Source organism: Marinomonas ostreistagni (genome assembly GCF_016888445.1).
GTDB lineage: Bacteria > Pseudomonadota > Gammaproteobacteria > Pseudomonadales > Marinomonadaceae > Marinomonas > Marinomonas ostreistagni.
The window spans coordinates 1-115,343 of the sequence record NZ_JAFEKF010000002.1; the positions used below are offsets into that span (position 1 = coordinate 1).

The window sequence follows — 115,343 nt, forward strand, 5'->3', positions numbered from 1 at the left end:
TGTTACCGCTCGACTTGCATGTGTTAAGCCTGCCGCCAGCGTTCAATCTGAGCCATGATCAAACTCTTCAGTTTAAAAAGTTTGCTCAAACTCGTGAATCACGTCTGACTTTAACTATATTCTTCAATCCGAAGATTAAAGAACGTAAAGCGAATTGACATGGTCACTTGCTTAAGACTTCAAAGTTTTTGAGAAGTCTCCAGCAAGCGCCCACACAAATTATCTGATTATCTATTTTAAAGAGCGTCTGACTCGTTGTTCGCTTCGTTGTTGTGAAGCGTTGTCCGTGTCAGTGGGTGCGTATAATACGCATCAGAATTTTTGACGCAAGCACTTTTTTATATTTTTAATAAAAAAGTCACGCGTTTGTCATATCCCTTAGCGGATCAGTAGTTTTAGATGGTTTTATGATCAATATCAAGCCAATTGAGGGCAGTTTTAGAAGATTCTCTATAGCTTTTACAAAAGCTCACATATGTAGCCGCTCAGCTACATTCTGCAACAAAACACAGAGCCGCAACATAACTGTCATATTTTGATAATAAAGTAGGCCGCAATTATTCACCCACTCGATCACTAACAAAGAGAGCGGCCCCTTGAAAATCTCCCATGTAACACGCGCGACAACGCTAAGCTACCTAGTGATTGCAGCAGCCCTCGCGGCACTTTTACTTTGGAGCACTCAAAGCTACCGAACAGCGTTTGAACAGAACGAGGCTTTTAACGAAGTATGGGAAGCGTCTGCTATTCAGCTTGAACAGAAAATTGAGAACTATTTGTCCTCAGGCGAAGCGTCTTTATTACAGGAGTCTGAAGCGTTTATCGAAAACGATATCAAACCCAAATTGGTCTCGCTGCCCGATAACCTCCAAGCAAACTTAACGGCGCGCCTTGATGCGATCGCTAATAGCTTAGCGACTGACGTGCGAGCAGCCGGCAAGCTCTCTGGCAACCCATACGCCCTGATCGAGAATAATGAACGCCAAATGCTGTTATCCCTAGACTACTTGAATCAGACACTGAACAACGCTAGCGCCGATAACACGCTAACAACCCCCTACTTAAAGTCACAAGGTAATATGTTTGCTGCCTTAGCGGCGCTACAGCAAGCCACTTCAGATTACCTAAGTCACCCAACCGCCGACAATCGCGCGCTAGTAGAAAGTGCTAACCAACTACTGATCACTCAAGTCCAAGCATTTGTCGCCCTACCCGCTTGGCAATCACAGGGCCAAGAGGACGCCGACGCTGGCGATGACCTTTCAGCCTTAATGGGCTGGGGAGCGACCGAAGAAACCGAACAGAGCGACGCCTTCGAGGAAACTAAGAACGAACTTAATACCTGGGCCAACCGCTACGTAAAAGATGTCGACAGCAGCTTGGCCTTGATCAAACAAGCGAATCAAGCAAAGAGCTCAATCCGAGAACTTATCGATCAGCTTAGCGCAGAACTAGAAAACGGCACCGCTACCATACAAGCGGCCACAGCAGAGACAGAGCGCAATACTCTGATCGCCTTTGGTGCCTTCGTTGTCATCATGATCTTGACCACCATTATCACTCACTTATTCCAGAGCCGAGTGGTGGTACACAGCGCCAAAGATCTGTACGACGCGGTCAAGGCGCTTGTAGAAAGTGATGACATTCATAGTCTGCGCGTCAGCAATAGTAAAAACGAGCTCACCGAAGTCGCACGCTACCTAAACCGTTATCTAGAGCAAATTGCTGTACAGCGCCAGCAACGTGATACCGAACTGCAGAACATTTCCTCTTCCCTGAACGAAATGCTGTATGCCTTTGGTCAGGTACACGAAATCAGCGTCAATTCAAAATCAGCCCTAGAACAAACGGTCGAACAAGCGGGTCACGTCGACGTACTTGCTAATAAAGCAGAAGTACGCGCCAAAGAAGTAGAAAGCTACGCTCAAGACACCAGCGAAGCCATGGCATTAAGTTCTCAACAAGTAGCCACACTAGAAAGCGCCAACAACACTACGGTTGAGCGCCTGCAAAGTAGTAAAACAGCACTTGGCAGCCTCGAAGACTCGGTATCGAATGCGAACTCGATCGTAGGTGGCATTCGCGATATTGCCGAACAAACGAACCTACTGGCTCTAAACGCCGCAATCGAAGCCGCTCGAGCAGGTGAACATGGCCGCGGCTTTGCAGTTGTGGCAACCGAGGTACGTTCACTGTCTGGCCGCACGCAACAATCACTTGAAGAGATTACGTCGATTTTTGACTCTTTAACCAGCTCAACCTCAAACCTGCGCAAAAACCTTGAGCGCATTGAAGCGGCCACTACCGAGCAACGCGCCTTGACCACCGAACTTGGTCACTCAGCACAAGAAGTCCAAGAAAAATCCCATCAATCATCGGTCTTGTCGCGTAAGGCCACTGGTTATGCCGAAGACCAAAAGCGCAGTGTGAGCTTGTTGAATGAAGCCGTAGAAAATGTCCGCTCTCAAGCGGATGAGTCGGAGCGCTTTTTAGCCAACATGACGGCCAACATTCGTCAGAAGATCGAAGACATCACCACCACGCTAGGCATTCATAGCAAGCAATCCTAGCCACAAAAAAGCCGGCGTCACTGCGCCGGCTTTTGTATGTTTATGGACACGTAGCACGCTTAAAACAGAACGCGTGCCTTGATCGTGCCATCCACTTCACGCACTTTTTCCAGTGCCAGCTCACCCATGTCCGCGTCAACTTCCATTACCATGTAGCCAAGCTTCTCAGTGGTACGCAAGAACTGACCGGAAATGTTGATGTCATTGTCAGAGAAAATCGCGTTGATCTTCGACAACACACCAGGGCGGTTTTCATGAATGTGAAGGATACGGTGCTTATCAGCCTGTGCTGGCAGCGCCACTTCTGGGAAGTTCACAGCAGCCGTAGTAGTACCGATATCCGAGTACTGAATAAGCTTCTCCGCCACTTCGACACCGATGTTTTCTTGCGCCTCCATGGTAGAGCCACCGATATGCGGAGTCAGAATAACGTTGTCCAAGCCACGCAATGGCGAAACAAACTCTTCGGCGTTACCTTTAGGCTCGACAGGGAAGACATCAATGGCAGCACCGGCAATATTACCGGCTTTAATCGACTCAGCCAGCGCTTCGATATCAACCACAGTTCCACGTGAGGCATTTAATAGAATCGCACCCTTCTTAATCTGAGCGATTTGTTCTGCGCCCATCATTAATTTAGTACTCGGCGTCTCTGGCACATGCAGACTGATTACATCAGAGGTCGACAGCAGCTCATGCAACGACTTCACTTGGCGCGCATTACCCAATGGCAGCTTAGTAATAATGTCGTAGAATACAACATCCATACCGAGCGACTCGGCCAACACACTTAACTGTGTACCAATACTGCCGTAGCCAATGATACCTAAGCGCTTACCACGGGTTTCATAAGATCCCACAGCGGACTTCAACCAACCGCCGCGGTGACTTACCGCATTCTTCTCAGGAATACCACGTAACAACAAAATGGTTTCACCTAGCACCAGCTCGGCCACACTACGAGTGTTTGAGAACGGCGCATTAAAGACCACGATACCTTTGTTAGAAGCGGCTTCAAGGTCTACTTGGTTGGTACCAATGCAGAAACAACCAATCGCAACCAGTTTCTCGGCATGTTCTAGCACTTTTGCGGTCAGCTGGGTACGTGAGCGAATACCGATGAAGTGGGCATCAGCAATCTTCTCGATCAACTCATCTTCTGCGAGCGCTGTTTTATGGAATTCAATGTTTTCATAGCCGGCAGCATTCAATGCTTCGATTGCAGATTGATGCACACCTTCTAATAACAAAATTTTGATTTTTGCTTTTTCTAAAGAAGTGTTACTCATCTTAATTTAAATTCTCTATGGTTTTTTGTAATGGGGGTATTGCCAGATTATGGTATCACACTACCTGAAGAGACGAAGGGAAAGATGAGGAATGCTATTCATAGCAAGCGGAGGGAAACTCAACTGTACAATAATTTACACCTTTTACACGCTCCTTGACTGGCAAGCTGTGCAGTGGGTAACTAGAATGAGAGTGTTCGAAATTTAAACAGGAGACGCCAGATGGCCATCCAAGGTATCAACAATAATGCAGTCAGCCCATTTGATGAGCAGCTAGCGGTAAGTCGTGCCAACAGTGCGAGTGCCGCACCCACGCCTGTAGCCACAGCCGCCAGCAGTGCGCCCGCATCCGTTGATGTCAGCGTGGAAATTTCTGCGCAAGCTCAGCAGCTAGCACAAGACAGCCTGCAATTGCAGTCCGTGGCTCAGCCCACTGATACACAAGCGGCTGCGGATGCGGTAAGCGCTTCTCAGTTTGGTGCTAACTCAACCATCAACAATGTGTCAATCGCAGCTGAGGCAACGGCTAACGCCAGTGAAACACTGAACGCTACGCCGTCTAACTCCAGCCAAAGTGCTAGTGTCGCCTCACAGTACAATGTCAGCCCCGACACAGCGTTAGGTCAGACCATTAACTTCTCTGCTTAGAGCGACTTAGCGTCGCTCTAAAAATACCCCTGCTTCCACATGGTGGGTGTAGGGGAATTGATCAAACATAGCGAAGCGCGTCACCTTATGAGTCGATGCTAGTGCTTCGAGGTTGTTCTTCAGAGTCTCGGGATTACAAGAGATGTATAAGATCTGATCCACTTTGCGGACCAACTCAACCGTCGCCTCATCCAGCCCTGCGCGTGGAGGATCCACGAGCACCGCCGATGGATTCAATGTGTCCATACCTGCCTGCACCAATGCTTTAGGCAATTCGCCTTCACCATTAAGTGCCGCTGACACATCTTCACTGGCCATCTTGACCACTTGAACGTTTTTAACGCCATTCATAGCAATGTTGAGACTCGCAGAGTTCACCGACACCTTAGCGATTTCGGTACCGATAACACGATCAAAGCGACGTGCTAGCGGGATCGAGAAGTTGCCATTACCACAGTACATTTCTAGCAGATCCCCTGAGCAGCCTTGCGTCACGTCTAGAGCCCATTCCAACATCTTTTCACTGATGCCTGCGTTGGGCTGGGTAAAGCTGTTTTCTACTTGTTGGTAGTGGTATTTACGGCCATTAACGGTCAGTGTTTCCATCACGAAATCACGTGACAGAATTTGCTTACGCTTACGACTGCGCCCGATAAAATGACAAGCGGGAAATTGCTCATTAAGCGCCACGGCTGCCGCATTCCACTCTTCGTCGATGGGTTTGTGGTACAGCATACTAATCAGGGCTTCGCCTGTCGTAGTAGTCAAAAAGTCCACTTGGAACAGCTTATGGCGCAGTACTGGGATATCACGAATCGCATCCAATAACTGTGGCATCAACTCGTTGATCAAGCGTGATGCAGGTAAGAACTGATCGACGCGAATCGGCTGGCGCGGTTCGGCAGGATCAAACATCGCATAAAACAAGTCATCGCCTTCGTGCCAAATGCGAAACTCAGCGCGCATACGATAGTGGCTTGGCGCACTGGCGAACACTTCCAATTCGGGCAGATCTAAATCCGCCATTAGTTCGATCAGAGTATCTTGTTTGCTTTGAAGTTGAGCTGGGTACTGCTCAGTCTGAATTTGATCCGGTCGCATGCAGTTAGGTATCCGCTTGAAGTTCGAGAATTGGGCGCGGCATTATACAAAGAGTCTGTTTAATTTGCGACCTAATGCATGCGCACGCACGTTATAAAAAGTTTGGCCCAAATAACACTTCTAGTGACAAGCTCACCGAAAATTCGCCTTCGAAGTCGTTATCATCTTCGTAGGTCATCTGGGGCTTAATCTCACCTATCAACCAGTTTTTATGCAACACCCGCTGATACTCGGCAAAATACAAAAAGCTATCGGCACTGGGCACACTGCCTGCTTGTAAATAACTAACTTGATAGCGCAGGCTGCTTTTGTCGCTCAGGCGTTGAGTTAAATACACATCCTCACGCCAATAGGTATCGGACTCCAGTTCTAGGTATGTGACACCAAACTCAGCGCCTACCGCAAAGCGCTCACCAAGCTCGCGGGTGGTCTCGATATTGTAGCGAGCGCCATTGCCAAGCGAATAATACACAAAGGCGGCCTCTTGCTGCTGCCAATACCAATCTCCCGTTTGCCACGCTTGCTTTAAGCGCATACGCACAAAAGGATCGAGCGGCATGCGCACCAACACACCTAGGTCAATGTCTGCGTCTAGCTCATCTGCCACATAGCGCAGCATAGTAGCGAAGCGCGTATCTTGAGCCGACTGCAGAATATTTTGGCCCGTATCGTTTTCCGTAACACGGTTATCTTGCGTTAGCTCATCGGCATCCGATTCGATAATCAGGTCGAGGCGGTCCTCGGTGCTCGGTAGGTCAATGCGCGCGTCTAGGTTAAAAAAGCCTGAGACACCATCTTGCTCTTCAATAATGGAGCCAAAACGCATACTGACAAAGCTATCGTTGATATTGTCGTGGCGCTGACCAGAAAAGAACATATCTAAACTTTTCGACCAAGTGCCCACTTTTTGTGAGGCTACTTCATGAGTAGAATGCCACCAAACTGGCGCATCACCCTGATCCGCTGGTAGTGTCTCAGGCTCAGAGTCTGCCAAGATGTTGGCACTGCTCAGCAGCCCCAACATCATCACACTGGTTTTAGCCATCCCTTGCCAGCTCATCATTACATCTCACGCAACATAGCACGGATCATAAGCGACGAGTTTTCTGCGGCCGTTGCCAAGTACTCTTCAAAGCTTGCTGGCGACTCCTTGTCTGCCACGTCAGATAACGAGCGTACGACCACAAATGGCACCGCAAATTTATGACACACTTGCGCCACAGCAGCCGCTTCCATCTCAACCGCTTTTAACGTTGGGAACGCTGCGCGCGTTTGCGCCACACGCTCTGCCTGACACATAAAGACATCACCCGTACCGACTAGCCCTACTTTGGCCTTTACCTGACCAACGCTTGTCACCGCTTTTTGTGCTAGTTCAATCAACCCCTGATCGGCAACAAAGGTTTCTGGCATACTAGGTAATTGACCAAGCTTGTAGCCAAACGCTGTCACATCCACGTCATGATGCACTACCGCATCGGAGATAATCACATCACCTACTTCAAGCTCTGGGTCAAAACCGCCCGCTGAGCCGATATTGATGACCGCAGACGGTTTAAAATTATCAAGCAGCAAGGTCGTCGATACCGCAGCATTCACTTTGCCGATACCGGATTTCAGCAGCACCACGGCTACACCGTCTAACTTACCCTGATAGAACTCACAGCCTGCTACTTCGGTATGCTGAAGGTCCGTCATCCACTCTTTGATTACGGCAACTTCATCATCCATGGCACCGATTAAACCTATTACACTCATCGCTCTTCTAGCCTTTTTTATCATCAAAACGTTGTATTAATTGCTGTACCAGCTCGCTATTGGGCGGCTGACCCTGCACATTAAAGTAGGTCATTGTAGCAGGACGCTCAGCAAAATCTTCCAGCACCAACCAATGGATTTGTGGATTAGCCACCACTAGAGGCTGCAACCGTTGAGCGCTTGCCTGATCCAACACTAATACCACTGATAGCGCCGCATGGGCTAAACCACCTTCCAATAACACCTCTAGATCCTGCTCACGACGCCCTACGATACCTTGGGACTGCAGCTCAGATAACCAAATAATTTGACTGATGTTCGAGCCACCCACGATCAGCCAGTTAGAACTGGTACTGAGCCAGCGTCGCAGATTGATCTTGTGCTCGCTCACTGTCTCGTTGATGACTTGCGCCAGTCGATAACGCATCAGCTGATGGGCATATACTATTTGCCCATCACGACAATTGGTGTGGCGCTCACAAATATAAAACAGTGGCACCTGAGTATCTGGATTAATCGAGCGCAAACGCTCCACGCCCTTGCGGGCCGAATGCTGATCGCCGACGGCCACAATGACTGCATCGTATTCCACGCCCAAAGCCCGATCTGAACTCAAAAACTCCTCAAACGATAAGAAGCGATCGACCTTTGCCCCCAGCGCCAACAATGCACTAGAGCAGTACCCAGCAGCATCGAAATCGTTTTCGATCAGCGCTAAGCGCTGCCCAGTATGAGTAAGCGGAGCCGTTTCAGACTTCGCCTCTACCGACAAACTGGTAAAGATGGTGACACAGCCCTCTTCGATGATGGCGTGCCCTCGCACTAGCTTAGGAAATTCTTGCAACATCCACTTCATCGCTGGTGACACCTTCCCCACTCCAACGATACGAATCAGCAGGCCAGATTTTTCCCATTTCATGGTCAAGCGACGGGTCAAGATAGAGTCGGTCATACACAACACCAAGGCCAGCTGTATCAACACCTTATGGTCCGACGTCCAGTTGGCTTTAACCTGCGCTGCGTCCATTGAGATATCGTAGTCAACCAGCCCGTAGCGTTCTCCCTCCACGGCCAGTTGGGCGAGCTCCTCTTGCTGCGCCATCACAAACTCGCCTAGCGTTTCAAACTCGCTAGCACTCTGGGCCGCCTGACTGATTTGTTTTAGCAAATGCCCTATCAGTAGCAGCCAGTATTGCGGTGAAATGCAGTGCTCGTCATGACTTCTATGTAGAATATCCAACTCGTTCAAAACAATATGTGAATCAGGATAGGGACGATCAATGGTATGGCGCGGCAAAATATTAGTCAGCTGCCAACGCAAATGCCGCACCTCAGAAATATCACGCCCGACCAACATAACACTGCGAAAGCCGAATTCATTAATAAAGGAGTAGGTATGCCATTGATAGATCTTACCCAGCTCCGGCAACTCGATCTCAAAGCCGTCGTCATAAAGCCCTTTTAGAGCACGCTGGATCGGCTGGTGAAACGCAATGGGAGTCATATCAAAGATGGTTTTAGCGATCATGTAATCCGGAAACACCGCCTTTGACTCTTGGTTGATCGCCGTCAAACGCGCCGACTCATCACAAAACAAAATCGCACAGTTAAGCGAATCTAATAACAAATGGAAGTGCTGATCACGCGCCTTGAGCAAGGCTTCAAAATGGTTCATCTGCTGCTGTACTGGCAGAAACTCTTCGAAGTTAGCCTGCTGTTTGGCATCATGGTTATGGTTGGTTAAATGTTGCAGCGGTGAAAACATCCAACGATAGGCGTTATGCATGACAATCCAAAACAACACCATCAAACAGATCAGTACCAGCGCCGCGTTGATTAACACATTTTGCTCTAAGCTTTCAGAAAACGGCCGCGCCATTTTCACTTTAATCGTTAGCTTATCTTCTAGCGTTGGCAACTCAAGGATGCCGGTATACTCGATCGCTCGACTGGTCTCGTCAAAGGCCGGCAATTGATCGCTCAGCAGCATCTTACCTGACACACTGCTAAGCTCCATATAATCCACTTGCGCACCAGACATTAAGTCACTCGACAACGCCAAGTTATTATTCAACGATACAAAGCCATACAAATAGCCCTGTACGCGACTTTGCTCATTCGGCTGTAATGGTTTTTTGTACACCAGTAGCTCCGCCCCATCGGCGGTAGAAATATGGCGCCAATAATTCAAACGAGCACTGCGCGCTAGGTACGAGAGGCTATCATTGGTATAAAGACGAGCGCGGGGATCTTCAAGAGGCTCATCATCGGCTAAGGTAATATAGAAAAAGTCCAAACCGCCAAAAAACAACACATCATGCAGCTGAAACAAGCTATCCAAGCTACCATCATTACTGACTTGCTGGGCTAAGTATTTGGCCTCGAACTCCGCTCTATCCAAGTACGCCGAGAAACTCAGTCCAGCAACATTGACGCGATACTCCAAGATAGAGTCCGCTTGCGATTGTCGTAGGCTGTACCCCATTCCCCAGATCAGCATCACCAGCACAAACATGGCCACCAAAAATGGCACCACCGTTTTGCGTAAGAAGTGTTTTTTTAAACTCAATGAGGCCATAGTCGGAAGGAGTACCTAAAGGCTTGTTGAAACATAATATCGCGCGTCTCATCGTCCATTTCTTGGAACAACAACAGAGACGTCTCCATGTACACATCAGGCAACAAGCGCGATTCTAGGTCCGCTTTGATCGCTTCCGCCGCTGCTATAGCCATATTGTCATACATATCCAAAACTGTAACCAACACATTTTGCTGACGCAGCGCCGGATCGGACAAATCTTGTCCATTCCACGCATTGGTCAGCACATTGTCATGTTCCATGATGGCCCCCAACACACCAAAGCTTACTTCCGGCGTACAGGAGAAAATAAAATGCTGTTGCTCAGGGTGAGCACGCTGAGTCTGCTGCAACAGCTCTTGCGTAGCATGAAACGCCAGCTGAGCTTCATTAGCAATGGCCACATGACGATTCACTTTGCGCCCCGTCGACATCCATTCATTCATAAATACTTGGCAACGCTGCCCATTATCAAACGCATCGCGCACCATTATGACATCGACGATGGTATCGATGGGCAACACGCGATCGATATAGCTGGCCAAACGATGCATCGCCTTAGGCAAGTCCACACCAATGTAAATCAGCGGCGGATGATAACGCCACGCTTTGACTGGCGCGACCACATCAAGCATTAGCACTTCAGCTTGAGTGCGATTTAAAATACGTTCGATGCTTGGCCGGCTAAACTCATCCAAACCGTCCATCACGATGTAATCGTAATCCGTCTCTATGATGGTTTCGAAAATGGGATTGGCCACCTTGTGCAGCTCATGCTTAGGCAAATAAAAGATATCTACCTGAGTCGCTAGGTCAAATTCGCGCAAGCGGCGTTTGAAAGCCATCAACCAAGCACGGTTTTTAAGCTCCCCACGTTGCCCGCGTAGCACCACAGCAATTTTCTGGGTAGCAATATTTTGCGCTGAAGTGGGCGTCGGTTGCGATACAACTCGGGCCTGTAGCTGCTCCATCAACGGCTGCTGACTGGGATTGGCATCAAGAAAACGCTGCAGGCTGAATTCAGGCTGCACAATGTTGTACGCCAAGCTGAGCGAGGCATAAACCGAGCAACACAGAACAAAAATGCAACGAGCAAGGATCATATAGAACAAACAGTCTTTAAAGGGTTAAAGACATTCTAACGAGAACGGCTCTGAAAGAAATACAGCAGTAACAAAAAGGCATAAAAAAAGCCGAGTCACTAAGTAACTCGGCTTTCTTTAATTTGGTGCGGAAGGAGAGACTCGAACTCTCACGCCGTGAAGCACTGGAACCTAAATCCAGCGTGTCTACCAATTCCACCACTCCCGCAAGGAATGGCGAGCATTATAGAGAAACCATTTTCATGGTCAATACTTTTTTAAAAGTTTTTTTAAAAAAGTTGCTCGCTTATTATCCCTGATTAGAATCGGCGACCGTTTGCGTACTCACCACGCTCGTAACGAACCGCCATTTCTTCCAGATCCATGGTCTTAATGCGTGATGCTTGGCCCGCTGAACCAAACGCTTCGTAACGATCAATACACACAGCCTTCATCGCTTTGATGCTTTCAGTGAAGTATTTACGTGGGTCGAAGTTATCTGGGTGCTCAGCTAGGCAACGACGAATCGCGCCCGTAGCAGCCAAACGTAGATCGGTATCGATGTTAACTTTACGTACACCGTAGCGAATCGCTTTAACGATTTCCTCTACTGGCACACCGTAAGTCTCTGAGATCTGACCGCCATTTTGGTTAATGATTTCTAACCAATCTTGTGGCACAGAAGACGAGCCGTGCAACACGATGTGCGTGTTTGGTAGTCGTTCTGCGATACGGTTGATACGCTCGATATCTAGGATGTCACCGGTTGGTGGACGCGTGAACTTGTAAGCACCGTGGCTGGTACCGATTGCTACCGCTAGCGCATCAATGCCAGTCGCTTCGACAAACGCTAGCGCCTCATCTGGATCGGTTAGCATCTGTGAATGGTCAAGTGTGCCTTCTGCACCCACACCATCTTCTTCACCCGCTTGGCCTGTCTCTAGAGAACCTAGACAACCTAGCTCACCTTCTACAGAAACGCCACATGCGTGAGCGAATTCTACTGTACGACGCGTCACGTCTACGTTGTAATCGTAATCTGCTGGTGTTTTACCATCAGCCATCAATGAGCCGTCCATCATGACTGATGAGAAGCCTAATTGAATCGAACGTTGACAAATTGCTGGGCTCGTACCGTGATCCTGGTGCATGACTACCGGGATGTGTGGGTAATCTTCGATCGCCGCTGCGATTAAGTGGCGAAGAAAGTGTGAGCCTGCGTACTTACGCGCACCCGCAGAAGCTTGCATGATAACAGGTGAATTCACCTCATCCGCTGCTTCCATGATCGCTTTTACCTGCTCCATGTTATTCACGTTAAATGCAGGTAAGCCGTAATCATGTTCTGCTGCATGGTCCAGCAATTGACGCATACTAATTAAAGGCATAAAAGTTTCCTCTGACAATGAAGTTTTGGTGCCTAACTCGTGCAATCACAGAAGGTCACCCTCTGGTTTTATATTCATGCGCATGTGTGTCACATGTGGCTTTACGCCTTATCGTTATTGTCATGCTGTCTTACGACAGTCGGTCACTCTCTAAGTTTTAGAATCATTCTAAGTTTAGATGTGGATGAGACGGTCACTCCGACTCGTCTCATCGTGCAGGGTTATCCCTGTCTTATTCAAGCTTACGCGATTAGCTTTACACTAATTTTGCGTGCGTGATTCCAACATAGCAACCGCTGGTAGCACTTTTCCTTCAACAAATTCTAGGAAAGCACCGCCACCCGTTGAAATGTACGATACTTTTTCTGCGATATCGTACTTATCTACCGCTGCTAACGTATCACCGCCACCCGCAATTGAGAAGCCATCACTGTTGGCAATCGCATAAGACAGCGCCTTAGTGCCTTCGCCAAACTGATCAAACTCGAATACGCCTACCGGTCCATTCCAAATAATCGTTTGCGCACTTTCCAAAAGCTGAGCCAATTTCGCTGCTGCTTTCGGGCCGATATCTAGAATCATATCGTCCGCACTCACGTCTTGCGCATCCTTTACCGTCGCCTCAGCGTCTGCTGAGAACTCAGTTGCGACAACGACATCTTCTGGAAGAGGAATATTCACTTTTTCCATCAGGGCTTTGGCTTGTGGGATCAAGTCTGCCTCGTGCAGCGATTTACCCACAGGGAAACCTGCTGCCGCTAGGAACGTATTGGCAATACCCCCCCCAACGATTAGCTGATCCACTTTGTCAGACAACGATTCAAGCACCGTTAGTTTAGTCGACACTTTAGAACCACCAACGATCGCCGCCATTGGGCGCGCTGGAGTGGCTAAGGCTTTTTCTAGCGCTTCAAGCTCAGCAGCTAGCAGAGGGCCGGCACAAGCGATCGGCGCAAATTTGCCCACGCCGTGAGTCGATGCTTGAGCACGGTGTGCCGTACCAAACGCATCCATTACGTAGACGTCACACAGAGCGGCCATTTTTTTAGACAGCGCCTCGTCGTCTTTCTTTTCGCCCTTGTTGAAGCGCACGTTTTCAACCAACACAAGCTGACCCGCATCGACCTCAACGCCGTCTAACCAGTCTTTTACTAATGGTACGTCTTGACCTAGCAAGCCAGCCAAGTGGTCTGCGACAGGCTGCAAAGAGTACTGCTCTTCATACTCGCCTTCTGTTGGGCGACCAAGGTGCGACATCACCATCACTTTAGCGCCCGCTTCTAGCGCGTGCTTGATAGTCGGTAGCGCTGCGCGAATACGCGCATCACTGGTCACTTTGCCTTCTTTAACAGGCACGTTTAAATCTTCACGAATCAATACACGTTTGTTCGCGAGATCCAAGTCGGTCATTTTAATTACGGTCATGCACGATTCCTCGTCGTTTTAAAATCAAGAGTGCATAGCACTCGTTTCCAACACCTGCTGCCAATAACAAGCGACATCCAACATCCGGTTGGCATAGCCCCACTCATTATCGAACCAACATAACAGTTTCACCAGACGCCCATCGACAACTTGGGTCTGGGTACCATCAATCACCACCGAACGGGGATCATGGTTAAAATCTACTGAGGCATGCGCCTCTTGGGTATAACCCAACAACCCAGCATACTTCGCTGATGCCGCGACTTGTAGCGCCGTATTCACCTGCTCAACAGTCACTTCTTGGCTGGTGCGCACCACCATATCGATCAGTGATACATTCAATGTCGGCACCCGCACAGCGTTCGAGCTAATTTTACCGGTTAACTCCGGCATCAAACGTGCAATACCACGATCCAATCCCGTATTCACAGGGATAATCGAGCTCAGCGCGGCACGCGTTAAACGTAGGTCATTGGTATGGTAAGCGTCGATCACTGGCTGATCATTCATCGCCGAATGGATCGTTTGCGTTGCCCCATGCTCGACGCCCGACAAAGCTTGCAGCGTATCGAGTACTGGGATAACACAATTGGTGGTACAAGACGCGGCAGACACGATGGTGTGCTCGGCACCCATCACGGTTTCATGGTTAAAACCAAAGACAATGGTGGCATCCACATCCGCCGCCGCAGGCTGTGATAACAACACGCGCGGTGCGCCAGCATCAATAAAGCGCTGCACTTGCTCGCGCGCCGAAAACACGCCAGAGCATTCCAATACCATATCGATCTCAAGCGCAGCCCAATCAATGGCCTCAGGTGCCGTTTCAGCAAAACACTGAATCTCATCTTCACCAATGACTAAAGTGTTGCCCTTCACCGAGACTGGCTTAGGGAAACGGCCATGGGTCGTATCGTAGCGCGTCAGATAGCTGATCGTCTCAATATCGGATAATTCATTAATCGCCACGACCTGCAAACGGTCTTGGAAACCGTTTTCATAAATAGATCGCAGTACCGAACGGCCAATACGACCGTAGCCATTAATTGCTACTCGCAACATAACTCTTTCTTAATCTAATCAAGCAACAAAAAAGAGGAGCCCAAAGCTCCTCTTTTTGCGCAAAGCCGTTAGGCGTTCAGCAGTTTTTCTGCTGTCGCAACAACATTGTCGACGGTGAAGCCAAAGTGCTTCATCAAGTCACCACCCGGTGCTGATTCGCCGAAGGTACGCATACCGACCATCGCGCCGCCGAAACCAACGTACTTGTACCAGTAATCCACATGCGCCGCTTCAATCGCCACACGCTTAGTCACACTGCTTGGCAGAACAGACTCTTGGTAAGCCGCGTCTTGGGCGTCAAACACATCGGTTGATGGCATAGAAACGACACGAACTTTGGTGCCTTTCTCAGCCAAGGCTTTCGCTGAATCAAGCGCTAGACCCACTTCAGAGCCAGTCGCGATCAAGATAACCTCTGGTGTGCCTTCACAGTCAGATAGCACGTAACCACCTTTGGCCATGTCTTCTACCTGAGCGTCAGTACGCGTTTGTGCTGGTAGACCTTGGCGGCTAAAGACAAGCGCGGTTGGACCATCACGACGCTCAATACCCGCTTTCCATGCAACCGCTGTTTCTGCTGCATCGGCTGGGCGCCATACTGACATGTTTGGTGTCATACGTAGGTTAGCCAGTTGTTCAACCGGTTGGTGTGTCGGGCCGTCTTCACCTTGACCAATAGAGTCGTGGGTGTAAACGAAGATGTTTTGTAGACCCATCAGCGCTGACATGCGAACTGCGTTGCGCGCGTATTCCATAAACATTAGGAAGGTTGCGCCGTAGTTGATGAAACCACCGTGTAGTGAGACACCGTTCATGATGCCGCTCATACCGAATTCACGTACACCGTAGTAGATGTAGTTACCCGCTGGATCTTCTTGAATGCCTTTTGAGCCTGACCAAAGTGTTAGGTTAGAACCTGCAAGGTCAGCTGAACCGCCCAGTAGTTCTGGCAGAATCTCACCAAATTTACCGATCACGTTTTGTGAGGCTTTACGGCTGGCAATGCTCTCGCCTTTTTCTTGGCACTCTTTGATGTAAGCAGTCGCTTTTTCCGCAAAATCAGCTGGCAGCTCGCCTTTGATAACACGACGTTCGAATTCTGCTGCAAGTTCTGGGTAAGCCGCTTGGTAAGCTTCAAACTTCGCTTCCCACTCAGATTGTGCCGCAGCGCCTTTAGCTTTCGCGTCCCAACCTTCGTATACGTCAGCAGGGATTTCGAATGGTGCTTGTGACCAACCTAGGAATTCACGTGCTGCAGCGATCTCGTCGTCACCTAGTGGCGCACCGTGACAGTCGTGTGAACCAGATTTGTTTGGCGAACCAAAACCGATAATGGTTTTACAACAGATCAGTGTTGGCTTAGAGGTTTCTGCTTGCGCCGCTTCGATCGCTGCTTTGATCGCTTCAGGATCATGGCCGTCTACGTCAGCAATGACATGCCAACCGTACGCTTCAAAACGTTTTGGTGTGTCGTCAGTAAACCAACCGTCTACTTCACCATCGATTGAGATGCCGTTGTCATCCCAGAAAGCGACCAATTTACCTAGGCCTAGTGTGCCCGCTAGCGAACACGCTTCGTGAGAGATACCTTCCATCATACAGCCGTCGCCTAGGAAGCAGTATGTGTTGTGATCAACGACATTATGGCCTTCGCGGTTAAATTGCGCCGCTAGGGTTTTCTCAGCGATCGCCATACCCACCGCGTTGCTGATACCTGCGCCTAGCGGGCCAGTCGTTGTTTCAACACCGTCGGTGTAGCCATACTCAGGGTGACCAGGAGTTTTCGAGTGCAGCTGACGGAATTGCTTCAACTCTTCGATTGGCAAGTCATAGCCAGAAAGGTGTAGCAAAGAGTAAATCAACATTGAGCCGTGGCCGTTTGACAGTACAAAACGGTCACGATCGGCCCAGCTAGAATTGCTTGGGTTGTGTTTTAGAAAGTCATTCCAAAGCACTTCTGCGATATCAGCCATACCCATCGGCGCACCTGGGTGTCCAGATTTTGCTTTTTGGACGGCATCCATACTTAGAACGCGAATGGCGTTGGCAAGTTGTTTACGAGACGGCATTGATCATCCACTCCTGGTTAATGTACGAAATGTCGTTTTCATTCTCCACGCTAACTGTGAGCCTTGCAACGATCGCGTGCGGCTTATGCTCACTAATTAAGCAAGGAAAATGAAATTGCATAAAGATAGTTAGGATCATAACAAAAAAGGTACAAAAGCACCCTACCTAAAGCGCTTAATTGCTTGAATTGTCGTCGCTGTTGGTTCATTATCTGCGCCACAGCGTCGATTTGTTTCGGCTTGCGGACGCTATATAAAAGCAGCTAAACAGAAGCAGGAAGGCCTGTTTAGCAAACCATTCAGCTAAGCGGGTTTTTTTATGCCTGTTTGGCGCCCTAAAGTTCCATTTTATAGAGGCACAAACATGTCAGAATATTCTCTATTTACCTCAGAGTCTGTCTCTGAAGGTCACCCAGACAAAATCGCAGACCAAGTTTCTGATGCCATCTTGGATGCCATCCTAAAAGAAGACTCAGAAGCTCGCGTAGCCTGTGAAACCCTAGTGAAAACCGGCATGGTATTGGTCGCAGGTGAAGTGCGCACCAACGCGTGGGTCGACATCGAAGACATCGCCCGTGGCGTGATCCGTGACATCGGCTACAACAGCTCAGACATGGGCTTTGACTGGGAATCTTGTGCGGTGCTTAATGCTATCGGTAAACAGTCAGCAGATATCGCTGTCGGTGTTGACGAAGCTGACGATCACGAGCAAGGCGCTGGCGACCAAGGTCTAATGTTTGGTTTCGCGACCAACGAAACTGACGTCTTAATGCCTGCTCCGATTACCTACTCACACCGCTTGGTTCAACGCCAAGCCGAAGTACGTAAAAACGGCACGCTAGACTTCCTACGCCCAGATGCGAAAAGCCAGGTCACCTTCCGTTACGACGAAAACGGCAAGCCTTGCGCAATTGATGCCGTGGTTCTGTCTACTCAGCACAGCGCTGACATCAAACAAGCAGATCTTCGCGAAGCCGTGATGGAAGAAATCATCAAACCTGTGCTACCTGAAGAATGGTTGTCAAAAGAGACTAAGTACTTCATCAACCCAACTGGCCAATTCATCATTGGTGGTCCAGTAGGTGACTGTGGTCTAACGGGTCGTAAGATCATCGTTGATACCTACGGCGGCATGGCACGTCACGGTGGTGGTGCATTCTCGGGTAAAGACCCATCGAAAGTAGACCGTTCTGCGGCCTACGCTGGTCGTTACGTAGCGAAAAACATCGTCGCTGCTGGCCTTGCGGACAAGTGTGAGATCCAAGTGTCTTACGCCATCGGTGTGGCAGAGCCAACATCGATCAGTATCAATACTTTTGGTACCGGTAAAGTCAGCGACGAGATCATCTCTCAGCTAGTACGTGAGCACTTCGAACTGCGTCCAGCAGGCCTAGTGAAAATGCTAGATCTTAAGCGCCCAATCTACCTACCGACAGCGGCTTACGGCCACTTCGGTCGTGAAGGTGAAAACTTCACTTGGGAGCGCACCGACAAAGCTGACCTTTTGCGTAACGCTGCTGGTTTATAATTGTCGTAATTTCCGTTATAAAAGCCCTCTTGATAGAGGGCTTTTTTATTTATGCGTATTCCACGAATCTACGTCGACTTACCACTCGCCGAACACTCCACATTTGACTTGCCGGACAGCTCGTTTCAGCACTGCTGTAAAGTGCTACGTCTGAAAGAAAACCATCCCATCATTGTGTTCAATGGCCAAGGCGGACAATTTCACGCACAACTGGTCAACGTTGAAAAACGCAGCGCCCAATTTGCCGTCAGCAGCTTTGAAGCACTCGATAACGAATCGCCGCTGCGAGTGACCATCGGTCAAACCATTTCCCGTGGCGAGCGCATGGACTACGCAGTGCAAAAAGCCGTCGAAGCAGGTGCCTACCGCATCCAGCCATTATTTAGTGAACGCTGCGAAGTACGCCTCAACGATGCACGCATCGAAAAACGCGTGCAGCATTGGCAGCAAGTAGCCATCAGTGCCGCCGAACAAAGTGGTCGTGGCATCGTGCCGGAAGTCTGCACACCGTTACAGTTGGACGACTGGGTAAAGAAATGTAACGATATGTTAAAGCTTACCTTACACCATCATAGCGCCCAGCCTTTGCGACAATTTAAAGCGCGTGAAAACAACCAGTTAGCTCTGCTAATCGGCCCAGAGGGCGGGCTTACAGAAGATGAGGTAAGCCTAGCCAAAGCCAATGACTTTCATGCGATTGCCCTAGGTCCACGAGTATTGAGGACAGAAACTGCACCCATTGTCGCACTCACTGCGCTAAATTTACTCTGGGGTGATCTATGACGGTTACGAATTTTTACGTATTTGGTCAAGGTTATAACTAGTATTGATCTACATCAGTAAGCGACTTCCGCCCAAGATAGGCACTCCCTTCAGGCACAAGGCGCTTTTTAACCATATAGGACAGGTGGACACCCCATGTTTCAAAAAACGTTATTAACCAGCAGCGTTGCTCTATCTTTCGCTCTGTGCGCCATTCCTGCCTCAGGGATCACGCTAGAAGAAGCCACATACCAAGCCATCGAAAATAACCCCAACGTACGTCAAGCCATCGCCCTTTACCGCGAAAGTCTTGAAAATACCGAAGTGTCACGTCGTGAAGGCTTTTACCCATCCATCGATCTAACCGCTGGCATTGGTCGTGAAACGACTTACGACTATCAAGGCACAGGCGAAGATGTGGACCTAACGCGCCGTGAGCTAGCACTGAGCCTGACGCAACCAATCTTTAATGGCTTTGGTAGCACCAATGATGTCCGCCGCCTAAGCGCCGAAGCCGAAGCTGACCGCTGGAATGCCTACGTACAAATTGAAAACAAAGCGCTTGAAGTCACCGAAGCGTACCTAGAAGTACTACGTAACCGTGAATTGATGCGTCTGGCCGAAATCAACCTCGACACCCATACGCGCATCTTCCAACAGATCCGCACCGCGAGTGACTCAGGCGTAGGCCGTCAATCTGACTTCAGCCAAGTATCCGCACGTCTTTCTAAAGCAGAAGCGAACCGCTTATCAGCGGTCAACAACCTACGCGCCGCCGAATCTAACTATCTAAAGATCGTTGGCGAATTACCACCAGAAGAGCTTGTTTACCCTGTGCCTGATGCAGACTTACTACCAAGTAGTCTGGACGAAGCAATTAATCTAGCGCTGAAAAATAACCCAGCACTGGATTCAGCACGCAAAGACCTAGAAGCCACTGAGCACTACGTCAACGCCACCAAAGCCAACTACTACCCTGAGCTAAACTTTGTCATCGAGCGCTCTTTTGACAACAATATTGATGGCCAAGAAGGCGATGACGAAGACCTTACGGCCATGCTGCGTATGTCTTACAACCTATACAACGGTGGTGCCGACAAGCGTAACCACGCCGCCGCCGTACAGCAGCAAGTGCAAGCGTCTGAGATTCACCGCAATGCCACCCGTGACACCGAGTTGCAAGCGCGCCTTGCGTGGGCTTCTTACGAAGCGGCATTAGGCTCTAAATCTTACCTACGCCAATACGTTGCTTCGACGAAACAATCGCAAGAAGCGTACGCGCAGCAGTTTAGCCTAGGTCGTCGCACCCTGTTGGACGTACTGGATAGCGAAAACGAATTGTTCGAAGCACGCCAAGACTACGTTAATGCGGACTATGATGAGCTGTACGCTGAGTTCCGTCTGTTTAATAGCCAAGGTGAATTGATGCGTGCCCTACGTATCTACCAACCCGAAGCGTTGGGCTTTAATCAAGAGCCGATTCAAGAAGCGCGCAACACGAGCGCACCGACTCGCCCTACTACGCCAGCACCGAGCACACGTCAGATGCCGACTAATACCAACCAAGAACGTGATGACATCCTCTTCATCGACAGTGAAGAAGAATCGTCTCTAGGCGGCTGGTAACCCAACTGCGCAGCGTGACCAACAGTCATGCTGCGCGTTTTTTTCTGCTCAAGCGACGCTATTTTCTTAGCCCACTCTTATCTTTCCGGCGCTGAGTCCTTATACTGCTCACTATCGTTTTAAATATTAGCCTTCTCTTGAGCTAATAAGCTGTAATAGGAAGCACACCGAAATGACCATCAAGCTCGGTATCGTAATGGACCCAATCGCGTCCATTAACTACAAAAAAGACACCTCCCTTGCCATGTTATGGACCGCCGCTGACAAAGGCTGGTCTTTGTACTACATGGAGCAACAAGACCTTTTCCTAGAGCGCGGCCAAGCTTATGCCATGGCAACCGAGTTACAGGTCTTTAAAAACCCAGACAAATTCTACGAATTGGGCCAAGAAACACGTATGCCATTGGGCGAACTCGACGTCATCTTGATGCGCAAAGATCCGCCGTTTGACAGTGCTTTTATGCACACCACCATGATCTTGGATCAAGCCGAGCGCGATGGCGCAATGGTCGTCAATCCGCCTAAGGCGCTACTTGAGTGCAACGAGAAACTGTTCGCCACGCAATTCCCGCAATGCTGCCCAGAAGTGTTGGTCAGCCGCCGCACGGACTTGCTCAAGGCATTCCATAAAGAGCACCAAGACGTTATCTTCAAACCGCTAGACGGCATGGGTGGCAGCTCGATCTTTCGCGCGAAGCACGACGACCCGAACGTCAGTGTGATCATCGAAACCTTAACCCAAATGGGCCAAGAGCAAATCATGGCGCAGAAGTTTATCCCAGAAATAAAACAAGGCGATAAACGCATTCTGATCGTCGATGGCAAGCCCGTTCCTTACGCACTAGCACGTATTCCTGCTTCAGGTGAAACCCGCGGCAACCTAGCGGCCGGTGGCCGTGCTGAAGGGCGCGAACTAACGGACCGCGACCGCTGGATCTGTGAGCAAGTGATCCCTACGCTGAATGAAAAAGGCTTAATGTTTGTCGGTCTAGATGTAATCGGTGACTACCTAACCGAGATCAACGTCACCAGCCCGACCTGTGTGCGTCAATTGGATGACCAGTACGGCCTTAACATTGGCATGGATCTAATGAACGCCATCGAACAGCGTCTGGGCGCAGCATAATCTTCACTATGCGCGCCATTGATCGTTTTTCTATCACCTTGTTTATCGCCATCAGCTTGCACCTGATGGCGATCACCTTGGTAAACTTTGACTTCAGTATGGGACAAACCAACCCACGCAAAACACTCGAAGTCACCTTGGTGCGCCATAAATCTGACGCCCCCAAAGAAGCCGACTTTATCGCCCAAGAAAACCAGCAAGCCAGTGGCACTGAACTGCGTAAGCAAAAGCTCACCACCACAGAAACCGCACAATTTCGTGCCGATGAAATTCAAGATATCACCCCACCGGTACAGCCTCAGCTCGCTTCTGCTGAGCCAGTCGAAGACCCTGAAGTCATCGCCGCACAAAATGACAATGATGTGTTTCGCGTACTAGAAGATCCTGAGCAGCAAAACAAAACGCTCGAAGAGCAGTTTGTCGGCAAAACCCAAGTGCCAAGCCGCCTCTCCAGTGATATCGCCACTCTTGAAGCACTACTTGATCAGCAGCGCCAAGCCTATGCCAAACGTCCGCGCATTCGTCGCTTAACCTCGGTATCGGCCAAATCCGCTATCGATGCGCAGTACCTTGACGACTGGCGCCGCAAGATTGAGCGCATTGGCAATATTCACTACCCCGCCGAAGCCAAGCGTAACCAGCTTTACGGACAACTGCGCCTAGCGGTGTCTATCTTGCCGAATGGTTACGTTAAAGATATCGAAGTACTGCACTCTTCTGGCGTGCGCGTACTAGACGATGCAGCCATGCGCATCGTCCGCCTTGCCGAACCGTTTGACACCTTCCCTGCCGAGCTCAAACAAGAAGTCGACCAATTAGAGATCATCCGTACTTGGCAGTTTGTGCCGGGCAACCGTCTACGTAGCCAGTAAGAATCGTTGATGATCTCAACTCTGCAATCCAATTTGCTTGCGCCTGTCTCTCGCCTCGTACCTCGGCATCGACGCGTCAGCGCAAATTAGACGCAGAGTATCGCTCTAATAAAATCGACTATCGAGCAGACACAAAAAAGCCCTCACGCAGAGGGCTTTTTCACATAGTATGGAGTTGGATCGGCGGTTAATGGAATTCCGCTTCACCCATCGCCAATCGTATCTTCTTCATGGCGTTCTTTTCAAGCTGACGGATACGCTCCGCTGACACACCGTATTCGTCGGCCAAGTCGTGCAGTGTCGCTTTATTCTCGTTTAGCCAGCGCTTAATCAAGATATCGCGGCTACGATCATCCAGTTCAAGCATCGCGCTTTCAAGACGACGATTCGAATCCGCTTCCCAGTTGCCGTGTTCTAGCACTGCCGCCGGATCATAGCTTGAATCTTCTAGGTAATTCGCAGGTGCTTGATAAGCACTGTCATCGTCATCATCACTACCTGCATCAAACGCCATGTCAGTAGAGCTCATGCGACCTTCCATCTGACGTACCACTTCAGGGGTCACACCCAGATCACTCGCCACTGACTCAACCTCAGAATTGCTTAACCAAGTTAAACTCTTCTTAGCGCTGCGCAGGTTAAAGAACATTTTGCGCTGCGCCTTAGTGGTAGCCACCTTAACGATACGCCAGTTCTTCAGGATAAACTCGTGAATCTCAGCCTTAATCCAGTGCACAGCGAACGACACCAAGCGCACACCGACTTCTGGGTTAAAGCGTTTAACGGCCTTCATCAGACCAACGTTACCTTCCTGAATCAAATCCCCTTGATTCAAGCCGTAACCAGAATAACTTTTGGCAATATGCACTACAAAGCGAAGATGGGACATAACCAGTGAGCGCGCCGCATCAAGATCTTCTTGATAGTACAGGCGTTCAGCTAAGTCGTGTTCTTCATCCGCTGACAAAATCGGAATGGTACTAACGGCCTGAACATACGACTCGAGATTTTGACCCGGAGTCATCATGTCAATTGGCTGGAGAGCTTGACCCATTTCTATTTCACCTCTTCGTGTTCATACTGAGTATGACAAAATACTAGCAATAAAGTTTTTTAGGTGTGTGTGACAAATAAGGAGAGTTAGCCATTATTTATCAACTTTTCACCGCACTTTGTTCCTTTGTGTACCTTGCACATCATTATGCAATGTATTTGGACATCGGCTGCTTTATTGCAGCTCAATATCCCTGATATGGCGACTGACGGCAATCCAAGAGCCGATCACGCCAATCAAAGCGCTAATAGTTAAACATATTATAATTTCAACTGCATTAAAACTCTGCAATTCAAACTCGGCATGATACAGCTCGATCAACTGCTCAGCAGGCGCGCTAACCCAGAGCGTCAGTAGGATGATACAGAGCGTGGCAAATACTCCGCCTAACACACCAAACCAGAAGCCCATGTATAAAAAAGGACGACGGATATAGCTGTTGGTCGCGCCGACCAGCTTCATCACCAACACTTCGTCACGGCGGCTTTCTACCGCGGTACGAATGGTGTTACCCACGATCAACAACACAGCAAACACCAACAATGCTGAGATCGCATACACAAAGCGCTGACCAAAATCTAAAATCGTCGCCAAGCGCTGCAGCCATTCGGCATCCAGCTCGGCATGCTCCACCTGTGGCAAGCTTTGTAAGTGGGCGCGTAGCTCCTGCAGCGCCGGCAAGGTCGTCAAATCTACCGCCGCTTTAGGGATAACCTTCAACACGATCGGCAGTGGGTTTTCTGGCAAGGTCGACATAATCTCTTCGTAGCCGCTGGACTGCTCAAAGTAGCGTAAGCCTTCTTCTTTAGAGATATATTCGACGGATGCCACATCGGCTCGGCTCGATAGTTGGTGCGACAATGATAGCGCCTGGGTATCGTCTTGATTGGGGAACAGATACAGCGAGATCACTGATTGCTGTTCCCACTGATCCGTTACCGACTGCACGTTTTTCAGTAGTACAAATAAGCCACCAGGCAAAGACAACGAAATGGCGATCACCAAAATCGTCATGATGCTCGCCAATGGATGTCCGACCAAACGCCCTAGGCTTTCTTTTAAAAAGGCTTGGTGCTGGCGCAAATACAGCTTGATATCAAAACGCTGGCCAGTGCGCCAAGGATTCTTAGTTTTACCCGCTTGACGCTGCTGTCGTGTCGCACCACGGCGAGAAGGCTGTGGAGGTTTAGCCATCAGGAAAACCCTCCATCGTTGACCATATGGCCTTGATTTAAGGTCAACACACGATGGCGCATACGTGCCACCAACGCCAAGTCGTGACTGGCCACCAACACGGTCACCCCGACACGGTTAAACTCTTGGAACAGGTTCATGATTTCGGCTGACAAGCGTGGGTCCAAGTTACCGGTCGGCTCATCGGCCAGCAGTAACTGTGGCTTATTCACCACCGCTCGGGCGATACCAATACGCTGCTGCTCACCACCAGACAACGCCATCGGGTTAAGTTTTTCTTTACCCAACAACCCAACCTTATCAAGTGCCGCACGCACACGTTTGCCAGTCTGCGCATCATCCGCGCCACTGACTTGCAGCGGCAGCGCGACATTGTGAAACACGCTGCGATCAAACAACAGTTGGTGGTTCTGAAACACCACCCCCACGCGGCGACGGTGATACGGAATCGCGCCTTTGCCCAAGGTACTGAGATCAACACCGTCGACGAGGATATTGCCCGTTGACTGACGCTCAATCATCATGATGAGCTTCATCAGCGTACTTTTACCTGCACCAGAATGTCCGGTCAAAAAGGCCATTTCGGCCTGACGCAGATGAAAGCTCACCTGCGACAGTGCTTCTTGTCCACTCTCGTACTTTTTACCTACGCGCTGAAACTCAATTTCCACCTAGACGTCCCCTGTAATAAATTGCTGCCTAACTGTTACTCACTGGCAAACAGCGCGTCAACAAATTCTTGTGACTTAAACGGTCGTAAATCTTCGGCTTGCTCACCAACACCGATATAACGAATCGGTAAACCAAACTGCTTGGCAATCGCAAAGATGATGCCACCTTTGGCGGTACCGTCGAGTTTAGTCAACGTAATACCTGATACACCGACGGCTTCGGTAAACAGTTTCGCTTGGCTTAGGGCGTTTTGGCCCGTGCCAGCATCTAGTACCAACATCACTTCGTGTGGCGCTTCGACGTCCAGTTTCTTCATTACGCGCACGACTTTTTCTAGCTCGTTCATCAAGTTGGCTTTGTTTTGCAAACGACCGGCGGTATCGGCAATGACGATGTCCACGCCGCGTGACTTAGCAGACTCGATGGCATCGTAAATCACCGACGCTGAATCGGCACCGGTATGTTGCGCCACCACGGGTACGTTATTACGCTCGCCCCACACTTGTAACTGCTCAACCGCTGCGGCACGGAAGGTATCACCCGCCGCCAACATCACGCTCTTGCCTTCGGCTTGGTACTTCTTCGCCAGTTTACCAATGGTGGTCGTTTTGCCTACACCATTAACACCGACCATCAAGATAACAAAAGGACCCTCTTGCTTTTCAGGCACCAGCGGCTGCTCTGAATTCACCAAGATATCCTTAAGCTCACTCTTAAGTGTACGCATCAGTGCATCAGTGTCTTTCAGCTCTTTGCGATTCAGCTTATCGGTCAGTGAATCGATCAATGCTTGCGTCGCTTCAACCCCGACATCGGCCATCAATAGCTGAGTTTCTAACTCTTCTAGCAGATCGTCATCGAGCTTTTTACTGCCCATAACAATAGACGATAAACCAGACCCCAAACCACTGCGCGTGCGCGCCAAGCCTGCCTTAATACGCTGCGACCAAGATAAGGTTGGCTCTGGTACTGGCTCTTTGGCTACCACTGGCTGCTCTTGTACTGCAGGCTGGGCTTTCGGCAATGGCTCTGCCTCGGCCTCTGGCGCTTCTTTAGTAGCTGTTACTTCCTGCGCTAGGTCACTCGGTGCCACGTCTGGCGTCGCATCAGACGGCTCTTCCTTTGCACCAGGCGTGGCCTCGGATTCAGACACTTGGGATTCGACAGGCTTAGCGTCGGAGGTCATGCCTTTGATCAGCGCGCGCTTGATCAAAAACGCTAACGCCGCCAACACCACACCGATCGCAATCGGTGCATAGCGCGCATATTCGCCAAAATAAGGCGTCAGGTAAGCAATAATTTGGTCTACAAATTCCATTCACTTCTCTCTAATTTGATCCCAATGGATGGGAGAAATGGGCCGCGTCACTTGGCCTTGCCAAATGCAGGTGCGTCAAAAGCGCTGATTTTAGCATCATTCCTATTGGCAAAAAGCCCTAGTTTCGTGGAAAAATGCAGGTATGTTTTCTAAACACGCCTAAAGACTATGTTTAAACGTGATCAGCCCTTGTTCAGTCGTCCAGTTTTAGCGGCCATTATCGTCGTCACCATGCTCGCTATTTGGCTCCTTAATCTGACCGCACCCACGGTAGACCTGACGACACCCGAGATAAACCAATGGCAAACCGAGTCCGGTATCCCAGTGACTTGGGTGACCCAAGATGACTGGCAAGCAGGCAATAAACTTACGCTTACACTGGTATTTCAGGCCGACACACGCCAACCCGAGCTGACCGCCACCACCTTAAACATGCTCAGTGGCCCAAGCTTGCCGCTTAGCACCGCCACCATCAATCAGCGTCTAAGCCCATTAGCGGCCAATGTTGCAACAAACTTTACTCAGCAACGCCAGTTTTTAACACTGACTCTTAGTAATCAGCCACAGTTTTTAGAATCAAGCTTTAATCTGTTTGATACTTGGCTAAACCAGACACAGTTTAAAGCGACCGCTCTGGCGCGCCTACAACGACAAACCACCACTGATAGCGCTCAGCGCCAACTGCTGCAGCAGTTTATGCCAGACGTTCAAGCGCCCCCTGCTGAGCCACTTAACTTGCCCCAAGTAAACCAATACCTCAGTCAGCTTAAACAGCATGTCTCGCATATCGTCGTGGCCGGCGCCATCGACGCTAGCGTTACTCCCAGCTTGCAAGCAGGCTTAAATCGCATAACTCAACACATGACAACCGCTACTGAATCCCCGCTAACGGAGTGGGCGCAGCAGCCTGAGATTCAGCGCTTTGGCGAAGGTGAGTTAAGCGCCTTATACGGCGCCGTAGGACTGGCACCACTGAATTCAGTGGAAGACTGGCTCGCCCTGCAAGTTTGGGCGCGCGATATGCTTGAGACCCAAAAACAACGCCTTGCTAGCTCAGTGGTGCAATGGCAACTACAGCTGGCGGGCATAGCCCCCTACGCCACGTGGCAAATTCAACTGCCGCCAACCGTCCTGCAAAATACTGCAACCGAAACGCAGCCAGATACAGCGTGGGTGGATCTTCATACCTTGCCAAGCTGGCAAGACAGCGATGTCTTTGCACAACGCAAACAGCAACTGCTGACACGTCTCGCCACACTGAGCCAAACGCCAGAATGGTGGACCCAGATGGGCAGCCGTGTCGGTGCGCCTTCTGGCCCGTTAACCTTGACGCAATTTGCGCAAGACTACAGTCAAATCGCGAACTCTTTTACAATAGAAGACTATCAGCAACGCATTGAGACGCTGCTGCGTCCTTCCTCTCGACAAGAAATTCAGGTTAGCCAATGAAAAAGCCCAGCAACAAACACTCCAAAAGTACGTCTAAGTTACGCATCATTGGCGGGGAATGGCGCTCACGACAGCTTCCGATCCCAGATATTGAAGGTCTGCGCCCCACCACCGACCGAGTGCGTGAGACCGTGTTCAATTGGCTAAACTTTGAAGTGCCAGGCGCTCGTTGCTTGGATTTGTTTTGTGGCTCAGGCGCACTTGGTTTAGAAGCGCTCTCTCGTGGTGCAAAAGACTGCACCTTTGTTGAGCTAAATAAACAGGTCGCACAGCAAATCCAACAAAATCTTAAGACACTCAACGCCCCTCAAGGCCAAGTGGTTCACTCTGATGCGCTGTCTTTTTTACAGCGCCCGAGCGAAGCCTATGACCTGATTTTTTTGGATCCGCCGTTTCGAAAAGGTTTGTTAGATCAAGTCATTCCAGCGCTAGATAGCCAGTGGCTTAAGTCTGGTGCGCACATCTACATTGAACGCGAATCGGAAAAAGAGCTGCCACCGCTACCGGACAACTGGCAATTACTGAAAGAGAAAAAAGCCGGCCAACTGACCTTCGCTCTCTATTGCGCTATGTAAAAAATTGTTCAGTTTGTGCACGGTGCTTGCATACAACATCAAAACTGCTCTATGTTTGAGCAATAATAATGATATTACTCAAGGTGTCGTATGCTGAAGAATTTCTCATTTGGAGCCAAGCTTAAATTCTTGCTCGCCTGTGCTATCGCAGGCTTTGTCTTGGTTACACTGGTTGCCATCAATGGCATGAACGCACAGCAAGAAGCCAATGATCAGCTTAGAACCTACGGTGACATTGGCTCTGGTGTCGACAAAATCAGCTTAGGCATCCTAGAAGCCGCTGACGAGTTGCGCAACCTTAACGACAGCAACTACCAAGCTTACTTAAGCCAATTGCGCGACACCAAAGCACAAGATCTCGCCATGCTTGAGCGAGATATTCAAATGGTGGATCGCGAACCGCTTATTGCCGCGTTAAAAGCCTCCAAGACCCGTCTTGAAGACTACGCCAATGCCCTGCTCTCGCTAGCCGAGCAACGCAGCATCATAGGCTTTAGCAGTCAATCAGGCTACAAAGGCGAGATCACCGCGTTAGGCGATCAGATTTCTGAAAGCATTGCCCGCATCAGCCTACTCAATCGTGAATTCGTCAACGTGCGCAAAGTGGAAGGCAGTTACTTGAGCGAGCCCAGCCCTGCGGCACTAGAAGAGCTTAACGCAAGCTACGAGCGCTTCATGTCTCGGGTGAACAACTTTGGTTTTGCTGACACTGTTGGTACCACAGCGCAACAATATTACGATGCCATCTTGGCCTATGGCCCTGCCTACAGCGCGCTACAGCAAGCAGAGGATAACTTTGACTCACAAAAACTGGCCTTTACTGCTGGCCAGATTGAGCTTGCCGAGATTATTGAGCGCTATGTGCTCGAAGCCGAACAAGCAGCGGATCGCCAGGCCTCCCAGTCCCTTTACACCTTGATTATCGTCAGCATTGCCGTGGCGGTATTTGCTAGCATCCTGATGGTGAGTATCAGCCGCAGTGCGCGTCGCACCTTGAATCAAGTGATTACTGACTTAGTCAAAGTCAAAGAAGGTGACATGACCGCCAAAGCGACGGTTAATAAAAAGCGTCACGATGAGTTTGACGATTTAAGCGAGTCCCTTAACGAAATGACCAGCGGCCTCGGCAATGTCTTGTCGGATGTGGTATCGACTACTACTAGTGTCAGCACCATGATCAACGACCTTAACAGCGCTATGGCTAAAATTGCCGACAACAACCGTTCAGTAACCGAGCGCACTAACTCCTTGGCAGTGGCTACTGACGATATTTCAAACCGCATCACCACGCTTTCTAGCAGCACCGAAGAAATGCGCGAGCACTCCAACGAGACTTATCAATCGGCTAAATCTGGCGCCACCACGATTCGCGTCGTCCTCGATAACCTTAACGAGACCGTCGAAGCGGTCAACAAAACCAGCCACCAACTGGATGAACTCGGTAAGCTATCGTCTAATATCGACAACGTCATTGGCATGATCAACGATTTGGCCGAACAAACGAACTTGTTGGCACTGAATGCGGCGATTGAGGCGGCTCGTGCTGGTGAAGCCGGTCGTGGATTCTCAGTGGTCGCCGATGAAGTACGCTCTTTGGCAGAGAAAACCGTCGATGCCACCTCTAAAATCACCGAGATTGTCAGCACCATTCAGACGTCGACTCAATCAGCCATCAACACCATGGAACATGGTCAACAGAAGCTGCGCGTGATCGAAGAAAATGGCGCCGAAGCCGAAACGGCCATGCGCACCATCGAAACCAATGCCCAAACCAGCTCGCAAGCGTCCAATGATATGGTGAATGCGATCCAAGATGTGGCCAGCACCGCAGTACAGATGAGCAGCGAAATGGACCAAATCGCCCAACAGCTGAGCGAAGACAGCCATTCAATCGAAGTGATCGTCGACAGCGCTCACAAGATTCACAATATGGCCGACGGTTTATCCGCTAAAACTCGCGTCTTTACCCTGCGTTCTTAATCGCAAACGACCCAGCCTGTCTCATCAGGCTGGGTTTTAATCCCCCTCTCTTGAAGCCATACCACGCAGGCGCTAGACTGTGCTCCATTTAGTCATTTTCTTTAGGCCGCTCGTGTCGCGGCGTGTCGCTTATTTTCATCAGGAAACGCACAACCTATGCCGGAGACTATTCCAGCCGATTCTGTGGGGCTCATTACACCACAAGTAGCCCAGTTCGATGAGCCATTGGTTCTTGCCTGTGGCCAGACCCTACCCACCTATCAACTGATCTATGAAACGTACGGCCAACTCAATGCCGACGCCAGTAACGCTATCTTAATCTGCCATGCGTTAAGTGGGGATCATCATGCCGCTGGCTACCACAGTATGGAAGATCGCAAGCCAGGCTGGTGGGACAGTGCCATTGGCCCAGGTAAACCGATCGACACTAATCGCTTTTTTGTTATCAGCCTGAATAATCTTGGCGGTTGTGGCGGCAGTACTGGCCCGACCAGCGTCAATCCAGCGACAGGCAAGGTTTGGGGCGCAGAATTCCCCATGGTCACGGTCGAAGATTGGGTCGTTTCTCAAGCACGTTTGGCGGACCGCTTTGGTATTCAGCAATTTGCCGCTATCGTCGGCGGCAGTCTTGGTGGCATGCAAGTCCTTGAATGGAGCGTGCGTTACCCTGAGCGTTTACAAGCAGCAGCAATCATTGCGTCTGCGCCTAAGCTATCGACACAAAACATTGCCTTCAACGAAGTGGCACGCCAGTCGATTCGCCGCGATCCAGAGTTTTTTGATGGCAATTACCAAGCCGAAGACACGATTCCAAGAAATGGCCTAGGCTTAGCGCGCATGCTCGGCCATATCACCTACTTATCTGATGATTCGATGGGCAACAAGTTTGGCCGTCAGATGCGCCACGACACCTATCAATACAACTACGAAGTTGAGTTTGAGGTGGAAAGCTACTTACGTTACCAAGGTGAAGCCTTCACCAAGCGTTTCGACGCCAACACTTACATGCTGATGACCAAAGCACTGGATTACTTTGATCCAGCGGCCCGCGAAGGTGGCGATCTGGCCAAAGTACTGAGCAAAGCGCAGTGCGAATTCTTATTGGTGTCTTTCACCACCGACTGGCGCTTCTCGCCGGCGCGTAGCGAAGAAATCGTCGACGCTCTGATCCGCTGCGGCAAACACGTCAGCTACACCAAAATTGAAGCCATCGAAGGCCACGATGCCTTCTTATTCCCGATTCCGCGCTACATGAATGCGCTGCGTGGTTTTCTTGGCCGTGTTGCCAACCGTTTACCAGAGGAGCAAGCCTAATGCGCGCTGACTTAGAACTTATCAGTGATTGGATTCCAGCAGGCTCGCGCGTGCTGGATTTAGGCTGTGGCAACGGTGCGCTGCTAGAGCACCTACAACAACACAAACGTGTGGCGGGCTACGGTTTAGAAATCGATGCCGATAACATCAACACCTGTATCGAAAAAGGCATTCCGGTGCTTGAGCAAGACATCGATGAAGGTTTGCAAAACTTTGCTGAGCAGGACTTTGACATTGTTGTCATGGCGCATGCGCTGCAACAGTTCCGCCGCCCTGACCTACTGCTTGACGAGATGCTACGCATCGGCAAAGAAGCCGTCATTACCTTCCCCAACTTTGGTCACTGGCGCAACCGCATCCATTTAGGCATCAAAGGCCATATGCCGGTGTCGGAGTTCTTGCCCTACAACTGGTACGATACGCCTAACATTCACTTCTGTACCTTTAGTGATTTTCGCGATCTATGTCAGTCAAAAAACTTAAAAATCCAACGTTGGGCTGCAGTAGACGGACAATTACGCGATCATTGGTGGACGCGTATGATGCCCAATTTATTCAGTGAAACGGCGATCTTTAAGGTCAGCCGCTGATCAAGGAGTCGGTTATGAAATGGTTACTCAGTGTATTACTTACCTGTGTTGTGAGTTTGGCCCACGCCGAGCAAGTGCAAAGCTTTGGTCGTTACCAACTGCACTTCAACACCTTTGAGTCAGCCTTTCTAACCCCCGAGATCGCGCAGCAATACGGCCTGACTCGCAGTAAAGGGCAAGGCCTGCTAAATATCGCCGTCACCACACAAGCCGACGGCGAGGTGCCACAATCGCAGCCTGCCATCGTCTCGGGACACATCAAAAACTTGATGGGACAGATCATTCAGCTGTCGTTTCAAACCATCGACGAAGGTGATGCCGTCTATTATCTTGCGCCGTTTCGCAAAACCGACGATGAAATTCTAAAGTTCCACATTGAGGCCAAAACCAGCGCCGATGCTGAGCCGATGACTGTGGACTTTCAACGCCACTTCTACGTGGACTAAATAGGTGTTTTCATGAGCCAAACCATCGTACTTGCCAGCAACAACCTAGGTAAGATCAAAGAGTTTAACGAGCTGTTCCGCCGCTTTAATATCGAAGTAAAGCCGCAAGGGGAATTCAGTGTCGAAGACGCCGACGAAACCGGCTTAACGTTCGTCGAAAATGCCATCCTCAAAGCACGTCATGCCTGTGCCATCACAGGTTTGCCTGCTTTGGCGGACGACTCAGGCATCGAAGTGGACTTCTTGGACGGCGCACCGGGCATTTATTCAGCGCGCTTTGCCGGTGAACACGGCGACAATGATGCCAACAATGCGCTGTTGCTAGAAAAGCTGCAAGGCGTACCCAGCGCCCAGCGTACGGCGCGTTTTCATTGCGTATTGGCCTTTATGCGCCATGCCAACGACCCAACGCCAATCATCGCTCACGGCACTTGGGAAGGCCGTATTTTAGAGTCACTAGAAGGGGCTGAAGGCTTTGGTTACGACCCGCTATTTTACGTGCCCGAAAAAGGCTGCAGTGCGGCCAGTCTAAGTAAACAAGAGAAAAACCAAATCAGCCACCGCGCTCAAGCGCTGACGGCTCTATTGGAAGCGTTTAAAGCACGCCAGCTGATTGCATGAACACACTGCCACCGCTGAGCCTTTATATTCACGTCCCTTGGTGTGTACGCAAGTGCCCTTACTGCGACTTTAACTCACACCAAGCGGACCGCTTTGAAGAAAACGGCCAGCTGCCCGAACAAGCTTACCTCGGCCAATTACTCGCCGATCTTGAGGTCGATCTGCCCTATGTGGCGGACCGCCCCATACAAACGGCGTTTATCGGTGGTGGTACGCCAAGCTTAATGAGCGAAGACTTCTACTATCAGCTGTTCGACGGTTTGCGCAGCAAGCTTAACTGGGCGCCAGATGCAGAAGTCACCATGGAAGCCAACCCTGGCACGTTTGAGCAGGCCAAGTTTGCCCACTTTCGCCAAGCAGGCATCAACCGACTGTCGATTGGCGTACAAAGTTTTCAGCCAAACCTGTTGAAAACCCTAGGAAGAATCCACAACCGCGACGAAGCCATTCGCGCTGTGGATAAATCACGCCTAGCGGGGTTTGATAATATCAACATCGACTTGATGCATGGTTTACCCGATCAGAGTGTCGAAATGGCGCTAGAAGATCTGAAGCTGGCCATCGATTTAGACCCTGAACATTTGTCTTGGTACCAGCTCACCATCGAGCCCAATACCGAATTTTACCGTCGCCCGCCAACGTTGCCCGAAGACAACACACTGTGGAATATTCAGGACGATGGTTTGGCACTGCTTGAGCAACATGGCTATCACCAATACGAAGTATCAGCAAACGCTAAACTAGGTCGTAAAGCGTCGCATAATTTGAATTATTGGCGTTTTGGGGACTATTTAGGGATCGGTGCTGGCGCCCATGGCAAAGTGACTCTACCAGATGGTCAAATATTTCGTACACGAAAGACACGCCATCCGAATCACTACCTGAACAACCTCCCAGAAGCGCTTGCGATCAAAGAGGCCATTGCCAGCGAAGACCTGCCGCTGGAGTTCATGATGAACCGTTTGCGACTGTTTGAATCCTTTGCTTTGGACGATTATCAGCGCTATGCCTACCAAAATGTACCGAAAAGCTTAGAAAAGTCCTGTTCCGAGGCAGTTTCGCGCGGATTACTGGATTCTGTCGCTTGGCGACAAGGACAAGTCAGCACCACCCACAAGGGCAAACTCTTTTTAAATGAGCTGTTGGAGCTGTTTTTAACGGAATAGTCATTCAAATGACAATTGTTTGACATCTAATGAAGTTACTGCCATTCTCACTTTCCCGAAATTGCCCAGCACTCGCCGTGCTGGGCAATTTTTTGATCATGGATCGTAAATTTGCATCCGTATTTCAGTCTAAATCCTCAGCTGAGGATACCTGTGTTTCGGCACGGTTAAGTGTGATGCCATCTCTCGGAATCACCCTTTAGCGACAATTGGAATGCCTGCTTTGTCACTGTGTACTATTCGTAGTTCTCGCGCTTTGCTTTCATTCCAATTGCTACCAATAAGTACGTTTGGGAGAAACAAAAGATGAGTAAACATTCTTCGACAAAGGGTCGCGAGGAATATGCTACTTCCTACAAGGTTGGACAGGATAACGTCCAGTTTTTAGGGTTAGATGTGCACAACCCGGTCTTCGGTACCAGTGCCATCATTGTTCTATTATTTGTAATCTGTTCTATCGTCTTCCCGACTCAAGCTCGGGATGTCCTTATGGCAGCACGCGGTTGGTCAATCAATAACTTCGATTGGTTCTTTATGATCGCCGGCAACATCTTCGTGTTGTTCTGTTTACTGCTCATCTTTTTGCCTATGGGCCGCATTCGTTTAGGCGGTACCGAGGCCCGTCCAGAGCACTCCACCATCGCTTGGTTCTGTATGCTATTTGCTGCCGGCATGGGTATCGGCTTGATGTTCTGGAGTGTGGCGGAGCCTGTGGCTTACTTCACCGGTTGGTACGGCACACCTTTGAACGCTGAAGCCAATACTCCTGAAGCAGCCCGCTTAGCCTTGGGTGCAACGATGTTCCACTGGGGTCTACACCCTTGGGCGATTTACGCCGTCGTGGCACTGGCGTTGGCATTCTTTGCTTACAACAAAGGCCTACCTTTAACCATGCGTTCGGCGTTTTACCCGCTGTTTGGTGAACGCGTTTGGGGCGCACTAGGTAACATCATTGATGTGATTGCCGTGATCGCCACTATCTTTGGTCTGGCGACATCACTTGGTTTTGGTGCGCAACAAGCCACTTCTGGTCTGCATTTCTTGTTTGGCGTACCAAATACGTTGATCACGCAAATCGTTGTGATTGCTGTCGTCACCGCCGTGACCATCGTATCGGTCGCACGTGGCCTTGACGGTGGTGTGAAGATTTTATCTAACCTAAACATGATCATTGCCGGCATCTTGGCACTGTTTATCGTGATCGTTGGCCATACAGCGGACATTTTCGCAGCGATGGGCACTATCTTCTTAAGCTACGCCGAAAACATCTTGCCACTAAGTAATATGGTTGGTCGTGAAGACGAAACCTTCTACCACGGTTGGACAGTGTTCTACTGGGCTTGGTGGATCAGCTGGTCACCATTCGTAGGTATGTTTATCGCACGTGTATCACGTGGTCGTACCGTACGTGAGTTCATCATCGCCGTATTGTTGGTACCGACTGTGGTATCTATGGTGTGGATGGCCGTGTTCGGTGGTTCCGCGCTAGAGCAAGTACAACGTGAAATCGGCGCACTGGCTGAAGGTCTAACTGACCCTTCACTAGCCATGTTCCAAATGTTTGAGTCGTTCCCGCTAACGGACCTTATCTCATTTATCGCCGTGATCTTGGTACTGGTATTCTTCGTGACTTCATCTGACTCAGGCTCACTGGTTATCGACGGCATCACCGCTGGCGGTAAAACTGATGCACCGATCTCTCAGCGTATGTTCTGGGCGATCCTTGAAGGCATCATTGCCGTGGCACTCTTGGTCGGTGGCGGCTCTGAAGCCTTGACCGCCATTCAAGCGGCAGCCATCACGATCGGCCTACCGTTTACCTTGCTGATGCTGGTCATGTGTCTGGGTCTATGGAAAGGCCTGAAGAGCGATCTGAAGTTCGTACGCTAACTCAGACTACAGCATAGACTTCATAAAGGCGGGATTTTATCCCGCCTTTATTGTTTTTAGCTTTACCTTTGGTTAAACTGCGCTTCCTCTTAAGGGAGTAATCTTCTTCATGCCAGTGAAGATCCTTTGTCAACATAATTGAGCCTCAAGCTCATGGCAAAGGAGTCCAGACACGTAAGTGTTGGGATTGATGAGACTTAAGACGATAACTTGGCTCAGGTGGGCACAAGTTGGTCGTCTTATGTTTAATCGCCCACCAATGGACACATAAATGGAAGCCATCCTTACCTCTATCTCTACCGTTGCCTTAGCGGAAATGGGCGATAAAACTCAGCTATTGGCATTATTCTTAGCTGCGCGATTCCGCTCAAAGTTCCAAATCGTCTTAGGCATTGTCGCCGCGACTATCATTAACCACTTAATTTCGGCTTGGTTAGGCGTACAAATCACAAATTGGGTGCCAAGTGCTTGGTTAAACTGGTTAATTGGTGCTAGTTTTATAGCCGTAGGCCTGTGGATACTCATTCCAGACAAAGATGACAGTGAAGAGAGCAGCTTTCTTAAGTCAGGCGCTTTTATCGCTACCTTTGTGCTATTTTTCATCGCAGAAGTGGGCGACAAGACCCAGATTGCTACCGTAATATTAGGGGCTAACTACCATTCCGTGCTTTGGGTAACTGTCGGTTCTACCATCGGCATGCTGCTGGCGAACGTACCTGTGGTTTACGCAGGTCAGTGGCTAATGGAACGCATTGATCCTAAGAAAACACGTATCGCGGCATGTGTTTTGTTCTTGCTGATGGGCATCGCAGCCATTATCTACCCAGCCGTATAACAGAGGACTTTTATGGACGTCGAACTCTCGGAAATTTTGGATACACTGTGTGAATACGCGCCCTTCGCGGATTTAAAAGACGAAGCCATCTTACAAGAGATGGTGAAAGATATTGATGTGCAATATCTGCGCGCAGGAGAGTGGGCGATCGCACCAGAAGCTCGCAATGAAACCTTGTTTTTCATCCGCTCTGGGGCCATCGAAGCCAAAAATAAAAACGGTAAGCTGTTGCGTCGGATGCACGAAGGCGATGTGTTTGGCTCATCTTCACTGCTACGTGGCGGGCGTTCATCGCACACTATGCGCGCATTGGAAGACTCATTGCTGTACCGTATTCCTTCGCGCTGGTTTATCCAGTTTTACAGCGAGTTCGACTCCTTCTCTGACTTTTTTGAATTGTCCCGTGAAATCCGCCTAAAAGCGGCCATGGACAGCCAATCTTCGGATTTGTCGTTGATGACGTGTCCGGTGCAATCCTTATTGCGCCGTCCGCCGATTACGGCCGAACACGACGTCGACATCAAAACCGCGGCCAACATCATGTCCAACGAGCGTGTGTCGTCGTTGTTGATCACCGAAAACAACATGCTGGTGGGCATTTTAACTGACCGCGACTTACGTAACCGCGTGGTGGCCAAAGGCCTGCCGCTGGATGTGCGCGTCGACATGATCATGACTCAAGATCCGATCACAGTGGACGCGGGCGACTTCGCCTCTGAAGCCGTGTTAAAGATGATGGCGACCAACATTCACCATCTGCCCGTGACCAAAAATGATCGCCCAGTCGGCGTGATCAGTACTGGTGACTTGGTTCAACGCGAAAGCCATGGCTCGGTGTATGTCATCAGTGATATCTACAAACAAGAAGATGTCGAAGGCTTGGTGCAGATCAGTCAAAAGATGGATCACACCTTCACCCAGCTGGTGAATGCCGACGCCAACACGCAAATGATCGGCAACGCCATGTCACACATCGGTGTCGCCTTCGTTAAGCGTTTATTGCAGTTGGGCGAGCGCGAGCTAGGCCCAGCACCGATTCCTTACTGTTTCTTGGCCTTGGGCTCACAAGCCCGTGAAGAGCAAACCATTGCTACGGACCAAGACAACGCCATGATCCTACACGACAGCTACGACAAAGCGCTGCACGGCGACTACTTCCGTGAACTAAGCGAGTTTGTCTGTAAAAACCTCGACCGCTGTGGCTACCCACTGTGTACCGGTGACATCATGGCCATGAACCCACGTTGGCGCATCCGTTTGTCCGACTGGAAAGCGCAGTTTGCCGAGTGGATCGAAAAGCCTAAAGCCGAAGCCCTACTTCACGTATCGATCTTCTTCGATCTGCGCGGCATTTACGGCGATCGTATGTTGGCAAAACAGCTCAACAGTCATATTCGTACGCTGGCGATGAACAACAAAGGCTTCTTATCGGCCTTGGCGCGCAACGCCAACCAGCGAACGCCGCCACTGGGCTTCTTCCGTCAATTTGTATTGGACGGTGAAGGTAAGCAATCGCGTACCTTTAACTTGAAATCCCGTGGTATCGCTCCGATCTGTGACTTAGTGCGCGTACACGCGTTGGCACTTGGCTCCACTAAGCTCAATACATTTGAACGCTTAGAAGACATCGAAGAAGCCGGCATCATGCCTGACGGGCGCGCCCGTGACTTGATCTTAGCGCTTGAGATGATCGGCATGGTGCGTATCAAAAACCAAACGGTACAAATCGAAAACGACGAACAGCCCAACAACCAAGTCGACCCAGAAACCTTGTCAGCGTTTGAAAAGCGTCACTTACGTGATGCGTTTAACATCGTGTCGCGTCAGCAAGAATTCTTGAAATATCGCTACCCAGGTAAAGGCTCGTAATCGTCTATGACTCCCAATAATCTCCCTGAAAACTGGCAGGAAAGTTTTGCCGAGCTGGCGCAGGAAGTAACCAGCCCAGCGCTTAAACGCTTCTATGAAGCGGGCGTAGCGGGACTGGATGCGCCGTTAAAAGACGCACCCTTGGTAGCGCTAGACATCGAAACCACCGGCTTGGATCCGAGCAGCGATGACATTATCAGCATCGGTTTGGTGGAGTTTAATCTTCAAACCATTCCGCTGCGCAGTGCGCGCTATTGGTTGGCAAAGCCTCACGGCCCGCTGACAGCAGAATCAGTTGCCATTCATGAAATCACGCACTCAGAGATTCAGGACGCGCCGCGCCTGTCGAGTTTCTTAGATGAAGTGTTGGATGCGATTGCTGGTAAAATCGTGGTGATCCACTGTGCCGCGATTGAGCGCCCCTTCTTATACGAAGCGGCGATGAAGCATTATGGTGAGCCATTGCTGTTTCCAATGCTTGATACCATGGCACTGGAAGCTGGCATCATTCACAAACCTTGGTGGCAGCGCTTTGGCCGACAGCCATCACTGCGTTTGGATTCATGCCGCCAGCGTTACAACCTACCGCGCTATCGGGCGCACCAAGCTCTGATCGATGCACTGTCTTGTGCTGAGCTACTGCAGGCTCAAGTAGCGCATCACCTTGAAGACACGCGCATCACCTCAACCATGAGTTGCTGATGAATACGCCCCACGCCAAGCACTGGGGCGTATGCTTTTGAGTCTTAAACCAAGGTCGCTAAGCGAGCTTTGGCTTGCGCCATATCCGGTAATGATGGGTAAGCACCTGCTTTGGTAACAGACTCTGCACCGCACGACACCGCAAAGCGAATGATGGCTTCAAGCTCAACTTGCGAGAATTGCTGTAACGTCTCACGATCACCGCCACGCTCGGCCAACTGATACAACAAGCCACCGACAAATGCATCGCCTGCGGCCGTGGTATCGACCGCTTCCACACGTGGCGCAGCGACTTCGCCTTGCCCATGCGCCGCAGTAAAGTAACGAACTGCATTTGGCCCATCAGTTAACACAAACAACGACACCCCTTTGCTAAGTAACTGATCGATCAGCGCAAATGGTTCATCAGCGATGACTTCCAGCTCTTCAAGGCTTGCCTTGATCACATCCCCTTGCGCCATCCAATCGATGATACGCTGACAATCCACCTGGTGCTCAGGCCACAGGTTGATGCGCAAATTCACATCGATACTGACAATCCAATGGGCCGCCTTAGCCAGCTCAACCCCCGCCATCGTCGCAGCCGTGATGTTGGCATCAGTGAGCGTATTAGAGCAGGTATGGAACACGCCTTTGGGCTCTTTAAACCACTCGGCTTTAAAATCCTCAGCACGAAACAGCATGTCCGCCGATGGATTACGGTAAAACTCAAAGCTGCGCTCGCCCGTGTTATCTAAGCTGACAAACGCCAGTGCCGTCTTCGCCGCTTTGGTCATCAGCATGGTATCGGTTTGCACACCATAGCTGGCCAATGACGCTTGCAAGAAATGGCCGAAGGCGTCGTCACCCACCTGCCCTGCGAAATGACTGTTGCCACCTAAGCGCGCCACCGCAACGGCTACGTTAGCCGGTGCACCACCTGGGAACTTAGTAAAAGACTCTAAGCCTCCTTCTAGCCCAGTGACACCATTGGAAAGGAAGTCGATCAGCGCTTCGCCAAAGGCCATTACTTTTGTCGTCATTGTGAATCTCTCTCTTTTATTGTTACGCTCAACGGCGAATCATCATTCGTCGCCTTGGTCTGACAAACTATTGGGTGACACGTGTTACCATAGTCGTACAGACAATTACTGACTGTATTATCTAGACCGTTGGTTAACAAACGGTTTCTTGCTAGACTCTTCTGCTTATCTGCTTAATTATTAGCCAAAATTTATATGACAAAAACCAAATGCGTCTACGTAGTAGATGACGACGATGACATCCGCTCTTTGCTGAAGTCTTACCTAGAAAAGAATCAGTACAAAGTGCTGACGGCGGATTCGGGAGAAGCCTTTTTGGCAGATTTTGATACGTCTCTGGGTGTCGACCTCGTGATTTTAGATGTACGTTTACCCGGTGCCGATGGCTTTTCCGTGTGCCGTTCACTGCGTATGCAGTCCCATGTGCCGGTTATCATGCTGACCGCGAACTCAGACGAAATGGATCGCATCATCGGCCTTGAGATCGGTGCCGACGACTACTTAGCTAAACCCTTTAATCCACGCGAATTACTGGCACGCATTAAGGCGATTCATCGCCGTATGGAGCATATCAGCGACACCGCGGATGTGGACGTGGAGCCAGTAGCAGACGCACATCGCTTTTATCGTTTTGCCCAGTTTGAGCTAGACACTTTGACTCGCGAGCTTAAAGTGGCCGGTGTGCGAGAGTCCTTAAGCGGTGCCGACTACAACCTACTGATGCTCTTTGTCACCAACCCAGGTAACGTCTTATCGCGCGAATACATCGCCGAAAACACCCGTGGTCGTGACACCACACCGCTGGATCGCTTTATTGATGTACACGTCAGCCGCTTACGCCAGCGCCTGCGCGAAGACGCACGCCAACCCCAGTTGATCAAAACCGTGCGCGGCCAAGGCTACATTTTGACCTCGCATGTAGACGCCAGCGATCATGAAGCACAGTCTTCAGCGTCTTAAGCACTGGCTGCAATCGCTCACCGGCCAAATTGTCATCATTATGACGGTCGGCGTGGCGGCGGCGCAGTTCATTGGCTCTACTATTTGGTTGCACCAAATGGAGGCTGATACCCGTCAAAATGTGCGTGAGGTCTCGAAACACATGGCGTTTCGTATCGCCGCTACGGTCAGCTACTTTACCTCACTGCCACAAAACTACCGCCATATCGTCATAGACCAACTGCAAGACATGGGCGGCACGCGCTTTTTTGTCACGCTTAACCGTGAAGAAATCGCCATCAACGCTTTAGAGGATTTGCCGCTTAAGGACATCGTCAAAGACGAAGTGCAACACACCCTCGCCAAACAGCTGGGTATCACCAACGCCAAAATCGCTTTCTCCAGCCCCGACGATCTACACGTGATCAACAATCACACGCGCTTGGTGGATTTGCCTGAGCGTTGGGGACACCATAGTTTATTGGTGAAGCCACTGACGCCACCCATTATCGTGATTCAAATCCCGATCAATGACAGCGACTGGCTGTATCTAGCGAGCTTGATGCCGGATCCTTACTTCCTTGAAGAGAACTCGCCTTTAAGTGGCGATCGCTTGTTTTCGTTAGTGGTCTCGATTGTCACCGTGATGTTGCTGACGCTGCTGATTTTGCGCCGCACGACGCGACCGTTGGCAGTGCTCGCACGGGCGGCAGAGCGCTTTGGCCAAGGGGACTTTAAACCCTTGCGCGAAGAAGGCGCGCTCGAGGTGAAACACACCGCACAAGCCTTTAATGATATGCAGGCGCGCATTCAGCGCTACTTGAACGATCGTGAAAAACTGTTTGCAGCCATCTCTCATGACCTTAAAACGCCGATCACACGGCTACGCTTGCGTGCCGAAATGCTCGACGATGATGACACGCGGGATGCCATGGTACGGGATTTAGAAGATTTAGACTTGCTGGTAAAAGGCGCGATTCAGAGCGTAAAAGAAACCGAAATACACGAAAACCGCGTCGAAATCGACATCATGCGTTTCTTAAAAGACAATCAGCAAAGTGCTAACCAAGGCGCCCAACGCTTAACCGTTGAAGGTCAACTCAAGGGCCCTTATATTGGCAAGCCATTGGCGATTCGCCGTTGTCTTGGCAACCTGATCGACAATGCGCTGTACTACGGCCACAGCGCCACCGTACGCATCGATGACAGCGATACCGCCCTTTGCATCAGTATTTGTGACAATGGCCCTGGCATTCCGGACACTAAGCTCAACCAAGTATTCGAACCCTACACTCGCCTGTCGTCTCACAACCGCTCAGGTAGCATGGGCCTTGGCCTCAGCATTGCCCGCAATATCGCCCGCGCCCACGGCGGCGAAGTCTCCTTGCACAACCGTGCCGAAGGCGGTTTGGAAGCACGGCTATGGCTACCGCATCACTAAGCCAACGGCTTACCCGCTACCAAAAGCTCAGTCAGCTGCTTGGCGGGTAAACCTTTAGCAAACCAATACCCTTGGCCTTTTTGACAGCCTTGCTGGTGCAAGGCTAGCGCCTGCGCTTCGGTCTCGATGCCCTCTGCCACCAAATCAAAGCCTAAGCCATGGGCCAAAAATACAATCGCTTGGGTAATCATCGGATCAGAAATTTGCTCTGCACCGCCACCAGAGACAAAGCAGCGATCAATTTTAATGCGATCAATCGGCAAGGTTTTCAGATAACGCATAGAAGAATACCCTGTACCAAAGTCATCAATGGCGACTTTGACTCCTGCTCGACGCGCCTCAGACAGGGCATACAAGCTCGACAAGCCACTGTCGACAAACACCTCTTCGGTCAGCTCCAGCATCAAGCTGCCTGGCGGCAAATGATAATCTTGCAGTACATTACCGATCAGCTCATCAAAACTCACATGCAATAAGTGCCGTGGCGAAATATTTACCGACATAGTTAATTCAAAGCCTTGGGCGCGCCAATCCTGCAACTGTTGCGCGGCATGGCGCACCACCCATTCGCCCAGCGGCGTGATCAGGCCGACGCGACTGGCTTCGCTAATAAACTCATCCGGCATCAGTAAAGAGCCATCTGGTAAGCGCCAGCGGATCAAAGCTTCAACACCGACAATACGATAATCGTCTAGATTGACGATCGGCTGGTAGTGCAGTTCAAACTCGTTATTATCAAGCGCCTGCTGCAGGCCATTTTCGACCCGTGTCTCTTTATGCAGACGCGCCTGAAGATCATCACTAAACACCAAAAAGCGCGCATCGATGGCGTTCTTTTTACATTCGTAAAGCGCCATATCAGCTTTGCGCATCAGCTCAGAAACGGTTTCACCTTGGTTGGGAAACACCGCAATGCCCATACTCGCGGACACCACCAATTGCTTATAATCCAAGGTAGCAGGGCGTGACACTTCGGCTAAAATTTTGCTACACAGCCGCTCTAAGCTCACCAAATCATGAATGTTATCCAGCAAAATGGTGAACTCATCGCCGCCGATACGCGCGACAAAATCACTGGCACGAATGCCGCGACTGATGCGCTGCCCCACCAAAGTCAGCAATAGGTCGCCGACGTGATGCCCTAAGGTATCGTTGACGTTTTTAAAGCGGTCTAAATCCAAAAAGGCGATCGCCACATGACTTTGGTTACGCTTGGCGCGCTCTAACGCGAGCTCCGCGTGCTCCTCAAAAATCAGACGATTGCCCAAACCGGTTAAGGGGTCACGCTTGATCAATTGCGATATTTTCTGCTCGCTGCGTTTGCGCTCAATCGCATGGCGAATGCTGCGCTCTAATAGCGCCGAAGTGAGCTCATCTTTGGGAATAAAATCCGACGCGCCTAGCTGCATCAGCACATCGTCAAGCTCCGGTGCTTGCAGACCTGTCAGCACAATAATCGGCGTATCCAAGCCAATCAGCTTGGCATGTTTAAACAAATCCGTTGCCGTATGGCCTTCTAGGAAATAATCCGCCAATACCGCATCAAACTGCCCTTCCACCAAGGTATTCAGCGCCTCGGCATAAGAGGTCACATGACACAACTCAAATTGCGTGCGCGTGGCATGACTCAAATAGGTCCGCAAAAGAATGTAATCTTCTGGATCGTCCTCGATCACCAGTACTGAGAGTTTGTTTTGTTCCATCTTTCCTTTACCACTCTTTTGAGGATATCCAGCGCTCATACACAGCACTTAACACCGTGACTAACTCTGCGACACTGTCGGGTTTACCAATATGCTCATCCGCGCCCAGCGCTAAGGTACGTAAGCGCTCTTCACTGGCACACGAAGTCGAAAACACAATAATGCGTAAGCACTTAAGCTCAGATTGTTGGCGCAACCGCGCTAGCCAATCCAGGCCACTCTTACCCGGCATATTCAAATCCAATAACAAGGCTACAGGGCGTTGGGCTAACCACGCTTCAATTTGTCCAAGATACGCCCCAAACTGCTCACTGGTTTGAATATGAGTGAAACTCAGTGGCAACTGCGCCCGGCGTAGCGCCGTCGAGACCAGCAACGCATCCTCTTGATCGTCGTCTAGCATCAGTAGTATTGGCGTGTCCGCCTGTTCTTCACTCATCCACTAACACCTGTTTGGGTAGCTCTATCACCATGGTTGTGCCTTCATTGACCACTGGTTGCGCATATATCACGCCACCATGGCGTTGTACGATCTTGCGACAAATCGCCAAGCCCATCCCCGTACCCGCGTAAGCTTGTTTATCGTGCAAACGCTTGAACACCTCAAACACCTGCTCAGCAAACACTGGCTCAAAGCCAATGCCATTATCCACTACTCGCAGCCGATAGTGGCTGTCATCCTCTTCGGCACTGATGCGTATCACGGGCTGACGCTCAGGGTGATGGTATTTGAGCGCATTACTGATCAAATTTTGAAACAACTGGCGCATTTGTACGGCATCGCCATAGACTTCAGGCAAGGGACCGACTTCGATCGTCGCCTGTTCGTCTTCGATGGCCAGCTGTAGATCCTCCAACACATCCTGCAACACAGGTGCCAGCGGCATCAATCGTAATGGGCTCGCCTGTGAAGTCACGCGACTGTACGCCAGCAAATCTTCTAGCAAACTGCGCATCCGTTGGGCAGCGCTGACTATGTAACCTGAAAAGGTCTGCCCTTCTTCATTAAACTGCCCATACTCACCTTCCTGCAGCAGGGTCGAAAAGGCAATGATTTTGCGCAATGGCTCGCGCAAATCATGGGAAGCAATAAAAGCAAACTCCTGTAACTCACGGTTAGACAGCTCAAGCGCTTCGTTGCGCTCGTGGATACGCTCTTCATAAGCTTTACGCTGACTGATATCGACCAGTGACGCGACAATTTCGGCGCCACCCTCTAAATCCACAGGGTGTAAACCCACTTCCAACGGCACATAAGACCCATCAAAGCGTACCCCGTATAAATCTCGGCGAGCGCCCATCATGCGCTTCGAGGGCTTTGCTTGAAACTGTTCGCGATCGTGGATATGCCCTGCGCGTAATTCCGGCGGTACCAGCTGCTCCACTGGTATGCCCACTAAATCGTTAGGTTGGCAGCGAAAGATATGCGCCGCCATACTGTTGGCTTGCGTAATCTTGCCTTCTTGATTGACCACCAACATACCATTCGGCGCTGACTCAAAAATGCTGGTCATGCGCTTTTTCGTTTGGCCCGTGGCAGTGGTCTCTTGGGCCAGCTGGTCGGCCATGGTTTGGCGCGCTTGAATACTTTGATCCAGCTGCTGCTGGAGCGCTTGATTACGCCGGCGTAACGGTTGCACGACACGAGCACGATATAGCCAGAGCGCTAGCAACGCGCTACCAAGCCCTACTAACAAGACAATCAAACCTGCCACATAACCACCCGGCATCCCATGCATGCCAGCCTCCTTTTGCCACTCTAATGCATCAGTATAGGCGAATCTTTGGGCCTGTGTGCTAAGCAAACTCTGAGACAGACATGACCCTAAGAATGCACCACAGCAATTCGCTTTCTCCTCCGACCTCACAACCTTGCAAGACTTTGTTACAGTAGGTTGCTCTACTTTACCACTTGCGTGCATAAGGTTTGCTACATTTGCCAAATCTGGGTGAGCATTTTTTGATCTTATCGCCTAGATTTATAACAACGTTAGTTACAAAGTCCCATAAAAATAACAAGGGTTGCTGACCATGAAGAAAATTGCGTTAGGTTTATCAAGCATTGCCATCTCTGTTGCCGCGGCTACCGCGCACGCTGGCGAAGTAGAAGTTTTACACTGGTGGACATCCGGTGGTGAAGCCGCTTCTATCAATGTACTGAAAGACTTGATGACCGAAGAAGGTCATACGTGGAAAGATTTCGCTGTCGCTGGTGGTGGCGGTGAATCGGCTATGACGGTGCTTAAATCTCGTGCTATCGCGGGTAATCCGCCTGCAGCGGCACAAATCAAAGGCCCAACTATCCAAGAATGGGGTGATCTAGGCTTCCTAACCAACTTGGACTCGGTTGCCGAACAAGGTCAGTGGGACCAAAAACTTCCAGCAGTGGTCAGCGACGTCATGAAATACGACGGTCACTATGTTGCCGCACCAGTCAACGTACACCGTGTAAACTGGATGTGGGCCAACCCTGAAATCTTCAAAAAAGCCGGCGCTTCTATCCCAACCACTTGGGATCAATTCTTTGAAGCCGCTGACAAAATCAAAGCCGCAGGCTTCACACCACTGGCACACGGTGGTCAAGCATGGCAAGACGCGACGCTATTTGAAGCGATTGCGCTAGCCAAAGGCTCTGAATTCTACAATGCTGCCTTTGTTGAACTAGACGACGATACTCTGCGCAGCGATGACATGATCGATGTGTTCGCTAAATTCAAGAAAACCCGTGACTACGTAGATCCTGGCTTCTCTGGCCGTGACTGGAACATCGCCACCTCGATGGTGATCAACGGTGACGCTGCCATGCAAATCATGGGTGACTGGGCCAAAGGCGAATTCACCGCAGCAGGCAAAAAAGCCGGTATCGACTACGTTTGCTACGCCGCACCAGGCACCAGTGGCCAGTTTACCTTTAACATCGATTCGCTAGCGATGTTCCAGGTGGACGATGAAGGCGCGCAAAGTGCTCAGCAAGATCTTGCTAAGCTGATGCTTGAGCCAACCTTCCAAGAGACCTTTAACCTAAACAAAGGCTCGATCCCTGCCCGTCTAAACATGCCACGCGACAAGTTTGATACCTGTGCGCATGCGTCGATGGATGCCTTCTTAGCCAGCTCATCAACAGATGATCTTGTGCCGAGTATGGCGCACGGCATGGCTGTAAACTCGATGGTTCAAGGCGCGGTCTTTGATGTGGTCACCAACTTCTACAACAACGAGTCTATGACCGCTGAAGAAGCCGTTGACCGCTTAGCACGTGCGATCCAAGCGAGCATGTAAACAGCGCTAATGCGAGACCAACCATGGGGTTGGTCTCTCTTCTCTCCTCAAAGTAGAAGCACCCATTATGAATAAAAATGCCGCTAAAGCTGGGTCTACCGCGACGCCAGCGGGTCGTCCTGCGCGCCTGAGCTTGGCCGATTGGATGCCCAAAATCGTGATGGCACCGACTGTGGTTGCCGCAGTGGTGTGTATATACGGCTACATGATTTGGACCGCCGTACTGTCTTTTACCAACTCTCGTATGCTACCGACGTACAACTTCGTCGGCTTTGATCAGTACGAGCGTTTGTTTATGAATGATCGCTGGCTTGTTGCCCTAAGTAACTTAGGGATTTTCGGCGGTTTATTCATCTTAATTTGTTTGTTCCTAGGCGTAATGCTAGCGATCTTCCTCGACCAGAAAATTCGTGCTGAAGGGGCGATCCGTACTATTTACTTATACCCGATGGCGATCTCTTTCATCGTGACCGGTACCGCGTGGAAGTGGCTCTTAAACCCAACCAACGGTATCGAAAAAATGATGATCGAAATGGGCTTCGAAGACTTCCGTTTTGGTTGGCTGACCGACCCAGATATGGTGGTCTACTGTCTAGTCATCGCGGCGGTATGGCAAGCCTCTGGCTTCGTGATGGCGCTGTTCTTGGCAGGTCTTCGTGGCGTCGACGGCGAAATGATCAAAGCGGCTCAGCTTGATGGCGCGGGCATCTTTACCACTTACCGTCGCATCATTTTACCATCGCTTAAGCCCGTGTTTTTCAGTGCTTTGGTGATCCTTTCGCACATTGCGATCAAGAGTTTCGACTTGGTAGCAGCCTTGACCAACGGTGGCCCAGGTTACTCATCTGACCTGCCAGCAAACTTCATGTACGCCCACGCCTTTACCCGTAGTCAGATCGGCCTAGGTGCCGCGTCTGCGATGGTGATGCTGGGTTGTGTCTTGGCCATCTTGATCCCTTACTTGTACTCAGAATTACGAGGTGAGCGCCATGAGTAATCCTGCTAAACGTCAAACCACGGCGCTAGATAAAGCCTTACGCTTTGGCCTGTACGCGATGCTGATCGCCATGGCCGCGGTCTACTTAGCACCCTTTATCGTGATGTTGTTAACCTCGCTAAAAGACGTAGAAGAAATCCGTACTGGCACGCTACTTTCTTTGCCTGGCTCGATTGATTTCAGTGCGTGGAGCAAAGCGTGGAGCGGCGCCTGCACCGGTAGCCAATGTGAAGGTATGGCACCCTACTTCTTTAACTCATTTAAAATCGTGATTCCGGCGGTGGCGATTTCGACGCTGTTAGGCGCGATCAATGGTTACGTGATTTCGCACTGGAAATTCCGCGGCAGCGACTTCTTCTTTGCAGCGCTGTTAGTGGGCTGTTTCATTCCATTCCAAGTAATCTTGCTACCGATGGCACGTACCTTGGGTTGGTTGGGCATTGCCAACACCACCGCTGGTTTGGTGATGGTGCACGTGGTCTACGGTGTGGCATTTACGACACTGTTTTTCCGTAACTTCTACCAAGCGATCCCAGTGGAATTGGTCAAAGCAGCACGCCTTGATGGCGCCGGCTTCTTCACCATCTTCTACCGTATTATCTTGCCGGTTTCGACACCCATCATCGTCGTGACGGTTATTTGGCAGTTCACGCAAATTTGGAACGACTTCCTATTTGGCGTGGCGTTCTCTGGCTTCGACACACAACCTGTGACGGTAGCTCTTAACAACCTAGTGAACACCAGCTTCGGTGGTAAGGAATACAACGTCGATATGGCCGCTGCCATCATCGCCGCCCTACCCACGCTATTGGTTTACGTGTTAGCAGGCAAATACTTCGTGCGCGGCCTAACAGCAGGCGCGGTTAAAGGTTAAGCATTTAGGTTGGCTTTTTAAAGCAGACAGAGCCGGCGACGTCATCCGCCGGCCAGTGAAAGAATTTGGAGAAATAACATGGCAAGTCTAGTCATTGAAAATGTTAAAAAACGCTACGGCCAAACAGAAATTTTAAAAGGCATCGACATCTCAATCGAAGCCGGTGAATTCCTTATCCTAGTTGGCCCATCGGGCTGTGGTAAATCGACCCTGATGAACTCGATCGCAGGGCTAGAAGACGTTTCTGAAGGCCGTATTTTGATTGGCGATCAAGACGTCACCTTCTCAAGCCCGAAAGATCGCGACATCGCAATGGTGTTCCAGTCATACGCCCTGTACCCAAATATGACCGTCGCTGAGAACATCTCGTTTGGCCTAGAAATGCGCAAAGTGCCCAAAGACGAGCGTGAGGCCGAAGTGCAACGCGTCGCTGATATGCTACAGATCGGTCACTTACTCAAGCGTAAACCAGCGCAACTATCAGGTGGTCAGCGTCAGCGTGTGGCCATGGGTCGCGCTCTAGCACGTCGCCCGAAGATGTACCTATTCGACGAGCCGCTGTCTAACCTAGACGCTAAGCTTCGTGTCGAAATGCGTACCGAAATCAAGAAGTTACACCAAAAACTTGGCACCACTATCGTCTATGTAACCCACGATCAGATCGAAGCCATGACGCTGGCCGATCGCATCGCCGTGATGAAAGACGGTGAAGTGCAGCAGCTTGGCACACCACAGGAAATCTACGACAACCCAACAAACTTGTTCGTTGCAGGCTTTATGGGCTCTCCGGCGATGAACTTCATCCCAGCGAAAGTAGTGGAACACAGCGGTAGCTACGCGTTAGAGCTGCAAGCGACGCAACCAACATTGGTACCGTTCCCGAGCGCTGACAGCCTTAAAGCCTACGCTGGCAAAGAGATTTTACTGGGTCTGCGCCCAGAAATGATCACCGAACCACAGCCACACAAAGAAGGCGCTGAGTTTGTCGTCAAAGCAGACATCGATGTGGAAGTGATTGAGCCTATGGGCGCCGATACTATGGTGCTGACGCGTATTTCCGATGCCGAAGTGAACTGTCGCTGTAACCCAGCCTACCCAGCTAAAGCGAACGAAACCATTGCCATGATGTTTGATACGTCTAAAGCCGTTGCCTTTGATAAAGACACTGGCCAGCGTATCGATAACTAACGTTTAGTCGTCTCTTCGACGCTTTTTAGCCGGCCTTGTGCCGGCTTTTTTTATGCATTTTCAGCTTTTCATCAGGGTTTTGAAAAGATTGGGTATAGAACATCAAGCTTCCCGTTTTCGCTAACACAGCGCCCTTAGACTTTGTTTACAATCAAGGCATACATCGCTCGGAAACTTGACGCTCGCTGGTCACAGCGTCATACAGAAAAAGGACAAAGGCATGAATACCCAGCGCTATCTTACCCAATTTGCCCTATCGGGCGTTGTCATCGGCCTGACTGGCTGCTCGCTGTTTAGCTCTTCGCACACCGATACAGAGCTCACTGATAGCGCTGCGGCGTGGCAAGCAGGCCAAGAGTACAAACTGACCTTGTTACACACCAATGACCATCATGGTCACTTCTGGCCCAACGAACACGGCGAGTACGGGATGGCGGCGCGTAAGACCTTGATCGACAACATTCGCGAAGAGGTATTGCTAAACGATGGCCATAGCTTGCTGCTATCCGGCGGCGATGTGAACACTGGCGTGCCTGAGTCAGACCTATTGCACGCCGAGCCGGATTTTAAAGGCATGAAAGCCCTAGGCTATGACGCCATGGCGCTGGGGAACCATGAGTTTGATAATCCGGTAGACGTGCTGAAACAACAGCAACAATGGGCTGGCTTCCCGTTTTTATCAGCCAATATCCTTGACGAAGACACCGGCGAGCCACTGTTTGATGCTTACAAGATCTTTAGCGTGGGTGATTTGCGTGTCGCCGTAGTGGGCTTCACCACGGATGATACCATCCACATCGGCAACCCAGAATACCTCGAAGGCTTGCGTATCGAGTCCCCGATTGAGGTCGCTCAAGACCTGATCCCAACACTTGAGTCGCAATCCGACTTGATCGTCGCTGTGACCCATATGGGTCATTACGATAACGCTCAACACGGCAGCAATGCCCCAGGCGATGTCAGCTTAGCGCGCTCAGTGCCAGGCATTGATGTCATTGTCGGCGGCCATTCGCAAGATCCATTATTTGAGCCAGACAAACAAAACGGTACGCTGATTTTACAAGCCGATGAGTGGGGTAAATATCTCGGTCGCTTGGATCTGAGCATCGTTGATGGAGAAATTACCTCTGCCGACTATGAGCTAATCCCTGTGAACCTAAAAGAAAAAGTCGGTAAAGCCGATGGCTCGATCGAGCACAAACTGATCGGCCCCGAAATCGCTCAAGACAAAGACGTGCAAGCTATGCTGCGCCCTTATTACGAGCTCGGCCAAGCCAAAATGGGCGCACCGATCGGCTACACTGATGCCAAACTAGAAGGCGATCGCGACCAAGTGCGCAGCCGCGCCACCAACCTTGGTAACTTGATCACCCATGCCATGATTAAAAAGCTCGATGCCGACGTCGCGGTGATGAACTCAGGCGGCATTCGCGACAGCATTGCCGCTGGCGAAATCAGCTACAAAGCCGTGCTGCAAGTACAGCCGTTTAACAATCAGCTGGTGTACGTCGACATGACAGGCGCAGAGCTGGCGGATTACCTATCTGTGGTGGCAAGCAAAGAAGCTGGCACTGGTGCTTTTGCTCAGCTCAGCGGCGCCACTCTAGTGGTGACTGATGGCAAGGCGCAAAACATTCGCATCAACGAAAAGCCACTTGACCCAAGCCAAACCTACCGCCTAGCGCTCAATAGCTACAGTGCAGCAGGCGGCGATGGCTACCCAGATGTCACAGGGCATAAGCATTACAAAGAATCAGGCTATGGCGATGCCGAAGTCTTGGCCGAGTACATCAAAGACTACTCACCGATCATGGTCACACAATATCGACCAGCAGATGCGGTGCTACACTAAAGATTGATCTAGCGCCAAGCATTTTGTTTAGATTAAGCTAATATAAAGACAGACACAGCAATCTTGCGAAGGAGTCCTCTATGAAAGCAAATGTCGGCGGAATTGATAAGGTGTTACGCATTGTGATCGGCGCCCTGCTGATTGCCTTAGCGCTGTTTGGTGTGATCAGTCCATGGGGCTACCTAGGTATCCTGCTGGTGCTCAGCGGCGTGTTTAACTTCTGTGGCCTGTACTCACTGCTGGGAATCAACACCTGTAAGTCCTGCAAATAGCCACATCAGACGTAAAAAAGGGAGCCGAAGCTCCCTTTTTCATTGATGGCGCAGAATTACGCGTTGGCGTCTTCGAATAACGCTTGGCGCTGCAGCTCCATGATTTCATTGATGCCCTTACGCGCAACCTTCAGCATGCCGACCATGTGCTCATCACTAAAGGCTTCGCCTTCGGCCGTACCTTGGATCTCAATAAAACCGCCTTTATCGTTCATGATCACATTCATGTCCGTCTCAGCGCTTGAGTCTTCTGGATAATCCAAATCCAGCACTGGCGTGCCTTGGTAAACACCCACAGAGATCGCACCGATCTGCGAAATGATTGGGTTCTCCTTCACTTTTTTGTTTTCGACTAGCGTTTTCACGGCATCCGCTAGCGCGACAAAACCACCTGAAATCGACGCAGTACGCGTACCGCCATCGGCCTGAATCACATCACAGTCAATAGTGATGGTGTATTCGCCCAGCTTCTTCAAATCCAGCGCCGCGCGTAGTGAACGCCCGATCAGACGCTGAATCTCCACCGTACGACCGCCTTGTTTGCCGCGTGCCGCTTCGCGGTCCATGCGGTTGTGTGTCGAACGTGGCAACATGCCGTATTCAGCCGTGATCCAACCTTGGCCTTTGCCCTTCAAGAAACGAGGCACGCCTTGCACCACAGTCGCGGTACAAATCACCTTGGTATCACCGCACTCTACTAATACGGAACCTTCCGCGTGCTTGGTAAAGTTACGCGTAAACTTCATCGGACGTAATTGATCAGCTGCTCTACCACTTGGACGCATATAAGTCTCTCTGTCATTCGTTTGCAAAGGCCTAATTATAACGAACCCCGCGCAAAATGCCTGCCCATACTGAGGAAGTTTATCGCTAAGCCATCGCCTGAACCTAGCCCATACAAACATGACATCATCATCCTGACGCGCCCTGCACTCTTAGGTTACACTTAGCACAACTTTTACATTTAGCTGCTAGGGATTGATATGACTGCAAGCATGACCGCCTTTTCGCGCCAAGAAGCCGTATACGATTGGGGCACCATCAGCTGGGAGATTCGCTCGGTAAACCAACGCTACCTTGAGCCACACTTCCGCCTGCCGGAGCAATTTCGTGAGCTAGAATTCAGCTTCCGCGACGTACTTCGCAAAAAGCTAAACCGCGGTAAAGTCGAATGTCAGCTACGCTTCTACGCCGAAGACACCGCTGCCAAAGGCCTGAATATCAACGCCGACAACGCTCAAGCCCTAGCCAACGCGGTCAACGAACTGGGCACTTGGTTTGATGGCATCAAAACGCCATCGCCACTGCAAATCCTACAATGGCCTGGCATTCTAAGCGATGACAGCGCCGATGCGGACGAAATGAAAAAAGCTGTGGTAGCGCTGTTTCACAAGGCCTTGGAAGAAATGATCCAAGTACGCCAACGTGAAGGTGAGCAACTCGACGCCATCATCATTGACCGCCTAGACGCCATCGATGCCATCGTCGCCGATGTGAAAGCGAAGCTACCGACCATCATCGCGGCACAAAAGCAGAACCTACAAGACAAGCTAGAAGCGGCCAAAGTCGACCTAGATCCAATGCGCGTCGAAGCTGAAATCGTCATGCTGGCACAAAAAGCCGACGTCGCCGAAGAAGTGGATCGCCTAGCGACCCACACCAAAGAAGTGCGCCGTCAGCTAAACGAAAAAGGCCCTATCGGCCGCCGCCTAGACTTCCTAATGCAAGAGCTAAACCGCGAAGCCAACACGCTATCGTCTAAATCGATTGTGGTGGAGACAACGAATAGCGCTGTTGAGCTGAAGGTCTTGATCGAACAAATGCGAGAGCAAATACAAAACATCGAGTAACCTGAATATTGAAGGTGTAGCCATGCTAGATAAAAAGAGTCTAATCCAATCCATTCAGCACCTTATGCCGGATGTTAGATTGATTTACCTGTTTGGCTCTCAAGCAGATGGCAGTGCTACGCCTTCGAGTGACATTGATGTTGCCGTGCTATTGAAGAAGAAACTAGACCCAGTAACACGCTTCGATTTAGAGCAAAGCCTAGCCATCGAGTTGAATCAAGATGTTGATTTAGTGGATTTGTTAACAGCATCGACTGTCTTACAAAACCAAGTCATCATGCATGGTAAGCTGCTTTTTGGAAGTGAAAACGAGCAGGCGAAATTTGAAATGCAGGTCATGTCTATGTATCAGCATCTAAACGAAGAACGCTCTGACATTTTGCAGGAGTACCTAAAGTGAACGACTCAATTCTCAATAAGCTCGCTACCATTGATCGCTGCTTAAAGCGCATTCGAGAAGTTTACGATCTTGCAAAAGAACACTTCGATACCGATTACACCAGCCAAGATTCTATCATTCTGAACCTTCAGCGAGCCTGCGAAGCCAGCATTGATGCCGCTAATATACTTAACAAGCAGCACAACACAGGTATTCCGCAAAGTAGCCGAGACAGCTTTGAACTACTTAAGAAAGCAGGGCTGCTCTCTGCCCCGCTCGCCTCCAACCTGCAAAAAATGGTTGGCCTTCGCAATGTCGCAGTCCATGATTATCAAACGCTTAACTTAGAGATTGTGAAGCATGTGGTAGAAAATAGACTGTCTGATTTTGAAGACTTTATTACTGCTGTAAAAGAATTAAAAGCTTAGCCCACCGCCAGCTTCGCAGCTTGCTGCCACATAAAGTTGGGGATCGGCGTGCTCAACTGCCAAGTAATGCTCATCGGTTGTGAGCCGGTGTGCGAGACGTATTCCACTTCACCGTAATTCACAAAGCCCATGGTGCGGCCGTATTCATCTTTGGTTTGCTCGCGCACAAATAAAAACAGGCGTTTGCCAATCTCACTATGATCTATGTAGTCTTTTCCTCGACCATAATCAGGCCGTGCGCTGTTCTGTGATTGCCAATGGAACAACTGCTCGTTGATAGCATAGTCATGGTACATAGTCGTCGGTGAAAACTGCTTTTCATTCTTGTCTAAGGTGACAAATAGCAGCTCGATGTTTTGCTCTGCAATGACGAACACACCTTCTCGCGCTGGCGGTTGTTGCTCAAACGTCGTTGCGCCAAATGCAGCCAGTATCTGTTCTCTAGCATAGCGGGCATGCACTTTAAGCGGCACCTCAGGCAGATCGGTCATATCCAGCAATTCGTGTTTGATCCGCGCAAGTTGCCAGCGAATCACATCGGCAAGTTCCTGTGCTACTCCAAGGTGGCTCAGCTGCTTAATACTCTGCGCTAACGACGCAAAACCTACATCCGAGCCAGGCTTCTGCCAAAAGTCATAATGGCACATCACCGTACGACGATCGTCAGTGCAAACACCGCTAAAGTCAGTCTGACAAAGCTGCCCAAGAAAGTTTAAATAGCCATGATCATCACAGGTCAGAATGCGGTTATGAATCGCTTTGCGCACTAGCTTAAAGGCTTCAGCAATCCGCGAATCTTCTTTGACTTCATCTTTGGCGTTCGCCACCAACTCAGCCCAACTGCCGCGTTTGTACAGTTCGTTTAAGTCGATGTGCGGATGCTGCGCGATAAAGTTCGTCAGCGTCAGAGGCTGTGTGGAATGCTGCGGGAATTGACGAATCATAGCAGTCAGGCGGCTTTTAGTAAGCGTCGCTTGGCGAATATTACTGAGCACCATTTCTTGGGTACGTTTTGTCAGCTCAATACGACAGCCCAATGGAGCATGGGGAAAACCTTGCTTGATTTCATCACTGATCGCTTTTGGGCTACGCCCCACTAACGCTCTGAATTTATTAGCAAAATTATACTCTGGCTTGGAGTTACCAACAAAATCCAATACCGTGCAACACTTTTTACCTTCCGCTAAGCGCAGACCTCGCCCCAATTGCTGTAAGAAGATCGTGAGACTTTCTGTCGGGCGTAAAAACAGTAAAGTATCGACTTCCGGAATATCGACGCCCTCATTAAAGATATCCACCACACACAGCACATTGATTTGCCCACTCCGTAAGGCTTGTTGCTTCTGCTGACGCTGATCGCTGTTATCACTGGTTAAGATATCCGCATTAATGCCCTTTAAGAGAAATTGCTTGGTCATGTAGTCCGCGTGTTCACGGCTGACACAAAACGCCAATGCCTTCATTTGGCTGATATCGGTCACGATCTCCTGCAAACTCAATACGATCTTATCAACACGGGCTTGATTATGAGTATAGAGATTAGTGAGCTGTCCGATGTCGTAACGCCCACGGCTCCAAGCAATATTACGAAGATCCGTATCATCATCGATACCAAAATATTGAAATGGCGATAAGTGACGGCGATTAATCGCTTCCGGTAAACGAATTTCAGCGGCAATCACACCACCGAAGTCAGCCAGAATATCACCGCCATCATGACGCTCAGGTGTGGCAGTTAAACCTAATAAAAGGCTCGGTTGGAAGTACGCTAATACCGCACGATAGCTGTTTGCTTTAATGTGATGCACTTCATCAATAACGATGTAATCGTAGTAATCAGGCGTCAGGTTAAGTTGATCTAATTGGTTATTCAGCGTTTGGATCGACACAAACAGCTGTCGATAATGGGCAGGAGCGTGACTGCCAACCCAAAACTCACCGAATGAGCCATCGCGAAGTACGCCGCGATACGCCGCTCGAGCTTGCTTTAAAATCTCTTCCCGATGCGCCACAAACAAAAAGGTCGCATTGGGCTTTTCTTTCAAAAAGCGTGCAAAATCAAACGCCGAGATAAGCGTTTTTCCTGTACCAGTCGCAGCGACAACCAGATTGCGGAAGCGCTGATGTAAATGACGCTCAACAGCCAACTGCTCCAAGATTTCACTCTGATGTGGAAATGGTGTGATATCAAAGAAATGCGCCGCGCTTTGTTCGTCACTGCCACGCTGTTGTCGCAGGGCACGGTTTAGCTTTTCCGTACTGCTAGCATCGCCATCAAAGCGTTCAAATTCATTCGATGCCCAATAGGTTTCAAAGGTACTGAGCGACTTATCAATGATATGAGGGATTTCTTGGGAAGTGATTTTGAGGTTCCATTCAAGGCCATTGGTGAGCGCTGAGTGAGATAAATTAGAAGAGCCAATATAGCCCGTGTGATAGCCAGTATTGCGTAAGAATAAGTAGCTCTTAGCGTGCAAACGTTCGCGTTCAGTGTTGTAGCTGAGCTTCACTTCCGTATTAGGTAAGTTAGCCAAGTACTCTACCGCCTTGGCATCCGTAGCGCCCATATAAGAAGTAGTAATGACCTTTAGCTCACGACCACTGGCAGTAAACGCTTCCAGCTCTTTACGAAAGATGCGAATACCGGCCCATTTGATAAACGACACCAGCCAGTAAATTTTATCTGCGGATAAGATTTCGCGTTTTAGCTCAGACTCTAGCGACAAGCCAGCATTACTACCGCAAAAAAGCTCGCTTTGAGTAAGACCGGTTAACGGGAAAATGTCTTCGACATATTGCCTAAGATTGGCTGCAACAGGATTTTCTAGTTCATATAAAGCCGTGAGGATTTTGCCTTGGCTATTGAGTAGGTTCTCTTCGATCAGGCCATCATCTTGTAAACGCTCTTTCAGCCAAAGTAATAACTCATTGGATAACGCGATTTGCTGTTGCAGTTGGTCGTTGCCAGTCGGCACTGAGCCAATAGCGTATTCGAGAATATTAGACAGAAAACGCGACAGCCACACCGATGCCTCGCTGCTAGTTAGCGTTCGTTCGCCCACATAAAAGCGCTCACGATCCAAACGCTTTTCCACCAGCTGAGTGATCAGCTGCTCATAAATACCCGACTGCTGCATAAAGTCCCTTTGACGCCCGCTCAATCAATAATGGGACTATACTCCCATATCTCAGCGAAAACTGGGAATACAGTCCCTCTTTTTTAGCGCAGCGGTATGCTTTTTAGGTGCGTCTCAATCGCTGCAATCATAGATGTGGTCAGTGGCAAATGGGCTTTTGCTTGCGCCCAAACTTCATGAAAGCCTGCTACGGTTTCTTTAGCCGTATCTAGTACCAGCTTTTCTGGCAACATAGCTTTAGCGGCTAGGTGTGATAGTTCATCCAAGGTGAAGTCACTGAACTTCTTACTGCGGCTTAGTTATCATCTAATTGGTAGGCAGGTGACACTGACTCACCTTCATCCGTTACGCCATGACTGATTCGAATAATCGAATTGATCGCAGGGATCGACTTTAATTTGATATGCAATGACACATCAAAGTGTGCTCATGATATACAAATCCATATCAAACTAAGCCTTCGTACTTACTTGTCTTAGAAACTTACGGGACAGAAGAAAGCGACCTTACCAGAGCTGAGCAACGCCATTTTAAAAACACTTTAACCACATTTAACCACTCGGCGTAACAATCATGACTGGAAGTTGTAAAGCTTTCACAAGCGGCGACAGTTGGCTAACGCTTTGGAAATCTTTCTGCTAGCTTTGAATCACTACTAACCAAACAGTGAGGGACGGCTATGAAATTTTCAATGTTAGCGATGGTTACAGCACTTTTCTTAGGTGGTTGTTCGAATACGTGGGAAGGCGTAAAAGACGATTCGTCTGAGATTTACAACGAGTCGAAAGAGACGGTGCATGAAGCGACTGAGTAAGTTCGCCTGCGAATCGTTTGAGAAAAACGTTTAAAAAGAAGCCCGCTTTAAGAGTATTAAAGCGGGCTTTTTGTTGCTAAAAGCATATAACCAGTCGCGAACGCGTTTATTTCTTACGCTTGCGGTGCCATAGCAGTCCGATGGCGAACAACACCACGACCACACCTACGCCCATACCGACGCGCGCGTATTGGATCAACGGCGATTGCGCACCACCCGCGCGGATCTCGGCCACTTGTTCGGGGGTCACTTGTGTGCCCTTTAAGCCGTGCATATCAAGGATGTAGTTCGACAGTTGCGCCACTTGTTGGTTGTCCAAGTTGTTGAGGGCGTTAGGCTGATCACCAAACGGTGGCATAAACACATGACCGCCAGCTTCGGTTTCTCGATCTACGCCGTACAAGATGGTCGCGATCAAGTTAGAAGTATTGGCTTCACCAGTGACCGAGTTGTGGAACAAGCTTGGGTAGTAACCATCTTCAGTGCCTTGGGCATTGTAACCATGACACGAGGCACAGCTGCCTGAGTACAGGCGCGCGCCTGGCGCAGAGGTGTCTTCATGGAAGTCTTTACCACGAAACGCCGCCAATTTATTGCCTGGCTCACCTTGGTTAAAGCGGTTGTCCGAGGCGGTATTCACCGCCGGCACCGTTGCTAAATAATCGGCAATGGCATTTAAGTCACCGTCGCTCAGATGCTGAAAGCTGTAGCTGATCGCTTCAGCCATACTGCCCGCCGCTTGCGCTTTGCCTTCGACATGGCCGGTTTTCAGGTATTGCACCACCTCGGCTTTGCTCCAGCTACCGATGCCGCTGACTTTGTCAGAGGTAATATTCGGCGCGTACCAAGGGCCCACTTGAGCACCTGCAAGGAACTGATCGCCCTGCTCTTGCATCAACAAACCGCGCGGCGTGTGACATGTGGCACAGTGAGTGGGGCCTTCCACTAAGTAACGGCCACGGTTCCACGACTCAGATTGTTCTGGATCGTCTTGGTGTACGGTGTCATCAAGGAACAAGGCATTCCAAAACGCCATCGAAAAACGCAGGTTCATCGGGAATGGCAGCTCAGTCTCAGGGACAGGTTGATCCACAGGCTTAACTGCGTTCATAAAGTAGCTGTACAGCGCGTGAATGTCTTCGTCCGTCAGCTTGGCGTAAGCGGTGTACGGCATCGCCGGATACAGATGAGAACCATCTGCCGCGATGCCTTTGCGCAAGGCGTTAGCAAATTGTTCTTCGGTGTAGTTACCAATACCGAATGCTTTTGATGGCGTGATATTGGTAGCGAAGATGGTGCCGACTGGTGAGCTAATCGCTTTGCCGCCGGTAAACGGTTTAGCGGCGTGCTCTTGGCTGTGACAAGCGGTACAGTCCGATGCGATGGCAAGGTACTCGCCTTTGGCTAACGTCTCAGCATCATTGGAGGCTTGCGCTAATGCCAATGGCGACAGCAGCACCGCCGCACTTAACAGAAGGCTATGCGTGAAAGTCTTCATGATTAGGCTCCTGTCTTCATTTGGCGAATGATGGCTTCTGAGGCGCGAAACGCCAGCGCCACCATGGTGATGGTGCTGTTGCCCGTGGCGGTACTTGGCATCGCGCCGCCACCTGGCAAGAACAGGTTGGCGTGATCGTAAGCACGGCAGACATCGTCGACCACGGCGTTGCTTGAGTCTTTGCCCATAATGGTGCCGCCCATAATGTGTTTACTCGGGCGGAAGCCTGGCGAAGTCGGCGCTTCTTCAACGCCCATGGCGTCGGCGATACGCTGAATCATTGGCTCAGAAAACTCACGGGCACTGCGACGGGTGTATTCACCCACATCAAAATGCACCGCAGGTTTTGGTAGCCCTAGCCAGTCCTTTTTGTCCGACAAGGTTAGGCGGTTCTCAGGATCCGGCAACACTTCATGAGCCGCGACAATCATGCCCGACGTTGCCGTGTTGTGACGTAATTGCTCGTCCAACTCTCGACCAATTAATCCTTGCTTCAAGGTGTCAAAGGTGACGAAACGGTTTTGCGCAAAGTTGTTAAAACGGAAGTACGCCGCCGCATGACGCGAGCGGTAATCCCCTTGAGAGGTTTCCATAATGCCGCTGTTGACCACTGGGCCAAGGCCAGTCCAGTAAGGTTCTTTGAGCTTAATTTTGTAGGCCAGCTGCGGGTGATCCATCATGTTACGACCCACTTGGTCGGAGCTGTTCGCTAAGCCATTTGGGTTACGCTCGTCCGCCGACATCAGCAGCAGTTTTGGCGTTTCGATACCGTTACAGGCCAGTACAAAAGTCTTGCCAGTAATGCGGTGAGAGTCTTTATTGGGATCAAGGTAGTTCACCGCAGCGATTTCATTGTTGGCGTTGGTTTCTACTTTGTAGACCACCGCATTGTGCAAGATGGTCGCGCCTTTGGCTTCTAATCGACCCAGCGAGGTTGCCGCATCGTATTTCGCACCCACCGGACACACTGGCACACAGTTATTGTTACCACAGCAGGCTGGACGACTGTCGTAAGGCATGCCGCTGTTACGCGCTTGCGCTACATGAACGTTACGCAGGCCTAGCTTTTCGCGCATGACCTTGGTGAACTTCTCTTCGCCTGGGCTAAAAGGCAGCTCTGGCATTGGGTAAGGTTTAGAGCGTTTAACCCCTTGCGGCCACTGCTCTGCGGCATCGCTTGGGCCACAGATACCCAGCTTGTATTCCGCCATCACGTAGTAAGGCTCAAGCTCTTCATAAGGGAATGGCCAATCACGACCGACGCCATAAAGGCTATTCAGGCGCATGTCTTCCGGCGTTAAACGCCAGCAAGTGCCCGCCCAGTGCCAAGTGGAACCACCGGCGTAGCGCACATAGCTTTGTAGATAGCCAATGCCATTCGGGCCAGAGACTTGTAAGTAATCATCCCCCGGACGGCCAGATTTTGGCTCTGGATGCGGCGCCCAAGGCTTAGATGGGTAGCTGGCAATGGCATTGCCTTTATTGCCCAGCGGCAGGTTACGGTAGTTTTCAACGATTTCAGCGCGTGACACACGTGGGCCCGCTTCGAGCATCAGTACCGATAGACCCGCGTCCAATAATTGCTCGGCCACCACCGCTGCAACCACGCCAGTACCGACGATGACGACCTCAGCATTTGATGCGCCAGAATTTGAAGATGTAGACATTTGATATTCCTAGCAAAAATTAAAATTTACGCAGTGGTAGTACTGGCACATTAGGACGATCAGCCCAATCATTTGGACCGCTCACACCATAGGATGGGATGGTGATCACATCGGCGGTATTTTGAAACGTCAGCGCTTGCTCAAAGGCAAACGACTCGGCCTGCGCACTGGTATCTAGGCAACCTGCGTACCAACCAAAAATGATTTGGTAGGCGAGGTCTTGCAGTTCACCAACGGGAATATCGGCGAAGAAGTCTTCCACAATCTTGGCTTGTTTTTGCGTGGCGATTTTGAGGATATCGGCAACGTTTTGGTTAAGGTTTGAGTGCTTGTCTTTTAACAACACCCACATGCGCTGCCCCACACCTTCATCTAAATGATGGTTCACCAACAAACGCGATAACTTCATAAAAGACGCCACACCTGGCTCGTTGGCCAAGGCAGCACTAACTGGAAGGCTGACACCTAAAAGGCTATCCGCGCCTAATATGGCGCCAGCACGCAAGAAATTACGACGGGATTGGCTTTGTACACCATCCTTGGGGTTCATTTGGCTCATTTGGCTGTATTGACTCTGTTTTGTTTGAAGAGGCACGCCGTCCTTTGCCCATCAGGCGCGCTGTAAGATGCGCTGAATTCTATCGAAAACTTGAGCCAAGGTACGGGCTCACCGTCAGGTGCCATAATTAAATCTAATTCTACCGAAGCGCGTTTTTGGTCATTTCACGCTTTTCTACTAAATTGCAGCAAATGCGTCTTTTATAAGTTTTACGGGGATTTACGCTTGTCTTCATAATCTTGAGCGCTATTTTAGACGTATGAACTTGGCAACAAGGAGAACGATTCTATGAATATTTTAATGGTATTAACGTCCCACGATCAGCTGGGCGACACAGGTAATAAGACAGGATTCTGGCTAGAAGAATTCGCATCACCCTACTACACCTTCTTAGATGCAGGTGCCAACATCACTCTCGCTACGCCTAAAGGCGGACAAGCGCCGCTGGACCCAAACAGTGATACTGAAGACGCGCAAACCGAGTACACCGAACGCTATAAAGACGATCCAGACGCGCAGCAAGCACTGGCGAATACAGTGAAGCTCGGCACAGTAAAAGCTGACGATTACGATGCGGTATTTTACCCAGGCGGTCACGGCCCATTGTGGGATTTGGCTGAATCAGACGATTCCGCTGAGTTGATTGCCGAATTTGATCGCCAACAAAAAGACATTGGCTTGGTCTGCCATGCGCCGGCAGTATTGCGCAAAGTACGTAATATCAACGGCGACTTGTGGGTTAAAGGCCGTAAGCTAACTGGCTTTTCTAACTCCGAAGAAGAAGGTGTTGGCCTAACGAATGTAGTGCCATTCTTACTTGAAGATGAGCTGAAACGCTTAGGTGCCGAGTACGAAAAAGGCGAAGATTGGGAGTCTTACGTGGTCGAGGAAAGCAACTTGATCACCGGACAAAACCCAGCCAGTTCACAGGGTGTGGCGCAAATCATCGTCAACCATTTGAGCTAACGGTATCACCACACCAGCCGTGCTGGTGTGGTGTGCTCAAGACACGATTTTATCACGGCCCGTGTTTTTGGCTTGATACAGTTTAGTATCCACATCGTGAATCATATCGTCCAAGCTCATCTGTGCCGAGCTTTCTAGATGTGTCATGCCATAGCTTAGAGTGATAGTGCCCTGATGTGGCATCGGGTGCTGCTTCAAGACACGGCTGACCGCTTGCAGTCGTTCGGTTACTTCCGCCTGCGTCATGCCTACTGTGATCAAGATAAACTCTTCACCACCATAGCGCGCCACAATGTCAGTCGGTCGGAAATGATCGGTCAGTACCTTGGCGACGATCTCCAGCACTTGGTCACCAATGTTGTGGCCGTGATTATCATTGACCAGTTTAAAATGATCGATGTCACACAACACCATGCACAACGAACGCTGCTGCTGTTGCGCTTGCGCATGCGCTTGCTCGGACAACAAGTTAAAACCGCGGCGGTTATACAGTTTGGTCAGTTCATCGGTGGTGCTTTGCTCCAGCAGTAGCTCGTTTTCATCTTTTAGATGCGAGGTCCGCTGGGCCACTTTTTGCTCTAGGTTCTGCAACGTATCCGACAGCTCGTGGGCCATGTGCTGTAAGCGACGTCCGAGGGAGTTGATCTCACGCACGCGGCTCAGCGGTTGCGGCAACTGGCGAATACGCGTCAGCGAGTTGGCGGTGATGGCTTCGTTTAAGCGTAAAATCGGCTGACCAATGAAGCTGGCAATCAGCGAACCTGCTAAGGCAAAGCTGACAAACAGGATGATCAACACCAGCACTAACACCTGCGAAAAGCCTTTTAAAATGCCCGCATAATAGGATTCTGGCACCAAGACGCCAACGTACCAAGTTTTACCATAAGGCAAATCAATCGCGCGCACGTTATAAAGATAGCTGTCATGACCGACCATTAGCTCATGCGAGCCAGGCGTCAGCCGCTCACCAGCGTGATGAAAGACGGGATTGGTATGAGTGGCTAACGACACGCGTTTTACCAAGCCGCCGTCTTCGTTATACAGCGCACTGTTATTCGATGTTGCGATCAAATTACCGTTAGGCTCCGCCAAAAACACATACGAATCCTCCACCAAGCCGATGGACTGTAAGTACTTATCTAGCGCGATCAAGGCAACGCTGGTAGCCGTCACCCCGAGTAGCTGCCCTTGCTGATCGTACACTGGCGTCGATAAGCCCACGCCTAAAGACTGATAACCAAAGTACGGCGTAATGCTGCTCCAACTCATGCCTTGTTCGGCCATCGCATCTTGGTAAAAAGGACGTTTGCGCGGATCATAGCCATCGTAAGCAGGCTCATCCAGCATGCGCGCACCGATATAGTTGAGTGGATCATAATGAAACGCCGCTAAGCTGCCCGGCTCGCCAGTGTAGTTGGTCGCTACGTGATGGCTGTCGCCAAATGGATCGCGGGTCGAGTTAACGTAACGACCATCGGCGGTGGCAAAGGAGATAAAGGTCATGTATGGGTAAGGCAGCGCTTGTTCGTACAAACGCCCAGCGACAAAGTCGAGGTCATCCAGCCACTCGGGATGGTGGCCAATGGCTTGCTGGTTGATTTCAGCGATGGTGTTCAGCGGCGCCATAAACTCATTAACGCGGTCGTAGACCCGGGTTTCTATTTCGCGCATATAGTGCAGGCCAACGTTGTCAGAAACATTGGCGATGGTGACGGTTGAAAACCAATACACGGTGATGCCACCGAGCACTGCCAGCAAAGCAAACGGGATCACAATTAATCCCCACAAGGACATTTGCTTCATAACACCACCTTCAACTGCGCGTAAGGTTGAACTACCTTGTTTTCTTATAATTTTAGAGGCATCCAACCCCATAGGACCGATTATTATCACGCTATCACAGTCTTTTGACGGGAAATGTAACGTTGCGTAACCAGTTTTTTATAACAGCGCTTGATGAACGCTTAATGAAAGCTTGTCCTAGTGGTCAGTTTTAGACAATTTTGCGCAGATAAGTGTCGTTAACGTTGTCGTTCGTAAACACTCAAATTGACTGCCGTGGCGAGGTTTAACGACTCGATCAGACCCACGCCTGGGATAGTAAACGCTTGCGCATTAAGCGGCTGCAAGTGCTCACGTGGCACACCACGAGCTTCGTTACCAAAGATATAGCAGTCGCACTGCTTAAACTGCGCCGAGCTTAACGGCGCACCCTGCATATCAAGGCAACCAATGCTGCTAAAACGCTTAGGTAAGGTCGTGATGTCGACATCTAATTCCATCGGCACATGAAACAAGGCGCCCATGCTAGAGCGAATCACTTTAGGGTTAAACGGGTCCACACTGCCTGGGCTTAGCAATAAGCGAAAGCCACCAAACCACGCTAACGTGCGTAAAATGGTGCCTAAGTTGCCGGGATCTTGGATTTCATGCAGGTAAATGCCAACCGCATCTTCTGACGCCACTGGCGAGATAGCGGCCATCGGTACGACCGCCAAGATGCCCTGCGGGCTCTTGGTGTCGGACATTCCTGCCATCTGTTTTTGACTGACTTCGATCTTCTCAAACTGCGTCGACCAATCGGCGTAGTCAGACGTCACATAGAGTTTTGCCGCCGCCAGCTTAGGGTTGTGCTTGGCGGCGTTCTCGAGCTCCAGTACCAAGTGCTCGCCTTCGACTAGACAGTGACCCAGCTCTTGGCGGTACTTTTTCTGATGTAGCTTTTTGATCTGATCAATCTTCATGGATTAGGCACCTTGTTGCTTGAGAATGTCGAGCGCCACGGCTTCAGCGACCTTAATACCATCGATGCCGGCAGACAAGATACCACCCGCGTAACCCGCGCCCTCACCGGCTGGGTATAAGCCTTGGGTGTTCAAGCTCTGGTAACTTTGGTTGTCACGAGTAATTCGAATCGGCGATGAGGTACGGGTTTCGATGCCGGTTAAGATGGCGTCATCACGGTCAAAGCCGCGGATTTTCTTACCAAACGCAGGCAAGGCTTCGCGTACCGCTTCGATGATGAAGTCCGGTAACGCATCGGCCAAATCACATAGCTGGATACCTGGCTTGTAAGAAGGCTCCACTTCACCAAGCTTGGTCGACGCTTGGCCTTTAATAAAGTCGCCCACTAGCTGCGCTGGCGCTTTGTAGTCCGAGCCGCCAAGTTTGTAAGCCACTTCTTCAAGACGCTCTTGCAGCTCAACACCGGCCAGAATACCCTCTGGGTAATCTTGCTCTGGGTTAATACCGACCACGATCCCTGAGTTAGCATTGCGCTCATTACGCGAATACTGACTCATACCATTGGTCACGACGCGGCCGGCTTCTGAGGTGGCCGCAACCACTGTACCGCCAGGGCACATACAAAAACTGTAGACCGCTCGGCCATTTTTCGCATGATGTATCAATTTGTAATCAGCGGCGCCTAATTCAGGGTGACCGGCGTATTTACCCAAGCGTGCTTGGTCGATCAGCGACTGAGGGTGCTCGATACGAAAACCGATGGCAAATGGCTTTGGCTCGATAAATACGTCTTGCTTGTGCAGCATGCGGAAGGTATCACGAGCACTGTGACCAAGTGCCATGACCACGTGTTTACTGTGTAGCTCAGTACCATCTTGCAGCACCACGCCCGTCACTTTCTGATCGTCTAACAATAGATCCGTAACTTTGGATTCAAAACGAATCTCACCACCCAGCTCGATGATTTCTTCACGCATCTTCGCCACTACACCCGTTAGACGGAAAGTACCGATGTGCGGCTTGCTGACATACATGATTTCTTCTGGCGCACCGGCACGAACAAACTCGCTCATAACTTTACGGCCGTAGAATTTCGGATCTTTGACTTGGCTATACAGCTTACCGTCGGAGAACAAGCCCGCGCCGCCCTCACCAAACTGTACGTTTGACTCGGTATCAAGCTGCTTTTGACGCCATAGCGCCCAGGTATCTTTGGTGCGCTGGCGCACATTGCGGCCACGCTCTAAGACGATCGGCTTAAAACCCATTTGCGCTAGCGTCAACGCGGCAAACAAACCACACGGACCAAAGCCCACCACAATCGGCCGCTCGTTGAGATCAGCCGGCGCTGTCGCGACACTGTGGTATTCGATATCTGGAGCTGCTTTGACATGCACATCGTCTGCAAAACGCGCCAAGACCGCCGCATCATCGTTGGTCGTTAGATGGATGATGTAAACGAAGGTGATTTCCGTGTTTTTCTTGCGCGCATCGTAGCTGCGTTTAAACACGAAAAAGTCCTGCAAATCGCCATCCGCCAGTTGCAGGCGCTTAACAATCGCCTCGCGCAAAGCGGCTTCTGAATGGTCTAGAGGTAAAGCAAGTTCTGATAAACGAATCATGGGAAGGTCCTGGCCGATTGACTCGGCAAAAGATAGTCCGGCATCCGCCAACTGACGAGACAATCGGCTGAAAAAGATAATTTAGAGGCCACATTATACGCTGTGCAAGATAGCAAACATAATTTTATTTCCCGTCTGCGCCTTGCTAAGGTAAGCGCACTTTTAGAGAGCTTACGTTCAGGAAGACAGAGATGACACTCACTATTTGGCTTTCATTGTTTACCGTGTGTTTGCTGGGCGCCATGTCCCCAGGCCCAAGTTTAGTGACCGTTACCAAACACAGTTTAGCCGGAGGCAAGAGCAATGGCTTGGCAGCGGCGTGGGCACATGCGTTTGGCATCGGCGTGTACGCGTTTATTTCGCTGGTCGGCTTGGCGGTGATTTTCCACCAGCTGCCATGGCTATTTAACCTCATTAGCCTCGCCGGCGGCGCTTACTTGGCTTATCTGGGTTTCAATGCGTTGCGCTCCAAAGGCGGCATTGCCGCTAAACTGGGCGCAGGACAACAGGTAAGCGTGTGGCAATCGGCCAAAGAAGGTCTATTGATTTCGTTGCTCAGCCCGAAAATCGCGCTGTTTTTCGCGGCTCTATTCAGTCCGTTTGTCGCCGAGGTCAGCAGCCTTGATGGTAAATTGCTGATGGTGGCGACGCCTTTTGCCGTCGATGGCCTTTGGTACACCTTGATTACCCTGCTGCTAGCCAACTCCCATGTGCTGGATACGCTACGCCAGCGCGCGGTGATTATTGATCGCCTATCAGGCGTGGTGTTGCTGGCGTTAGCGGCGAAGATTCTATGGTCGGTGTTCTAAGCGCATCGTCTTTGCTGATGCGCCCGAGGCAGGTACAATAGCGTTTTTCCCAATCCGGTAGTGACATCACCATGGCTCGATCAAAAAGCAGTAACCGTTGGCTCGAAGAACACGTCAACGACCCCTACGTTAAAAAAGCGCAAATGGACGGTTACCGTTCTCGTGCCAGCTATAAACTGCTGACCCTGAACGAAAAAGACAAGCTGATCAAGCCGGGCAACTTGGTGCTTGATTTGGGCTCTGCCCCGGGTGGTTGGTCACAGGTCGCGACCAAATTGGTAGGCGAAAAAGGCAAAGTGATCGCGTCGGATATTCTACCGATGGATTCCATCGCGGGCGTGGAGTTTATTCAAGGTGACTTCACCGAGCAGGAAGTGTTTGATCAAATCATGACCGCCGTCGATGGCGCGCCCGTCGACGTAGTGATTTCAGATATGGCGCCCAACCTGAGCGGCGTCTCTGCCGTGGACCAAGCCGCTTCGATGTATCTGGTCGAACTGGCCTTGGATATGGCGATCCAAACGCTGAAACCTAAAGGTTTCTTCGCGGTAAAAGTGTTCCAAGGGGAAGGCTACGAAGAGTTCGTCAAAGAAATGCGCCCGCACTTTGATAACGTCGTAGTACGTAAACCTGAGTCGTCACGCGCCCGTTCACGCGAGGTCTACTTGGTCGGCCGTGGTTTTAAAGGCTAATTCTATGCAGCTTAAAACCTCTATCCGCCTCAACAAATACATCAGTGAAAGTGGTTTGTGCTCGCGCCGCGAAGCCGACCGCTACATTGAGCAAGGCAGCGTGTTTATCAATGGCAAACGCGCCGGCATTGGCGACCAGGTATCGCCAGGTGATTTGGTCAAAGTCAACGGTCAAACCATTGAGCCGATGGAAGCCGAAGATCTGATCTTTATCGCCGTCAATAAACCCGTTGGTATTGTCAGCACCACCGAGTCGAGCGAACCGAATAACATCGTTAGCTTTGTTAAGCACGGCGCACGTATCTTCCCGATCGGTCGTCTGGACAAAGACTCCCAAGGTCTGATCTTTATGACCAACAACGGCGACTTGGTGAATAAGATCCTGCGTGCCTCGAACAACCACGAGAAAGAATACTTGGTGACGGTCAACAAACCGATCACCGATGCCTTTATCGAAGGTATGAGCAACGGCGTACCGATCTTGGGCCAAATGACCAAAAAATGTAAGGTGCATAAAGAGTCGACCTTTGTCTTTAATATCACCTTGGTACAAGGCTTAAACCGCCAAATTCGCCGCATGGCAGAGCATTTTGGCTACGAAGTCGTGCAACTTGAGCGCATTCGCATCATGAATGTCTCACTCAAAGGCCTTGCCTTGGGCGACTGGCGCGACCTGACGCAAAAAGAAATCAATGCTATTGCCGAGATGACCAAAGATTCAGACGGTAACGCTGCACCGAAAGCCTCCAACCCACGCAAACCTAAGCCCAAACCGCAGGGCCAAGGCAAAGGTAATCGCGACGGCAAACCACGTGTTGGCGGCCCAGGCCGCACTGGCGAGTCCCGTGGCAAAGGCACAGGACAAGGTCGTCCTGCCAATGGCAAGCCCGCGACAGGCGGTCGTGGTAAACCCGCCAATGGTCGTGGTGCACCGAGCCAAGGTAAGCCCGCAGGCAAAGGCGGCAAGCCACAAGGTAATGGCAAGCCAGCGCCAGCAGGAAAAGGCGGCGCCGGTCGATCTAAACCAACGCCAAACGGTAAAGGCGGTGGTAATGCAGGTCGCGGCAAACCAAGCAACAAAGGCGGGCGCAGCCGCTAACACTTTAACCAATTGGGCGACTTTTCAGATGACTCGTCGCCCAGTTGTGGCATACTTAAGGCATTATTGACCTTAAGGACGAGATTATGGAACGATCGGCAACGGCTTTTATCACAGCTTTGTGTGCGCTGTTGTTATGCTGCTCTCAAGCTTGGGCGCAGCCTGTCATCGCTTGGGATACCAACCAAACTGCCCTCACCGACTTTAGCACCAGCTATTTTATCGATAGTAGCGAGACCATGTCGCTCGCAGAGGTTATCGAGCAACGTTTTACCCCCTCTGACAACCGCTTTGCTTTAGGCACCGAAGCCAAAATGACGTGGGTAAAAATCTTACTCGCCAATCCCACCGAACAAGCGCAGCAAGTCTACTTGCATCACCCACATGCTTATCACAATCGCTTGGTTGGACTGTATGAAGTAGTCGATGGCGACCTAGTACAAAGCCGTGTGCTGGATATGGATGATCCAGACACCTACCAGTGGATTTACGATGGCTCGGCGGTTTTTGCCATCGAGCTAGCCCCCCAACAACAAAAAACGCTGTACGTGCAAAGCGCTTCGTTTTCGCACCAGTGGTTCACCCTAGGTCTGTATGACGAAGACCACTCCAAACGCGCCCTGCTGGGCAATTACAGCGACATCGCTATCTTAGTCGGCATGTTACTAGCGCTGATTTTGTACAACCTGCTGCTCTATGCTTACTCGCGGGTGAAAGACAGCTTGTTCTACGCCTTTTATCTGATTTCGGCGGCCATGTGGATCGCCTTGTCCTATGGCTTAGTGGCTGACCTATTTGGCATTTATGGCTCGCAAACTTTGTATTGGCACCTCACGCTCATGACCATGCCGATCTTTTTGATTTTGTTCATGATGGACATTTTTGAGACGCGCCAACACTATCGCCTCGAGCATGGCGCCTTATTGACGCTGATGTGGATTATGATTGCTGAGTGTATTTATGGCGTCATCGATATTGTCGGTGCATTGCGTATTTCCAGCAGTCTTGCTGTCCTAATGATGCTGATCACCCTCTCGGTGAGCATCTCATTGACGATCAAAAAGCACCCGGTAGCGCGCTACTTTTTGCTCGGCCACAGCTGCTTTGTCGTGTTTAGTGCCATCGCGGTGCTGTTTTATAAAGGCATGATTCCCTTTACCTATTTATCCAGCCATGGCGTAGGCATTGGTCTGATGCTGGAAGCCTTGGTGTTGGCGCTGATCATCGCTTATCGCATTAAGCTATTTGAAGAAATCAAAGCCTCCCAAGAAGAGCTGAAGCAGCAAGCAGCAACCGATCCACTGACACACCTGTATAACCGCCGACATTTTCGTCAACTTGGCGAGCGTTTGCTTGAGCAAACCCGCGCTCACCAACAAGCGCTCAATGTGTTGATTTGTGATATTGACCTATTCAAGCAGGTCAATGATAACTATGGCCATGCTATCGGTGATCAGGCCATTATCGAGGTGGCGCAAACGCTGCAAAAACTGACGGGACCAGAGGATGTATTAGCACGTTATGGTGGCGAAGAGTACATTTTGCTACTGCCCAACAAAACTCTTGAGGAAGCCTGTTGGCTAGCCGAAGAAATCCGCACGGCAGTGGCCGCGCTGCGCATCGATACACCTTCACAACCGCTCTCTTTAACGCTCAGTATCGGGGTCTCACCTGTCTGCTCTAAGCAGACCTTAGAAAGTGCTATCAAACACGCCGACGACGCTCTTTACGTCGCCAAAGACGCGGGCCGTAATCGAGTTCAAGTGAGCTCATCTGCAGCCTCAGGGATCGGCAGATAGAGCGTGAAGCGCGTCCCCTCTGGCGAGGATTGAACATCGATGCTACCGCCCAATAAATTGGTCACCCATTGGTACACCATATATAGCCCTAAGCCGGTGTGCTGCTTGCCTCGGCCTGTGGTGACAAAAGGCTCCCAGATCGTCTCGATCAACTCTTCGGCTATGCCTTTGCCATCATCGATCACTGCGATCACGTAGTGCTCTTCGATACTGGCGACAATCGTAATGGTACCGCTTTGCTCTGGCTCAAAGGCATGCTCAAGCGCATTCATAATAAGATTTTGCAGTACTTGGCTTAATACGCCTGGGGCCGCCAGCCATGTCATGCCTGGTGCCACTTGATTGCTGATGCTGGCATGGGGGTAATTCTTTAGCATGGGCTTTAGGGGCGCCAGCACATCCTGCACCATCGCATGCACATCAAAGTGCACTTGGTCTTGGTGCATACGCTGCTCGGTAATGCGTTTAAACTGGCTCACGGTTTCAATAGCACGCGTTAAGTTTTGGTTGGCGATGTCTAGGGTATCTTGCATCACTGCTACTTCATTAGGATGATCAGTATGCAGACGTTTAAACATGTGCGGCAGAGACGACAAACTCATGCGAATGCCCCCTAACGGCGTATTCAGCTCATGACCCACCCCCGCCACCATCATACCTAAGGCTGACATTTTACTTTGCTCGACCAATTCTGCTTGTAACGACACCAAGCGTTCGTTGGCGTGGCTCAAGGATTGGTACATATCTTCCAGTTCGCATTTATCCAGCTCAATCTGGCGTACATAACGACGTCGCTGCTGCCAATAATGCCACGCATAAAAGCTCACCACAGCGCTCAAGATAAAGCTAAGCAGAGTGATGAGTAGCGTGGCCCAAAAGCGTTGGCGTGTCTCTGTTTGCCATACGGTTGGCGTCAGTTGTGACACAAAGTAGTAAACCTCAGAGCTGGTTAGACGATCGTCTTCCAATTCATTAGGCTGAATAATAGCAGGCCGATCTTGATCCAAATCCGTGGCAATTAAGGCTTGCTCGGTTTGCAGCATCACCCACGCTTCAGGGTATTGATTGGGAAAGCTGCCCTGTGGCTCGCTCAGCAGATGTTGCCAAGCCCATTCCGGTCTGTATGACAACAACCAATGACCACGGCTGTTCATCATTTCCAGCGTGTAGTGAGGTGTCTGCAGTGCAGCAAGACGTTGGAGCAGACTGTTTAGGTTATAGTTAAGCACCAACAAGCCCAACAACTCACCTTTTGCATTATGAAGTTTAGTGACGGCTCGCAGTGTCACCTCATAAGGCTCAACGATCTGCCCAGCTTCGACATTTAAATCAATAGGACTTAAAAAGATCTCGCCTGGGCGTGTTTGTAGGCCCTGCAAAAAATAATAGCGATTGGATTTATTCTGCAGCGCATTCGGTGGCACCTGCTGTACTTGGCCATTGATCACGTTTAAGCGTACCTGCTCTACACCTTGGGGCGATAACCAACGCAATTGCGCAATATGCTCTGATAATAAATGGAAGCGATCAAAATGCTCTGCCACATCACTACGCCACGTAGCGATATTTGGATAGCTGTCGGGGATCAAAAGCTGAGTCTCAGCACGCATAAAACGCACTATCTGATCAATGTGGCCAAGCTCACGGGAAAAGATCACCGAAGCCTGCGTCACCAAACGCTCTTGTACTTGGCGATGACCTACTTGCGACTGGCGCGTCGATAGCTGGTAACTGGTGACACCTAAGGCTGAAAATATCAGCCCCAACAACACCAGCCAAAGCCAAAATAGACGTGGCATGAATTAGCTTCCTGAAGCGTGTTTAAGGCGATCAAGACTCCAGTTAATCGCTTGTTCCAACAGCATAGGGCGAGCAATAAAGTAGCCTTGTCCTGCATCACAGCCCATGTCTTTGAGGGCCTGATATTGCTCTGAGGTTTCGATGCCTTCGGCAATCACATGTAAATTGAGCAAATGACCAAGGTCTATAATCATCTGTACGATTTGCTGGTCTTGCTCACTTTGCAGCATGCGGTTGATAAACTGGCGATCAATTTTTAACTCTGACACCGGCAAGATCGATAGGTATGCCAGCGATGAGTACCCTGCACCGAAGTCATCCAAACTGACCTTAATGCCCAAGCTTTGGCAGGCTTGCAACTGAGTCAAAGCGGTCGGTCCTTCTTGCATCAGCTGAGTTTCGGTCACTTCTAATACCAACGCCTGACTACTTACGTGCTCCTCGTGCAAACAGCGCTTGAAGCTCTCACTGAACTCGGGGCGTGAGATTTCAACGCCTGAAACGTTCACTGCTAGGGGAGCGTTAATGCCTGCTTGAGCCAATTGCAAACTGGCCTGGCACGCTTTGCGGGTAATCTGCTCGTCTAGCTGATCAATCAAACCGGTCGATTCAGCCAGTGGAATAAACTGATCCGGATAAATCTCGCAGCCCTCTTGATCACGCCAGCGTGCCAACACCTCAAACCCCAATAAGGCACCGCTTTGTAGAGCCACTTTAGGTTGCAACACGGGATAAAACTCGTTTTCTAATAACCCTAAACGCAACTTACCAAGTAATGCATAGCGCTCGCGAAAGGCATCGTGTTCATCGACATCAAAGGTCTTCAGGTCCTCATGGCTATGCTTGGCCTGCTCGAGCAAACTTTTACAAACGCCCACGATATCGATGGGGGTGCGCCCTTCCATATCCGATAATTTGACCAGACTAGCGGTGATACCCAAGATATGCATGCCATCTTCGATGTGCACTTTAGGATGTAGGATCGGCTCCAGTTCACTCCGGCTATAATCGCAGGCGTCGTGTACCAAGACCATAAAGGTATCGCGCTCATAAATGGCAATATCAATAACTTTAATAAAGCTCGCCTTGTAATAAGCCGCCAAGTGCAACATCAAGGTACGGCCAAACTCTACACCAAACAACACTTCGGTATAAGCTAGCTCCTCTACATGCAGCATCATAAGCTTGGCATCACGCCTCTCAGCAGGCGTCAAACCCGACATCTGGCGTAGTAGCCAGTTTTTATTATGCAGCCCTGTCACCGCATCGTAGTAAGCCAATTCAGATAAGCGATTATGCAGAGCGACATTACGAAAGCCGGCATTGATGTTTTCACCAAAGACTTCGAGCATATCGATTTGATAATCCAGCAAAGGATCATCAAACTGCGCCACGACCAAGTACTCTTTGTGATCCACATCTTCACTTGAGAAAAACAGCACTGAGCTTGGACAGTCGATAATATGACACTGGTTTTGATAGCTTTGTTGCAGTTTTTGCCGCAGCGCTGGATCGATATTTAGGCTGTTTAAGTACTGGTTACTCCAAGGCATAAAATCACCCACCGCGGCATACACCAAGGATTCATCCAATCCTGCAGAGGGTTCATGCACCATGCAGACGATGCCGCCACTTTGGGTGTTAAAGAGCCGCATGATCTCTTCGAGAATGGCTTGGGTGTAGGCTTTTAGATCGTACTTATTGCTGATTCGCTGACTGGCTTCGATCAGCATTTGAAAGCCCTGCCGAGCTTGGTGGGTTTTACGCAGTTGCTCCCATGTGCGCAGATTACTGAGCACGATGGTCTGAAGGTGGTCGTGGGTTAAATCGCTTTTGTTCCAGTAATCATCGATGTCATAGCTGACCATCAGGTCGTCTAAGGGCATCATGCCGGGCTGTCCAGTTAGCAACACTATACGCACTAAGCTGTTACCAATGCCATCACGAATACTGCGTACCAAACGTAAACCCGCATCGTCCGTTTCCATCACCACATCTAATAAGATAACGCTAATATCTTGGTTGGTCGCCAACATTGAAGCGGCTTCTTGGGCGGTGTTTGCCTTAAGGATCTCCACCTCTCGAGTGCCATAGTTGAGCACTTTTAAGGTATTAATCAGCGCTTTTTGGTACGCCTGATCGTCTTCTACCGTCAAGATTTTCCAAGGTTTGCAGGCTTCCTCATTACGCCCACTTAGTACGGTTGCTTCCATCAGCCATTGCCCTATCAATTTCCAGTCAGCACAGTTTTATCGCATCGTTTAGGTATAAACTACTGGCGCTTATTATGTGTATGTATTTGTAAACATAGCAGAGATTTGTTGTGACCAAGTAACCGTCTACTGACATCCCCAGCACAACAGATCAAGATCAATATTCACGACTCAGCAGCCAATGGCAATTATGCTATAGTGGCATTCTTTTATTTTCGCTCGCTTGAAACGGTAGGGTTATGACACAACACAAAGGCAATTTATTTATCTTGTCGGCTCCATCAGGAGCAGGTAAGTCTTCACTATATAAAGCACTGTTAAAAACCGATGACAAAGTGCGTATTTCCGTGTCACACACCACCCGTGCGCCACGCGCAGGTGAAGAGCATGGCCGTGAATACTTCTTTGTCGATGTGGATTCGTTTTTAGACATGATTGCCGAAGACGCCTTTTTTGAGCATGCCCAAGTGTTTGATAACTACTACGGCACCTCCAAACAAGCTATTTTTGATACGCTCGATCAAGGCTTGGATGTGATCTTAGAAATCGATTGGCAAGGGGCGCGCCAAGTGCGTGAGCTGTATCCTGATGCGATCGGTATCTTCATTTTGCCACCTTCTATGGCGGTACTTGAAGAGCGCTTAACTGGCCGTGGCACCGATTCACAAGAGGTCATCACTCATCGTATGTCAAAAGCGATCAGTGAGATTTCACACTACGACGAATACGAATACGTGGTGATCAACGATGATTTTGATACCGCGCTGGCACAATTGCAGGCGATTTTTGTCTCTCAGCGCACCAGAATGCCATTAATCCGCGAGATTCATGGCGATCTCATCAATGATCTCTTGTCATAACGATAAGCCGTTCAGTAAAATTAACAATCACTAATTAGTGATTAATTCTTACCCTATATAGAGGTCCAACATGGCTCGAGTTACAGTTGAAGATTGTCTTGAAAACGTAGACAACCGTTTTGAGTTGGTAATGGTTGCAGCTAAGCGCGCGCGTCAACTTGCTACTGGCGGTGCGGATTCTAAAGTGCCACTAGAAGACGACAAAATGACCGTTGTTGCGCTACGTGAAATCGCGGAAGATCTGATCAACGCCAAAAACGTAGATTTCCAAAACAAGCCTACGACTGAGTTTTAATTTGTATGGTATGCATCGCTCAGCACACGTATTTCTGGTTTAGCTGTTCCTGATGTGAGGTGAGTGATGTCTACTATTGAACAATTAGCTCAAAATCTTAGCCAATATTTGCCACATGATCAGGTTGCGACAGTAAAGCGCGCCTATTATTACGCCGAGCAGGCGCATGATGGTCAAAAGCGTAAGAGCGGCGAACACTACGTCACGCACCCTCTTGCTGTCGCTTTTATATTGGCAGGTCTGCGTATGGATTGTGACGGTCTAACCGCAGCGCTTTTACACGATGTTATTGAAGACACTGGGATTTCCCGCGAAGCCTTGGCCGAGCAGTTCGGTGAAGGGGTCGCCAGCCTGGTCGATGGCGTCAGTAAGCTGACCCATCTGGAATTCAATAGCCAGCTTGAAAAACAAGCACACAACTTCCAAAAAATGGCCATGGCGATGGCCGATGACATCCGCGTCATCATGGTGAAACTGGCCGACCGTCTGCATAACATGCGCACGCTCGACGCCATGCCCGCCCATAAAAAACGCCGCATTGCCAAAGAAACCCTCGATATCTACGCGCCGATTGCTAACCGTTTAGGTATGTATCGTCTGCGTGTCGACCTAGAATCTTTGGCCTTTGAAGCCTATTACCCGATGCGTGCGCGCATGTTGCAGCGCGCCATCAACAAGCGTTACGGCCAACGTGACAAATCGATGCAAAAGCTTGAGGACTTCATTCGTTCTGAGCTGGCTGCCGATTACATCGACGCACAAATCAGCGTGCGCGAAAAGCACATCTACAGCATCTACCAAAAGATGAAAAAGAAACGCCGCTCGCTCGAAGAGATCATGGACGTTTTGGGTGTGCGTATTGTTACCGATCGCCACGACAGCTGCTATCGTATTTTGGGCGTGATTCACGCTCTCTTTAAGCCGATCGAAGGCCGCTTTAAAGATTACATCGCCGTGCCTAAGTCCAACGGCTACCAATCGTTGCACACTACCGTGGTGGGCAATAATGGTTTGCCACTGGAAGTGCAGATTCGCACTCAAGAAATGGACGTGGTCGCCATCAATGGTATCGCCGCACACTGGTCGTACAAGTCTGATGACAAGTCGACCATTTCGCATACCAACCATGAGCGCGCCACCAAATGGGTGAAAAGCTTACTTGAGATTCAAGAAAAAGCGCATAACCCAATGGAGTTCATTGATAACGTTAAAAGCGACCTGTTCCCCGACGAAGTCTACGTGTTCACGCCCAAAGGCGAGATCATCGAGTTACCGTCAGGCGCGACGCCGGTCGACTTTGCTTACGGTGTCCATACTGAGATCGGTAATACCTGTATTTCCTGTCGTATCAACCGCCGTTTAGCACCGCTTAGCACCCAGCTAGAAAGCGGCCAGACGGTAGAAGTGATCACCGCCAAAAGCGCTCAGCCCAACGTTGCTTGGTTAAGCTTTGCCATCACCGGTAAGGCGCGCACCAATATTCGCCATTACCTGAAATCGAAACAGCGCGAAAACGCGATTTCGTTTGGCGCACGCTTGCTGACACGCTCGCTGAATGCCTTCCGTACTGCCATCGAAGAGCTGACCGAAGAGCAAATCCAGTCGGTGCTTGAACATTACCACCTAGAAACCATGGACGATTTACTTGAGTCCGTTGGTAAAGGTCGCATTGTTGGCTACGTGGTGGCACGCCAGCTGTTCCCGAATTTTAACGAAGATGAGCTGATCACACCCAAGTCCTTCAAAGTCAGTGGCTCAGAAGGCATGCTGATGTCGTTTGCCAAATGTTGTTCGCCGATTCCAGGTGACCCGATTGTCGGCTACGTGCAAGTGGACAAAGGCGTAATCATTCATCATCAGAGTTGCCCGAACATTCAAGATCACCTTGTCAGTCCAGAGCGCTATATCAAGATGAGCTGGAGCAAGGAGATCGAAGAAGAACTGAACGTCAGCCTCATCGTATCGTACGTCAACGAACGCGGTGCCGTGGCGAAGATCGCCAGCTCGATTACCGATACCGATTTCCAAGTATCCAACTTAGATATCATCGAGCGCGGCAAGATTTCTCGCTTGCGTCTTAACATCGCGATCTCGAGCCGTGTGGGCTTAGCCGATGTGATGCGACGTATTAAAGCGGTGCGCTGTGTCGAAAAAGTGACTCGCGAAACTCTTGTGGGCCGCTAGCGACACACTATTTACTCAACATAGTTAAGGATCCCAATACCATGGCGAAACAAGTGATCTTCTCTGAAAACGCTCCAGCAGCAATCGGCCCATACTCTCAAGCAGTACGCGCGGGCAACACGGTTTACCTATCGGGCCAAATCCCATTGGTACCAGAAACCATGGAAGTGATCAGCGACGACGTAGCCGAGCAAACCACGCAAGTCTTCAAAAACCTACAAGCGGTTTGTGAAGCAGCAGGTGGTTCACTAAAAGACATCGTCAAACTAAACATCTACATGACTGACCTAGGCAACTTCGCCCTAGTTAACGATGTGATGACTAAATTCTTCTCTGAACCTTACCCAGCACGCGCAGCTCTAGGTGTACGCGCGCTGCCGAAAGGCGTAGCGGTTGAGATCGAAGGTGTATTGGTTCTAGAAGACTAATTCTTCCTTGTACTGCATAAAAAAACGCGGCCTTAGCCGCGTTTTTTTATGCCTGTTGCTGACGCCAGCGCTGATAGCTTGACAGTAAACTCTCATACCCTAATACATAGGACGGGTACTGCGGTTGCCAACCCAAGTCGCGTAACGCTTGGCTGACGATACGTTTGCCTTTCGCGGGGAAGTAATCGCTAAAGGCTATGCTGTCGTCCAGCGGCGGCAACACATTCAAACGCGCTGCAAGCCACAGCTTCACCTCCCACATGCTAGTCGGTTGCGTATCGGTAGCAATAATATGCTCAGGCAACGGCTGCTGTGCCAACGCCTGCTCACCAACCAAGCACAACGCGCTGACCACATCGTCACGATGAATACGATTGGTCCATTGATTGGCGCCCCACGCCTGTCCCTCACGTACACCTTCAAGCAAACGATAGCGCCCAGGGCCGTAAATGCCCGAACAACGGACACTGATACTGCGCGCAAAGCCTTGTTTTAAGCACTCTTCTGCTGCCAACAGTTGCACCGCGGTGTCACTGGCTGGCACCGCTAGGGTGTCATCACTGATCCAGGCACCATTGTTTTGACCATAGACACTAGTGCTGGAGACAAACACCACCGCAGGCTGAGGTCGGCCTTGGTAGGCGTTGACGAGCGCTTCGGCCGCCTCCACATACGCCGCTTTATAAGCATCGCCGGTGCGGCTATTGGGCGTCATGATCAAATACACCAGATCCACTTCAGGCCAAGCCTGTGACTCTAACTGACGTAAATCGCCAGTCAGACCTAACACGCCCACGGGGAATTCAGTGCCTTGATAGCGCATGCCCGTCACTTCAGCACCTTGCGCAACAAAATACTCAGCTATGCCACGGCCCAAATCTCCGCACCCTGCAACCAGCACTTTTGTCATAACTCCCCCATTCGTTGTAAATAAAGCGCATCCGACGACATCCAAGTACACTTTATCAAATTATGTATTATCATAGTTATTACCAATTATAGGGATGGTAACTATGACGCTAACTGAACTGAAATACATTGTTATGCTAGCAGAAGAACAGCATTTTGGTCGCGCGGCAGATCGCTGTCACGTGTCACAGCCAACCTTAAGTGTGGCCGTTAAGAAGCTAGAGGATGAGCTTGGCGCCGCAATTTTTGAGCGCAGCAAAAGCTCGGTTTACATCACCCCTCTGGGCGAGCAGATCATCAAGCAATCGCGCCGCGTACTTGAACAAGCCAACATGATCAAAGAACTGGCATCGTCGGGTAAAAACCAGCTACGCGGCCCGCTCAAAGTCGGCGCGATTTACACCATCGCCCCATACTTATTCCCATCGATGATTCCTGAGCTTAAACGCCTTGCCGAAGGCATGCCCTTACTGATCGAAGAAGATCTGACTGAAAACCTGCGCCCGAAACTGCGCAATGGTGAGTTGGATGCCATCATAGTAGCGCTACCGTTCCGTGAACCCGATGTAGTAACACAGCCGATCTACGAAGAAGAATTCGTTGTCTTAATGCCTAAAGACCACCCTTGGACTGAGCTCAGCCACATCAGCACCGATCAGCTAACCACCGACAACTTACTACTGCTTGGCAAAGGTCATTGCTTCAGTGATCAGGTCATGGAGGCCTGTCCGATGGTCGGTGAAAACGAGCTTAACGAAGGTCACACCATCGTTAATGGCAGTTCGCTGGAAACCATTCGTTATATGGTGTCATCGGGGCTGGGCGTCACTGTGTTGCCGAAGTCTGCGGTCGCGCATCTGGATGAAAACATCTTGGCAGTGCGTCCCTTTACCGAACCCGCGCCCAAGCGTACCGTGGCCTTAGCATGGCGCGCCAGCTTTCCGCGTCCGCAAGCCATTGATTCACTCAGCCTCTCGATTCGAGCGGCCTGTCAAAAGCTCAATTTGGATCAAGACTAAGTCACTATGGTTGATGCATTAGAAACACAGGACATCAAAGAGCTAAAAGGTGTGGGCGCGGCCATGGCCGAAAAGCTAGCTAAGCTCAATATTCACACAGTTCAAGATGCCTTGTTTCATCTGCCCATTCGCTATCAAGACCGCACTCGTGTGGTGCCGCTGGGCCAACTGCGCTTTGGTGACGAAGCCGTTATCGAAGGCCAAGTCAGCGGCTGCGAAATCAAAATGGGGAAGCGGCGCAGCTTAATATGCCGCGTGCGCGATGCCTCCGGCTCCATTTGTCTGCGCTTTTTTCATTTCAACGCAGCACAAAAGAAGCAGCTGGAAAACGCTGGTCGCGTGCGTTGCTTCGGCGAGATTCGCCGAGGTAGCACCGGCTTTGAAATGTATCATCCAGAATACAGCATCATTGATGATGGCGATGCCCTAGAAGGTAACGATCAGCTGACGCCGATTTACCCGCTGACTGAAGGCATCACGCAAACCAAGATTCGCCAAATCTGCGAGCAAGCGCTAGACCGCTTAACCCCCTATAATCTGCGCGAATGGCTACCAGAGCCACTACGCCAGCAGTTCAGCTTGCCCTCATTGGCCGACGCGATCCAGTTTTTGCACCACCCTACAAAAGGCACCGATCTTGAACAGCTCAAACAAGGCGGCCATCCGGCGCAGTATCGCTTAAGCTTTGAAGAACTGATGGCGCACCAGCTGTCTTTGATTGGCAAGCGCCATATGGCCAAAACCGATCGCGCCATCAAGGTACCTTCAGCGGGTGCATTGTCCGATGCGCTATTACAGCAGCTGCCGTTTCGCCCAACCGGTGCGCAGCAGCGCGTGTTCCAAGAGATCCTACAAGACCTCAGCACGGGGCATCCGATGTTACGCTTGGTCCAAGGGGACGTGGGTTCCGGCAAAACGCTGGTTGCTGCCCTCGCCGCTGCAGCGACCGTGCAACAGGGTTACCAAGTCGCCGTGATGGCGCCGACCGAAATCTTAGCCGAACAGCACTACCTGAACTTCAAGCAATGGTTTGAACCGCTCGGCATCGAAGTGGCATGGATGATCGGTAAGCTCAAAGGCAAACAGCGCGAAGCCGAGCTCGCCCGCATCGCCTCAGGCGAAGCCGGTATCGTGGTCGGCACCCATGCGCTGTTTCAAGAAAGTGTGACATTTAAAGGGCTAGCGCTTGCCATCATCGATGAACAACATCGCTTTGGTGTGCACCAACGCATGGCGCTGCGTGAAAAAGGCTTACAAGCGGGCTTTCAGCCGCATCAGCTGATCATGACCGCTACCCCGATTCCGCGCACACTCGCTATGTCCGCCTACGCGGATCTCGACTGTTCGATCATCGACGAATTGCCACCTGGGCGTACGCCTGTGAATACCATTGTCGTGTCAGATCAGCGCCGTAACGAAGTCATCGAACGGGTTCGCCACGCCTGCGCCGAAGGCAAACAAGCCTATTGGGTGTGCACCCTGATCGAAGAGTCCGAAGCATTGCAATGCCAAGCCGCTGAAGACACGGCGATCCTGCTACAAGAACAGCTTACCGAGCTCAAGATTGGCCTCGTGCACGGACGTTTAAAAGCACAAGAAAAAGCCGATATTATGGCCCAATTTAAAGCAGGTGAACTGCAGCTATTGGTCGCCACCACGGTGATAGAAGTCGGCGTCGACGTGCCCAACGCCAGCCTCATGGTGATCGAAAACCCAGAGCGTTTGGGCCTTGCTCAATTACACCAATTGCGCGGACGCGTCGGCCGTGGCCAAGCCGCCAGCCACTGTGTGCTCTTGTATCACGCGCCACTTGGCCAGCAAGGCAAAGCACGCCTAGGCACCATGCGCGATACCACTGATGGTTTTAAAATTGCAGAAAAAGATTTGGAATTGCGCGGCCCAGGCGAACTGATGGGCTCGCGTCAGACGGGCTTGCTGGAGTTTAAAGTCGCGGATTTGCAGCGTGATAAAGGTTTGCTAAGCCAAGTACAACAGGCCGCGGCGACACTCTATCAAGACTATCCAGAGCATGTCTCGCCGCTACTCTCGCGCTGGCTGCCGAAGCACCAGCAATATCTTAACGTCTAAGGGATTTTCACGACCGTGGTGTTTTTCACTTCTTCCATCGCCACATAAGTACGTGATTCGCGCACGTGCGGCAGCGTCAGCAATGTTTCGCCAAGTAGATGACGGTAAGCATCCATATTCGACACGCGTGCTTTAAGCAGGTATTCAAAGTCACCGGCAATCAGGTGACACTCCAGCACTTCGGGGATTTCGGCGACCGCTTCTTTGAATTCATTAAAGCCCTCAGGCGAAGTCGCTTTGAGGCGAATCTCCACAAATACCAACAAGCCAGCATCCACTTTGCGTGGGTCGACTTGGGCACAGTACCCAGTAATGTAGCCATTACGCTCAAGGCGACGCACGCGCTCAAGACAAGGCGTAGCACTGAGCCCCACACGGCTGGCCAGCTCTACATTTGATAAACGTCCATTTAGTTGCAATTCACGTAGGATTTTCTTATCCAATCTGTCTAAAGGCTTGGCAGACGTTTCCATCAATATGATTCTCCGAAGGTAGCACCATCTAAATTATGTCGATTCTAGCACGGGGTCGATAAGTTAGGGAAAATAGAGTTTATCAACTTGTTAACGCGCCATAAAAGCGCACTGTCAGCACCTCATGCACCAGCGTCTCCCCCTCCAGCACAACAAAATTTAACACAACTAATTGATTGAAATGTATCCAATAGTGTGCCAAAAAGAGTAAGAAAGTAGCACGCTATAGACACTGATTGCACCATTATGCCCGCTGTAATGGCGGCTTTTGTACAGAATTCGTGCTATTTCACCGGTCTGCACTAGACTGTAAAGACCCATTAAAACCTATGTTGGCAAGTTACTTGCTTTGCTATGGGTGAACATTCAACCAAGGATCTCTGAGAGGATTCGCTTAGCGATATAACAATTAGTACAGCCTGGAGGCAAAATCATGAAATCGAACGTTGGTAAAATTCTTTCCACGGCGGCCATCGCTGCCACCATCAGTAGCGGCGCGGCAGCGGCAACACTGGATGATGTAAAAGAAAAAGGCTTTATTCAATGTGGCGTCAGCCAAGGGGTGCCAGGGTTTTCGAACGCTGACAACGCCGGTAACTGGACTGGCATCGATGTCGACGCTTGTCGTGCCGTCGCTGCCGCTATTTTTGGCGATGCGCAAAAAGTGAAATTTACGCCTCTGTCTGCCAAAGAACGTTTTACCGCACTGCAATCCGGCGAGATCGACGTACTGTCCCGTAACACCACTTGGACTTACACGCGCGATACCTCACTGGGTCTTGATTTTACCACCACCAACTTCTACGACGGCCAAGGCTTTATGGTACGTAAAGACCTAGGCGTTGAGACCGCCATGGATTTAGATGGCGCAACGGTCTGTACTGAGCAAGGCACCACCACCGAGCTCAACATGGCCGACTTCTTCCGCAAACACCAGCTTGATTATGTACCTGTGATCGTGCAAAAAGCCGACGAAGCCTTGTCTGCTTATGCCTCAGGTCGCTGTGACGTATTCACCACTGATAAATCTGGCTTGGCGGCGCACCGCTCTAAATTGTCAGATCCAGCAGCGCACATGATCCTACCCGAAACCATTTCTAAAGAGCCGCTTGGCCCTGTGGTACGCCATGGCGATAACCAGTGGAAAGACATCGTGACTTGGTCGCTGTTTGTGCAGATCAACGCCGAAGAAATGGGCATCAGCTCTGAAAATGTCGCCGACATCAAAGCCAACTCAACCGACCCAAGCGTGCGTCGTTTACTGGGTGCAGAAGGCAGCATGGGTGAAGCACTCGGCCTTGATGCCAACTGGGCTTACAACATCATCGCTGAAGTCGGTAACTACGGAGAAGTGTTTGAGCGCAATGTGGGCCCAGATACACCAGTCGGCTTACCGCGTGGCGTCAACAATCTATGGACTGAAGGCGGTGTATTGTACGCGCCACCAGTACGCTAATACTAATTACCACTCCATAGGGATAACCACCTAGCGGCCTACGCCGCTAGGTAACTTTCCATTTCAACCATCTGACGAGCATCCTTTGCCGGTACCAAGATGAGCGAAAAAACACCGATAAATACAAACTTTCTGCAGGATGCAGGTAAACGCGCCATGCTGTTTCAAGCCGTGCTGCTGATACTGGTGGTGGCATTTGGGTATTACCTGTTTCATAACCTGCAAGCAAACCTACAAGACCAAGGCATTTCGACTGGTTTTGCCTTTTTAAATGAGCCGGCGGGCTTTCCGATTCTGATTCATTTGATCGACTACACCGAGGCCAATAGTTATGGCCGTGCGTTTGTCGTGGCGCTGATCAATACCACAGTGATCTCGCTGATGGGCATCGTACTGGCGACAGTGATCGGGGTGATCATGGGCTTGGCGCGCTTGTCGCAAAACTGGCTAGTCGCACGCTTGGCTACGGTCTACATCGAAACCCTGCGTAACATCCCTTTGCTGCTGCAAATGTTCTTTTGGTATTTCGCCGTCTTGGCGGCGTTACCACACCCGCGTAACAGTATCGAAATGGGTGATTTTCTACTGAATAAGCGCGGTATTTATTCGCCTAACCCTAACTTTCAAGATGGCTTTGGCATCGCTGTGGCAGCGTTTGTGCTCGCCATTATGGCGGCGATTGCGCTGATTGTCTGGGCCAAGAAACGCCAAAAACGCACGGGGGTCTGGTTCCCAGCATATTGGTCGTCTCTAGGAATCATCGTTGTCGTGACCTTTTTAGGCTTTGCCTTGGCAGGCTTCCCGATCGAGTTTGATCTGCCACAAAAAAGCCGCTTCAACGTCTCTGGCGGCATGGTGCTGGTACCTGAATTCGTCGCGGTATTGCTAGCGCTATCCACCTATACTGGCGCCTTTATCGCCGAGATTGTCCGCGCAGGTATTTTGTCGGTCAGCTGGGGCCAAACCGAAGCGGCGCGCTCCCTAGGCCTGCGCGACAGCTTAACCCAACGTCTGATCGTGTTACCGCAAGCGCTGCGCGTCATCATTCCACCACTGACCAGCCAATACTTAAACCTCGCTAAAAACTCCTCCTTGGGCGCGGCCATTGCTTACCCTGAACTGGTGGCGGTGGTAATGGGTACGACCTTGAACCAAACCGGCCAAGCGATTGAGACCATTGGTTTATGTATGCTGGTATACGGCACCTTAAGTTTGTCCATTTCCATGTTTATGAATTGGTACAACAAAAAAATGTCGTTGATCGAACGTTAGGAGGCCCTTATGGCGATTGAATTTAAACCTTCACCGAGCCTCCCACCACCACAAAACTCTGTGGGCGCAGTGGCTTGGATTCGTAAAAATTTCTTTTCTTCTCCGCTCAATGTGGTGCTTACGGTACTGAGCTTGTATGTGCTCTATCTACTGATTCCACCGGTACTGCAATGGGCTGTGCTAGATGCCACCTGGAGTGGCGAGTCTAAAGCAGCTTGTACCGCAGGCGGTGCCTGCTGGGCGTTTATCGCAGTCTACTTTGATCAGTTTATGTATGGCTTATACCCAGCTGATGAGTATTGGCGCATCAATAGCGCAGCGCTGCTGCTGGTCGCGTTGGTAGCCATGTTTGCCCTCAAATCGGTTAACAAGATGTGGCTGGGCTTTACCATCATAGTGCTCTATCCGATCGTGGCTTACTTCTTGTTCGCAGGCGGTGTGTTGGGCCTTGAAGTGGTGGAAACATCTCTGTGGGGCGGCTTGTTTCTAACCACTCTATTGGGTGTCGTAGGCATTGTCGCGTCATTACCGCTTGGGGTGATTTTGGCGCTCGGGCGTCGCTCTCATATGCCAATCGTGAAATCGGTGTGTGTGGTATTCATCGAAACCATTCGTGCCGTGCCCCTGATCACTATCTTGTTTATGGCCTCGGTGATGATTCCGCTGTTTTTGCCGGACGGTTTGAATTTTAACAAGCTACTGCGCGTGCTGATCGGCATTACTATGTTCTCTGCCGCTTACATGGCAGAGGTGATTCGTGGCGGCTTACAAGCGATTCCCAAAGGCCAATATGAGGCCGCCGATGCCATGGGGCTGACCTACTGGCAATCGATGATCTTGGTGATTTTGCCACAGGCGTTAAAGCTGGTGATCCCAGGGATCGTGAACACCTTTATCGGCTTATTTAAAGATACCACGCTGGTTTATATCGTCGGCATGTTTGATCTATTAGGCCGGATTCAAGCAGCGACTCATGACGCCAACTGGCTCGGCACTACCACTGAAGGCTACGCCTTTGCAGGCTTCGTTTACTGGGCCATTTGTTTTGGCATGTCCCGCTATTCAATGGCCGTCGAACGCAAGCTAGACACCGGACATAAACGCAGTTAACCGACTATTTGAGGCACCTTATATGACGTACAACAATTTAGCCGTAGCCCAGTTAGCAGCGGGCGAAGAAGCCATTATCGAGTTTCAAGATGTGAACAAATGGTATGGCGATTTTCATGTGTTAAAGCACATCGATTTCAGTGTTAAAAAAGGCGAGCGTATCGTCGTCTGTGGTCCTTCGGGCTCTGGCAAATCGACCATGATTCGCTGTATCAACCGTCTGGAGGAACACCAGCAAGGGTCGATCTTGGTGGATGGCATCGAAATGAATGACAACCTCAAAAACATCGAAACGATCCGCAAAGATGTGGGCATGGTGTTTCAGCACTTTAATCTGTTTCCGCATTTAACCATCTTGGAAAATCTCACTTTGGCGCCGATCTGGGTGCGAAAAACCCCGAAAAAAGAAGCCGAAGAAATGGCCATGCACTATTTGGAGCGCGTCAAAATCGCCAACCAAGCGCTGAAATACCCAGGCCAATTGTCTGGTGGTCAGCAGCAGCGGGTAGCGATTGCACGAGGCTTGTGCATGAAGCCACGCATTATGCTGTTTGATGAACCGACCTCAGCACTGGACCCTGAAATGATTAAAGAGGTGCTCGATGTGATGATTCAGTTGGCCGACGAAGGCATGACCATGGTGTGTGTGACCCACGAAATGGGCTTTGCTAAAACCGTGGCCGACCGCGTGGTGTTTATGGATGCTGGCGAAATCGTCGAGGCCAATACACCACATGAGTTTTTTGACAACCCGCAGCACGATCGCACCCAGCTTTTCTTGAGTCAGATTCTCAATCATTAGACGCAGTGTTGCTTGTTTTGCCTTGTAAAAAAGCCCGCTAGGGCTTTTTTATTATCCATTATGTCCTAATATAAGTGATTGGAACGAAATAGGTAATTCGTGTGACGGACAAGCAAGAACAGGCGCCAACAATGAAGGTTCGTATTGTGCATTTGGCTGATCATACTGGTCGGCTACAGGTTATTTTTCCGCATGACAGCATGCTCGATATGGCGGCCGTTTCGCGCTTGACCAAACGTCGTTTTGATCCCGTTAGCAACTACAATATCGAAGGCGATCCGCTGATCAAGCCCAATGCCTGCGCGACTATTATTGATCACGCCGTGGCAAACGCGCAGAGCATTGAGCTGCGCCCCAGTGCTCAGCAAAACTACCGCAGTCTTAGCGCGGAAGAATTTCAGCAGCGCTTTCAAGGCCCGCTGACACGCTACGAAGCTGTTGCGATCCCTGTGGCAGAGATCCCTAAACCGGCCTCACATCTAGACAAAGATGCCGATCAGATGCTCAGCGCACTGGGTAAATTCCAGGCCGTGCGCCTGCAACAGCGACTCGAAGAAACCCTCGAAATCCCACCATTACCGGCGTCTTCGCACCGTATCATTCAGCTTTGTGCTAATGAGCACGCTGGCACCGATGATTTGTGTGACGTCATCAGTCTTGACCCAGCCCTTTCAGCGCAAGTCATCAGCTGGGCGTCATCGCCCTATTATGGTGTTCGCGGTGAAATCGAGTCGGTGGAAGATGCCATTATTCGTGTGCTGGGCTTTGATATGGTGATGAACCTAGCGCTGGGGTTATCGATGGGGAATGCTTTTCAACTGCCACAAAATGGCCCCCGTCATTACGAAGACTTTTGGCTCAGCGCCGTGTCCCATGCGGTGCTAATGGAAGCCTTGGTAAAAGCCATGCCAAGCGGCCAGCGACCACGTTTGGGCCACGCTTATCTAGCAGGCTTGCTGCATAACTTTGGTTTTCTCGCCATTGCTGTGGTCTTACCGCCACACTTTGCGGTGTTGTCCCGTTATATCGAAGCCAATGCTCATTTAGGAGCAGACGTGGTCGAGATGCAAACGCTGAACTTTACCAAAGAGCAGCTGGGCGCTTGGCTATTGAAGCATTGGGGCTTACCCGAAAGCATTTACACGGGCATTCGTTATAGCCGCGATCCCGCTTACAGTGGTGAGCATTGCCAGTTATCGCAGCTGCTGGGAGTTTGCCATCAGCTATTTACTGGAGACACGTTAGACACCGATTTGCTTGCAGCGGTTGGTCTTAGCGAAGCAGACGCTTTACACTGCCACCAGCAAGTTATGAGCTCTTCTAATGAGTTGAGCAAAATGGTGGATTTAATAAGCGGCAATAAATGAACCTAATCAATCACAACCTGTCTCGACGCTTTGATTATCGTTGGCATACGATCCATCAAATTCAGCGTCGCCAGATCCCAAAACACATTCGCCCTTGGCTGACCACCCAGCACTCGATCACCGCTAAACTGCGTCATATTGGTGAGCTGAGCGTTGATGTCATCGAAGACCGCTGGCAAGCACCGTCGCCACGAGAGCGTACGCGTTTACAGTTAAAGCCCCGTGAAATGGCACGCGTGCGTACGGTGATTTTACGCGTCAACGATGTGCCCGTGGTGTACGCGCGCTCGATCATCCCAGCGCGCTCAATTAAAGGCTCGTGGCGCTATTTGCCGCATTTAGACAACCGTCCCTTAGGCGGTTACGTGTATAAAGCCAAAGCCTTACGCCGCAGTCCAACTGAGATCACACAACTGCCCGCAGGCTTAATTGAAAACTGCGACCAAGCCCTTTGGGCGCGACGCTCTATCTTTCAACAATACGGCCCTGGCATTTTGGTCAACGAAGCCTTTTACCCGGCCATTGCGGACTTCACCCCGCTCGCCGGCCAACTTTAACAACAGCGATTTATATTATGAGCAAACTCCAAGACTACGCCGATCTGACCCGTTTTAATCGCCCTATTGGCTCTTTATTATTGCTGTGGCCAACTCTTTGGGCGCTTTGGTTAGCCGCTGACGGCTGGCCACAATGGCACTTGATCATCATCTTTACCTTAGGCGTATTTAGCATGCGCTCGGCTGGCTGTGTCATCAATGACTTTGCCGATCGCAAAGTCGATGGCCACGTTGAGCGCACCAAAAACCGCCCGTTGCCGTCTGGCCGCGTCAGTGAGTTTGAAGCACTAGCCTTATTTGCTGGCTTGTCTTTGCTTAGCTTTGTATTGGTATTAATGACCGACTGGCGCACGATTTTGCTATCAGTGGTGGGCCTAGGGCTGGCGGCGTTATATCCTTTTATGAAACGCTACACGCACTTGCCGCAGCTGTTTTTGGGGTTGGCTTTTTCGTGGGCGATTCCGATGGCTTATAGCGCTCAAGGTGGCGATCTGCTTGATCCTGAGCTGTGGATGCTGTTTGTGGCAAACTGCTTCTGGACCATTGCCTACGACACTTACTACGCCATGACCGATCGCCCAGACGATTTAAAAGTCGGCATCAAGTCGACGGCGATCTTGTTTGGCCGCTACGACCTATTGATCATTGTCATCCTACAGGGACTGATGCTTTCCTTAATGATGTGGATCGGTGTCATTGCCCAGCTAGGCATCTTATATTTTGTCAGCTTGATCGGCGCTGTTTATCTTTTTTACCAGCAATACCAACAAGCGAAAGACCGCGACCGTCAGGCGTGTTTCCGCTCTTTCTTAGACAATAACCGTGTTGGTTACTGTTTGTTTGCAGGAATCTTACTAAGCTATTACATTTAAATATGGCACTCATGTGACAATTTAATATAGCTGTCACATTTAGACGGTTTAATGAGTACCGTTCCTGAGATGAGGATAAATCCTGTGACCGGTAAAAAAGTACTAATAATTGATGATGAAGCGCCTATCCGCGAGATGATTGCTGTCGCGTTGGAAATGGCAGGCTACGAATACATGGAAGCGGAAAGCAGCCAGCAAGCACACGAGATGATTGTCGATCATCGCCCTGATCTGATCCTAGTGGATTGGATGATGCCTGGTGGCAGCGGCGTGGAGCTGACTCGTCGTCTAAAGAAAGATTCCACTACCGCTGAGATCCCTGTCATTATGCTGACAGCGAAAAGCGAAGAAGATAATAAAATCCAAGGCCTTGAAGTCGGTGCCGACGATTACATCACCAAGCCATTCTCGCCTCGCGAGTTGGTGGCACGTTTGAAAGCAGTATTGCGCCGTGCGACACCACAAGGTGTGGACGATCCGATTGAAGTCGATGGACTGCTGCTTGATCCTGTCAGTCAGCGTGTTTCGATTGGCACCAATCCATTGGATATGGGCCCAACGGAGTATCGCTTGCTGAAGTTCTTGATGACCCACCAAGAGCGTGCTTATTCACGTGCACAGCTATTGGATCAAGTTTGGGGCGGCAATGTTTACGTGGAAGAGCGTACCGTCGATGTGCATATTCGTCGTCTACGCAAAGCCATTGGTGATACCCATGACTACTTGATTCAAACCGTGCGTGGCACTGGCTACCGCTTTTCCGCCAAACGCACCCTCGCTTAGGTATTTATGAAAAAGATTTGGCAACGAGCGTTTTTAACTTGGATCACAGGCTTGGCAGCAGTACTCGCCATCGGCTTTGTGCTGGGTCAAACGCTTGCCTTAGCGTTGCTGTATACGCTAGGAACCCTCTACTGGCAGCTCTACCAGCTGTACCAGTTCCACTCTTGGCTACGTCGTTCAGGTAAGGCTGCGCCCCCTGAAGCCGCCGGAATTTGGGGCGAAATCTTTGATGCGGTGTATCGCTTACAGAAGAAACAACGTAAGTCGAAACGCCGCATGCGCCAAGCACTGAACCGCATTGAAAACTCCACTGCTGCGTTAAAAGAAGGCGTTATCATGGCGGATAGCAATGGTAACCTTGAGTGGTGGAACAACTCCGCGGGCTTATTGCTCGGCTTGCAGCGTCCGACCGACCGTGGCCAGCCGATTACCAATATCTTACGTAACCCAGAATTCTTTAAATACTTCTCGCAAAAGCGCTTTGGCGAGCCTTTGGTGATCAAATCGCCGTCAAAAGAAGGCGTGTATCTTGAAGTACAAACTACCCTCTACGATCAAAACGATCATCTGATCTTTATCCGTGACGTGACGCGCTTGTATCTGCTGGAGCAGATGCGTAAAGATTTCGTCGCCAACGCTTCTCATGAGCTGAAAACACCACTGACGGTGATTAAAGGTTACCTTGAGACGCTGACCATGTTTAAAGACAATTTGCCTGCTTCGATGCAACGCGGCATCGTCAACATGTCGGATCAATCCGAGCGCATGGAGCATTTGATCGAAGACTTATTACTGCTGTCACGTTTGGAAACCAATGATAAGCGTGAAAATCATCAGTGGCTTAAGCTTGAAGAAATTTGCGAACACATTCGTAAAACCGCAGACCCTATGCTCACCGAGCAGCACTCACTCAGTTTTGTGATACCGGACAACAGCTATGTTTACGGTGCAGCCAATGAGCTCTACAGTGCCTTCTCAAACTTGGTTTTGAACGCCATCAAATACTCACCAGAAGGCGGCCATATCAAGGTGCAATGGGTACAAAACGAGTTCAGCGGTGTGTTCTCGGTGGAAGACGAAGGTATGGGCATCGATCCACGCCACATTCCACGCCTGACGGAGCGTTTCTTCCGCGTCGACAAAGGCCGTGGCTCCAATACCGGTGGTACCGGTTTAGGTCTGGCGATCGTCAAACATGTCTTGATTCACCATAGTGCGAAACTGCAAATCCGCAGCCAGCCAAATGTCGGCAGTACTTTTGCTTGTCACTTCCCCAATGACCGAGTGCGCCAAGAGGCGATCTTGAGCACGGTGGCCTCAGAAGTGATACCTGAAGACGCCCCTAGCGACGTCGAAGAGTCTGCTAAAACCAGCCAAGCATCGACCACGGAGTCCTAACAAACTCCCATAAAAAAGCCCATACAGCGCGCTGTATGGGCTTTTTTGTGTCTATTTAAAAGAGCTTAAGACGCGTCAAACAACTGCTTGATAAAGGCCTCTTTGTCGGCATCTTGATCGATTAAGAGCAGCGTCACTGACAAAAATGCTGAGTCAGGCTTTTTCTCTGTGGTTGAGACTGATTGGACATAATAATTTAGGCGATTCACCACCTCATTGTGCGTCAAATCCAATACCGCTTGATCCAATACCGTCGGAATCACATCATCGCTTTTGATCAGCATAGTCACTTCGGTCGGTGATAACTGCATCACCATGCAGCGAAATTCCTTGCCAGCGAAACGCACCTTGGTGGGAATCTTGACGTCTTTATAGGTAGCCGTCTGCTCTGCTGGCGCAGGGTTAGTGACTTTTGGCGACTGGGTACGAATCTTACTGGCACCACCGGTCAATACATCCAGTGACGCAGTAGCCACGCCTCCTGCAGCACTCGGTGCAGGCTTATTAGCAGCGCTGTTAAGCTTTTTATCCACGCCCACACGCTTGGCCGCCGACTGCATTTTGGCGATTAGCTGATCCGCCGAAAATGGCTTGCCCAAATAATCCGTCACCCCTGATTGCACCGCCTCAACCACATGGGATTTATCGCCACGACTGGTAATCATAACAAATGGCAGGGTTTCCTTTTTATACTGGGGCTGCTCACGGCACCACTGTAATAACTCGACGCCCGTCATTTCTGGCATTTCCCAATCACACAAGACCATATCAAAGGTCATTTTCTCGAGTAATTGCTGGGCTTTGCGGCCATTCACGGCCTCTTCCACCGTGACATTAGGAAAGCGCTTACGCACGGTACGCTTGATTAAATCACGGGTAAACGAGGCATCATCCACTACCAAAATCTTCAAAATTGCTTCCTATCGTTGGCGCTCAATGCGGTTCTGATCGAGTAAATCAGCATAATTAACAAAACGTTCGCTGTACAGCTGTACCCATAACAAGGTCGCTGCGACTACGGCCACGGGCATGACAAACAGGTTCACCACAGGGATCGTAATGCCCAATGTGATAATAAAACCAAAGGTCCAACACAATAGCGGCTTCTCGCGCAGCGCAGCACGCATATCAGGGAAAGGCACTTGGTTATTGTCAAAGGCGTAGTCCATATACTGCAACGCTAGCATCCACGCGGAAAACAGCATTAACAGAAAGGGCGTCACCAAGTTAATCACAGGCACAAATGACAAAACTAAGAGACCAATAAAGCGCGGTAGGAAATAGCCTAGCTTCTGCATTTCACGCTTCAAGCTGCGACCAATGATCAGCATGATACCGCTAAAGCTCATGTCTTCATTGAACTGCTTACCGGTTTGCATCTCTTCGACTTTTTCGGCCAAAAATGCCATAAACGGCGCGGCTAAAATATTCACACCGACCGAGAAGCTATAAAACATCAACAGCCCTAAAACGATGTTGAGCAGCAAATAAAACAGCCAGTTAAGAAATGACATCCACTCCGGCAAGTAGCTCATCATGCCTTCGACCGCGACCGACATATAACTGACCGCCACCATATAAACCAATACAATCAAGGCAATATTGGCAAGGATCGGCGCCAGCAAGAACAATCGCAGGCGGCTCGACAAAAGCAGTGGGAAGGCTTTCACAAATGCACTGATGGCATGAAAGGGATGACTTATCACGTTGTTAATCCTTTGCTTAGCAACTAATGAAACCGTTTAAAACAGGTCATATTTAATCATATTATGCGGACTTTGATAGACCTTAAAACACACGGATTGTGTCATCCGTTACGTCAATTTTTACGCTTACCTGCTGTGTTTATAATCAATTTGTTATACTTTTGACTCAATCATCGGCTCACACGACTAACCTAGGTATGGATATGAAGTTTATCGGTCTGATCATCAGTGCTTTGGCGGCGCTTGGCGTTGCCTTAAACGCCGCAGCAGAACAGCCGCCACAGTTCAACACACTGACGATTACTGGCGCTATTAGCTCTGCAGAGGATGCGCCGGTAAAGGTAGATTTGGCCACGCTCAAAACACTGCCGGTCGAGCAAATCGTCACCCATAATCCATGGGAAGAAGGCCTGCACACCTATACAGGATTCAACCCTGTGGATCTTTTGGAGCAGCTTGACGCGGAAGGTGATGTGCTGCGAGTAACGGCATTTAATCAGTACATCACTGAAATCCCTTTGAGCGATTTTGCCGAACATAAGGCCATCATTGCCTATGAAATGGATTACCGCCCTATTACCGTACGCAATAAAGGTCCTTTTATCGTCATCTACGACTTTGATAACAACGCCATGCTACGTAATGAAGCTTACTACGGCCGCTCTATTTGGCAGATAGAATCGATCGAGGTTCTGGATTCAGGAGACTGATCATGGCCACAGTCTATCCAAGTCGACTACAGCTACCGCGCTCAAGGCGCTGGCTGACCTATCTAATGGTACTGTGTGCTGGCGTACTGGCGATTTTAGCGTTTATGCTGGTACCGCTGACCGAAAACAGCATGCGCCTTAACGCGCGCCAAGTATTTGAGAGCTCACGCTGGAATGCCATGCAGCTACAGCTGCAGTCTTACCGTTTAATGAACTACATATCCGATCTAGAAGAAGCGGATATGCCACTCAATGGCAACGCCTACTTTCAATACGATTTGGTACTCAGTCGCGTCGACTTACTACGCGATGGCGAAATCGGCAATCACATCCGTAGCTTTTCCAATGGCCGCGCCACCCGTCTACTCAACATAATTGCCGGCGAGCTAGAACTGATCAGCCTAAACCTTGAGCATCTTGAAAATGGTCGCATCGACCAAGCGGCCATCATTATGGATCGGCTACGCGCCTTGGACACGCAAATCACCGACTTTGTCGTCATCGTCAACCAAGGTGCTAACCGCTATGTGACCGCGCAACGTGAGCAGCTTAATCTGCAGCTTGAGCGCCTTGAATACATTGGTATTTTACTGACGCTGGTGGCAGCACTATTGGCTTTATTTGCCCTAAAAAGCTCCTATGACTTACGTTCTCTGTTTCGCCGTAATGGCCAGCTCGAAGACGATATTCGTCACCTACAAAAAGAGAAATCCGATGTCATTGCGCGCATCATTGCCGAACTTAAGCCTAATCTGATCACCATGACCGGCTGGAGCTCTAGTGCGTTGCAATCGGACGACGAATGGCACCGCCAAAGCCATCTAGAGCAACTGTCGGACTTAAGCGGCCATTTGTTGACCCAAGTAGACAGCTATCACGATTTGATCCTGATCGAATCGGGGCAGTTTGTACCACAACATACGGAGGGTGAGCTTAAGAGTCACATTGAATACTCCGTCAATGCCATGAAGCAGCAGTTGTTGGCACAAAACATCCGTTTGATGTGTTTCTTTGACCCGCGCTTAGTGCAGTCTTTTGAGGCCGACTTTAAGCGCCTGCATGAGATTTTAACCATGCTGCTTGGTCAGCTGAGCCAGCACTGCCCTAATGCAGCCATGCTGGTACATGTCAGGCCTTCGGCTTTACCGATTTTAGAAACGCGCAAAGGCGAACTGGCGAAAGACACGCGCATGGTACAAATCAGTATTCGTGATCGCGGCCAAGGTCTACCCAGCAACGTACAACAAGGGCTGCGCAGTAATCCGCATAATCCTGGCAACAGTATTATCAGCCAAATCCATAATATTGGTGTAGGCTTTACCTTAAGCCAATACTTGATCAGTACGCTGGGTGGCGAGTTGCACTTTTCCAGCTCAACGGAAAATGGCACAGAAATGTGGGTCGATTTGCCGATGAAAACGGTCGCCAACGTCTACCCTGCCAAACGCTCTAAGGTTGGCACCATCGCTATTTTAGACAACCAAATCACCAGTGATGACATATTTGAGATAGGCTTAGGTGACGCTTCTTATGGCATCGAGCCAATGACCCATGAGCATTTGTTAAAACCCGAAGTCACTTCAGGCTTCACGCCTTACCACGCGGTGTTGCTGGCGGATCAGCGGATATTGGATGTGGAAGCATTAGAAGCGCTGCTGGCGCTACAGTCTCACGACGTAAAACTGTTCGCGACAGAGAGTATTCGTCGCCAACACCCAGAGTTGAACATAAGCGCTATTTTCACTCTGCCGTTGACCGAAACTCAGCTCGAACAGCTGATTTGCGCCTAGGAGAAGCATATGGCCATCGATGTTCCACAATTAACGACCTTGCTGCAGATCTTGGGGGATGAGACGCTGCAAAAAGTACGTCAGAGCTATCTCGATGATAGCCAAGACAAGCTGCCACAATTAGCAGCCGCGATCGCCGCGCAAGACTTAGCCGCCGTCGATCATCTTAGCCATTCATTGAAATCTGCCAGTGCCAACCTAGCCATGCTTGAGCTGGCTGACGTTTTCGCACAAATGGAAGCCCAAGCCAGCCAAGGCCAGAGTGATCAGTTAGCCGCCCTGTATGACAGCGCCATGGCGGAATATCAGCGCTCGGTTAGCGAGCTGAACGCTGCTTTCTAGACAAGACCTTACGTAACTCATCATTACTAGCGCCCACAAAAAAGGCCAAGCATAAGCTTGGCCTTTTTGGTTTTTTTCAGCTGTTTTACGCGTCTTTTTTATCTTCTTGTGCCACCACTTCCAGCTCTTCTGCTGGGATATGGCGCACGTTAACGCCATTGATCAAGTACACCAAGTGCTGACATAGATGACGTGAGTGATCACCGATACGCTCTAGGGAGCGCAGCACCCAGATGACGTTAAACACACGACCAATCGAGCGTGGGTCTTCCATCATGTAAGTGATCAGTGAGCGGATCGCCGTTTTGTACTCAAGGTCTACCGAGCGGTCGGCCTTGGCCACGCTGACCGCTAGATCGATGTCTAGACGTGCATAAGCATCCAAGCTCTCACGCACCATGCGTGTCACCATTTGGCCGATACGGCTGATTTCCACGTAACCACGTGGTGACTCGCCTTCGTTGATCAGCTTCAGGGCGTGGTTAGCGATTTTCTTCGCTTCATCACCCATACGCTCTAGCTCAGATACCGCTTTGCCAATCGATAAGATCATACGTAAGTCGGTCGCCGCAGGCTGGCGTTTGGCCAAGATACGGGTACATTCTTCGTCGATCAGCGCATCCAGTGAATTCACGGTTTTGTCTTTCGCTTTCACTTCTTCGGCTAAATCACTTTCGCCTTCTAGCAAAGCGTGAATCGCATCCGCTACTTGGTTCTCAACCACACCGCCCATGGTTAGGAAGTGCTGACGCAAGGTTTCAAGCTCAGCGTTAAACTGTTGAGAAATATGATCCGTTGTAAGTTCTCGCATAGTGTCAGTTCCTTATCCTAACCGTAACGACCAGTAATGTAGTCTTCAGTTTGTTGCTTAGTTGGGTTGGTAAATAGGCTGTTGGTATCGCCAAATTCGACCATGTCACCCATGTACATAAAGGCAGTATAGTCCGACACACGCGCCGCTTGTTGCATATTGTGCGTAACGATGGCGATGGTGAACTCGTTTTTCAGCTCATGGATCAGCTCTTCGATCTTCAAGGTAGAGATCGGGTCAAGGGCTGACGCCGGCTCGTCCAAAAGTAGAACCTCTGGTTTTACCGCTACCGTACGTGCGATCACTAGACGCTGCTGCTGACCACCAGACATACCCAGCGCACTTTCGTGTAGACGGTCTTTTACTTCGTCCCACAGCGCCGCTGAGCGCAGTGCCCATTCAACTGTTTCGTCGATCACGCGCTTCTTGTTGATACCTTGAATACGCAGACCGTAGGCGACGTTTTCGTAGATACTTTTTGGGAATGGGTTCGGCTTCTGGAACACCATGCCGACACGGCGACGTAGTTCCGCTACATCGGTGCCTTTTTCGTAGATGTTGGTGTCGTGCAGGTTGATTTCACCTGTGATGCGACAGCTGTCTACCAAGTCGTTCATACGGTTAAAGCAGCGCAGTAGCGTCGATTTACCACAGCCTGATGGGCCGATAAACGCGGTGACTTTTTTCTCAGGGATGATCATGTCGATCCCTTTTAGCGCTTCTTTCTCGCCGTAGTAAAGGTGTAAGTCTTTAACGGAAAGACAAACTTTTTCGTCTTCAATGCGCAGCGCCTGCTGGCTACGTTGCATTGCTGAAATATCAATTGAGTGTGTGCTTGATTCGCTCATAATTAATCGTCTCTCTCCGCTGTCTTACATGTCCAGCGATTTGTATTTTTCACGTAGGTGGTTACGGATGGTCACGGCCGCTAGGTTAAGTGTCGCAATCACGATGACCAATAATAGTGCTGTCGCGTAAACCAATGGGCGCGCAGCCTCTACGTTCGGGCTTTGGAAGCCCACGTCATAAATATGGAAGCCCAAGTGCATGAACTTCTGATCCAAGTGTAGGTACGGGTAGTTGCCATCCAGTGGTAGCGATGGTGCCAGTTTTACCACACCGACCAACATCAGCGGCGCTACCTCACCTGCAGCACGGGCCACAGCTAGAATCACACCGGTCATAATCGCTGGGCTCGCCATCGGTAAGACCACACGCCATAGGGTTTCGGCTTTGGTCGCACCCAAGGCAAGTGAGCCTTCACGCACACTGCGTGGGATACGTGACAGACCTTCTTCGGTGGCCACGATCACCACTGGCACGGTTAGTAGCGCTAGCGTGATCGATGCCCACATCAGGCCGCCAGTACCAAAAGTTGGTGATGGCAACGCTTCTGGGAAGAAGGCTTGGTCGATCCCCGAACCTAGGAAGTAGATAAAGAAGCCCAGACCAAAGACACCGTAAACGATCGAAGGCACGCCCGCTAGGTTGTTCACCGCGATACGAATAGTGCGTGTGACAAAACCTTGTGATGCGTATTCGCGTAGGTAAATCGCCGCGACCACACCAAATGGCGTCACCAGTACCGTCATCAACAATACCATCATCACGGTACCGAAGATCGCTGGGAAGACACCACCCTCGGTGTTGGCTTCGCGTGGTTCAGCGCTTAGGAATTCCCACACTTTGGCACCGTAGAAGCCCATCTTCGCCATAATGCCCATCGCGTTTGGACGGTAAGCACGCACCACCTTAGCCACTTGCATCTCGTGGATACTGCCGTCCATAACTTGCACGACAAAGGTGTCACGGTTGATCTGGCCGTAAAGCTCGATCAAACGCTGCTGCAATACTTCGTACTTAGCATCTTGCTCCGCACGCTCAGCATCGATGTCGGCTAGTTTCTCAGGCGTTAATTCACCGTCCAGCTCTAGACGACGTTGCTCAAGGCGTAGACGCTCAAGCTTGTGGTTGATCTCGCCGATCTCGAACTTCTCCACTTCGTGGATCTGATCGTAGATGTCGGTAGCACGATCGATACTTTGCTCAAATGCGGCCCATGTTGCTAACGCAGAGTCCGTCGGCGTCAGATCAGAGGTTTCTGCGACCACTTCGCCGCCCTCTTTCACCGCTTTTAGGTAACCATATAGGTTGCCCCACTCATGACGCTCTGCTGCAAACAGCATCTCTGGCTTGGTGATATCGGTGAAGTATTCATCGATGATCCAACGGAAGTCCGAGCCGTACACGTCACGGTTACCGGTTTTCATCAACGAGCGCATCATCAAGTCGTATTGATCGTCGACTGGAATACCGGCTTCGCGCAACTGCGCAGCGGGAACTTCGGTCGACTCCACACGCTCAGCAATCAAGGTGTATGGCTCTGAGCCTGGTAGGCTGTAGGTACCACGCTCAATATCTGCTGGCCAAAAGTGACCTAGACCACGTACTGCGATCAGCAGCAACAAGCCCAGTACCATGATCACAGAGATCGCCACGGCACCCGCGTTTAACCATACCCATGGATCACCAGATTTCACCCACTGGGATACGGTTTGTTTCTTTTGTTTCAATTCTGTACTCATTACAAGGATCCGTATTTCTTACGTAGGTGCTGACGCACGGTTTCTGCGATGGTGTTCACGACAAAGGTAAAGACGAACAACACAAACGCCGCCAAGAACAAGATACGGTAGTGAGAGCTACCCACTTCAGACTCCGGTACTTCGACCGCCAAGTTGGCCGCCAAGGTACGCATACCTTCAAAGATGTTGAAGTCCATAATCGGTGTGTTACCGGTCGCCATCAGTACGATCATGGTTTCACCGACCGCACGACCCATACCGATCATAATGGCCGAGAAGATACCTGGGCTGGCTGTCGGTAGTACTACGCGGGTCATGGTTTGCCAGTAGGTCGCACCCAATGCTAGCGAGCCTTGTGTTAGCGCTTTAGGCACTGAGAAGATCGCATCTTCGGTGATCGAGAAGATCGTCGGAATCACCGCGAAGCCCATCGCAAAACCAACCACTAGCGCGTTACGTTGGTCAAAAGTAATGCCTTGGTCGCCAAGCCAGCCACGAATGTTGCCATCAAACCAATACAGTTCGATCATCGGGCTCATCGCCACACAGCCCCAACCCAACACTACGATTAACGGGATCAATAACACTGGCTGCCAGCCTTCTGGCACCATCCAGCGAATGCCTTGTGGCATACGTGACCAAAGTAAGGCAAACAATAGAATGCCCACTGGCAACACCACCAAGATGCTGAACGCCGCGGCTAGATGCTCCTCAAGGAACGGCGCAAAGAAGATACCGGCTAAGAAACCTAGAATAACGGTTGGTAGCGCTTCCATAAGCTCGATCACAGGCTTCACCTTACGGCGTAGGCCTGGCGCCATGAAGTAAGCAGTGTAGATTGCACCACAAATCGCTAGTGGCACAGCCACAACCATGGCATAGAACGCCGCTTTGATAGTACCGAACGCTAATGGCACTAGGCTGTATTTAGGTTCGAAGTCATTGTTCGCCGCAGACGACTGCCACGTGTAAGTGGACTCTTGGTAACCTTCGTACCAGACATCACCCCAGATCGACGACCACGACACTTCTGGGTGTTCGTTGTCGACTTCAAATAGGTTGATCTGCTGACCGTCTTCTAGCAACAAAGCATTGGCACGTGGTGCGAAGCTGATCATGCCCGTTGCGCTATCGGTCAGCTTTTCGTTGATGACTTGGCTGCTTGACGTCGCGTTGTAGATCGCCACAAAGCCGCGCTCATCTAATGTTGCGAAGCCTTTACGACGGTGCTCCATGGCCACGTCAACGATGGCGTTGGTTTGCTGTACGTCACGGATAAAGGTTAGATGCTCAACGTTGTTGTCATCGCGTACGTTAAACCACTGAGTGACACGACCTGATGTATCCGCCACCATGACAGAAGATTGGCCTAGCAAGTACTGCATCGATACCAATTGTGCGTCGCCTTCCACCAGATCAATCTGGTCTTTTTGCGTGATGTCATCCATGTCACGAATATCGAATTCGGTCATCGCACCTGAGCGTGTCGCCATGTATAGGTAACGCTGGTCACCCGAAATCAACAGCGAGTAAGTGTCATCCACGTACGGCAGGCTGGCGCTTGATTCGGTCAACTCCACTTCTTCGGTGATGAAGTTCACATCTTTATCCAGACGTGTCACCTGTGCAGCATTGTCACCCACTGCAGCAATGGTCAGACTGTCTTCGCTGTCACGCACACTGATGTCACGTAACGCAAAATCGGCCACCTGAATGCCTTCAGTGCCGTAAGGATATTGAATGCTTGGCGTGATTAAACGCTCGCCATCCGGATAGGTAATTTTGTAATTTTGCTGCGCTACTAGCACACGACCATCGGCGTAACCAAAGGCAAATAAGTTACTGGTGTTGGCCTCTACCGCAAACGCTGTCGGTTCACCTAGCGGGTTTTGCACTTGCTCGATAATGTCGCCGTTGGCAGCGTTGAAATAGATCATGTCGCCATTTTCTGCGACACGTAAGCCGACTTCGACTTGTTCTTCAGAAGTCAGGTAAAGACTCTTGCCTGCTTCAAGAGCTGGCACTGGGTAGCTGTTTTGCTGTTCGATATCTGCGCCGGTAAACAATGGCGCAATCTCGTATACCAAATAGAAACATATCAGTAGAACAGCCACGATCACGCTGCTGCCGCCAATCGCGATACCGACGGTTGCACCACGATCTTTGAGTGCACGAACTTTACGATGACGCTTTAAGGCTGGCGTATCGAAATCCAGTTCGGGTATTTTTTGATCCGCTTTTGTACTCATCCGAATTCAACTTTGTTTGTGACAATTTTGTGACAGGTTTGGACGTAGCAAAAGCAGGAGAGATCTGATCTCTCCTGCTCCGTTACATCCTGTAAAACCTTCCCTGTTATCCAGTGATTACTGAATACCTAGGTCTTTCATGTATTTCGCAGATACTTTTGCTGGAAGTGGTACGTAACCATCTTTCACAACAACTTCTTGACCCATCTTAGAAAGAACCATCTTCACAAATTCACGCTCTAGTGGCGCAAGTGGCTTGTTAGGCTCTTTGTTTACGTAAACGTAAAGGAAACGAGACAGTGGGTATTTACCCGTTGCAGCGTTCTCAGGCGTCGCAGCGATCATTTCGCCACCTTCTTCTTTCGCTAGTGGTAGCGCACGAACTGAAGATGTTTGGTAACCGATACCTGAGTAACCGATGCCGTTAAGAGACGTTGATACAGACTGTACCACTGACGCTGAACCTGGCTGTTCGTTTACAGAGTTCTTGAAGTCACCCTTGAATAGAGCGTTTGACTTGAAGTAACCGTAAGTGCCTGATACTGAGTTACGGCCGAACAATTGAATGTCACGATCCGCCCAAGCACCTGTTAGACCCGTTGCGCCCCAGTTAGTGATGTCTTCGCTGTGACCACCCTTACGAGTAGAAGAGAAGATCGCATCCACTTCTGGAAGAGATAGACCTTTGATTGGGTTATCTTTGTGTACGAATACTGCTAGCGCGTCGATTGCCACTGGAACAGCTGTTGGCTTGTAGCCGTATTTCTTTTCAAACGCTGCGATCTCTTTGTCTTTCATCTGACGAGACATAGGACCGAAGTTAGATGTGCCTTCAGTTAGCGCTGGTGGCGCAGTAGAAGAACCAGCTGCTTGGATCTGAATGTTCACGTTCGGGTAAAGACGTTTGAAGTCCTCTGCCCAAAGTGTCATTAGGTTTGCTAGCGTGTCAGAACCAACACTTGAAATGTTACCTGATACACCGCTTGCTTTAGAGTAAGACGGTAGGTTTGCGTCAACGTCTGCCATGACGTTAGCAGAAACGCCTGCTAGGGTAGACACAGCTAGAGTAGCAACTAATTTTTTCATCACTTCAACCTCAATGGTTATCGTCAGTTTGGTATGATTCGAAATCCTATTTCGAGCCCGAACATCGTCGTTCTCGTTCGATGATGAAAACTATAAAGAGGCTTTGTGACACTAATGTTAAAGATGCAAATAAACTGAATATTTTTTCGTCAGGCGCTGACACACCTGACGAAAGTGGCAGGAATTAAGGGGCTTTGATCTCGTTCCAATCGACTTCGACCGTATGCCCTGGGCCCGCGTCTAGCAAGATATAGAACTCACCATCATAGGGCGCAAACTCGACACTTGAGGCGTCATTAAAGGTTTTACTGGCGATGATTTCTTCGTCGTAAGAAATTAAATCCACAGTAATGCCTTGCGCACTAGAACCATCTGAAAAGCCGCCTTGGCAAACAATATCCACCGTGCCTTGATGACACTCAACAAACGGAAAATGCGCTAAGGCCAGCGATGACCACACACCACTTAAGGCCACCAGCGCCGTACGACGCAGAGACGCTTTGTACATATTAAAGCTCCTGTTGCTGCTGTAAGAATTCAATGGTGGCGGGCGACGCCTGACGCAGCGGCCACTGCACCTGCTGCAAAGAGCCATCCCAGCCTTCGAGGGTGAGCCACAGCTCAGCATCCAGTGCGGTATTTTCTGGCACTGGCATACTAAAGCTCATGTGATACGGCGAACCAAAGCCAATCACGCCAGCGGTGCGCAAACTACGAGGCTTACCCAAGCGCAGATACACCGCTTTGACTTGCTCAGCGCAGGTTTGGCACAGCGCGGCATTAAAGGTCTTCATATAACCTGCCGGACCATCCAATTTCGGCGCCTGCTCAAATTGCTCAGCCAGCGTAATCTGCCACGGCCCAGCGGCTTGAGTACCAATATGACGCGCGCCCAGTCCGCTCGCACCACCAAACACCGACATAAGCTCGATGTAAAACGGCGCCAACACCAGCGGGATCAACATCAACAAGCCCGATAAATGAAAGCGCCAACGAAACCAACGCGAATCAGTCTTACGGCCTTTTTTAGTCGTCGCGTTACTCATGCAGAATCTCCTATTGCTTTAACACGGGCTTTTTTTTGACGGATGGCCGCTTGCGTGGTTTTAAAAGTGCGCGTCATCCAAATGCGCATACCGCTAAACACCATCATGGTGAGCAACACCCCAAAGAAGAAATACACCAACTTCAGACTCAACCCGACGAAATCACCGGTATGCAGCGCACGCATGGATAAGCGCGTAAACATCAAGCCGGGCTGATCGCCGACGCGCATGGCCTCATCGATGCTGCCGCTGTATGGATTCACGAGGAAGCTTTCATGCACTAAAGGAAACGCTTGGCTGCGGCCTAATACACGATAATGACCAAACGCGGTACCAGGTAAGCGCAACACCTGAGCCTCAACATTGTCATAACGCTGATTAACCGCAGCGATGGCTTGATCAGGCGTTATCAGCGGCGGCCGCCCTTGCTCTGCTACCGGCACTTCATCGCGCGGCACAAACACAGGCGCTTGCGACGCACCGTTAAACGGCACCCCCGCTTCAAACAGCAAGCCTTGGATCATGAACCAAATCGCCGTCACCGAAATAATCAAGATAAACGGGATCGACCAAATACCGGCTAAGCGGTGAAAGTCGCCCCAAAAAACACGCGCTCCGCGATTGACCCGCAAACGTGGATGCAAAAAGCCACGCCAAAATTTCTTATACACCACCAAACCTGTAATCAAAGACAGCAGCATCGGAATGCCCAACACACTGACCATGTACCAACCAAAGCTGTAACGGGTGAAGCCGGTATTAAAAGGAATCAGCAACCAGCCATGAATTGCCCGCACAAACTGGCGAAAGTTAAAACCACTGGCGGCACGGCCTTGGATCTCGCCGGTGTACGGATTAATAAAAACATTTTCACTGGTAGAATCCGGGTAACTTATCTCGGCGGTCAGCGCAAACTGAGACTTTACTGGGCGTGTGATCTCTGCCACATAGGCGCCAGGGGCTTCGCGCTCGACGACCTCAATGACTTCATCAAAAGTCAGCATCTCACCGGCATTGTCGGGTGGATTAGCCCGCACACTTGAATCAAACAGCCAGACGATTTCTTGGCTCACCGTGGCAATGGTGCCGGTTAAACAGATAAAAAAGAGAAACAACCAGATTGGCATCGCCAACCAGCTGTGCAGCAAAAACCACCACTGCGTCCGCTTCTTCGGCGCTTGGGCTTGAGTATTGGAGTTCATAATTGGGACCTAGACAGGAAAACAGCAGACAGCCAATAGGCTTTTTAAGATAAGCCGTTTACCCCACCCAAAAAGGGTACTAAAAAAGCTCTCTTACTATTTATTTACACAATTTAGAGCCTTAAAAATGACGAGTATAAACAGCCAACCGCGCGTATTTGCCTGCTATGCGTTCACTATTTAGCCCAGATCCAATAGACTGACGCCTCGGATTTTTCCGCCTTCCAAATTACAAAAGCAAAAACTGTCTGTGGGTTTATAAACATGCTTAAAACAATCATTGGGAGCGCCGAGCGCATTGCCACGGTCGTGGGCAAAGGCGTGGCTTGGCTGACCCTACTCATGATGGTGCTGACCTGTTTGATCGTAGTGTTGCGCTACGGCTTCGGCATTGGTGCCATCGCCTTACAAGAATCGGTGCTCTATCTGCACGCGCTAGTGTTTATGCTGGGCGCAGCGTACACCTTTAAAGACGATGAACACGTGCGTGTGGACGTCTTATATCGTGGTTTTTCAGCGCGCAAAAAGGCTTGGGTGAATATCATTGGCGGCCTGTTTTTTTTACTGCCGTTCTGCTTCTACACAGCGTATTTGAGCACCGATTACGTGGCCGCCTCCTGGGCCGTGATGGAAACCTCGCAAGAGCCTGGCGGACTGCCGTTTGTGTACCTGCTGAAGACGCTTATCCCAATCATGATGGCGCTGCTGATCATTCAAGGCATCGCCGATATTTTGAAAAACTTGGGCGTCGTGCTTAACAAACACCCGATGATGGAGGCCTTGTAAGGTGGCGGAATTTTTACCTTTATGGCTGTTTGCAGCCGTGTGCGTGTGCTTACTGTTTGGCTATCCGGTGGCGTTTTCACTTGGCGGTACAGCGCTGCTGTTTGCCGCAGTCGGCTCACTGGCAGGCACTTTTGATGCGGTGTTTTTAGAGGCCCTGCCAAACCGTTTGTTTGGTATCGTACGCAATGAAACTCTGATTGCCGTGCCCTTATTCGTATTGATGGGCGTGCTGTTGGAGAAATCCAAACTGGCCGAGCGCCTGCTCGATTCGATGGCTATGTTGTTTGGCACACTGCGCGGTGGTTTAGGCATCTCGGTGATTTTGGTGGGCATGTTGATGGCCGCCAGTACCGGCATCGTCGGTGCCACCGTCGTTACCATGGGCATGATTTCATTACCGACCATGCTACGTCGTGGCTATGATCCAGCGCTCGCGGCGGGCACCATTTGTGCCACTGGCACACTGGGGCAGATCATTCCGCCGTCCATTGCTTTGGTGTTGCTCGGCGATGTGATGTCCAATGCCTTTCAAAAAGCGCAACTGGACATGGGCGTGTTCTCTCCTAAAACCGTCTCTGTCGGTGATTTGTTTGTCGGCGCCCTGATTCCTGGTTTGATTCTGGTGAGCTTGTACATCGCGTATGTGGCCGTGGTGGCGTGGCTACAGCCCGAAAAAGCCCCTGCCGTACCTAAAGAAGAGTTACGCCGCGGCGTCGATGACTCATCACTTTTAGTGGAAATTCTAAAAGGTCTATTGCCGCCGTTATTGCTGATTTTAGCGGTGTTAGGCTCGATTCTTGGCGGTTTCGCTACCCCGACCGAAGCGGCGGGAGTCGGTGCTCTAGGCGCAGCGATACTGGCGTTGGCCTCCGGTAAGCTTAATTTACACACCTTAAAAGAATGTGCGCAGTCGACCACCAAGGTCACCGGTATGGTGTTTATGATCTTGATCGGCGCGTCGCTGTTTTCGTTGGTATTCCGCGGCTTTGGTGGTGAAGAGCTGATTCATGAATTCTTTAATCAGCTACCTGGTGGCGTTGTCAGTGCCGTCTTGATCGTTATGCTGGTGATGTTCTTACTAGGCTTCATTTTAGACTTTATCGAAATTACCTTCGTGGTGGTGCCGATCGTCGCGCCAGTCCTGCTGGCGATGGGCTTAGATCCAATTTGGCTCGGCATTATGATGGCGATCAATTTGCAGACTTCATTCTTAACACCACCGTTTGGCTTCGCCCTATTCTACCTACGAGGCGTGGCGCCGCCGGAAGTCAAAACCCAGTCCATCTATAAAGGTGTGCTGCCGTTTATTGCGATCCAATTGTTTGTGCTGCTACTGTTATCGGTATGGCCAGACCTAGCGACTTGGCTGCCTGAGCAAGTCTACGCCGACTAATCAAAAGGAGATGTTATGAAAGCGATGCAAGTGAACGACTACGGCCCAGCCAGCGATTTGACGCTGGTTGATACCGCCAAACCGAGTATCAACGACGAGCAAATCCTAGTCCAAATTGGCGCCTCGGGCGTCAATCCAGTGGACACCTACATCCGCTCGGGCACCAACAATTACAGCGCCTCGTTTCCCCATACACCGGGCAACGATGGCGCTGGCACGATTGTCGAGCTAGGCGCTAAGGTAGAAGGCTTTGAAGTCGGTCAACGCGTTTACTTCTCGCGTAATCTCACAGGTTCTGCCGCCGAATACGCAGTGTGCTTGCCAACCCATACGTTTGCCTTAGCCAATGCATTAAGCTTCGCCGAAGGCGCATGTCTTGGCATTCCTTACACCACGGCCCATCGCGCTTTATTTGGCCGCGCTCATGCTAGTGCAGGTGATAAAGTCTTGATCCATGGGGCAACAGGCGCCGTCGGTATCGCCGCCGTGCAGTTAGCGCTTGCCGCGGGATTAGACGTCGTCGCCTCAGCAGGAACTGAAGCGGGTGCTGACTTGCTGCGCCAACAAGGCGTCGAGCAGATCATCATGCATAACCAAGACGGTTACTTAGCGCCTTATCAATCGCTCGACAACGGCTTTGATGTGATCATCGAAATGCTTGCAAATCATAATCTAGACCAAGATCTCAAAGCGCTAGCGTTTGCTGGACGTGTGGCAGTGATCGGTAATCGCGGCACGGTCGAGATTAACCCTCGCGATCTGATGGCCCGTGATGCGGCTGTCATGGGGGTAGCGCTGGCCAATGTCAAACCCGCCGAGCTTAGTCGTATCGCCAAAGCCATGCTGCCTTTGTTTGAAAAAGGGGTGCTAAAACCGGTGATTCGACGCGAATATGCGTTGAACGAGCTGGCTCAAGCTCACGAAGACGTGCTCAAAAGTGGTGCCCAAGGTAACCTTGTGGTGGTTGTTTAAGTCGTTCTTCTGCCCACTCTTTTGCCTGTCGTTAAGCACTTGCCATGATCGTCTGAGACGGTCTTGGCAAGCATGCCCTCTACTCAATGCTATAAAAGATCGCTATACTGCGTGTTTTATTTGCACAAAAAGTAGGCAACTGTTTGACTCTCTCTGAATCCGATGTGTTCAGTCTGCCGGAGGTCGCAGACACCCACGATCACGATTATCACCAGCTGGTGGTTGTTTTAGATGGCAAAACGGATTTTGAAATCGACAGCCAAGGCGGACAAAAGCTGCAATCCGGTGCAGGCTGCATCGTGCCGTCTTCAGAAGGCCATCAGTTTGTCGGCTTAGGGGACAACCGCATCATGGTGGTCAACTTGCCCGTGCCACCGCCAAAAGCCATCACCGACGAAGAATACGAGATTGTCTCACGCCTGTTTGACCAGGCGGCGTACTTTGAGCTCAACCCTAGGTTACAAGTACTGGCCTCGGCATTGTCCGGCGAGATGCAACAATATCCAGACGACCCGATGCTGGCACGTGCCTGTGGCAACACCTTGCTCAGTGCTATTCGCCATCAGCTGACCAGCAAACCGGTGCGCACCCGCGGCCATCAGCTTGATATCGACAAACTTGATCAATTTATCGAGCTTAACTTATCGCGCCGAGTGCAAATCAGCCAACTGGCTAACTTCTGTTTTTTGAGCGTCAGTCAGTTCCACGAACGCTTTAAAGAACGCACCGGCATGACGCCGCATCAATACTTGATCCGCAAACGCCTTGAGCGCGCCCAACTGCTACTACGTGACGGCCACGCCCCGATTCAGGTGGCAGAGATGTGCGGCTTTTCGAGCCAAAGCGCCATGACCAGCGTGTTCTCACAAACCCTTGGCATCACCCCGTTGAAATACCAAAAACAATTCCGCTAAGCGCCCAACCATGGGCGTTGCAGTGCTTTGGTAACCAGACTTTCTTATAAAAAAAACCGATAATTTAGAAAGACCCTTTCACACTTTTATCACTATAGTGCTCCCATTCTGACAGGATGCCAGCTTGTGTTTTGCCAACTCTTTGCAACACTTAATTGAGCATCTTTCACCACCAATTCAGCGTCTGAACCAAAGCTTTTACTTTGGCTTGTCGTGGGAGAATCCGATTATGTTTAACGCACTCGACGTGTTACAACCGTCTATTCTTGAGCGCCCTCTTGATGAACTGTGGCAGCGCATTTCACCGCTATACAGCGCCGATGAAGAGCAATGGTTAGGTGAATTACTGACCCTTGCTGAGCCGACTGATGCGCAACTTAAAGCCAGCACCGACGCCGCTACCGATCTGATCGAACAAGTGCGTGCCGACGGCGAATCCATGTCGATGATTGACTCCCTACTGCTCGAATACAGCCTAGATACCAAAGAAGGCATTTTGCTGATGTGTCTGGCGGAAGCCTTGATGCGCGTGCCCGACAAAGAAACCGCCGATGCCTTTATCAAAGACCGCTTGAGCGTCGCCGACTGGGCGTCGCACGCCAATCACTCTGAGTCTTTCTTCGTCAATGCGTCCACTTGGGGCCTCTTGCTGACCGGCAAAGTAGTGACCATGGACGAAACCAAAGATGGCAAGCCAGCTAATCTGGTTAATCGCATGATCAATCGCGTCTCTGAGCCCGTGATCCGCAAGGCGATGAACCAAGCGATGAAAATCATGGGGCATCAGTTTGTTTTGGGACGTTCTATTAGCGAAGCCTTATCACGCGGCAAAAGCTACCGCGACAAAGGTTACACCTACTCGTTTGATATGCTGGGGGAAGCGGCGCTCACCGCTGACGATGCCGACAAATACCTGAAGTCTTACCTGCAAGCGGTCGAGTCAGTTGGCCAAGACACCTACAGCAAAGGCTACCGCCCGACCATCTCAATCAAACTGTCGGCACTGCACCCACGCTACGAAGTAGGCTGTGAAGAGCGCGTTATGACGGAGCTGTTTGCCAGCGTAAAACAGCTGATCACCCGCGCTCGCGAACTCAACGTGGGTATCACCATCGACGCCGAAGAAGCCGATCGCCTCGAGCTGTCGCTGCACCTGTTTGAAAAATTATTCCGTGACGAGTGCACCAAGGGATGGGGGTCATTTGGTCTAGTCGTGCAAGCCTACTCAAAACGTTGTTTGCCAGTGCTGACTTGGTTGGCGGCGCTGGCCAAAGACGTCGGTGATCGCATCCCTCTACGCTTGGTAAAAGGCGCGTACTGGGATTCTGAAATCAAATTGTGTCAACAGCGCGGCCTTAGCGGTTACCCTGTGTACACCCGCAAAGAAGGCACCGATGTGTCTTATCTTGCATGCGCGCATTTCTTATTAAGCCCGCACACCCGTGAATGGATCTTTCCGCAATTTGCCAGCCATAACGCGCACACCATCGCGACGGTGGCGACCATTGCCGAGCGCCACGGCGCGAATACCAGCGAATACGAATTCCAACGTTTGCACGGTATGGGCGATGCCCTGTACAACCGTCTGATCAAAGACAAAGACGTCTGTGTGCGCATCTACGCACCGGTCGGTAGCCACAAAGACCTACTACCGTATTTGGTACGTCGCTTGTTA

100 protein-coding genes, 1 tRNA gene, 1 rRNA gene and 1 riboswitch (1 of these 103 running past the window's edge) are annotated in these 115,343 nt (G+C 50.4%); of the genes, 59 read left to right on the forward strand and 43 right to left on the reverse strand.

Going from position 1 to position 115,343, the window contains the following annotated elements; genetic code table 11:
- A 16S ribosomal RNA gene (locus JQX58_RS05500) occupies positions 1 to 74 on the reverse strand; the annotation flags it as partial.
- A 522-nt stretch (positions 75 to 596) separates the two neighbouring features.
- Between JQX58_RS05500 and JQX58_RS05505 the strand changes: the two genes are divergently transcribed.
- A complete protein-coding gene (locus tag JQX58_RS05505; RefSeq protein WP_204145836.1) occupies positions 597 to 2,570 on the forward strand; it encodes a methyl-accepting chemotaxis protein in 1,974 nt (657 codons plus the stop codon).
- A gap of 59 nt (positions 2,571 to 2,629) precedes the next feature.
- Here the strand turns inward: JQX58_RS05505 and serA are convergent, their stop codons facing one another.
- Positions 2,630 to 3,859 carry a phosphoglycerate dehydrogenase gene (gene serA / locus JQX58_RS05510; protein ID WP_204145837.1) on the reverse strand — a complete coding sequence of 410 codons (1,230 nt, stop codon included), beginning with the start codon at positions 3,857 to 3,859 and terminating at the stop codon, positions 2,630 to 2,632.
- 222 nt (positions 3,860 to 4,081) lie between these two features.
- Between serA and JQX58_RS05515 the strand changes: the two genes are divergently transcribed.
- Positions 4,082 to 4,507, forward strand: a complete 426-nt coding sequence (locus JQX58_RS05515; RefSeq protein ID WP_204145838.1) for a hypothetical protein — start codon at positions 4,082 to 4,084, stop codon at positions 4,505 to 4,507.
- A gap of 6 nt (positions 4,508 to 4,513) precedes the next feature.
- Here the strand turns inward: JQX58_RS05515 and trmA are convergent, their stop codons facing one another.
- The 10 genes from trmA to tkt form a co-directional block, all read right to left on the reverse strand.
- Positions 4,514 to 5,608 carry a tRNA (uridine(54)-C5)-methyltransferase TrmA gene (trmA, locus tag JQX58_RS05520; RefSeq protein WP_204145839.1) on the reverse strand — a complete coding sequence of 365 codons (1,095 nt, stop codon included), beginning with the start codon at positions 5,606 to 5,608 and terminating at the stop codon, positions 4,514 to 4,516.
- Positions 5,609 to 5,699: 91 nt separating this feature from the next.
- The gene (locus JQX58_RS05525) at positions 5,700 to 6,671 is read right to left on the reverse strand and encodes a hypothetical protein (protein WP_204145840.1); all 972 of its coding nucleotides are present in this window, start codon (positions 6,669 to 6,671) and stop codon (positions 5,700 to 5,702) included.
- Positions 6,671 to 7,366, reverse strand: a complete 696-nt coding sequence (mtnN, locus tag JQX58_RS05530; protein ID WP_204145841.1) for a 5'-methylthioadenosine/S-adenosylhomocysteine nucleosidase — start codon at positions 7,364 to 7,366, stop codon at positions 6,671 to 6,673. The genes JQX58_RS05525 and mtnN overlap by 1 nt, the downstream gene beginning before the upstream one ends.
- A 7-nt stretch (positions 7,367 to 7,373) precedes the next feature.
- A complete protein-coding gene (locus JQX58_RS05535; protein ID WP_204145842.1) occupies positions 7,374 to 9,944 on the reverse strand; it encodes a LuxQ periplasmic sensor domain-containing protein in 2,571 nt (856 codons plus the stop codon).
- Positions 9,932 to 10,975 (reverse strand): type 1 periplasmic-binding domain-containing protein, encoded by a 1,044-nt coding sequence (locus JQX58_RS05540; protein WP_204145843.1) that lies wholly within the window; start codon positions 10,973 to 10,975, stop codon positions 9,932 to 9,934. The genes JQX58_RS05535 and JQX58_RS05540 overlap by 13 nt, the downstream gene beginning before the upstream one ends.
- A 195-nt stretch (positions 10,976 to 11,170) precedes the next feature.
- Positions 11,171 to 11,255: transfer RNA gene (locus tag JQX58_RS05545), tRNA-Leu, on the reverse strand.
- Between the two features lie 91 nt (positions 11,256 to 11,346).
- Positions 11,347 to 12,414, reverse strand: coding sequence for a class II fructose-bisphosphate aldolase (gene fba / locus JQX58_RS05550; protein ID WP_204145844.1), 1,068 nt, complete (start codon positions 12,412 to 12,414; stop codon positions 11,347 to 11,349).
- A 261-nt stretch (positions 12,415 to 12,675) separates the two neighbouring features.
- Complete coding sequence (locus JQX58_RS05555) at positions 12,676 to 13,839, reverse strand: phosphoglycerate kinase (RefSeq protein WP_204145845.1); 1,164 nt, start codon at positions 13,837 to 13,839, stop codon at positions 12,676 to 12,678.
- A gap of 24 nt (positions 13,840 to 13,863) precedes the next feature.
- Positions 13,864 to 14,901, reverse strand: a complete 1,038-nt coding sequence (locus JQX58_RS05560; RefSeq protein ID WP_204145846.1) for a type I glyceraldehyde-3-phosphate dehydrogenase — start codon at positions 14,899 to 14,901, stop codon at positions 13,864 to 13,866.
- Between the two features lie 68 nt (positions 14,902 to 14,969).
- Complete coding sequence (gene tkt / locus JQX58_RS05565) at positions 14,970 to 16,970, reverse strand: transketolase (RefSeq protein ID WP_204145847.1); 2,001 nt, start codon at positions 16,968 to 16,970, stop codon at positions 14,970 to 14,972.
- A 212-nt stretch (positions 16,971 to 17,182) separates the two neighbouring features.
- Positions 17,183 to 17,258, forward strand: a riboswitch (SAM riboswitch).
- A 76-nt stretch (positions 17,259 to 17,334) separates the two neighbouring features.
- On the opposite strand from tkt, the gene metK reads away from it, so the two are divergent.
- The 5 genes from metK (at position 17,335) to JQX58_RS05590 (ending at position 22,884) form a co-directional block, all read left to right on the forward strand.
- Positions 17,335 to 18,498 carry a methionine adenosyltransferase gene (metK, locus tag JQX58_RS05570; protein WP_204145848.1) on the forward strand — a complete coding sequence of 388 codons (1,164 nt, stop codon included), beginning with the start codon at positions 17,335 to 17,337 and terminating at the stop codon, positions 18,496 to 18,498.
- A gap of 51 nt (positions 18,499 to 18,549) precedes the next feature.
- The gene (locus JQX58_RS05575) at positions 18,550 to 19,281 is read left to right on the forward strand and encodes a 16S rRNA (uracil(1498)-N(3))-methyltransferase (RefSeq protein WP_204145849.1); all 732 of its coding nucleotides are present in this window, start codon (positions 18,550 to 18,552) and stop codon (positions 19,279 to 19,281) included.
- A gap of 135 nt (positions 19,282 to 19,416) precedes the next feature.
- Positions 19,417 to 20,886: a TolC family outer membrane protein gene (locus JQX58_RS05580; protein ID WP_204145850.1), complete on the forward strand. Its 1,470-nt coding sequence runs from the start codon at positions 19,417 to 19,419 to the stop codon at positions 20,884 to 20,886.
- A gap of 172 nt (positions 20,887 to 21,058) precedes the next feature.
- Positions 21,059 to 22,012 carry a glutathione synthase gene (gene gshB / locus JQX58_RS05585; RefSeq protein ID WP_204145851.1) on the forward strand — a complete coding sequence of 318 codons (954 nt, stop codon included), beginning with the start codon at positions 21,059 to 21,061 and terminating at the stop codon, positions 22,010 to 22,012.
- 8 nt (positions 22,013 to 22,020) lie between these two features.
- A complete protein-coding gene (locus tag JQX58_RS05590; protein ID WP_204145852.1) occupies positions 22,021 to 22,884 on the forward strand; it encodes an energy transducer TonB in 864 nt (287 codons plus the stop codon).
- A gap of 187 nt (positions 22,885 to 23,071) precedes the next feature.
- Here JQX58_RS05590 and rpoH read toward each other — a convergent pair whose 3' ends face one another.
- The 4 genes from rpoH to ftsY form a co-directional block, all read right to left on the reverse strand.
- On the reverse strand, positions 23,072 to 23,938 hold the full coding sequence (gene rpoH, locus JQX58_RS05595; RefSeq protein WP_204145853.1) for an RNA polymerase sigma factor RpoH: 867 nt from the start codon (positions 23,936 to 23,938) through the stop codon (positions 23,072 to 23,074).
- A gap of 174 nt (positions 23,939 to 24,112) precedes the next feature.
- Positions 24,113 to 25,132 carry a permease-like cell division protein FtsX gene (ftsX, locus tag JQX58_RS05600; RefSeq protein ID WP_204145854.1) on the reverse strand — a complete coding sequence of 340 codons (1,020 nt, stop codon included), beginning with the start codon at positions 25,130 to 25,132 and terminating at the stop codon, positions 24,113 to 24,115.
- The gene (ftsE, locus tag JQX58_RS05605; RefSeq protein ID WP_204145855.1) at positions 25,132 to 25,803 is read right to left on the reverse strand and encodes a cell division ATP-binding protein FtsE; all 672 of its coding nucleotides are present in this window, start codon (positions 25,801 to 25,803) and stop codon (positions 25,132 to 25,134) included. The genes ftsX and ftsE overlap by 1 nt, the downstream gene beginning before the upstream one ends.
- 35 nt (positions 25,804 to 25,838) lie before the next feature.
- Positions 25,839 to 27,122 (reverse strand): signal recognition particle-docking protein FtsY, encoded by a 1,284-nt coding sequence (gene ftsY, locus JQX58_RS05610; RefSeq protein ID WP_204145856.1) that lies wholly within the window; start codon positions 27,120 to 27,122, stop codon positions 25,839 to 25,841.
- 168 nt (positions 27,123 to 27,290) lie between these two features.
- Between ftsY and JQX58_RS05615 the strand changes: the two genes are divergently transcribed.
- The 12 genes from JQX58_RS05615 to JQX58_RS05670 all read left to right on the forward strand — a co-directional run bounded on the left by JQX58_RS05615 (position 27,291) and on the right by JQX58_RS05670 (position 40,559).
- Positions 27,291 to 28,571, forward strand: a complete 1,281-nt coding sequence (locus tag JQX58_RS05615; RefSeq protein ID WP_204145857.1) for a hypothetical protein — start codon at positions 27,291 to 27,293, stop codon at positions 28,569 to 28,571.
- Entirely contained in the window at positions 28,568 to 29,146 is a 579-nt protein-coding gene (rsmD, locus tag JQX58_RS05620; RefSeq protein WP_204145858.1) for a 16S rRNA (guanine(966)-N(2))-methyltransferase RsmD, read from the forward strand. Before JQX58_RS05615 ends, rsmD begins: the two co-directional genes overlap by 4 nt.
- Before the next feature lie 90 nt (positions 29,147 to 29,236).
- Positions 29,237 to 31,126, forward strand: a complete 1,890-nt coding sequence (locus JQX58_RS05625) for a methyl-accepting chemotaxis protein (protein WP_204145859.1) — start codon at positions 29,237 to 29,239, stop codon at positions 31,124 to 31,126.
- 156 nt (positions 31,127 to 31,282) lie between these two features.
- Positions 31,283 to 32,440, forward strand: a complete 1,158-nt coding sequence (gene metX, locus JQX58_RS05630; protein WP_204145860.1) for a homoserine O-succinyltransferase MetX — start codon at positions 31,283 to 31,285, stop codon at positions 32,438 to 32,440.
- Complete coding sequence (gene metW / locus JQX58_RS05635) at positions 32,440 to 33,030, forward strand: methionine biosynthesis protein MetW (protein ID WP_204145861.1); 591 nt, start codon at positions 32,440 to 32,442, stop codon at positions 33,028 to 33,030. The genes metX and metW overlap by 1 nt, the downstream gene beginning before the upstream one ends.
- Before the next feature lie 14 nt (positions 33,031 to 33,044).
- Positions 33,045 to 33,476, forward strand: coding sequence for a DUF4426 domain-containing protein (locus JQX58_RS05640; protein WP_204145862.1), 432 nt, complete (start codon positions 33,045 to 33,047; stop codon positions 33,474 to 33,476).
- 12 nt (positions 33,477 to 33,488) lie between these two features.
- On the forward strand, positions 33,489 to 34,097 hold the full coding sequence (locus JQX58_RS05645) for an XTP/dITP diphosphatase (RefSeq protein WP_204145863.1): 609 nt from the start codon (positions 33,489 to 33,491) through the stop codon (positions 34,095 to 34,097).
- On the forward strand, positions 34,094 to 35,263 hold the full coding sequence (gene hemW, locus JQX58_RS05650; protein ID WP_204145864.1) for a radical SAM family heme chaperone HemW: 1,170 nt from the start codon (positions 34,094 to 34,096) through the stop codon (positions 35,261 to 35,263). Before JQX58_RS05645 ends, hemW begins: the two co-directional genes overlap by 4 nt.
- A gap of 306 nt (positions 35,264 to 35,569) precedes the next feature.
- On the forward strand, positions 35,570 to 37,153 hold the full coding sequence (locus tag JQX58_RS05655) for a BCCT family transporter (protein ID WP_204145865.1): 1,584 nt from the start codon (positions 35,570 to 35,572) through the stop codon (positions 37,151 to 37,153).
- A gap of 271 nt (positions 37,154 to 37,424) precedes the next feature.
- Positions 37,425 to 37,988 (forward strand): TMEM165/GDT1 family protein, encoded by a 564-nt coding sequence (locus JQX58_RS05660; RefSeq protein ID WP_204145866.1) that lies wholly within the window; start codon positions 37,425 to 37,427, stop codon positions 37,986 to 37,988.
- A 12-nt stretch (positions 37,989 to 38,000) separates the two neighbouring features.
- Positions 38,001 to 39,857, forward strand: coding sequence for a DUF294 nucleotidyltransferase-like domain-containing protein (locus JQX58_RS05665; protein ID WP_204145867.1), 1,857 nt, complete (start codon positions 38,001 to 38,003; stop codon positions 39,855 to 39,857).
- A 6-nt stretch (positions 39,858 to 39,863) separates the two neighbouring features.
- On the forward strand, positions 39,864 to 40,559 hold the full coding sequence (locus JQX58_RS05670) for a 3'-5' exonuclease (RefSeq protein WP_204145868.1): 696 nt from the start codon (positions 39,864 to 39,866) through the stop codon (positions 40,557 to 40,559).
- 44 nt (positions 40,560 to 40,603) lie between these two features.
- Here the strand turns inward: JQX58_RS05670 and JQX58_RS05675 are convergent, their stop codons facing one another.
- The gene (locus tag JQX58_RS05675; RefSeq protein ID WP_204145869.1) at positions 40,604 to 41,581 is read right to left on the reverse strand and encodes a carbohydrate kinase family protein; all 978 of its coding nucleotides are present in this window, start codon (positions 41,579 to 41,581) and stop codon (positions 40,604 to 40,606) included.
- Positions 41,582 to 41,776: 195 nt separating this feature from the next.
- Between JQX58_RS05675 and JQX58_RS05680 the strand changes: the two genes are divergently transcribed.
- Positions 41,777 to 42,541 carry a response regulator gene (locus JQX58_RS05680; RefSeq protein ID WP_204145870.1) on the forward strand — a complete coding sequence of 255 codons (765 nt, stop codon included), beginning with the start codon at positions 41,777 to 41,779 and terminating at the stop codon, positions 42,539 to 42,541.
- Positions 42,516 to 43,961 carry an ATP-binding protein gene (locus JQX58_RS05685; RefSeq protein ID WP_204145871.1) on the forward strand — a complete coding sequence of 482 codons (1,446 nt, stop codon included), beginning with the start codon at positions 42,516 to 42,518 and terminating at the stop codon, positions 43,959 to 43,961. Before JQX58_RS05680 ends, JQX58_RS05685 begins: the two co-directional genes overlap by 26 nt.
- Here JQX58_RS05685 and JQX58_RS05690 read toward each other — a convergent pair.
- From JQX58_RS05690 to JQX58_RS05700, 3 genes are read right to left on the reverse strand one after another with little or no spacing between them, the layout of a single operon-like run.
- A complete protein-coding gene (locus JQX58_RS05690) occupies positions 43,958 to 45,664 on the reverse strand; it encodes an EAL domain-containing protein (RefSeq protein ID WP_204145872.1) in 1,707 nt (568 codons plus the stop codon). The two genes, JQX58_RS05685 and JQX58_RS05690, sit on opposite strands and share 4 nt — an antisense overlap.
- A 7-nt stretch (positions 45,665 to 45,671) precedes the next feature.
- Positions 45,672 to 46,103, reverse strand: a complete 432-nt coding sequence (locus tag JQX58_RS05695; protein WP_204145873.1) for a response regulator — start codon at positions 46,101 to 46,103, stop codon at positions 45,672 to 45,674.
- Positions 46,096 to 47,403 carry a sensor histidine kinase gene (locus JQX58_RS05700; RefSeq protein WP_204145874.1) on the reverse strand — a complete coding sequence of 436 codons (1,308 nt, stop codon included), beginning with the start codon at positions 47,401 to 47,403 and terminating at the stop codon, positions 46,096 to 46,098. Before JQX58_RS05700 ends, JQX58_RS05695 begins: the two co-directional genes overlap by 8 nt.
- 292 nt (positions 47,404 to 47,695) lie before the next feature.
- On the opposite strand from JQX58_RS05700, the gene JQX58_RS05705 reads away from it, so the two are divergent.
- The 6 genes from JQX58_RS05705 (at position 47,696) to JQX58_RS05730 (ending at position 54,126) form a co-directional block, all read left to right on the forward strand.
- Positions 47,696 to 48,943 (forward strand): ABC transporter substrate-binding protein, encoded by a 1,248-nt coding sequence (locus JQX58_RS05705; RefSeq protein ID WP_204145875.1) that lies wholly within the window; start codon positions 47,696 to 47,698, stop codon positions 48,941 to 48,943.
- Positions 48,944 to 49,010: 67 nt separating this feature from the next.
- Complete coding sequence (locus JQX58_RS05710) at positions 49,011 to 49,940, forward strand: carbohydrate ABC transporter permease (RefSeq protein WP_204145876.1); 930 nt, start codon at positions 49,011 to 49,013, stop codon at positions 49,938 to 49,940.
- Positions 49,933 to 50,814 carry a carbohydrate ABC transporter permease gene (locus tag JQX58_RS05715; RefSeq protein ID WP_204145877.1) on the forward strand — a complete coding sequence of 294 codons (882 nt, stop codon included), beginning with the start codon at positions 49,933 to 49,935 and terminating at the stop codon, positions 50,812 to 50,814. Before JQX58_RS05710 ends, JQX58_RS05715 begins: the two co-directional genes overlap by 8 nt.
- A gap of 78 nt (positions 50,815 to 50,892) precedes the next feature.
- On the forward strand, positions 50,893 to 52,002 hold the full coding sequence (locus tag JQX58_RS05720; RefSeq protein WP_204145878.1) for an ABC transporter ATP-binding protein: 1,110 nt from the start codon (positions 50,893 to 50,895) through the stop codon (positions 52,000 to 52,002).
- Positions 52,003 to 52,222: 220 nt separating this feature from the next.
- The gene (gene ushA / locus JQX58_RS05725) at positions 52,223 to 53,854 is read left to right on the forward strand and encodes a bifunctional UDP-sugar hydrolase/5'-nucleotidase UshA (protein ID WP_204145879.1); all 1,632 of its coding nucleotides are present in this window, start codon (positions 52,223 to 52,225) and stop codon (positions 53,852 to 53,854) included.
- Positions 53,855 to 53,934: 80 nt separating this feature from the next.
- The gene (locus JQX58_RS05730) at positions 53,935 to 54,126 is read left to right on the forward strand and encodes a YgaP family membrane protein (protein WP_204145880.1); all 192 of its coding nucleotides are present in this window, start codon (positions 53,935 to 53,937) and stop codon (positions 54,124 to 54,126) included.
- Positions 54,127 to 54,182: 56 nt separating this feature from the next.
- Here the strand turns inward: JQX58_RS05730 and rph are convergent, their stop codons facing one another.
- Positions 54,183 to 54,911: a ribonuclease PH gene (gene rph, locus JQX58_RS05735; protein ID WP_204145881.1), complete on the reverse strand. Its 729-nt coding sequence runs from the start codon at positions 54,909 to 54,911 to the stop codon at positions 54,183 to 54,185.
- Positions 54,912 to 55,109: 198 nt separating this feature from the next.
- On the opposite strand from rph, the gene JQX58_RS05740 reads away from it, so the two are divergent.
- The 3 genes from JQX58_RS05740 to hepT are packed head-to-tail and all read left to right on the forward strand — an operon-like array spanning position 55,110 to position 56,783.
- Positions 55,110 to 55,976, forward strand: coding sequence for a YicC/YloC family endoribonuclease (locus tag JQX58_RS05740; protein WP_204145882.1), 867 nt, complete (start codon positions 55,110 to 55,112; stop codon positions 55,974 to 55,976).
- Positions 55,977 to 55,998: 22 nt separating this feature from the next.
- Positions 55,999 to 56,376, forward strand: a complete 378-nt coding sequence (gene mntA, locus JQX58_RS05745; protein ID WP_204145883.1) for a type VII toxin-antitoxin system MntA family adenylyltransferase antitoxin — start codon at positions 55,999 to 56,001, stop codon at positions 56,374 to 56,376.
- Positions 56,373 to 56,783, forward strand: coding sequence for a type VII toxin-antitoxin system HepT family RNase toxin (gene hepT / locus JQX58_RS05750; protein ID WP_204145884.1), 411 nt, complete (start codon positions 56,373 to 56,375; stop codon positions 56,781 to 56,783). The genes mntA and hepT overlap by 4 nt, the downstream gene beginning before the upstream one ends.
- On the opposite strand, the gene JQX58_RS05755 is transcribed toward hepT, so the two are convergent.
- The gene (locus JQX58_RS05755) at positions 56,780 to 59,920 is read right to left on the reverse strand and encodes a DEAD/DEAH box helicase (protein ID WP_204145885.1); all 3,141 of its coding nucleotides are present in this window, start codon (positions 59,918 to 59,920) and stop codon (positions 56,780 to 56,782) included. The two genes, hepT and JQX58_RS05755, sit on opposite strands and share 4 nt — an antisense overlap.
- 83 nt (positions 59,921 to 60,003) lie before the next feature.
- Complete coding sequence (locus JQX58_RS05760; protein WP_338040687.1) at positions 60,004 to 60,186, reverse strand: hypothetical protein; 183 nt, start codon at positions 60,184 to 60,186, stop codon at positions 60,004 to 60,006.
- Positions 60,187 to 60,599: 413 nt separating this feature from the next.
- On the opposite strand from JQX58_RS05760, the gene JQX58_RS15430 reads away from it, so the two are divergent.
- Positions 60,600 to 60,734 (forward strand): hypothetical protein, encoded by a 135-nt coding sequence (locus JQX58_RS15430; protein WP_275412744.1) that lies wholly within the window; start codon positions 60,600 to 60,602, stop codon positions 60,732 to 60,734.
- 106 nt (positions 60,735 to 60,840) lie between these two features.
- On the opposite strand, the gene JQX58_RS05765 is transcribed toward JQX58_RS15430, so the two are convergent.
- From JQX58_RS05765 to JQX58_RS05775, 3 genes are read right to left on the reverse strand one after another with little or no spacing between them, the layout of a single operon-like run.
- Positions 60,841 to 62,232 carry a c-type cytochrome gene (locus JQX58_RS05765; RefSeq protein ID WP_204145886.1) on the reverse strand — a complete coding sequence of 464 codons (1,392 nt, stop codon included), beginning with the start codon at positions 62,230 to 62,232 and terminating at the stop codon, positions 60,841 to 60,843.
- Positions 62,233 to 62,234: 2 nt separating this feature from the next.
- Positions 62,235 to 63,899 carry a GMC family oxidoreductase gene (locus JQX58_RS05770; protein WP_204145887.1) on the reverse strand — a complete coding sequence of 555 codons (1,665 nt, stop codon included), beginning with the start codon at positions 63,897 to 63,899 and terminating at the stop codon, positions 62,235 to 62,237.
- A 19-nt stretch (positions 63,900 to 63,918) separates the two neighbouring features.
- On the reverse strand, positions 63,919 to 64,449 hold the full coding sequence (locus tag JQX58_RS05775) for a sugar dehydrogenase complex small subunit (protein ID WP_204145888.1): 531 nt from the start codon (positions 64,447 to 64,449) through the stop codon (positions 63,919 to 63,921).
- Between the two features lie 297 nt (positions 64,450 to 64,746).
- On the opposite strand from JQX58_RS05775, the gene JQX58_RS05780 reads away from it, so the two are divergent.
- Positions 64,747 to 65,424: a type 1 glutamine amidotransferase domain-containing protein gene (locus JQX58_RS05780; RefSeq protein ID WP_204145889.1), complete on the forward strand. Its 678-nt coding sequence runs from the start codon at positions 64,747 to 64,749 to the stop codon at positions 65,422 to 65,424.
- A gap of 36 nt (positions 65,425 to 65,460) precedes the next feature.
- Here JQX58_RS05780 and JQX58_RS05785 read toward each other — a convergent pair whose 3' ends face one another.
- From JQX58_RS05785 to JQX58_RS05795, 3 genes are all read right to left on the reverse strand, one after another.
- Positions 65,461 to 67,227 carry a sensor domain-containing diguanylate cyclase gene (locus JQX58_RS05785; RefSeq protein WP_204145890.1) on the reverse strand — a complete coding sequence of 589 codons (1,767 nt, stop codon included), beginning with the start codon at positions 67,225 to 67,227 and terminating at the stop codon, positions 65,461 to 65,463.
- Positions 67,228 to 67,445: 218 nt separating this feature from the next.
- On the reverse strand, positions 67,446 to 68,168 hold the full coding sequence (locus tag JQX58_RS05790; protein WP_204145891.1) for a TrmH family RNA methyltransferase: 723 nt from the start codon (positions 68,166 to 68,168) through the stop codon (positions 67,446 to 67,448).
- Between the two features lie 3 nt (positions 68,169 to 68,171).
- On the reverse strand, positions 68,172 to 69,791 hold the full coding sequence (locus tag JQX58_RS05795) for an NAD(P)/FAD-dependent oxidoreductase (RefSeq protein ID WP_204145892.1): 1,620 nt from the start codon (positions 69,789 to 69,791) through the stop codon (positions 68,172 to 68,174).
- Between the two features lie 191 nt (positions 69,792 to 69,982).
- On the opposite strand from JQX58_RS05795, the gene JQX58_RS05800 reads away from it, so the two are divergent.
- From JQX58_RS05800 to JQX58_RS05815, 4 genes are all read left to right on the forward strand, one after another.
- Entirely contained in the window at positions 69,983 to 70,600 is a 618-nt protein-coding gene (locus JQX58_RS05800; RefSeq protein WP_204145893.1) for a LysE family translocator, read from the forward strand.
- A gap of 71 nt (positions 70,601 to 70,671) precedes the next feature.
- Positions 70,672 to 71,292 (forward strand): 23S rRNA (uridine(2552)-2'-O)-methyltransferase RlmE, encoded by a 621-nt coding sequence (rlmE, locus tag JQX58_RS05805; protein ID WP_204145894.1) that lies wholly within the window; start codon positions 70,672 to 70,674, stop codon positions 71,290 to 71,292.
- A 4-nt stretch (positions 71,293 to 71,296) separates the two neighbouring features.
- Positions 71,297 to 72,391, forward strand: a complete 1,095-nt coding sequence (gene rluF, locus JQX58_RS05810; protein ID WP_204145895.1) for a 23S rRNA pseudouridine(2604) synthase RluF — start codon at positions 71,297 to 71,299, stop codon at positions 72,389 to 72,391.
- 86 nt (positions 72,392 to 72,477) lie between these two features.
- A complete protein-coding gene (locus tag JQX58_RS05815; RefSeq protein WP_204145896.1) occupies positions 72,478 to 74,190 on the forward strand; it encodes a diguanylate cyclase in 1,713 nt (570 codons plus the stop codon).
- Here JQX58_RS05815 and JQX58_RS05820 read toward each other — a convergent pair.
- Both JQX58_RS05820 and JQX58_RS05825 read right to left on the reverse strand, forming a co-directional pair.
- Complete coding sequence (locus JQX58_RS05820; RefSeq protein ID WP_204145897.1) at positions 74,151 to 75,989, reverse strand: sensor histidine kinase; 1,839 nt, start codon at positions 75,987 to 75,989, stop codon at positions 74,151 to 74,153. The two genes, JQX58_RS05815 and JQX58_RS05820, sit on opposite strands and share 40 nt — an antisense overlap.
- A gap of 3 nt (positions 75,990 to 75,992) precedes the next feature.
- Positions 75,993 to 78,203 carry an EAL domain-containing response regulator gene (locus tag JQX58_RS05825; RefSeq protein WP_204145898.1) on the reverse strand — a complete coding sequence of 737 codons (2,211 nt, stop codon included), beginning with the start codon at positions 78,201 to 78,203 and terminating at the stop codon, positions 75,993 to 75,995.
- Positions 78,204 to 78,442: 239 nt separating this feature from the next.
- On the opposite strand from JQX58_RS05825, the gene gmk reads away from it, so the two are divergent.
- The 4 genes from gmk to JQX58_RS05845 all read left to right on the forward strand — a co-directional run bounded on the left by gmk (position 78,443) and on the right by JQX58_RS05845 (position 81,970).
- Positions 78,443 to 79,063, forward strand: a complete 621-nt coding sequence (gene gmk / locus JQX58_RS05830; protein WP_204145899.1) for a guanylate kinase — start codon at positions 78,443 to 78,445, stop codon at positions 79,061 to 79,063.
- Between the two features lie 70 nt (positions 79,064 to 79,133).
- The gene (gene rpoZ / locus JQX58_RS05835) at positions 79,134 to 79,358 is read left to right on the forward strand and encodes a DNA-directed RNA polymerase subunit omega (RefSeq protein ID WP_204145900.1); all 225 of its coding nucleotides are present in this window, start codon (positions 79,134 to 79,136) and stop codon (positions 79,356 to 79,358) included.
- A gap of 66 nt (positions 79,359 to 79,424) precedes the next feature.
- A complete protein-coding gene (locus tag JQX58_RS05840; RefSeq protein WP_204145901.1) occupies positions 79,425 to 81,542 on the forward strand; it encodes a RelA/SpoT family protein in 2,118 nt (705 codons plus the stop codon).
- A 41-nt stretch (positions 81,543 to 81,583) separates the two neighbouring features.
- Positions 81,584 to 81,970: a RidA family protein gene (locus JQX58_RS05845; RefSeq protein ID WP_204145902.1), complete on the forward strand. Its 387-nt coding sequence runs from the start codon at positions 81,584 to 81,586 to the stop codon at positions 81,968 to 81,970.
- A gap of 46 nt (positions 81,971 to 82,016) precedes the next feature.
- Here JQX58_RS05845 and JQX58_RS05850 read toward each other — a convergent pair whose 3' ends face one another.
- The gene (locus tag JQX58_RS05850; protein ID WP_204145903.1) at positions 82,017 to 82,880 is read right to left on the reverse strand and encodes an NAD-dependent epimerase/dehydratase family protein; all 864 of its coding nucleotides are present in this window, start codon (positions 82,878 to 82,880) and stop codon (positions 82,017 to 82,019) included.
- Between the two features lie 103 nt (positions 82,881 to 82,983).
- On the opposite strand from JQX58_RS05850, the gene JQX58_RS05855 reads away from it, so the two are divergent.
- Both JQX58_RS05855 and recG read left to right on the forward strand, forming a co-directional pair.
- Positions 82,984 to 83,898: a hydrogen peroxide-inducible genes activator gene (locus JQX58_RS05855; RefSeq protein ID WP_204145904.1), complete on the forward strand. Its 915-nt coding sequence runs from the start codon at positions 82,984 to 82,986 to the stop codon at positions 83,896 to 83,898.
- Positions 83,899 to 83,904: 6 nt separating this feature from the next.
- Positions 83,905 to 85,986, forward strand: a complete 2,082-nt coding sequence (gene recG, locus JQX58_RS05860; protein WP_204145905.1) for an ATP-dependent DNA helicase RecG — start codon at positions 83,905 to 83,907, stop codon at positions 85,984 to 85,986.
- Here recG and JQX58_RS05865 read toward each other — a convergent pair.
- Complete coding sequence (locus tag JQX58_RS05865; RefSeq protein WP_204146644.1) at positions 85,983 to 86,459, reverse strand: Lrp/AsnC ligand binding domain-containing protein; 477 nt, start codon at positions 86,457 to 86,459, stop codon at positions 85,983 to 85,985. The two genes, recG and JQX58_RS05865, sit on opposite strands and share 4 nt — an antisense overlap.
- Positions 86,460 to 86,892: 433 nt before the next feature.
- Here JQX58_RS05865 and JQX58_RS05870 point away from each other — a divergent pair, with 433 nt between their 5' ends.
- From JQX58_RS05870 to phoR, 9 genes are all read left to right on the forward strand, one after another.
- A complete protein-coding gene (locus tag JQX58_RS05870) occupies positions 86,893 to 87,915 on the forward strand; it encodes an amino acid ABC transporter substrate-binding protein (protein WP_204145906.1) in 1,023 nt (340 codons plus the stop codon).
- Positions 87,916 to 88,014: 99 nt separating this feature from the next.
- Positions 88,015 to 89,187, forward strand: coding sequence for an amino acid ABC transporter permease (locus tag JQX58_RS05875; protein ID WP_204145907.1), 1,173 nt, complete (start codon positions 88,015 to 88,017; stop codon positions 89,185 to 89,187).
- Positions 89,188 to 89,196: 9 nt separating this feature from the next.
- Positions 89,197 to 90,297: an amino acid ABC transporter permease gene (locus tag JQX58_RS05880; RefSeq protein ID WP_204145908.1), complete on the forward strand. Its 1,101-nt coding sequence runs from the start codon at positions 89,197 to 89,199 to the stop codon at positions 90,295 to 90,297.
- A gap of 22 nt (positions 90,298 to 90,319) precedes the next feature.
- The gene (locus tag JQX58_RS05885; RefSeq protein WP_204145909.1) at positions 90,320 to 91,099 is read left to right on the forward strand and encodes an amino acid ABC transporter ATP-binding protein; all 780 of its coding nucleotides are present in this window, start codon (positions 90,320 to 90,322) and stop codon (positions 91,097 to 91,099) included.
- 101 nt (positions 91,100 to 91,200) lie between these two features.
- Positions 91,201 to 92,466: an HDOD domain-containing protein gene (locus JQX58_RS05890; protein WP_338040688.1), complete on the forward strand. Its 1,266-nt coding sequence runs from the start codon at positions 91,201 to 91,203 to the stop codon at positions 92,464 to 92,466.
- Entirely contained in the window at positions 92,463 to 93,023 is a 561-nt protein-coding gene (locus tag JQX58_RS05895; protein WP_204145910.1) for a chorismate--pyruvate lyase family protein, read from the forward strand. The genes JQX58_RS05890 and JQX58_RS05895 overlap by 4 nt, the downstream gene beginning before the upstream one ends.
- Positions 93,024 to 93,040: 17 nt before the next feature.
- Complete coding sequence (ubiA, locus tag JQX58_RS05900; RefSeq protein WP_204145911.1) at positions 93,041 to 93,895, forward strand: 4-hydroxybenzoate octaprenyltransferase; 855 nt, start codon at positions 93,041 to 93,043, stop codon at positions 93,893 to 93,895.
- 84 nt (positions 93,896 to 93,979) lie between these two features.
- Positions 93,980 to 94,678 carry a phosphate regulon transcriptional regulator PhoB gene (gene phoB / locus JQX58_RS05905; RefSeq protein ID WP_204145912.1) on the forward strand — a complete coding sequence of 233 codons (699 nt, stop codon included), beginning with the start codon at positions 93,980 to 93,982 and terminating at the stop codon, positions 94,676 to 94,678.
- 6 nt (positions 94,679 to 94,684) lie between these two features.
- Complete coding sequence (phoR, locus tag JQX58_RS05910) at positions 94,685 to 96,076, forward strand: phosphate regulon sensor histidine kinase PhoR (protein ID WP_204145913.1); 1,392 nt, start codon at positions 94,685 to 94,687, stop codon at positions 96,074 to 96,076.
- A 65-nt stretch (positions 96,077 to 96,141) separates the two neighbouring features.
- Here the strand turns inward: phoR and JQX58_RS05915 are convergent, their stop codons facing one another.
- The gene (locus tag JQX58_RS05915; RefSeq protein ID WP_239090200.1) at positions 96,142 to 96,987 is read right to left on the reverse strand and encodes a response regulator; all 846 of its coding nucleotides are present in this window, start codon (positions 96,985 to 96,987) and stop codon (positions 96,142 to 96,144) included.
- A gap of 9 nt (positions 96,988 to 96,996) precedes the next feature.
- Positions 96,997 to 97,782, reverse strand: coding sequence for a sulfate transporter CysZ (cysZ, locus tag JQX58_RS05920; RefSeq protein ID WP_204145914.1), 786 nt, complete (start codon positions 97,780 to 97,782; stop codon positions 96,997 to 96,999).
- A 203-nt stretch (positions 97,783 to 97,985) separates the two neighbouring features.
- Here cysZ and JQX58_RS05925 point away from each other — a divergent pair, with 203 nt between their 5' ends.
- From JQX58_RS05925 to JQX58_RS05935, 3 genes are read left to right on the forward strand one after another with little or no spacing between them, the layout of a single operon-like run.
- Positions 97,986 to 98,492, forward strand: a complete 507-nt coding sequence (locus JQX58_RS05925) for a putative pterin-binding protein (RefSeq protein WP_204145915.1) — start codon at positions 97,986 to 97,988, stop codon at positions 98,490 to 98,492.
- Between the two features lie 2 nt (positions 98,493 to 98,494).
- Entirely contained in the window at positions 98,495 to 100,282 is a 1,788-nt protein-coding gene (locus JQX58_RS05930; RefSeq protein WP_204145916.1) for a sensor histidine kinase, read from the forward strand.
- A 9-nt stretch (positions 100,283 to 100,291) separates the two neighbouring features.
- A complete protein-coding gene (locus tag JQX58_RS05935; protein ID WP_204145917.1) occupies positions 100,292 to 100,624 on the forward strand; it encodes an Hpt domain-containing protein in 333 nt (110 codons plus the stop codon).
- A gap of 85 nt (positions 100,625 to 100,709) precedes the next feature.
- On the opposite strand, the gene phoU is transcribed toward JQX58_RS05935, so the two are convergent.
- The 8 genes from phoU to JQX58_RS05975 form a co-directional block, all read right to left on the reverse strand.
- Complete coding sequence (phoU, locus tag JQX58_RS05940; RefSeq protein ID WP_204145918.1) at positions 100,710 to 101,435, reverse strand: phosphate signaling complex protein PhoU; 726 nt, start codon at positions 101,433 to 101,435, stop codon at positions 100,710 to 100,712.
- A gap of 17 nt (positions 101,436 to 101,452) precedes the next feature.
- Positions 101,453 to 102,283: a phosphate ABC transporter ATP-binding protein PstB gene (gene pstB, locus JQX58_RS05945; RefSeq protein ID WP_275412745.1), complete on the reverse strand. Its 831-nt coding sequence runs from the start codon at positions 102,281 to 102,283 to the stop codon at positions 101,453 to 101,455.
- 24 nt (positions 102,284 to 102,307) lie between these two features.
- Positions 102,308 to 104,020 carry a phosphate ABC transporter permease PstA gene (gene pstA / locus JQX58_RS05950; protein WP_204145919.1) on the reverse strand — a complete coding sequence of 571 codons (1,713 nt, stop codon included), beginning with the start codon at positions 104,018 to 104,020 and terminating at the stop codon, positions 102,308 to 102,310.
- Positions 104,020 to 106,269, reverse strand: a complete 2,250-nt coding sequence (locus JQX58_RS05955; RefSeq protein ID WP_204145920.1) for an ABC transporter permease subunit — start codon at positions 106,267 to 106,269, stop codon at positions 104,020 to 104,022. The genes pstA and JQX58_RS05955 overlap by 1 nt, the downstream gene beginning before the upstream one ends.
- 117 nt (positions 106,270 to 106,386) lie before the next feature.
- Positions 106,387 to 107,355 carry a PstS family phosphate ABC transporter substrate-binding protein gene (locus JQX58_RS05960; RefSeq protein WP_204145921.1) on the reverse strand — a complete coding sequence of 323 codons (969 nt, stop codon included), beginning with the start codon at positions 107,353 to 107,355 and terminating at the stop codon, positions 106,387 to 106,389.
- A 184-nt stretch (positions 107,356 to 107,539) separates the two neighbouring features.
- On the reverse strand, positions 107,540 to 107,863 hold the full coding sequence (locus JQX58_RS05965) for a hypothetical protein (protein ID WP_204145922.1): 324 nt from the start codon (positions 107,861 to 107,863) through the stop codon (positions 107,540 to 107,542).
- A 1-nt stretch (position 107,864) separates the two neighbouring features.
- Positions 107,865 to 108,401, reverse strand: a complete 537-nt coding sequence (locus tag JQX58_RS05970) for a hypothetical protein (RefSeq protein ID WP_204145923.1) — start codon at positions 108,399 to 108,401, stop codon at positions 107,865 to 107,867.
- Positions 108,398 to 109,603, reverse strand: coding sequence for a PepSY-associated TM helix domain-containing protein (locus tag JQX58_RS05975; RefSeq protein WP_204145924.1), 1,206 nt, complete (start codon positions 109,601 to 109,603; stop codon positions 108,398 to 108,400). Before JQX58_RS05975 ends, JQX58_RS05970 begins: the two co-directional genes overlap by 4 nt.
- A 264-nt stretch (positions 109,604 to 109,867) precedes the next feature.
- On the opposite strand from JQX58_RS05975, the gene JQX58_RS05980 reads away from it, so the two are divergent.
- From JQX58_RS05980 to putA, 5 genes are all read left to right on the forward strand, one after another.
- Positions 109,868 to 110,389, forward strand: a complete 522-nt coding sequence (locus tag JQX58_RS05980) for a TRAP transporter small permease subunit (protein WP_204145925.1) — start codon at positions 109,868 to 109,870, stop codon at positions 110,387 to 110,389.
- A 1-nt stretch (position 110,390) separates the two neighbouring features.
- Entirely contained in the window at positions 110,391 to 111,782 is a 1,392-nt protein-coding gene (locus JQX58_RS05985; RefSeq protein ID WP_204145926.1) for a TRAP transporter large permease subunit, read from the forward strand.
- 15 nt (positions 111,783 to 111,797) lie between these two features.
- Positions 111,798 to 112,754, forward strand: a complete 957-nt coding sequence (locus tag JQX58_RS05990; RefSeq protein ID WP_204145927.1) for an NADPH:quinone reductase — start codon at positions 111,798 to 111,800, stop codon at positions 112,752 to 112,754.
- A 143-nt stretch (positions 112,755 to 112,897) separates the two neighbouring features.
- Positions 112,898 to 113,668, forward strand: coding sequence for a helix-turn-helix domain-containing protein (locus tag JQX58_RS05995; protein ID WP_204145928.1), 771 nt, complete (start codon positions 112,898 to 112,900; stop codon positions 113,666 to 113,668).
- A gap of 229 nt (positions 113,669 to 113,897) precedes the next feature.
- On the forward strand, positions 113,898 to 115,343 hold the start of the coding sequence (gene putA, locus JQX58_RS06000) for a bifunctional proline dehydrogenase/L-glutamate gamma-semialdehyde dehydrogenase PutA (RefSeq protein ID WP_204145929.1). It continues 1,677 nt past the right edge of the window; only the first 1,446 of its 3,123 coding nucleotides appear in the window; the start codon lies at positions 113,898 to 113,900; the stop codon falls past the right edge of the window.

Bases quoted from the DNA above. Each gene is read 5' to 3' on its own strand.
- serA (WP_204145837.1), bottom strand. From the start codon at position 3,859: ATGAGTAACACTTCTTTAGAAAAAGCAAAAATCAAAATTTTGTTATTA.
- JQX58_RS05515 (WP_204145838.1), top strand. From the start codon at position 4,082: ATGGCCATCCAAGGTATCAACAATAATGCAGTCAGCCCATTTGATGAG.
- trmA (WP_204145839.1), bottom strand. From the start codon at position 5,608: ATGCGACCGGATCAAATTCAGACTGAGCAGTACCCAGCTCAACTTCAA.
- JQX58_RS05525 (WP_204145840.1), bottom strand. From the start codon at position 6,671: ATGATGAGCTGGCAAGGGATGGCTAAAACCAGTGTGATGATGTTGGGG.
- mtnN (WP_204145841.1), bottom strand. From the start codon at position 7,366: ATGAGTGTAATAGGTTTAATCGGTGCCATGGATGATGAAGTTGCCGTA.
- JQX58_RS05535 (WP_204145842.1), bottom strand. From the start codon at position 9,944: ATGGCCTCATTGAGTTTAAAAAAACACTTCTTACGCAAAACGGTGGTG.
- fba (WP_204145844.1), bottom strand. From the start codon at position 12,414: ATGCCTTTAATTAGTATGCGTCAATTGCTGGACCATGCAGCAGAACAT.
- JQX58_RS05555 (WP_204145845.1), bottom strand. From the start codon at position 13,839: ATGACCGTAATTAAAATGACCGACTTGGATCTCGCGAACAAACGTGTA.
- JQX58_RS05560 (WP_204145846.1), bottom strand. From the start codon at position 14,901: ATGTTGCGAGTAGCAATTAATGGCTACGGTCGTATTGGCCGTTCGGTA.
- tkt (WP_204145847.1), bottom strand. From the start codon at position 16,970: ATGCCGTCTCGTAAACAACTTGCCAACGCCATTCGCGTTCTAAGTATG.
- metK (WP_204145848.1), top strand. From the start codon at position 17,335: ATGTCAGAATATTCTCTATTTACCTCAGAGTCTGTCTCTGAAGGTCAC.
- JQX58_RS05575 (WP_204145849.1), top strand. From the start codon at position 18,550: ATGCGTATTCCACGAATCTACGTCGACTTACCACTCGCCGAACACTCC.
- JQX58_RS05580 (WP_204145850.1), top strand. From the start codon at position 19,417: ATGTTTCAAAAAACGTTATTAACCAGCAGCGTTGCTCTATCTTTCGCT.
- gshB (WP_204145851.1), top strand. From the start codon at position 21,059: ATGACCATCAAGCTCGGTATCGTAATGGACCCAATCGCGTCCATTAAC.
- JQX58_RS05590 (WP_204145852.1), top strand. From the start codon at position 22,021: ATGCGCGCCATTGATCGTTTTTCTATCACCTTGTTTATCGCCATCAGC.
- rpoH (WP_204145853.1), bottom strand. From the start codon at position 23,938: ATGGGTCAAGCTCTCCAGCCAATTGACATGATGACTCCGGGTCAAAAT.
- ftsX (WP_204145854.1), bottom strand. From the start codon at position 25,132: ATGGCTAAACCTCCACAGCCTTCTCGCCGTGGTGCGACACGACAGCAG.
- ftsY (WP_204145856.1), bottom strand. From the start codon at position 27,122: ATGGAATTTGTAGACCAAATTATTGCTTACCTGACGCCTTATTTTGGC.
- JQX58_RS05615 (WP_204145857.1), top strand. From the start codon at position 27,291: ATGTTTAAACGTGATCAGCCCTTGTTCAGTCGTCCAGTTTTAGCGGCC.
- rsmD (WP_204145858.1), top strand. From the start codon at position 28,568: ATGAAAAAGCCCAGCAACAAACACTCCAAAAGTACGTCTAAGTTACGC.
- JQX58_RS05625 (WP_204145859.1), top strand. From the start codon at position 29,237: ATGCTGAAGAATTTCTCATTTGGAGCCAAGCTTAAATTCTTGCTCGCC.
- metX (WP_204145860.1), top strand. From the start codon at position 31,283: ATGCCGGAGACTATTCCAGCCGATTCTGTGGGGCTCATTACACCACAA.
- metW (WP_204145861.1), top strand. From the start codon at position 32,440: ATGCGCGCTGACTTAGAACTTATCAGTGATTGGATTCCAGCAGGCTCG.
- JQX58_RS05640 (WP_204145862.1), top strand. From the start codon at position 33,045: ATGAAATGGTTACTCAGTGTATTACTTACCTGTGTTGTGAGTTTGGCC.
- JQX58_RS05645 (WP_204145863.1), top strand. From the start codon at position 33,489: ATGAGCCAAACCATCGTACTTGCCAGCAACAACCTAGGTAAGATCAAA.
- hemW (WP_204145864.1), top strand. From the start codon at position 34,094: ATGAACACACTGCCACCGCTGAGCCTTTATATTCACGTCCCTTGGTGT.
- JQX58_RS05655 (WP_204145865.1), top strand. From the start codon at position 35,570: ATGAGTAAACATTCTTCGACAAAGGGTCGCGAGGAATATGCTACTTCC.
- JQX58_RS05660 (WP_204145866.1), top strand. From the start codon at position 37,425: ATGGAAGCCATCCTTACCTCTATCTCTACCGTTGCCTTAGCGGAAATG.
- JQX58_RS05665 (WP_204145867.1), top strand. From the start codon at position 38,001: ATGGACGTCGAACTCTCGGAAATTTTGGATACACTGTGTGAATACGCG.
- JQX58_RS05670 (WP_204145868.1), top strand. From the start codon at position 39,864: ATGACTCCCAATAATCTCCCTGAAAACTGGCAGGAAAGTTTTGCCGAG.
- JQX58_RS05675 (WP_204145869.1), bottom strand. From the start codon at position 41,581: ATGACGACAAAAGTAATGGCCTTTGGCGAAGCGCTGATCGACTTCCTT.
- JQX58_RS05680 (WP_204145870.1), top strand. From the start codon at position 41,777: ATGACAAAAACCAAATGCGTCTACGTAGTAGATGACGACGATGACATC.
- JQX58_RS05685 (WP_204145871.1), top strand. From the start codon at position 42,516: ATGAAGCACAGTCTTCAGCGTCTTAAGCACTGGCTGCAATCGCTCACC.
- JQX58_RS05690 (WP_204145872.1), bottom strand. From the start codon at position 45,664: ATGGAACAAAACAAACTCTCAGTACTGGTGATCGAGGACGATCCAGAA.
- JQX58_RS05695 (WP_204145873.1), bottom strand. From the start codon at position 46,103: ATGAGTGAAGAACAGGCGGACACGCCAATACTACTGATGCTAGACGAC.
- JQX58_RS05700 (WP_204145874.1), bottom strand. From the start codon at position 47,403: ATGCATGGGATGCCGGGTGGTTATGTGGCAGGTTTGATTGTCTTGTTA.
- JQX58_RS05705 (WP_204145875.1), top strand. From the start codon at position 47,696: ATGAAGAAAATTGCGTTAGGTTTATCAAGCATTGCCATCTCTGTTGCC.
- JQX58_RS05710 (WP_204145876.1), top strand. From the start codon at position 49,011: ATGAATAAAAATGCCGCTAAAGCTGGGTCTACCGCGACGCCAGCGGGT.
- JQX58_RS05715 (WP_204145877.1), top strand. From the start codon at position 49,933: ATGAGTAATCCTGCTAAACGTCAAACCACGGCGCTAGATAAAGCCTTA.
- JQX58_RS05720 (WP_204145878.1), top strand. From the start codon at position 50,893: ATGGCAAGTCTAGTCATTGAAAATGTTAAAAAACGCTACGGCCAAACA.
- ushA (WP_204145879.1), top strand. From the start codon at position 52,223: ATGAATACCCAGCGCTATCTTACCCAATTTGCCCTATCGGGCGTTGTC.
- JQX58_RS05730 (WP_204145880.1), top strand. From the start codon at position 53,935: ATGAAAGCAAATGTCGGCGGAATTGATAAGGTGTTACGCATTGTGATC.
- rph (WP_204145881.1), bottom strand. From the start codon at position 54,911: ATGCGTCCAAGTGGTAGAGCAGCTGATCAATTACGTCCGATGAAGTTT.
- JQX58_RS05740 (WP_204145882.1), top strand. From the start codon at position 55,110: ATGACTGCAAGCATGACCGCCTTTTCGCGCCAAGAAGCCGTATACGAT.
- mntA (WP_204145883.1), top strand. From the start codon at position 55,999: ATGCTAGATAAAAAGAGTCTAATCCAATCCATTCAGCACCTTATGCCG.
- JQX58_RS05755 (WP_204145885.1), bottom strand. From the start codon at position 59,920: ATGCAGCAGTCGGGTATTTATGAGCAGCTGATCACTCAGCTGGTGGAA.
- JQX58_RS15430 (WP_275412744.1), top strand. From the start codon at position 60,600: ATGAAATTTTCAATGTTAGCGATGGTTACAGCACTTTTCTTAGGTGGT.
- JQX58_RS05765 (WP_204145886.1), bottom strand. From the start codon at position 62,232: ATGAAGACTTTCACGCATAGCCTTCTGTTAAGTGCGGCGGTGCTGCTG.
- JQX58_RS05770 (WP_204145887.1), bottom strand. From the start codon at position 63,899: ATGTCTACATCTTCAAATTCTGGCGCATCAAATGCTGAGGTCGTCATC.
- JQX58_RS05775 (WP_204145888.1), bottom strand. From the start codon at position 64,449: ATGAACCCCAAGGATGGTGTACAAAGCCAATCCCGTCGTAATTTCTTG.
- JQX58_RS05780 (WP_204145889.1), top strand. From the start codon at position 64,747: ATGAATATTTTAATGGTATTAACGTCCCACGATCAGCTGGGCGACACA.
- JQX58_RS05785 (WP_204145890.1), bottom strand. From the start codon at position 67,227: ATGAAGCAAATGTCCTTGTGGGGATTAATTGTGATCCCGTTTGCTTTG.
- JQX58_RS05790 (WP_204145891.1), bottom strand. From the start codon at position 68,168: ATGAAGATTGATCAGATCAAAAAGCTACATCAGAAAAAGTACCGCCAA.
- JQX58_RS05795 (WP_204145892.1), bottom strand. From the start codon at position 69,791: ATGATTCGTTTATCAGAACTTGCTTTACCTCTAGACCATTCAGAAGCC.
- JQX58_RS05800 (WP_204145893.1), top strand. From the start codon at position 69,983: ATGACACTCACTATTTGGCTTTCATTGTTTACCGTGTGTTTGCTGGGC.
- rlmE (WP_204145894.1), top strand. From the start codon at position 70,672: ATGGCTCGATCAAAAAGCAGTAACCGTTGGCTCGAAGAACACGTCAAC.
- rluF (WP_204145895.1), top strand. From the start codon at position 71,297: ATGCAGCTTAAAACCTCTATCCGCCTCAACAAATACATCAGTGAAAGT.
- JQX58_RS05815 (WP_204145896.1), top strand. From the start codon at position 72,478: ATGGAACGATCGGCAACGGCTTTTATCACAGCTTTGTGTGCGCTGTTG.
- JQX58_RS05820 (WP_204145897.1), bottom strand. From the start codon at position 75,989: ATGCCACGTCTATTTTGGCTTTGGCTGGTGTTGTTGGGGCTGATATTT.
- JQX58_RS05825 (WP_204145898.1), bottom strand. From the start codon at position 78,203: ATGGAAGCAACCGTACTAAGTGGGCGTAATGAGGAAGCCTGCAAACCT.
- gmk (WP_204145899.1), top strand. From the start codon at position 78,443: ATGACACAACACAAAGGCAATTTATTTATCTTGTCGGCTCCATCAGGA.
- rpoZ (WP_204145900.1), top strand. From the start codon at position 79,134: ATGGCTCGAGTTACAGTTGAAGATTGTCTTGAAAACGTAGACAACCGT.
- JQX58_RS05840 (WP_204145901.1), top strand. From the start codon at position 79,425: ATGTCTACTATTGAACAATTAGCTCAAAATCTTAGCCAATATTTGCCA.
- JQX58_RS05845 (WP_204145902.1), top strand. From the start codon at position 81,584: ATGGCGAAACAAGTGATCTTCTCTGAAAACGCTCCAGCAGCAATCGGC.
- JQX58_RS05850 (WP_204145903.1), bottom strand. From the start codon at position 82,880: ATGACAAAAGTGCTGGTTGCAGGGTGCGGAGATTTGGGCCGTGGCATA.
- JQX58_RS05855 (WP_204145904.1), top strand. From the start codon at position 82,984: ATGACGCTAACTGAACTGAAATACATTGTTATGCTAGCAGAAGAACAG.
- recG (WP_204145905.1), top strand. From the start codon at position 83,905: ATGGTTGATGCATTAGAAACACAGGACATCAAAGAGCTAAAAGGTGTG.
- JQX58_RS05865 (WP_204146644.1), bottom strand. From the start codon at position 86,459: ATGGAAACGTCTGCCAAGCCTTTAGACAGATTGGATAAGAAAATCCTA.
- JQX58_RS05870 (WP_204145906.1), top strand. From the start codon at position 86,893: ATGAAATCGAACGTTGGTAAAATTCTTTCCACGGCGGCCATCGCTGCC.
- JQX58_RS05875 (WP_204145907.1), top strand. From the start codon at position 88,015: ATGAGCGAAAAAACACCGATAAATACAAACTTTCTGCAGGATGCAGGT.
- JQX58_RS05880 (WP_204145908.1), top strand. From the start codon at position 89,197: ATGGCGATTGAATTTAAACCTTCACCGAGCCTCCCACCACCACAAAAC.
- JQX58_RS05885 (WP_204145909.1), top strand. From the start codon at position 90,320: ATGACGTACAACAATTTAGCCGTAGCCCAGTTAGCAGCGGGCGAAGAA.
- JQX58_RS05895 (WP_204145910.1), top strand. From the start codon at position 92,463: ATGAACCTAATCAATCACAACCTGTCTCGACGCTTTGATTATCGTTGG.
- ubiA (WP_204145911.1), top strand. From the start codon at position 93,041: ATGAGCAAACTCCAAGACTACGCCGATCTGACCCGTTTTAATCGCCCT.
- phoR (WP_204145913.1), top strand. From the start codon at position 94,685: ATGAAAAAGATTTGGCAACGAGCGTTTTTAACTTGGATCACAGGCTTG.
- JQX58_RS05925 (WP_204145915.1), top strand. From the start codon at position 97,986: ATGAAGTTTATCGGTCTGATCATCAGTGCTTTGGCGGCGCTTGGCGTT.
- JQX58_RS05930 (WP_204145916.1), top strand. From the start codon at position 98,495: ATGGCCACAGTCTATCCAAGTCGACTACAGCTACCGCGCTCAAGGCGC.
- JQX58_RS05935 (WP_204145917.1), top strand. From the start codon at position 100,292: ATGGCCATCGATGTTCCACAATTAACGACCTTGCTGCAGATCTTGGGG.
- phoU (WP_204145918.1), bottom strand. From the start codon at position 101,435: ATGCGAGAACTTACAACGGATCATATTTCTCAACAGTTTAACGCTGAG.
- pstB (WP_275412745.1), bottom strand. From the start codon at position 102,283: ATGAGCGAATCAAGCACACACTCAATTGATATTTCAGCAATGCAACGT.
- pstA (WP_204145919.1), bottom strand. From the start codon at position 104,020: ATGAGTACAGAATTGAAACAAAAGAAACAAACCGTATCCCAGTGGGTG.
- JQX58_RS05955 (WP_204145920.1), bottom strand. From the start codon at position 106,269: ATGAGTACAAAAGCGGATCAAAAAATACCCGAACTGGATTTCGATACG.
- JQX58_RS05960 (WP_204145921.1), bottom strand. From the start codon at position 107,355: ATGAAAAAATTAGTTGCTACTCTAGCTGTGTCTACCCTAGCAGGCGTT.
- JQX58_RS05965 (WP_204145922.1), bottom strand. From the start codon at position 107,863: ATGTACAAAGCGTCTCTGCGTCGTACGGCGCTGGTGGCCTTAAGTGGT.
- JQX58_RS05970 (WP_204145923.1), bottom strand. From the start codon at position 108,401: ATGAGTAACGCGACGACTAAAAAAGGCCGTAAGACTGATTCGCGTTGG.
- JQX58_RS05975 (WP_204145924.1), bottom strand. From the start codon at position 109,603: ATGAACTCCAATACTCAAGCCCAAGCGCCGAAGAAGCGGACGCAGTGG.
- JQX58_RS05980 (WP_204145925.1), top strand. From the start codon at position 109,868: ATGCTTAAAACAATCATTGGGAGCGCCGAGCGCATTGCCACGGTCGTG.
- JQX58_RS05990 (WP_204145927.1), top strand. From the start codon at position 111,798: ATGAAAGCGATGCAAGTGAACGACTACGGCCCAGCCAGCGATTTGACG.